This is a genomic window from Solwaraspora sp. WMMD792, assembly GCF_029626105.1.
Taxonomy (GTDB): Bacteria; Actinomycetota; Actinomycetes; order Mycobacteriales; family Micromonosporaceae; genus Micromonospora_E.
Map to the genome: position 1 here is coordinate 6787018 of NZ_JARUBH010000009.1, position 115343 is coordinate 6902360.

Genomic DNA, 115343 nt, shown 5'->3' on the forward strand with positions numbered 1-115343 from the left:
ACCGGGAGGCTCGCCCTCGACGACGGCGTCGGCCTCTTCCGGCGCGCTCTCCGGCCGGTCGGAGCCGGTGCCGGACGGTGCCGGCCCGGCCGGCCCGCTGGCCCGGTCGCCGGGCCGGTTGCCGCTGTCCGGTCCGGCCGGCGCGTCCGGCCGGGGTCGGGCCACCGTCGGCGACCCGGACCGCCAGTTGACGCCGAGCTTCCCGGAGCCGCTCAGCAGCCGGACCAGCAGCAGGTCGAGCACGGCTACCGCGGCGAGCGCCGACGCCCACCCGGCCGGCCCCCGGATCAGGTCCTGACCGAGCAGCGGCACGACCGGCTGGATCGCGAGCACCATGCCGTACCGGGGCAGACGCAGCCCGGTCGTGGCTGCGTATCCGGCGGCGACCAGCGCGGTGACGGCGAAGGTGAGGCCGGCGAACGCCGACGGGCTGACCGGGCCGGCCCGGACGGCGTCGGTCGCCCAGATCGCGTAACCGTCGATCGGGACGAGGACCAGCGCCACGGCGGCGATCGTCTCCGCGGTGGAGGTGAGCCCGCGGGCGGCGACCGCTGGCGGTGCCGCGAGCAGCAGTAGCGTGCCGGCGAACAGCACGCTCAGCCGGGTGACGTCGGGCAACGCGCTGTTGGCTACGGCGGCGAACACCACCACCGCCATCAGCGCGCCGAGGCCGAGCAGGACGTTCTGGATCGACTGGGCGGACGCCTCCGGTCGGGTGCCGTCCGACGACAGGACCTGGGTCGGATCGTCGCCACCGGCGGCCGGCGGGTAGCCGGGCGGTTCAGAGCCCGGCGGCGGTGGCCCGGTCGGTGGCGCGTCGTCGTCAGCGGCCAGGTTGGGGCTCTGCCGGGGGAACTTCGGCGGGGCGGTGCCCTGGTCGGCGGTCGGCGGTCGACGCCCGGCCCGGCGGCGGACCGAGACCCGGGGCCCCGGGCCACGCCGACCGGCGGCACCGCCGGTGGACAGGATGTCCCGCTGGAAGATCGCCGCCTGCAGATCGCTGGCCATCTGCTTCTGCTCTTTGGCCAGCGCGAGCTCGCGGGCCTTCATCTCGGCGATGGACCGCTCGATGCGGGCCAGGTCCTCAGCGAACTGCGGCTGCTCGGCACCGCACCGGGGGCAGGTCGCCGCCGCCGGCACGGTCCGCCCGCACGAGGCGCAGCGGTACGGCGTACTCATGGCACCCTCCTCCACGCCCGGACCACACTGTGGACCACTTCCTACGAAGCATGCCTAAACCAAGCAACTGTTGAACAGCCCCAGGCGGCGTGGAGATCGGAGAAAAACCGGTTGTGGGTCCGTCACGGACCCACAACCGGCCGGTTCGGCGCGGGCGGTGCCGGGCTCAGGGGCGGCCCATGCCGCGGTACTGCCAGCCGGCGCCGGTCCACAACGTCGAATCGAGGCAGTTCCGGCCGTCGATCACCCGGCGGCCGGCGACCAGCTCACCCAACGCCACCGGGTCGGCGTTACGGAAGTCGGCCCACTCGGTCAGGACGCAGACCAGGTCGGCGTCGCGGACCGCGTCGACCATCGACGGTACGTAGGTCAGGTCCGGCTGTGCCCGCCGGGCGTTCTCCGTACCCTCGGGGTCGAAGACCCGCACCTGCGCGCCGGTCTTGGCCAGCATCGCCGCCACCGCGAGCGACGGCGCGTCGCGGACGTCGTCGGAGTTGGGTTTGAACGTCGCCCCCAGCACCGCCACCGTCGTGCCCGACAGATCCGGCCCGGCCGGCCCGGACCGGCGGCCCAGCAGCTCGGCCGCCAGCTGCACCACCCGGGACCGCCGCCGCTGGTTGATCAGATCCACCTCGTGCAGGAACCGCAACGCCTCACCCGCGCCGAGCTCCTGCGCCCGAGCCTGGAACGCCCGGATGTCCTTCGGCAGACAGCCACCACCGAACCCGACCCCGGCCTGCAGGAACCGGTTACCGATCCGCGGGTCGTAGCCGATCGCCCGGGCCAACTGGGTGACGTCGCCGCCGGCCACCTCACACACCTCGGCCATCGCGTTGATGAACGAGATCTTCGTGGCCAGGAACGCGTTCGCCGCGACCTTCACCAGCTCGGCGGTGGCGAAGTCGGTCACCACCAACGGCACCTCCCGGTCCTCGGTGGCGGCCAGGTCGAACACCCCTTTGTGCGCGGCGTACAGCATGCCGTTGGCCCACTCGCTGCGTACCCCGACCACGATCCGGTTCGGCCGCAGCACGTCCTCGACGGCGAAGCCCTCCTGCAGGAACTCCGGACTCCACGCCACCTCGACGCCCAGGTCGCCCGAGGCGTGCTTGCCGACCAGCTGCTCGATCCACTCGGCGGTGCCGACCGGCACGGTGGACTTGCCGACGATCAACGCCTTACGGGTCAGGTGTTGGGCCAGGCCGGTGACCGCCGCCTCGACGTAGGACAGGTCCGCGCCCATCGCGTCGGCCCGCTGCGGGGTGCCCACACAGATGAAGTGCACGTCGCCGAAATCGGCGGTGGCGGCCATGTCCGTGGTGAACCGCAACCGCCCGGCGGCCAGGCTCCGCTTGAGCAACTCGTCCAGACCCGGCTCGTGGAAGGGCACCTCACCTGCGGACAGCTTGGCGATCTTGTCGGCGTCGACGTCGTAGCCGATCACCTCGTAGCCGAGTTCGGCGAAGCAGATGGCGTAGGTCGCGCCGAGGTAGCCGGTGCCGAGGAAGGTCAGGCGCGGGCGGGGGGCACCGGACGGCGGGGTCACCGCCGCGATGGCCGGGACGGGCTGGATGTTCGGGTACGGGATGGTCACGCCTTGATTCTCCGCTCGCGCTGGCGGCGCTGTGGTCGCGTCGCACTCGGTGGTCCGGTGCCGGGGGCTCGACACCAATCATCGTGGTTTTGACGTTCGCGGCATACCGCTTCTGTGGGGACCGACCCGGCTGAGAGCCGCCGATCGGTTGCCCGGCAGACGATAGTCCGTATGGCTGGGTGGGGGCGACCGACGTCGGCGTTACTCGCCGGTATCCTCGCACTGGAGCAGGATATCGAGGGAACACTCCAGGCGAGGGAGGGCGTGATGACGTCCGGGCCGGCGTTCGATGTCTATCAGTTACCAGAGGAGCACACGGCGATCCGGGAAGCGGTTCGGGAGGTGTGCGACGCGAAGGTCGCCCCCAACGCCGCCGAGGCCGACGAGACCGCACAGTTTCCCACCGCGTCCTACGACGCGTTGCGGGCGGCGGACTTCCACGCCCCGCACGTCCCGGAGCAGTACGGCGGGGCGGGTGCCGACGCCCTCGCCACCGCGATCGTCATCGAGGAGGTCGCGCGGGCCTGCGCATCCTCATCGTTGATCCCGGCGGTCAACAAGCTCGGCACGATGCCGCTGCTGCTGGCCGGCTCGGAGCAGTTGAAGGAGCGCTATCTGCGGCCGGTGGCGTCCGGGGCGGCGATGTTCTCGTACTGCCTGTCCGAGCCGGAGGCGGGCAGCGACGCGGCGTCGATGACCACCCGCGCGGTCCGCGACGGCGACCACTGGGTGCTCAACGGCGTGAAGCGGTGGATCACCAACGCCGGTGTCTCGGAGTACTACACAGTCTTCGCGGTCACCGAGCCGGGTGCCCGGTCGCGGGGGATCTCCGCGTTCGTCGTGGAGAAGTCCGACCCCGGGGTGAGCTTCGGCGCACCGGAGAAGAAACTCGGCATCAAGGGGTCACCGACCTGCGAGGTCTACCTGGACAACGTCCGGATTCCGGCGGACCGGATGATCGGCGAGCCGGGCACCGGGTTCGCCACCGCGATGCGCACCCTGGACCACACCCGGGTGACGATCGCCGCCCAGGCCGTCGGCATCGCGCAGGGCGCGCTCGACTTCGCCCGCGGGTACGTGCGGGAGCGCCAGCAGTTCGGCAAGCCGATCGCCGACTTCCAGGGCGTCCAGTTCATGATCGCGGAGATGGGCATGAAGCTGGAGGCGGCCCGGCAGATTACCTATGCCGCCGCCGCCCGGTCGGAGCGCGCCGACGCCGACCTGACCTTCTTCGGGGCGGCGGCGAAGTGTTTCGCCTCCGACGCGGCCATGGAGATCACCACCGACGCGGTGCAACTGCTCGGCGGGTACGGCTACACCCGGGACTACCCGGTCGAGCGGATGATGCGGGACGCCAAGATCACTCAGATCTACGAGGGCACGAACCAGGTGCAGCGGATCGTGATGGCGCGTCAGCTGCTGACACCCTGACCTGAGCTGAGGCCGGACCTGAGGTTCCGGGTCCGGCCTCAGCTCGGGGACTTCCCGGCGTCGTCGGGACGGGCCGGCAGCACCGTCGTGGTCTCGTCGCCACCGTCCGGGCCGTCCGTCGGCTGGCTGATTCGGGTGGTCTCGTCCGGGTCGGTGGTGGTCGGCTGGCTGATTCGGGTGGTCTCGTCCGGGTCGGTGGTGGTCGGCTGGCTGATTCGGGTGGTCTCGTCCGGGTCGGTGGTGGTCGGCTGGCTGATTCGGGTGGTCTCGTCCGGGTCGGTGGTGGTCGGCTGGCTGATTCGGGTGGTCTCGTCCGGGTCGCCGCCAGTCACCGCCGGTCGGGGCGGTGCGAACGCCGACGCCTGGGGCAGTACGACGGTCGGATCGTCTCGCCGGTGCCCCGGCGGGGTCAGCCGCATCGTGTCGTGCTCCGAGTCGGTCCCGGCACCCGTCGCCGATCGGGCTGGCCGCAGCGGCGGGTTGGCGGCAGCCGGGAACGCGATGGTCCGAGCCGGATCGCCGGTCGGCGGCTGGGCCGACCACGCCGGCGGTCCGGCGTTGCCGCCGTATCCGCCCGGGTTGCCGCCGTATCCGCCCGGGTTGCCGTACCCGCCGGGGCCGGGCAGTGGGGCGGTCCGTGTCACGTCCTGCGGTGGTGGTCCGCCGGCGTACAGCGCCACCATCCGCTCACCCCGCCAACGACGTGGGCTGAACACGGTGGCCAGCAACGGGACGGCCAGCACCACGGCGAGCCCTTCGGCCGGCGCCGTGAGGACGAAGTCCGTGCCGAGCAGCCGGCGCGGCATCGTGTCGTAGAACCCCACGATGTCGACGGTGGCCCACACCGACACTGCGACGAACGACGCCCCGGCCAGCACCGGCCCCACCGGGGACAACCGGGGCAGCAGCAACAGTGCGTACGACACCCCGCAGACCGCGAGCGCGGCCAACCCGATGAACACGTCGAGCGGTGGTTCGCTGTAAGCGTCCCGTCGGGCCAGCGCGTACTCGCTCAGGCCGAGCCCGGCGAGGAACCAGATCACCGGTGCGAGGAGCAGGGACAGGATCAGCGAGCCCAGGTGCCGCATCTGACCTCCTCGCGGGGATGGTGCCTTCCGGCACGGTACCCGCCAGGCGCAACGTCACCGACGACGGTCGGTGGGTCGGTTCAGCGAATCACCCGACTGGACCGGGGGATGGGCCGGGCCGGCCGTAGTCCGTCGCCGTCGGGTCGAACGTCTTCGGCTGGCGCGGCCAGTGTCGACTTCGTCTTCGTCTTCGTGGTCAACGACGTCGGCCGGCCGGCGTCGGCCCGGTCCGGGCCGGTCGGTGCGTCGGCGGATTCGTCCGACGTCGTGGTGCTGCCGCCCGGCAGCGACCAGAGCGACGGATCGAACTCGCCGAGCGGCCGGACCGGCAACGGCTCCGCCGCCGCCGTCGCGTCGGAGCCGGCCTTGTCGTCGGCGGTGCTGTTCGTCGCGGGCCGGGACCGCCACCGCTGCCGGCTCAGCACCGCGGTGCTGAGCAGCACCCCGAGTAACGCGAGGGTGCCGTTCTCCACCGGCTGCAGCAGTACCACCGGTTCACCGAAGAGCCGCCACGGCGTACCGATCAGGTCGCGGGCACCGAACGGGTCGACGAACATCGCGACGTACGGGGCGGCCAGGGCCAGCCCGGCGGTGAGTGGACCGAGCGGGGAGAACCGTAGCGTGCCCAGCAGCCCGAGCAGCAGACCGGCGGCGAACACGAACGCGGCCGGTGCCAGCAGGGTCGCCGTGTGGTAGCTGCCGTCGGTCACCCAGCCGGCGATGGTGCGGGCCGACGTCGTCTGGCCGACCGCGATCAGCACCCAGCACAGCGGTGCCGCAGCCAGGCCGCTGAGGAAGCTCCAGAGATGACGCATGGGCGAACCGTACCGTTTCGGGCGGGAGGCTTGGGCAGGGGCGCAGCGGGGCGGCGCACTTTTTCGGGTACGCGTTGTCGCCCGCCGCAGGCTGTGCCCGTTGCGCTACCTGCCGACGACAGCTTGTGTTCCCGGCACGCTCCGTTGCGCCCCGGTTGGCAGGACAATCGATCAGCGGCACCGCCGCCGGCGGCGCGCGACGTACGCGAGGATGGAAGTGGACGGCCACACGCGGTCCGGCGACGCGGCCGTGACCCGGGGAGGAGTGTCAGTCGTGAGCGAGGTGCTGTGGCGCCCACCGGCGGACGTGCGGCAGCGGACCCGGATCGGCGGATACCTGGCGTGGCTGGAGCGCACCCGGGGGCTGCGGTTCGCCGACTACCGGCAGCTGTGGCAGTGGTCGGTCGACGACCTGGCCGGGTTCTGGGGGTCGATCTGGGACTACTTCGAGGTGGTCGGCCAGCAGCCGGCGGAGCAGGTGCTCGCCGACCGGCGGATGCCCGGCGCGCGGTGGTTCCCCGGTGCCCGGCTCAACTACGCCGAGCACGTTTTGCGCGCCCCCGGGCTGGCCGAGGACGCCCCGGTGGTGATCGCGCACAGCCAGACCCGAGCGCCGGTCACCCGCACCGTCGGGCAACTGCGCGACGAGGTCCGCCGGGTGCGGGCCGGGCTGCGCCGGCTCGGGGTGGGGCCGGGCGACCGGGTCGTGGCGTATGCGCCGAACATCCCCGAGACGTACGTGCTGATGCTGGCCACCGCCAGCCTGGGCGGGATCTTCTCGTCCTGCGCGCCGGAGTTCGGCACCCGCAGCGTCACCGACCGCTGGCAGCAGATCGAGCCGACGGTGCTGGTCGCGGTCGACGGCTACCGGTACGGCGACAAGGCGGTCGACCGCCGGGCCGAGATGGCGGCGATCGCGGACGCGTTACCGTCGGCGCGGCACCGGGTGCTGATCCCGTACCTGTCGGCTGAGTCGTCGGACGCCCCGTCGTGGGCCACCTCGACCTGGGAGGCGCTCGCCGCGCCGACCGACGAGCCGTTGGCGTTCGACGCGGTGCCGTTCGACCAGCCGCTGTACGTGCTCTACTCGTCGGGCACCACCGGGCTGCCCAAGCCGATCGTGCACCGGCACGGCGGCATCCTGCTGGAGCATCTGAAGATGCTGGCGTTGCATCACGATCTGGGGCCGGGGGACCGGTTCTTCTGGTTCACCACCACCGGCTGGATGATGTGGAACTATCTCGCCTCCGGGCCGGCGGTGGGTGCGGCGATCGTGCTGTTCGACGGCAACCCGGCGGTGAGTGCGGCCCCGGGCGGCCCGGCCAGCCCGGACCTGGGCACCCTGTGGCGACTGGCCGCCGAGACCGGCGCCACCTACTTCGGCACCTCGGCGCCGTTCCTGCTGGCCTGCCGTAAGGAGGGGCTGGTGCCCCGCCAGATCGCCGACCTGTCCCGGCTGCGCGGGGTCGGCTCGACCGGTGCGCCGCTGCCGGCCGAGGGTTTCACCTGGGTGTACCGGTCGGTCGGCGAGAACCTGCAGCTGACGTCCCTGTCCGGCGGCACCGACGTGTGCACCGGGTTCGTGGGTGGCGTACCACTGTTGCCGGTGCGGGCCGGGGAGATCGCCTGCCGGTGTCTGGGCGCGCGGGTCGAAGCCCGGGCCGCCGACGGTCGGACGGTGGTCGGTGAGCTGGGCGAGCTGGTGATCACCGAGCCGATGCCGAGCATGCCGGTCGGGTTCTGGAACGACCCGGACGGCAGCCGTTACCGGCAGGCCTACTTCGACCGGTACCCGGGGGTCTGGTGCCACGGTGACTGGATCACCGTCGCCGAGGACGGGAGCTGCGCGATCACCGGCCGTTCGGACGCCACCCTGAACCGGGGCGGGGTGCGGTTGGGCACCGCCGAGTTCTACTCGGTGGTGGAGGCGTTGCCGGAGGTCGCCGACTCGCTGGTGATCCACCTGGAGGATCCGCAGGGCGGGGCGGGGGAGCTGCTGCTGTTCGTGGCGTTGCGGGCCGGGGTCGGGCTGGACGACGCGCTGCGTACCCGGATCGTGCGTGAGCTGCGCTCGGCGCTGTCACCGCGGCACGTGCCGGACGGGATCCACCAGGTCGCGGCCGTGCCCCGGACGCTGTCCGGCAAGAAGCTGGAGGTGCCGGTGAAGAAGATCCTCACCGGCGTGCCGGCCGGGCAGGCGGCGGCGGCCGGGGCGTTGACCGATCCGGCGGCGTTGGCGCCGTTCATCCGGTTCGCCCAGGACCGGGAAGCGTCGGTGGGTTGACCGATTCCGCCGGGATGGCAACGCAGCGTCAGCGCAGCGCGTCTCACAGGCGTGGGTGTCTACTTCCGCTTGAAGATCACCGACACGCTCGGCGTCCGGGTCGAGGGGGCACACGCCTTCAACCCGTTGGCCGGGATCACCCGGACGTTCTGGTACCGGCTGCCAACCGACTGGGTGGTGGACGGCGCGGTGCCGCGACAGCGTCGCGAGATGCTGGTCGACCGGCTGTACGGCCCGGGCTGGCGGGACGGCAACCCGGACGGGTCCCGGTACATCATCCTCGGCGTGCAGGAGAAGCTGCTCAGCGACGGTGAGGCGGCGGGCAAGCCGTGGCTGGCCGATCGGGCCGGGTTCTACGTGTGCGCGCCGGACGGCGAACTGCGGGAAGTGGTGCCCCGCGAACTCTGACCGGCCCGGATCGTCCGGCGGCGCCGACGACGACCACTCAGGCCAGGACCAGATCGACCTTCTCGCTGTCCACCCGCCCGTCGAGCCGCTGCCGGTCGAGGTTGCGGCAGAGCACCATGGTCGCCTCGGCGGCCAGCGGCGCCAGCAGCCAGTCGGTCGGGTCCGGGTACCGGTCGCAGTCGACCAGGACCCGGGCCCCGGCCCCGATGCCCAGCTCCGCGCCGCGCCGGCGGGCCCGGCCGGCCAGCTCCGCGTCCTGTCGGTCGACCGCCGGGTACGGGGTGAAATGGTCGCCGTGGCCGCGTACCTCGGTGATGTAGTCGGTCCAGCCGGGCGGCAGTTCCCGGGCGGGTGCCGCCATCGGGGCGAGGCTGAGCAGGTAGCGCTCGCCGGCGGGCCGCCGATCGACCTCGGGCACCGCCGGTGGGCTGGCGAAGAGCACTTCCGCAGCCGGGGCACCGGGCCCGGCGGCCGGAGCGGTCCGCACCACCAGCGCGGCCGACCAGCAACCGAGCAGGACGCCGGCGGTCTGCCAGTGGGCCGGCAACACGACGTCGGCGTGGTCACCGGCGGCGACGCCGGCCCCGTCCACCACCAGGTTGGCGGTCTTGGCCACCCAGTTGGCCAGCGTCGCACCGGACAGCTCGGTCCGGTCGCCGGTCGCGTCGTCGTACCAGGTGAGCAGGGGCCGCGTCGGGTCCGCCGCGACGGCGACCGCGAGCAGCCCGGCCAGGTTGTTGGTCATCGAGGCCGAGCGTAGCGCCGTCACTGTACGTACACGCTGTCACCGGGCGGTCTCGCCCCGCTGATCGTCGGTGGCGCGGTTCGCCGCGACGCGTTTTCGGTCGCGTCGTCGACACGGCGGACGGCGTCGGGCGGCGTAGTCTTGGCACACGTGTCGTTCTTCACAACCCTCCACCACCCCCTTAGAGGAGTTGCCCAGTGACCGCCGGTCGACCGCCCCGCGTACTCATCGACGCCACGAGCGTGCCCACCGACCGCGGTGGCGTCGGTCGATACGTTGACGGCCTGCTGGGGGCCCTCGGCGCGCTCATCGGCAGCGGCGTCGAGCTCTCCGTCGTAGCGCTGCGTACAGATGTCGAGCGGTACACCCGAATGTTGCCGGCCGCCGACGTGATCGCCGCGCCGGCCGCCGTAGCGCATCGCCCGGCCCGGCTGGCCTGGGAGCAGACCGGGTTGCCGCTGCTCGCCCAGCAGGCCGGTGCTGACGTGCTGCACTCGCCGTACTACACCTGTCCGATGCGGGCAGGATGTCCGGTAACGGTAACTGTGCACGATGCGACGTTCTTCACCGAACCGGAGCACTACGACAAGTCGCGGCGAACCTTCTTCCGTAGCGCGATCAAGACCTCGCTGCGCCGGGCCAGCCGGGTGATCGTGCCCAGCAAGGCCAGCCGCGACGAGCTGATCCGGCTGCTCAACGCCGACCAGGCCCGGATCGACGTGGCGTACCACGGCGTCGACTGCGGCGCCTTCCACGTGCCCAGCGACGAAGAGAAGGCCCGGGTACGGGCCCGGCTCGGGCTGACCGGCACCGACTACATCGCGTTCCTCGGTGCCAAGGAGCCGCGTAAGAACGTGCCCAACCTGATCCGGGGCTGGGTGCGCGCGGTGCAGGACCGGCCCGAGCCGCCCGCGCTCGTGGTCGCCGGCGGGCAGGGCCACGACGACGACATCGACCGTGCGGTCTCCGACGTCCCGGCCCACCTGCGGCTACTGCGTCCCGGCTACCTGCGCTACGCCGACCTGCCCGGCTTCCTCGGCGGTGCCCTCGTCGCCGCCTACCCGTCCTACGGGGAGGGCTTCGGCCTGCCGATCCTGGAGGCGATGGCCTGCGGTACCCCGGTGCTGACCACGCCCCGGCTGTCGCTGCCCGAGGTCGGCGGTGACGCGGTCGCCTACACCAGCGAGGACCCGGACCGGATCGCCGCCGACCTGGTGGCGTTGCTCGACGACGAGTCCCGCCGGCACGCGTTGGCCAAGGCCGGGGTGGACCGGGCCAAGGAGTTCACCTGGGCATCCAGCGCCGAGGTGCACGTGGCGTCGTGGAGCCGGGCCGCCAGCATGAACCGGGTCGCCTGGTGACCCGACCACTACCTACCGGTGCGGGTAGGTATCCACCATCTCGTCGGGTGGCGTGCCCGTGCCGGGCATGATGTGCTGATGCTCTTCGCCGTTATTCCGGCGGGTGGCAGCGGCACCCGACTGTGGCCGCTGTCCCGCGCCGGTAACCCTAAATTCCTGCACCCCCTCACCGGCACCACCGCCTCACTGCTGCAGGCGACCGTCGCACGGCTGGCGCCGCTGACCGATCCGGAACGGATTCTGGTGGTGACCGGTGCGGCGCACGCCGCGGCGGTCGCCCGGCAGTTGGCGACGGTGCCGGAGGAGAACGTGCTCGTCGAGCCGTCGCCCCGGGACTCCTGCGCGGCGATCGCCCTCGCCGCCGCTGTCGTCGCCCGGCGTGAACCGCAGGCCGTGATGGGTTCGTTCGCGGCCGACCATTTGATCGGCGACACCGACCGGTACGTGGAGACGATCCGTCAGGCGGTGGACGGAGCCCGCACCGGCCTGCTGATGACCGTAGGTATCACCCCCACCCGGCCGGAGACCGGCTACGGCTACCTGGCCTGTGGCGACACCATCGGTTCCGGGCCGGTCCGCCGGGTCGAGCAGTTCACCGAGAAGCCAGGGCTGGCGGTTGCCGAGAAATACCTGCGCTCCGGCCGGCACCTCTGGAACGCCAGCATGTTCGTCTGGCGGGTCGACGTGTTCCTCACCGAGCTGGCCCGCCAACAGCCCGAGCTGCACTCCGGCCTGAGCCGGATCGCGGCCAGGTGGGACAGCCCCGACCGGGACGAGGTGCTCGGCGAGGTCTGGCCGACACTGCCCCGCATCTCCGTCGACTACGCGGTGATGGAGGGCGCGGCCGCCGCCGGGCGGGTCGGCACCGTCCCCGGCGACTTCGGCTGGAACGACGTCGGGGACTTCCACACCCTCGGCGACGTGCTGCCCGCCGATCCGGACGGCAACGTCGTCCTCGGTGCCCCGGCGGCCGAGGAGAAGCCGGGGGTGCTGCTGCGGGACAGCAGCGGCCTGGTGGTGGTGCCGCACTCCGGCCGGCTGGTCGCGGCGCTCGGCGTACGGGACCTGATCGTGGTGGACACCCCGGACGCGGTGATGGTCTGCCCGCGCGATCGGGCGCAGGAGGTCAAGCGGCTGGTGGACGCACTCAAGGAACGCGGCGAGGACGGCTACGTCTGAGCCACCCGGTCCGTCACGGCGCCGCGACGAGCCCGAGTGCGACGACGGTGCCGTCGGGGCCGGCGACGGTACCCAGCTCGGCGCTGGCGACACCGTCGGCCGCCAGCGCCGCCCGTAGCCGGTGCAGGTCGGCGCCGAAACGCACCAGGTCCGGCGGCGTATCGCCGGGCGGCCGGCAGCGCAGCAACACCGGGTACGCCGCGTTAGCCGGCAGACCGTCGACCGGCAGACCGTCGGCCGCGGTCCGCTGGTCGTCGGCGTCGGCCAGTTCGAAGCGGGTGCCGGGTGCCACCACCTCGGACACCAGCCGGACCGCCCGGGCCACGGTCTCGCCGTCGACCGGACGGCGATCGTCGACTCCGGCGGCCAGGGCGCCCGCCGGTCCGGCCGGGGCCGCTACCGGTCCGCCCGGCGGCAGGCCCGCCGCCGCGAGCAGCCCGGCCCGCCAGGCCTCCGCCGTACCCAGCGTGAACAGGTCCTGACCTGGTTCGCGGATCAGTGGGCGCACGCCCGGCCCGTCGGGATTGGCCGGCCCCGCCGGCGGTTCCGGCCGCCACGGATAGCCGCGGACCACCGCCACCGGCACCTGCTCCGACTTGCCCTTCACCAGGTCCCCGGCAGCGGCCATCTCGTCGACCACCGCCATCTGGGTCAGCCGCAGCTCGTTGCCGTACCGGTCGGTCTGGCCGCGGTAGTCGCGCACCGGGTCGATGCCGGCGGCCCCGAGCGCGACGTCGGTCAGGCCGTTGCGCCACGGCCGTCCCATGGTGTCCGACACGACAACCGCCAGATCGAGCCCCAGCCGGGCGTGCAATCCGGCCCGCAGTTGTCGGGCCGACCGGTCCGGATCGACCGGTAACAGCACCAGCCGGGTGGGAGCCACGTTCGAGTTGTCGATCCCGGCGGCCGCCATCACGAACCCGTGCCGGGTCCGGACGATCCGGGTCGCCCCACGCCGCGCCACCACCTCGACGGTCTCGGCGGCCAGCACCTCGTCGCGGACCCGGCTGCGGTCCGGCTCGTCGGCCGGCAGGTCCACCAGCCGGCCCTCGGCCTTGGAAACAATCTTGCTGGTCACCACGAGGACGTCGCCGTCGCGCAGCCACGGCGCGGCGTCCCCGATCAGCGCCGCCAGGTCGTCACCGGGGACCACCTCGCCGATCCCGGTGACCGGCAGGATCTCCAGCCTCATCCGGTCACCTCGGTCGGCCGGCCGGCCAGTTCGATCGCGGCGCCGACCATCGCGGCCGTCGCCGCCTCGTCGGACATCCACAGCGGTACGGCCCGCACCTCGATCCCGTCCACCCGGGTGGCCTCGTCCACCGGGTCGACCAGCCAGCCGTCCAGCAGCCCGCCGGCGCGACGGGCGCCGTAGAGCGCCGCCACCCCCGCCGCCGTGCACGGTTCACCCAGCACCGCGAGGCACCGGTCGGCCATGCCGCGTACCGGTGCGTCGCCGATGATCGGCGACACCCCGACCACGGGAGCCGGGTTGCCGGCGAGCGCCTCGCGGATCCCGGGTACGGCGAGCACCGGCGCGATGCTCACCACCGGGTTACTCGGCGCGATCAGCACGACGTCGGCGGCGGCCAGTGCGTCCAGTACTCCGGCAGCCGGCTTGGCCTGTGCCGCGCCGACGAAGACGAACCGGTGGGTGGGCAGCGCGCCCCGATGGCGTACCCACCATTCCTGGAAATGGATGGCCCGCTCGCCGCCGGCATCGGGCCCCGGCCCTTGCGCCGGCCCCTGCCCCGGCCCTTGCGCCGGGTTTGGCTCCGGGTCGGAGACGACGACGTGGGTCTCCAGTCGGTCGTCGGTGGCCGGCAGCAGCCGCAGCCCCGGCTGCCAGCGGGCGCATAGCGCCTCGGTGACCGCCGACAGCGGGTAGCCGGCGTTGAGCATGGTGGTGCGGACCAGATGGGTGGCGACGTCCCGGTCACCGAGCCCGAACCAGGTGGGTTCCGCCTGGTAAGCGGCCAGCTCGTTCTTCACCGCCCAGGTCTCGCCGACCCGGCCCCAGCCGCGCTCCGGATCCGCGCCACCGCCGAGTGTGTACATCACGCTGTCCAGGTCCGGGCTGATCCGCAATCCGTGCAGGATGACGTCGTCACCGACGTTGACCACGGCGGTCAGCTCGGCTCCCGTGCGTCGGGCGTACTCCCGCGCGCCGACCAGGAACTTCGCGCCGCCGATCCCGCCGGTCAGTACCACGATCCGCATGCCGTCCATCCTCGTCCATCGGCGGAGCACTACGCTCACCGGCATCGACCGCCGCCACCTGCGAGCACCGGGAGAATGCGTGACCACCCAACCAGAGGCTGGGCCCGGCGACCGGCCACCAGCCAGAGACCTCACCATGCCGCTGCGGGAGCTCGCCGCCGCCGTCCTGCTCGGTGCCACCGCGGTGTTCCTGTTCACCGCGTTGCTGGACCTGCTTGTCCCGTACCGGCTCGGCTTCGGGCCGGGGTTCGCCCGCCGTTCGGCGGACAGCTTCGGCAACTTCGTCAACCTGGCCACGATCGGCTTCCCGTTGCTGGCGGTGCTGCTCGCCACGCACCTCACCCCGGAGCTGGGCCGGGCCCGGTTGATGACCCTGGTCGCCCTCGTCGAGTACGCGGTCGCCGCGGTGTTCGGTGGTCTGTTCGGGCTGCTGGTCGGCTTCGTCGTGCTGGTCGACGACACCATCCGCGGCGGCTTTCAGGCGATGCTGACCCGGGCGGCGTGGCTGGCGGTGCTCGGCGTCGCCGGGTACGCGCTGTGGCGGATCTGGCAGGGGCGCTACCAGGTGGCACGACCGAAGCCGCCGGCACCGGGCGGCTACGGCCCACCGCCGGGTTACGGCCCACCCGGCCAGCCCGGTCCGTACGGCCCACCGCCGCCCGGTTACGGCCAGCCGGGTCCGTACCACCAGCCGGGGCAGTACGGCTTCCATCAGCCGGGGCAGTACGGCCAGCCCGGCCAACCGGGGCCGGCGTACCCACCGCCGCAGCCCAGCGGCCCGCATCCGATGTACGCGCCACCGCCGGCACCGTCGTCCGGGCCGCCCGCTCCGCCGGCACCGTCGTCCGGGCCGCCCGCTCCGCCGGCACCCTCGTCCGGCACGGCGGAACAGTCCGCGCCGGCTGGAGACAAGCCCCGGCCGCAGGAGCCGGGACCGGACGGGCCGACCCAGCGGATCTCCTGATCGGCTCCGGTCGCCGGCGGCCCAGCTCCGGTCGCCGGTGACCGCTGTGGCGAGCGCCACCGGCCGGCGCAGGCCCGAGGGCCTAGTCTGCACTGGTGGCCGAGCACACCGAATCCGTCGTCGCCCGGGTGACCGGGGCCGCCCCGGCGGAACAGCCCACCACCGCCAGTGTCCGGCGGGCGCTGCGTCGTGCCGCGACCGGCCGCAGTCTCGACCTGGACGAGGCGGTCGCGCTGCTGGCCGCCACCGGTGGCGAGTTCGACGAACTGCTCGACCTCGCCGGTTCGCTGCGCGACGCAGGGCTGCGCGACGCCGGCCGGCCGGGCGTGATCACGTACTCGCGGAAGGTCTTCGTCCCGTTGACCCGGCTCTGCCGGGACCGCTGCCACTACTGCACCTTCGCCACCGTGCCGGGCCGGCTGCCCGCCGCGTACCTGGACCGCGACGAGGTCCTGGCGATCGCCCGGGCCGGTGCCGCTCAGGGCTGCAAGGAGGCGTTGTTCACCCTCGGTGACCGCCCCGAAGACCGCTGGCCGGCGGCCCGCCGGTGGCTGGACGAGCGGGGCTACGACTCCACCGTCGACTATCTGCGGGCCTGCGCGATCGCCGTACTGGAGGAGACCGGTCTGCTGCCGCACCTCAACCCGGGGGTGCTGAGCTGGGCCGAGCTGCAACGGCTCAAGCCGGTGGCGCCCAGCATGGGGATGATGCTGGAGACCACCGCGACCCGGCTGTGGTCCGAGCCGGGCGGCCCGCACCACGGCTCGCCGGACAAGGAACCGGCGGTGCGGTTGCGGGCGATCGCCGACGCCGGCCGGGTCGGCGTGCCGTACACCACCGGCCTGCTGATCGGCATCGGCGAAACTCCCCGGGAACGGGTCGAGTCGCTGTTCGCGATCCGCTCGGCGGCCCGGGAGTACGGCCACATTCAGGAGGTGATCCTGCAGAACTTCCGCGCCAAGCCGGACACGGCGATGCGTGGCATGCCGGACGCCGAACTGCGTGACCTGGCCGCGACGGTTGCCGTCGGCCGCCTCCTGCTCGGGCCGGGTGCCCGCATCCAGGCCCCGCCGAACCTGGTCGAGGGGGAGTACGCGCTGCTGCTGCGGGCCGGCATCGACGACTGGGGCGGGGTGTCACCGGTGACCCCGGACCACGTCAATCCGGAGCGGCCCTGGCCGCAGATCGACGAGCTGACCCGGCGTACCGCCGCCGCCGGGTTCACTCTGCGGGAACGGCTGACCGTCTACCCCGAGTATGTGCGGCGCGGCGAGGCGTGGCTGGACCCCCGGCTGGCCGCGCACGTGTCGGCGCTCGCCGAGCCGGGCACCGGTCTGGCCGACGAGTCGGCGGTGCCGGTCGGCCGCCCCTGGCAGGAGCCGGAGGAGGTGTTCGCCCCGGTCGGTCGGACCGATCTGCACACCACGATCGACACCACCGGGCGGACCGGGGACCGGCGGGGCGACTTCGACCGGGTGTACGGCGACTGGGCCGAGGTCGCCGGCCGGATCAGCGCGCCGACCGGTGCCGGCACTAACGGCGACGGCGCTGGCGACGCGAATCTGCGGGCCGGGCTGCGGCTGGCCGCCGACGATCCGGCGGCGCTGCTGCAACCACGGCACACCGACGCGGCGCTCGCCCTGTTCACCGCCGATGGCGCGGCCCTGGACCAGCTCTGCCGGATCGCCGACGAGGTACGCCGGGACACCGTCGGCGACGACGTGACCTACGTGGTCAACCGCAACATCAACTTCTCCAACGTCTGCTACGTCGGCTGCCGATTCTGCGCGTTCGCCCAGCGGGAACGGGACGCCGACGCGTTCCGGCTCTCCGCCGAGCAGGTGGCGGACCGGGCCGAGGAGGCGTGGCGGGCCGGTGCCACCGAGGTCTGCATGCAGGGCGGCATCGATCCCAAGCTTCCGGTGACCGCGTACGCCGAGTTGGTCCGGGCGGTCAAACGACGGGTGCCGCAACTGCACGTGCACGCCTTCTCCCCGATGGAGATCGTCACCGCCGCCGCGAAGGCGGGCATGCCGGTCCGGGACTGGCTGCTGATGCTGCGCGAGGCGGGACTGGACACCATCCCGGGGACCGCGGCGGAGATCCTCGACGACGACGTGCGGTGGGTGCTGACCAAGGGCAAACTGCCGGCCGCCACCTGGGTCGAGGTGGTGACCACCGCGCACGAGCTGGGGCTGCGGTCCAGCTCGACGATGATGTACGGGCACGTGGACCATCCCGGCCAGTGGTTGGCGCATTTCCGGGTGCTGGCCGGGGTGCAGGACCGCACCGGCGGCTTCACCGAGTTCGTCGCACTGCCATTTGTGCACACCAATGCGCCGATCTACCTCGCCGGGCTGGCCCGGCCCGGGCCGACCTGGCGGGAGAACCGTGCCGTGCACGCCATGGCCCGGCTGCTGCTGCACGGCCGGATCGACAACATCCAGTGTTCCTGGGTGAAGCTCGGCGACGAGGGCACCGTCGCGATGCTGCGCGGCGGGTGCAACGATCTCGGCGGGACGCTGATGGAGGAGACGATTTCCCGGATGGCCGGTTCGGCCAACGGCTCGGCGCGTACCGAGGCGCAGTTGCAGTCGATCGCGGCCGCCGCCGGCCGTCCGGCGGTCCGGCGGTCCACCGCGTACCAGCGCTGACGGCCGGGTCGGGTCCGGGGCCGGCGCGCTGCGGTGGCGTACCCGACAAAAGTCGATTCGCGGATGATCGAACCCACCGGCGTCGTCGGCCGTATGGATAGGTGCCGGCGACTGCGGGTGACAGATGGGCCGCGCCGGCACTGGTCCCATCGCGACAGTGGGTTACCCCCTGACCCACCGGAAGGGTTGTCCATGAGAACTCGCCAGCGAAACCGACCGAAGTTCAAAATTTCCCGCCGCCAGGTGCTGACCGTGGCGGCGAGTGCGGGTGTCGGCGCGGCCGCGGTCAGCGTCAGCGGCCTTTCGTCGGCCGTGGACAGCCGGCTGGCCGGAGCAGCCTCGAATGACGAGGCGATCGTCGTCCATCTACGGGATCCGTCCAACGGCACGCTGGACGTCTTCGTCGGCACATCGCGGATCGAGGTACGCGACAAAGGCCTCGCCGCCCGGTTGCAGCGCGCCGCCCGCCAGGGCTGAGTACGCCGTACGGGCACGTTCCACCTGACGCGTACCGCGTCGATCACCGATTCATTCAGGCTATGTGAGGTAGGTTCGCCATGTCTTCGCACCGTGAAGCGCCGGAGATATCCAAGGACCCGGTCGCCGACAGCACCGACCTTTACGCGTTCGTGAGTCCGGACCGCCCGGACACGGTGACTCTCATCGCCAACTATCTGCCTTTCCAGGTGCCGTCGGGCGGGCCGAACTTCTTCGAGTTCGGCGATGACGTGCTCTACGAGATCCACGTGGACAACAACGGTGACGGTCATCCGGACATCACCTACCAGTTCCGGTTCCACACCGAGATCACCAACGAGAACACGTTTCTCTACAACACCGGACCGATCGACGCGCTGGACAGCGAAAACTGGAACCGGCGCCAGTTCTACAGTGTCACCAAGGTGGACGCGCACGGCAAGGCGCAGCTGCTGGCCCGCAACGTGCCCTGCCCGCCGTGCAACATCGGTCCGCTGTCCACCCCCGACTACGTTGGGCTGGCCAACGACGCCACGTTCCAGCTCAAGAGCGGTGAACGGGTCTTCGCCGGGCAGCGGGCCGAGGGGTTCTTCGTCGACCTGGGCGCCATTTTCGACCTCGGCAACCTGCGGCCCTTCCAGCAGCTGCACGTGGTCGGCAAGGACATCTTCAACGTGGCGGACGAGCCGGTCAACGCGACCGACCGGCTCAACGTGTCCAGCATCGCGTTGCAGATCCCGATCACCCACCTGGTCAGCGGCGGCGGCCGGTACGACGTCAACGACCAGCGTTCGGTGATCGGGGTGTGGACCTCCGCCGGGCGTCAGCAGGTGCGGGTGCTGGGGGCGGCCAAGGCCGCCGACGTCACCGTCGGCCCGGTGGCCCAGGTCTCACGGCTCGGCAACCCGTTGTTCAACGAGGTCATCGTGCCGATGGCGCAGAAGGATCTGTGGAACACCCTGCCTCCGTCGGAGGACAAGCGCTTCGCCGGCCTGGTGGAGAAGCCCGAACTGGCGCAGTTGCTGCCGGTGCTCTACCCGGACGTCTTCCTCAATCTGGCCGAGCTCAACGAGTCCGGCAAGCCCCGTGCCGATCTGGTGGCGATCCTGCTGACCGGGATCCCGGCCGGGCTGATCGACGGTTTCCAGAACAACACCGGCGATCTGCAGGCGGACATGCTGCGGCTGAACACCGCGATCCCGCCGGCGAAGCGGCCGAGTCGGTTCGGTCTGCTCGGCGGCGACCTGGCCGGTTTCCCGAACGGCCGCCGGACGACCGACGACGTGGTCACCATCTCGCTGCGGGCCATCGCCGGGTTGACGTTCCCGCTGATCGACAAGAACTTCACCCCGGACGACGCGGCCGGCGCGGTGACCCACGGGCTGAGCGCGGCCGACGTGACCGCCCCGTTCCTGAAGCATTTCCCGTATCTCGGCGTGCCGTACGACGGGTTCAACAACCCGTCCTGACCGGCCCGCACGTCCCGTCCGGGCCGACCCCGGCAGATCCAGAGAAGGTGGGGAGCATGCACGAGCACAGTCTGGCCCCGTCGGAGACCGGCGGCGTCGTCCTCGACATCGGCGGCGACATGGGTGCCCTGATCATCTACACCGGACAGGAGTTCCACGGCCGGGAGATCGAGATCAGCCCGACCGCCGGTCCGGACCGGCCGGATCCGGCCCCGCGTACCCATGCGGCGGTCCGGGAGCGGCAGGTACGCGACGGAGTCTTCTTCAGCGCCGTCTACACCGATCTGCCGGCGGGTTCCTACACCGTGTGGCGCTCCGAGGAGGTGCCCGCCGGTCAGGTGACGATCACCGGCGGGGCGGTGACCGAGTTCGTCTGGCCGCAGCACGCCACGGCTGGGCGGCTGATCCCCAAGGCAGGGTGATGGGACTCCCGCACGACAGTGTGACGAGATCGACGCACTAGGCGCGATCGGCTTCTGGGCCGTAGGCGTGATGGACCCCTGGGGAGGAAAGTAGGGCAAGTGAGGTAGACGGTCGTCCGACCGGACGTCGAGCCGGTGCCGCGTGAGCGGCACCGGCTCGACGTCGTCTGCGGACAGCGTCGTCGCCGCTGGGATTCGCCGGTCAGGCCGGGCAGGGTGGTGCGACTCGCCGGTCCCGCGTTACCCGGTGGGGGTCTGAATCGATAGGGCAGGTTGCGGGCCGGATGACAACGGGGAGGGCGGGTGACCGGTGCGCGACAGCAAGCCCATTTACCAGGTTCGTCTTGACGACGCACGCATTACACGCGTGTAATTTCAACGGGGTCGCTCGGACGGGCTGCATCAAAACCGGATCGAACGGGCAAGATGGACACGCCTTCCGCGTGGGGGGTTGCGCCGGCCGGGTGGGGCGGCGCGCGAAAGGAGGCACGCGTATGGATGGTCGGCTGGAGGTCGCGGACCTGCTCGGTAACGCCCCGGAGTGGCAGGAGCGGGCGCTGTGCTCGCAGACCGATCCGGAGGCGTTCTTCCCGGAGAAGGGCGGATCCACCCGCGAGGCCAAGCGGATCTGCTCTCGTTGCGAGGTGAAGTCCGAGTGCCTGGAGTACGCACTCGGTCACGACGAGCGGTTCGGCATCTGGGGCGGACTGTCCGAGCGGGAACGACGCAAGCTCAAGCGCAGGGTCGCCTGACCTGCCGCTGTCGGCCCGGGCGAGTTACCAAGTCAGGCCAGCTCGTCCGGGTCGACGCCGAGCAGATTCGCCACCTGCTCGATGATCACGTCGTGCACCAGGTCGGCGAGATCCTCCCGGTTCAACGCCCGGAACTCCAGCGGACGCCGGTAGAGCACGATCCGCGGCGGCATCTCCTGACGCCCCGGCCGGCCGGGCAGCAGCCGGGCCAACGGCACCTCGCCGTCCTCCAGCACGTCGGAGTCGTACACGTTCAGATCAGGTGGGACGTCCTCGACGGCGAATTCGACGCCGGCCAGCTCCTTCGCGAAGCGCCGCTCCAGCGTCTCGACCGTGTCCAGGACCAGCTCGTCGAAGACCTCGGCCTTGGTCCGGGCCAACGGCACCGTCGCCGGCACCAGCCGACCGCGCAGCCCGCGCCCGTGCCGGTCCCGGCGATCCCGACGCGCCCGGCGGGGCGTCTGCGCGCTGCCGGGCACGGGGATGGTCACTGGGATCCTCCGGTCACCTGCCCAGCGTAGTCCGGATCGGCCCTTTCCGGGCGTGCGGATCAGGAGTCCCGGCGTGTCGCGTCGGCAAGCTGGTAGTGGAGCCGGTATTAGAGATAACGTGCCGCCGTGAGGTCACCACGGCGCTGCTCCCGTAACGGCTGCCCCCGCCAGGCCGTCGCCACGTTGACCTATGTCTACAACGAGTCGACCGCGGTGGTCGGCCCGCTCGCCGCGTTCGCCGAACCGCACACCTACGACCTCTGCGAGCAGCACGCCCGTAGCCTGACCGCGCCCCGTGGCTGGCAGGTCGTCCGGCACGAGGGTGAGTTCGACCCGCCCCCACCGACCACCGACGATCTGGTGGCGCTCGCCGAGGCGGTCCGGGAGGCGGCCCGACCGGCCCCGCCACCGCGCCCCGGCGACCCGGACGCCGTCGACATCGACATCAACCCGTCGACCGGCCGCCGTGGCCACCTCCGGGTGATCCCGCCGGCCTGACCCCCGGCCGATCCGCCCCCGACGCCGCCAAGCCGACCGCAGGCGGCGGTACGGCCGACCGCGTCAGTGTCCGGTCAGCCGGCCCAGCAGCCCGGTCAGCCGGGGCGGCCGGTCGCCGCGCGCCTCGGCCGCGTCGGCGGCGGTCACCAGCCGCAGACCCGCGTTGACGCCGAGCCAGCGCAGCGGCTCCGGCTCCCAGCGCGGCGAGCGGTGCCCGACCCAGGGCAGCGCGGTCAACTCGCTGTCCACGTCGAGGATCAGGTCGGCGAGGGTACGGCCGGCCAGGTTGGCGGTGCCCACCCCGTCGCCGACGTATCCGCCGGCCCAGGCCAGCCCGGTGGCCCGGTCCAACCCCACCGACGCCGCCCAGTCGCGGGCGACGCCGAGCGGGCCGCCCCAGGCCCGGGCCACCGGTACCGCGTCGCCGAGCACCGGGAACAGCTCGCCGAGCGTCCGGCGCAGCGCGGTGAACACCCGAGGGTCGCGGTCGTACTCGGCCCGGACCCGGGACCGGAAGTGGTACGGCGCGCCGCGCCCGCCGAACGCCAGCCGGCCGTCGGCGGTCCGCTGCCCGTAGATGATCAGACGTCGGAAGTCGCTGAACGTCTCGCGCCCCGCCAGCCCGATCCGGGCCCAGATCTCGTCCGGCAGCGGCTCGGTGGCGATCATCAGCGAGTAGACCGGGGCCATCGTGCGGCGGGCACCGGGCAGCGCCGGGGTGTAGCCCTCGGTCGCCCGTACCACCACCGGGGCGCGGACCGTGCCGGTCGGCGTCCGGGCCGCCCCGGGGCCGTACCTGGTGACCGGGGTGTGCTCGTGGATCGTCACACCGCGTCGCTCGACGGCCCGGGCCAGGCCGCGGACCAGCCGGGCCGGGTGGATCGCCGCGCAGTGCGGGGTGTAGGTGCCGCCGAGTACGCCGTCGGCGGCGCACCGTGCGGTCGCCGCGTCGGCGTCGAGCAGGGCGAGGTCGGCGTCGGTGCCGCCGTACGCGTGGACCTCGGCGACCGCCGCCTCGGCCCGCCGCAGCTGCGCCGGAGTACGGGCCAGAGTGACCGTGCCGCCGTGGCTCCAGTGGCAGTCGATGCCCTCGGCGGCGGCGACCCGGCCGACCTCGTCGACCGTGGCGTACATGGCCTGCTGCATGGCGACCGCCGCGTCCCGGCCGTGCCGGCGGGCCAGCGCGGTCGGCGAGCTGGGCAGCAGCGCCGAGCACCAGCCACCGTTGCGCCCGGAGGCGCCGTACCCGGCGATCTCCCGCTCCAGCACCACGATCCGCAGCGTGGGGTCGGCGCGGGCCAGGTAGTACGCCGTCCACAGCCCGGTGTAGCCGGCGCCGACGATCGCCACGTCGGCGGTCGTGTCGCCGTCCAACGCCGGCCGGGGCGTCAGCTCGTCGTCCACGGTGGTCATCCAGTGCGACACGTCCCGGTAGTCACCGTGACCGCGCATGGTCCACGACCCTCCTGTTGTCGGCCCGGCGCTACAGTCGCTGCCAGGCCTCGGACAGCACGGCCCGCAGGATCTGTTCGATCTCGTCGAACTCGGCCTGGCCGGCGATCAGCGGCGGGGCGAGCTGGATCACCGGATCGCCCCGGTCGTCGGCCCGGCAGTACAGCCCGGCGGCGAACAGCGCGCCGGAGAGGAACCCGCGTAGCAGCCGCTCCGACTCGGCGTCGTCAAAGCTCTCCCGGGTCGCCTTGTCCTTGACCAGCTCGATGCCGTAGAAGTACCCGTCGCCCCGGATGTCCCCGACGATCGGCAGGTCGTACAGCTTTTCCAGGGTGCCCCGGAAAGCGCTTTCGTTGGCCCGTACGCGCCCGGTCAGCTCCTCCCGGGCGAAGATCTCCAGGTTGGCCAGCGCCACCGCGCAGGAGACCGGATGCCCGCCGAAGGTGATCCCGTGGCCGAACGACTCGGTGCCGTGCAGGAACGGCTCGATCAGCCGGTCGGACGCGATCATCGCGCCGAGCGGGGAGTAGCCGGAGGTGAGCGCCTTGGCAGTGGTGACGATGTCCGGCTGGTAGCCGTACCGCTGGGCGCCGAAGTACTCGCCGAGCCGGCCCCACGAGCAGATCACCTCGTCGGAGACGAGCAGCACGTCGTACGCGTCGCAGATCTCGCGTACCCGCTCGAAGTAACCCGGCGGCGGCGGGAAACAGCCGCCGGCGTTCTGCACCGGCTCCAGGAAGACGGCGGCGACGGTCTCCGGGCCTTCGCGTTCGATCGCCCGGCCGATCTCGTCGGCTGCCCACCGGCCGAACGCCACCAGGTCGTCGCCGTGCTCCGGCGCCCGGTAGAAGTTGGTGTTCGGCACCTTGATCCCGCCCGGCACCAGCGGCTCGAAGTCGGCCTTGATGCCGGGCAGCCCGGTGATCGCCAGCGCCCCCATCGTGGTGCCGTGGTAGGCGATGTCCCGGCTGACCACCTTGTGCTTGGTGGGCTTGCCGACCCGCTTGAAATAGGCGCGGGCCAGTTTCCACGCCGACTCCACCGCCTCGGAGCCGCCGGTGGTGAAGAAGACCCGGTTGAGGTCGCCAGGGGCGAGCGCGGCGATCCGTTCGGCCAGCTCGATCGCGGTCGGGTGGGCGTACGACCAGATCGGGAAGTACGCCAGCTCGCTGGCCTGCTTCGCGGCGGCCTCGGCCAGCTCGGTGCGCCCGTGGCCGGCGTTGACCACGAACAGCCCGGCCAGCCCGTCCAGCAGTCGGCGTCCCTCGCTGTCCCAGACGTACGCGCCGTCGCCGCGCACGATGGTCGGCACCGGGGCGTCCCGGTAGCTCGACATCCGGGTGAAGTGCAGCCAGAGGTGGTCGGTCGGGTTGCCCATGTCGTGGCCCCATCGCGTCGGTCGCACCGGCGCCTGCGCAGGCGCCGTCCTGGCTACGGTTATCGCACAGATCCGCCGCTTCTTGCAAGGTTCACGAGATCAACACCGGCACTCGGCCACGATTTGAGCAACTTAAGTACCGTGAAGCGACGAAATCCGTATCCGTGTGGTGCGGATACGCCGAAGGGCGGACCTGGCTCGGGCCCGCCCTTCGGCGCGATTCCGTGGAATCCGCTGCGTCCGTCTACCGGTGTGCCTTGGCCCACCGGGCGGCTGTGGTGACCAGTTCGGGCAGCTCGGCCGGGGTGGGCAGGCCGGCGAGGTCGGCGACCGGCACCCAGCGGGCGCTGGAGACTTCCGCCAACTGCGCGGCACCATCTCTACGGGTTGTGGGAGACCTGCCACAGGGCGCTGACCGGCATGGCCCGTAGTTTGGGGCCGAACGGCAGCGTGGCGGTGCCGGTGTAGAGGACGACGCCGGCGACGAAGTCGTCGCTGAGCCGGTCGGCGAGCCTGCGTAGCCCACGGAAATCGTCCGGTCCGACGGTCGAGGCGGCCTTGACCTCAATGCCGACGACGCGACCGGCCCTGTCCTCGAGCACCGCGTCGACTTCGAACTTGCTGTGGTCCCGGTAGTGGGACAGCTCGACGGACTGGGCAGACCAGCTCAGTTGGCGGGACAGCTCGGACAGGACGAAGGATTCGAGCAGCGGGCCGAACGACGCACCGGGGCGCAGCAGTGCCCGGGCGTCGACCGCGATCTCGTTGGCGGCGATGCCCGAGTCGACGAAGATCAGTTTGGCGGCTGCGGTGGCTCGGGTGCCGAGGTTGCGCGACCATCCTGGGATTCGCCTGATGAGGAAGATCTCCTCCAGAGCCTGGAGGTAACGCGCGATCGTCGGTCGGCTCAGTCCGAGCGCGGATTCGAGGGAGTTGGCCGCGACGATGGTGGCTGACCTGGCAGCGAGCAGCCGTACCAGTCTGCGGAGTTCACCCTTGCTCTGGATGTCGGCGAGTTGCCGGACGTCGCGGTCGATGAGCGCCTGGACATATGCGTCGAGAAAGCGTTGACGACGGCGGGGGTCGTCGCGGGATGTGGCTTCGGGCAGACCGCCGCGCACGATTCTGGCAGCGTAGTCGGCGCGGGTCACGGCGGACTCGTGGCGCAACTCAGGGCCGAGCGTGAAGATGGCGTCGACGAAGCCGTCCGGCTCATCTTCCAGCTCACCCTGGGAGAACGGCCAGAGCTCGATCGTCTCCATCCGGCCGGGCAGCGCGTCGGGAGCGGCTAACGTGCCGAACAACCGCGCGGAGCCGGTAAGAAGGTATCGACCCGGTCGAGGATCCTCATCCACGGCGGCCTTGATGGCCAGCAGCAGTTCCGGGACACGTTGGATCTCATCGATGATCAGCAGTTCCGGGGAGTCAACGAAGCCGACCGGGTCGGCTGTCGCCGCCGCGCGATCCTGCGCCCGGTCAAGATCGCGGCGTTCGGCGAGGCGGTCCCCGGCGACGATGCGCACGAGGGTGCTCTTGCCTGCCTGGCGTGCACCGCTGATCAGCACGACGCGGGTGTCCGCCAGCGCGGCGTCCACCTGGGCTGCGGCGTGGCGCGGGATAAGGCGTGACGTAGGCACAACCCCATACTAGCCGCCGCACTTTCGATCTGCGACGACTTCGCTTTCGATTTGCGGCAGATTTGATGTTCGTTCTGCGGCATACCCGTGTTCGATCTGCGGCGCGCACGTGTTCGGTTTGCGGCATCCGGCCCGGCCTCGCTTGCCGGCGAGGCCGAGCCCGGATCGGGCCGATCGGTCGGTGGTCGTCGGGCGACCGGCGTCGAGGACGACGCTGCCGCCGGCCAGCGTGGGCAGAGCCGAGCGCGAGCGAGGCTGAGCCAGTCGAGGTCGGTCAGTCGGTGGTTGCCGGGCGGCCGGCGTTGAGGTCGACGCTGCCGCCGGCGGGCACCGGCAGGAACGTCGGACAGCCCTTGGCGGTCTCGTCGGTCAGGCAGCGCTGGAACACCTCGTACAAGATGTAGCCCTCCGGGCCGAGCACCTCGACGAGCTGACGGATCTGCTTGAGCTTCTCTTCGACGGTGGCGTTCTGCTCGATGATCGCCCGCCGCTCGGTGATCGCCACCTGGACCGCAGCCAGGCCGTCGACCAGGTCCTGACGCGGTGTCGGCTTCTGCAGGGTCAGGTTGAACTGCAGGAAGTACGCCCGCCCGCCGGTGGTGGCCTGCACCGCCGCGCCCAGGTCTTCGTTGATCGCCGTCTCGAACGCGGCCCGGGTGGCCGGGTCGTTGTAGAGCGCCAGCCAGTCGTACTTCTGCGCCTCGGTGGTCATCGCCTTGTGCAGCGGCTGCCCGATGTAGAACCGCAGCAGGTCCAGCCAGTGTTTGGTGGTCCGGCCGTCGCCGTCCATCACCGGTTGGAACTTCAGCCCGATCTCCTCGTGGAACTCACGCAGCATCCCACCCTCGTCGGCACACGAGGTGTCCAGGTGGAAGGTCAGCCCACCGGAGACGGTCAGTTCCTGGTTGTCCTTGGAGACCACCACGAACGGCGTGGACTCGGAGCCCTCGTTGCCGGTAAAGTCGAACGTCCGCTGGCCGGCCGGGTACACGTAGTACCGCTCACCCGGCCCGTCCCAGGTGCGGTTGTTCTGGGTGACGCAGGCCTGGTACGTGGTGCTGGAGAAGGCGCCCGCGTCGTAGTGCAGCGCCACCTGGTCCGACTCGGTGCTGACCGTGGTGCAGCCGGTCACGGTCAACACCAGCAGCGCACCGACACCCGCGATCACCCGTAGCTGACGACGCATCCGTTTGCCCCACTTCCCTCGACGTGTGCCGTCAGGGTAGGGAAGCGAATCAATCCGACCGGTCCGGCCGTGCCGGAGGTGTCGACTGCCGGCGCGGCCGGCTTGCGGCCGCACCGTGCCGTCCTGGTCGGGCTAGAACGTGCCGTCCTGGTCGGGTTAGAAGCAGTACGGGACTGTGATCGAGGTGAAGTACACCGTACGTTCGCCCGTCAGATACTTGTAGTTGCCATCTGGGCAGTGGAAGTGGTACCCGATGCCGACCTCGGTGGCGTGGCTGCTGTCCGAGTAGTAGTAGTAAATGACGGTGTGGTAGTCGGGCGGGGCGCTCTGCGCTGGGGTGGCCGTGAGTGCGATGGTGGTTGCCACGGCCACGAGCGTTCCCGCCAAGGCGCTGCGAAGATAATTGCGCACGGCTGATGCCTCTCCGTCTGGTCACCATGGGTAGCTTCAAAGTAGCACCGAGTGGTGACCCTTGTGGACCCCGGCGAACAATCGACATATGTCGCATCGGTGCCCCACTCGCGGTCTCGCCGGTGGGGCGGTGCGGACGTGGGTCAGGCCGTACCCCAGGTGTAGGTCTGCTTGCGCAGCTTCAGGTAGACGAACGCCTCGGTGGAGACGACCCCGTCGACCGTACGCATCCGTTGCAGGATCTCCAGCAGGTGGTCGTCGTTGCGGCAGACCACCTCGGTGAGCAGGTCGAACGACCCGGCGGTGATCACCACGTAGTCGACCTCGTCCAGCTCCGCGAGCCGGTCGGCGACCGTCTCCAGATCACCGGCGGTACGCAGTCCGATCATCGCCTGGCGGGGGAAGCCGAGCTGTAGCGGATCGGTGACCGCGACGATCTGCATCACCCCGGCGTCGAGCAGCCGCTGTACCCGCTGGCGGACCGCCGCCTCGGAGAGCCCGACCGCCTTGCCGATCGTCGCGTACGGGCGGCGCCCGTCCTCCTGCAACTGTTCGATGATCTGTTTCGCCACGTCGTCGAGGAGGACGTGACCGGAGCTGCCGCTGCCCTGCTGTCGTGTCCCCATCCGGGTCTCCTCGTCTGTCAGAATCGGCGCATTGTCCCGCACTGCGGGTACGTCGCCGAGTGGGTCGGCGTTAAGAGTCCAAGTCTGGCGTATTTCGTGGCCAATGGCGAGCAGCGCAACGGAATCCCTTGTGAAGTGCGCATCTGCATGCCAGGATCGGCGTCTGATCGGTTCACAAACTACGCCTTGCCTCCGTGCCGGCCCCGCCGGCCCGCACCCTTCCGGTCCTTCGGACCGGCACCACTCCAGGAGCCGTCCATGCGCAGTCGCCTCCGCCCCCCACCGTCCGCGCCGGCCGCCGCCCTGCTCTCGGCCTTCGGCATGCGCCGTACCCTCACCCGGCGCACCCTGGTCCGCGGTGCCGCCACCTCCGGCGGGCTGCTGCTCGCCGGCGGCGCGCTCGCCGCATGTGGCACCCCGGCCGCCCAGCAGACCGAGGAGAGCTGCGTCAGCGAGGACCTGTCCGACAGCGAACAGGTGATCAACTTTTCGAACTGGCCGCAGTACATCGACGTCGACGCCGACGACGAGAGCCGCCGACCCACCCTGGAGGCGTTCCAGCAGGCCTCTGGCATCACGGTCACGTACACCGAGGACATCAACGACAACAACGAGTTCTTCGGCAAGGTGCAGAACCAGCTGTCCGCCTGCCAGCCCACCGGACGCGACATCATGGTGCTCACCGACTGGCTGGCCGCCCGGATGATCCGGCTCGGCTGGGTGCAGTCCCTCGACAAGGCCAACCTGCCCAACGTCACGGCCAACCTGCTGCCGTCGCTGAAGGCCCGGCCGTTCGACCCGGACGACTCGTACGCCGTACCGTGGCAGTCCGGGCTGACCGGGCTCGCCTACAACGGCAGCGTCACCGGCGAGGTCCGCACCATCGACGAGCTGCTCACCCGGGCCGACCTCAAGGGCCGGGTGACCGCTTTGACCGAGATGCGCGACACCATGGGGCTGCTGCTGCAGTCCAACGGGCACGACCCGGCCGAGTTCACCGACGCGCAGTTCGACGACGCTCTGGAGAAGCTGCGCCAGGCGGTCGCCGACGGGCAGATTCGCCGGTTCACCGGCAACGACTACGCCGCCGACCTGGCCCGGGGCGACGTCGCCGCCTGCATCGGCTGGTCCGGCGACGTGATCCAGCTGGCCGCCGAGGATCCCAACATCGTCTTCCAGGCACCCGAGTCCGGGCTGATCCTGTTCTCCGACAACATGCAGGTGCCGAACCAGGCCGCCCACAAGACCAACGCCGAGAAGCTGATGGACCACTACTACGACCCGGCGATCGCCGCCGAGGTCGCCGCGTACGTCAACTTCATCTGCCCGGTCGCCGGCGCCCAGGAGGCGATGGCCGCGATCGACCCGGAGCTGGCCGCCAACCCGCTGATCTTCCCCGACGAGGCGCTGCTCGCCCGGTCCGCCGTGTTCATGGCGCTGACCGAGGAGCAGGAACGCACGTACGAGCAGAAGTTCCAGCAGGTCATCGGGGCCTGAGGCGGCAACCGATGGCGACCGACCCACCCGCCGGTGACCGACTCGGCGGCGGCCCACGCCCAGCCGACCCACCCGCCGGTGACCTGCAGCTGACCGACCTGACCAAGCGGTTCGGCCCGTTCACCGCAGTGGACGGACTCGACCTGACCATCCCGCAGGGCGCGTTCTTCGCCCTGCTCGGTGCCTCCGGCTGCGGCAAGACCACCACCCTGCGGATGGTCGCCGGGCTGGAACAGCCCACCAGCGGCCGGCTGCTGCTCGGCGGGCGGGACATCACCCGGCTGCGGCCGTACCGCCGGCCGGTGAACACCGTCTTTCAGAGCTACGCGCTTTTCCCGCACCTGAACATCTTCGACAACGTCGCGTTCGGGCTGCGGCGGCGCGGCATCCGCGACGCGCGCCCGCAGGTCGATCGGATGCTGCAGCTGGTGCAGCTCGACGGCTTCGGCCCGCGCCGGCCGCAACAGCTCTCCGGCGGGCAGCAGCAGCGGGTCGCCCTGGCCCGCGCGTTGATCAACCACCCGCAGGTGCTGCTGCTCGACGAACCACTCGGCGCGCTCGACCTCAAACTGCGCCGGCAGATGCAGGCCGAGCTGAAACGCATCCAGACCGAGGTAGGCATCACCTTCGTGCACGTCACCCACGACCAGGAGGAGGCCATGACGATGGCCGACACGGTCGCGGTGATGAACGCCGGCCGGATCGAGCAGCTCGGCCCGCCCGCGCAGATGTACGAGTTCCCGGCGACCGCGTTCGTGGCGAACTTCCTCGGCCAGTCGAACCTGCTGGCCGGCGAGGCCACCGGCCGATCCGGCGACGACGTGCTGGTCACCGCGTACGGCTCGCGGTTCACCGTGCCCGCGGCCCGGTCCCGGTCCGTCGACGGTCCGGTCCATCTGGGGGTACGCCCGGAAAAGCTCGCCCTGACCCGGGACGCCGACGGCGTACCGGCCGGGGCGCAGTCGGTCACCGGCGTGGTCACCGAACTGGCGTACCTCGGGGTCAGCACCCAGTACCAGGTGCGCACCGGCTGGGGCACCGAGCTGAGCGTGTTCAGCCCGAACAGCGGGGACGAAGCTCTGCTGCCCGTCGGTGCCGAGGTGGTCGCCTACTGGCAGCCGGCGCACGCCTTCCTGCTGGCCCGCGAGCCAGGTGCCGGCGACCAGACCGCCCCGCTGCTCGACGACGCCGTACCCGCGTCATGAGCGTCCTGGCCCACGTCGGCGGGGGCGGATCCGGCCGCCGGTCGAGCCCGCCGCAGCGGCGCGGCCGGCTGCTGCCGTACCTGCTGCTGTTGCCGGGCGGGGCCTGGCTGACCCTGTTCTTTGCGGTGCCGGCGATCCAACTCGGCGCGACCAGCCTGTACGACCCGACCGGCTCGCTGGCCACCGGGTACGCGATGACCTGGTCGTTCGGCAACTATCCGGACGCGCTGTCGGCGTACTGGACGCAGTTCGGTCGCGGCTTCCTATTCGCCGGCATCGCCACGGTGATCGCGGTGCTGCTCGGCTACCCGCTGGCGTACGCGATCGCCCGGCGGGCCGGCCGGTGGAAGAACCTGATGCTGATCTGCGTCGTCGCCCCGATGTTCACCAGCTTCCTGGTCCGCACCCTGGCCTGGAAGACGATCCTGTCGGAGAACGGCTGGCTGGTCGGCGTACTGCGGGATCTGCACCTGCTCGCGCCGGACGGCCGGCTGCTGTTCACCCCGGTCGCGGTGGTGCTCGGGCTGACGTACAACTTCCTGCCGTTCATGGTGCTGCCGCTGTACGCGAGCCTGGACCGGCTCGATCCCCGGCTGTTGGAGGCGGCCAGCGACCTCTACGCGAGCCCGGCGCGCGCCTTCTGGCGGGTGACCCTGCCGTTGTCGGCGCCCGGCCTGGTCGCCGGCACCCTGCTGACCTTCATCCCGGCCTCCGGTGACTACATCAACGCCCGGCTGCTCGGCACCCCCAACGAGTACATGATCGGCAACGTGATCGACTCGGCGTTCCTGGTGCGGCTGGACTATCCGCAGGCGGCGGCGCTGTCGTTCCTGCTGATGGCGGCGATCCTGATCATCGTGTCGGTCTACGTCCGGCGCACCGGCACCGAGGAGGTGCTGTGACGGGCCCGGGCGCGGTGGGGATCGGTGCGCGGCTGGCCCGGTGGCTGGTCGACCGCTGGGTGTTCGGCGTCGGTCTGCTGGTGCTCGGCTACCTGCTGCTGCCGGTGGCGGTGGTCGCCGGGTTGTCATTCAACCGGCCGTCCAGCCGGCTGTCCTACGATTTCAACGAGTTCACGTTGGACAACTGGCGGCAGCCGTGTGCCACCAGCGAGATGTGCGACGCGGTGCTGCGCAGCGTACAGATCGGGTTCCTGGCCACCGCCGGGGCGACGATTTTCGGCACGCTGATGGCGTTCGCGCTGGTCCGGCACCGGTTCCGTGGCCGGTCCGCGGTCAACCTGCTGATCTTCCTGCCGATGGCCACGCCGGAGCTGGTGATGGGCTCGTCGCTGCTGACCCTGTTCGTGGCCGGGGCGGTGCCGCTCGGCTTCTGGACGGTGGTGACCGCCCACGTGATGTTCTGCCTGAGCTTCGTCGTGGTCACCGTGAAGGCGCGGCTGGCCGGCATGGACACCCGCCTGGAGGAGGCGGCGATGGACCTGTACGCCTCCGAGTGGCAGACGTTCCGCCTGGTCACCCTGCCGCTGGTGCTGCCCGGCATCGTGGCCGCCGCGCTGCTGGCCTTCTCGCTGTCGTTCGACGACTTCATCGTCACGAACTTCAACTCCGGCACCACGGTGACTTTCCCGATGTACGTCTGGGGTGCCGCCCAGCGTGGCATCCCGCCGCAGGTCAACGTGATCGGCACGGCGATGTTCGCGGTGGCGCTGCTGGTGGTGCTCGGCGGTACGGTCGGCCGTCGCCGAGGCCAGATCAGTCCTCGATCGCGTGCATGACGTGCTTGAGCCGGGTGTAGTCCTCCAGCCCGTACATGGACAGGTCCTTGCCGTGACCGGAGTGCTTGAACCCGCCGTGCGGCATCTCCGCCACGATCGGAATGTGGGTGTTGACCCAGACGCAGCCGAAGTCGAGCCGGCGGGTCATCCGCATCGCCCGACCGTGGTCGCGGGTCCACACCGAGGCGGACAGGCCGTACCGGACGCCGTTGGCCCACCGGACCGCCTCGTCCTCGTCGGTGAACCGCTGCACGGTGATCACCGGCCCGAACACCTCGTCCTGGATGATCTCGTCCGGTTGGCGCACCCCGGCGACCACCGTCGGGGCGTAGAAATAACCCCGGTCGCCGACCCGTACGCCGCCGGCGTGCAGCTGGGCGTGGTCCGGCAGCCGGTCGACGAAGCCGGTCACCCTGCGAAGCTGGTCGGCGTTGTTCAACGGCCCGTACGCCACGTCCGGCTCGTCCGGTAGTCCGGTCTTCGTCGACCGGGCCTGCTCGGCCAGGGCGGCGACGAAGTCGTCGTGCACGCCCGGCCCGGCCAGCACCCGGGTCGCCGCAGTGCAGTCCTGCCCGGCGTTGAAGTAGCCGGCACCGGCGATCGCCTCGGCAGCCGCCGCCACGTCGGCGTCGTCGAAGACCACCACTGGGGCCTTGCCGCCCAGTTCCAGGTGGGTGCGCTTGAGGTCGGGCGCGGCGGCGGCCGCCACCTCCATGCCGGCCCGGGTGGAGCCGGTGATCGACACGAACTCCGGCGTCGGGTGGGCGACCAACGCCCGGCCGGTGTCCCGGTCGCCGCAGACCACGTTGAACACGCCCGGCGGCAGGAACTCGGCGGCGATCTCGGCCAGCAGCAGGGTAGACAGCGGGGTGGTGTCGGACGGCTTGAGCACCACCGTGTTGCCGGCGGCCAGCGCCGGGGCGATCTTCCAGACCGCCATCATCAACGGGTAGTTCCAGGGCGTCACCTGCGCGCAGACCCCGATCGGCTCCCGGCGTACGTAGGAGGTGTGTCCGGCCAGGTATTCGCCGGCGGATTTGCCCTCCAGCACCCGGGCCGCGCCGGCGAAGAACCGGAGTTGGTCGACGCTGGGCGGCAGCTCCTCGTCGGCGGTCAGCTGGCGCGGCTTGCCGGTGTTGCGGACCTCGGCGTCGACCAGCTCGGCGGCGCGGGCCTCGACCGCGTCGGCCAGCTTGAGCAGGGCCAGCTGCCGCTGCGCCGGGGTGGTGTCCCGCCAGCTGTCGAAGGCGGTGGCGGCGGCCGACATGGCCCGGTCGACGTCGGCGGTGCCGGACGTTGGTGATTGGGCGAACACCTCACCGGTGCACGGGTCGACCAGGTCCTGGTAGCCGCCGTCGACCGGCTCGACGTAGCTGCCGTCGACAAAGTTGCGCACCGTCTGCTTGTCGGTCATCGTTCGGCTCCCGCACGTCGACTCGGCCTGGATCAGGCAGGATGAGGTATCCGCCAGCTAGGAGCCATCTTCGCGACCGAAATCGCAGCAGACAAGAGGTACGGCAACTGTTTCCGTGCACGCGTTGCTGGACCGTGCCGCCTCGTCAGCGTGTCTCACGCCGCTTCGTCGGAGTGTCGGGCGAGGAACTCGTCGATCGCCTGACGAATGAGCCCCGACCGGCCTCCCTTGTCGTTGCCGGCGAGTTCGTCCAGCCGCCGCACGGCCGTCGCGGAGAGGCGGACTCCGGTAACGATCATGGGTACGCTCTCCGGTGACGGCGCAGGACCAAGGTCGGGGCCTCTGGAGGCGTCGCGTAGCAGCTCCGAGATGTCGCCACCCTGGTCGAAATACGCCACCAGCTCCTCGCGGCTCATCGTCCGCGGATCACGGCTCGCGCTCATCGTGTCCCCTCCATCCACTGCTTGACCTCCTCCGGCGTCGCAGGCCGGGCCGCCAGGATCGCGTAGCTGCTGACCTTCCCCACCCGCTCGCACAGCACCATGATCACGCGTGCTGTGCCAGCCAGGCCGGCTACCGCCAGCAGGAGTGTCCCGATGTGGTTCTCGATCCGCTGCGGCGAGTAGAGCGCTTCGACCGTCTCCTGTTCGGAGACTCCGTGCCGTGCCGCGCTGATCTTGCCGGCCTCAGTCCACCCGTACTCTCGCGCAACCACGGCACCAGCGTACAACGCGTAAAACGCGTGCACCGGCAGCACCGCTGTCGCAGCTCTGAGTGGCGTCGGCGCGTAAGGGCTCAGCGGGTCGCGCGCTGTTACGGGCAGCGGAGGGCGCGGTCATCGGCGCTGAGCCGGCGGCGTCCTGCTCGTCAGGCGCGGTCGTGCAGAGTGACCTGGTAGCCGTCGGGGTCGGCGAAGGTGAAGGTCCGACCGAAGGGGCCGTCGATCGGCGCGGAGACGATGGTGTGACCGTCGGCGACGAGAGCATCATGAATGTCCTGTACGTCTGTGGCGTGGAGCCAGATGGCTGCACCGATGCCGGGCTGAGCAACGGATCCGAGGTCGGTCCCGGGGACGATCTCGCGGAGCGCGAACGCGATGGGCTTGGTCTCGAAGACGACGGCGTGCGCAGGCCCGGCCGGCGAGCGTACGAGCCCGAGGTACTGCTCGTAGAACGCCCGCGAGGCGTCGAGGTCGCGTGCCTGCAGCGAGATGAAGTCGGGGCCGGTGACGGGCATGATGATCTCCTCCGGTCGTGTCAGGTTCCTGACATCGCGCAATGTATGTCAGGATGCTGACATGAGTCAAGGCGGGCGGGGTAATGGGCAGGGCGTCGACCTGGAGACATCGCTGGGCTATCTGCTGAAGGAGGCGTCGAGCGCGCTCCGAGTGGCCATGGAGGAGGTGCTGCGACCACTCGGGATGAGCGTGACGCGCTACTCGTGCCTGGAGTTGCTGGCACAACGGCCTGGCCTGTCGAACTCCGAGCTCGCGCGGGGCGCGTTCGTGACCCGGCAGTCGATGAACGTGCTGCTCCAGACGCTGGAGCGAGAGGGCTACGTGACCAGGCCGGCGGAAGCGCCCGTCGGGAAGGTGCTGCCCACGCGGCTCACGCCTCTGGGTCGGCAGAGTCTCGAAAAGGCGACCGTCGCGGTCCGGTCGGTCGAGGTCAGGATGCTGGCCGGGTTGACCGAGGCCGAGCAGTCGGAGGCGTTGCGGATCCTGCGGCGGATGGTCCGTTCCCTGCGCGATGGCGACGGCGGCGCGTAGCGGGTTCGGCCACCGAGGGTCCGACCGCGCTGGCGGTGCATCCCGGGCCTGTCGCAACCGGGTTCTTCGATGGCACTACGGCGACCTCAACCGCAGGGCGGGATTAGGATGTCAAGTGCTCCTCAGGAGGACGTTCGGCTGGCGCGGCTGCGGCGCAAGACCCGTCGGCGCGTGCGGACGCCGAGATCCTCGACCGGGCTGCCGTCCGGACGTCGCAACTCCAGGTGGGGTCTGTGGCGATGGCGATGACTTCGTCGAGGCGGACCCGGGCCTGGGTCATCGCGGCGATCTGCGCCTCCAGCCGCTCCCGCTCGGCGTCCAGCAGGGCTCGTGACCGAGGTACGCACTCGGCCTCGAGCAGCGGCAGCAGATCGGCGATCACCCGGCTGGACAGGCTGGCCGAGAACCCCCGCCGGATCAGCGCCACCCGGGCGACGGCCGTCTCGGCATAGCGGCGGCGGCCCGCCGAGTCCCGGTCGGCCGTCAGCAGGCCCTGCTCCTCGTAGTAGCGCAGCGACCGCACGCTCGCACCGGTGCGGGCCGCCAGCTCCCCGATGCGCACCTATGACCACCACCACATCGTCGAGACCTCACATCAATGGCAGCTCCTAGCGTAGCCACGGCAGCCCTTTCATCCCCTTGCAGAGGAGTCGTCACATGGCAGGAACGCTCGGCATCATCGGCAGCGGCAACATCGGCTCCGCCATCGCCCGCAGCGCGGTCGGCGCCGGTTGGCACGTGGTGATCAGCAACTCGCGTGGGCCGGAGAGCCTCGGCGACCTGGTCGCCGAGCTTGGCCCGCTCGCCCGCGCCGCCACCCCGACCGGGGCGGCGCAGGCGGGCGACCTTGTGGTCGCGACCATCCCGCTGGCCAACTACGAGCAACTGCCACAGGAGGCGCTCGCCGGCAGGACGGTGATCGACACCATGAACTACGCACCGGCCGTGACGGGTTGGGCGCGCCCAGAACTCGACGCCGACGAACTCACCTCCAGCGAACTCGTGCAACGGTTCCTGTCCAGCTCCTCGGTGGTCAAGGCGTTCCACGACGTCAACGGCAGGCTGCTGCGCGAACTGGCCCGCCCGGCCGACGCCCCGGACCGCACCGCCCTGCCCATCACCGGCGACGACCTCGCCGCCAAAGCGCAGGTCACCGAGCTGATCGACGACTTCGGCTTCGACACCGTCGATGTCGGCGGCCTCGCCGAGAGCTGGCGCATCGGCCCCAACACTCCGCTGTACTTCGAGGCATTCGTCGGAGCGGTTCCGCCGGGCCTGAGCCTGCCGGAAATCTACGCCTGGCTGGCCACCACCCCGATGATCCCCACCCCGGCCGCCACGGTCGCCGAAATGGCCGCCACGACCGAGCGCCAACCGGCAGGCTTCCAGCTCCCGGCGTCGGCCTGACTTGTCCGACCGCAGGAGCAAGATGTGCGTCTCCTGCAGAGCTGACGATGATGGCCCTCGCTTCCCTCGAGAACGCGAGATCGACGCTGTAGACCGTTCCGTGGCCGTCGATCGAGGACCAATGCCGTTAAGATAGGGGTGTCTGGGCAGGCGAGGTGGGGTGTGGGTGGGGCGGGGTGACGGGTGGTCCGATCGGTCGGGCGTTTGACACGGTAGGAGTTGTGGCGGGCGCGTTTGACGACGCGGGGGCAGGTCCGGTGGCGGCGGGGCGGGTTGGGTTGGTGGCGGATCTCGGTGAGCGCGTCGGTCAGGGCCTCGGAAAGGTCCTCAGGGGGTGATGGCCGCCTGGTCGGTGACCTGGCGGCGCACGACGCGGAGGCCTTTGACGAACGACATGCGGTCCGGGTCGTAGCCGGCGGGGTCGGCGGCGTCCAGCAGGAGAGCGCGGATGGCGTAGTGGGCCAGCAGCAGTCCCCACATCTGTTGTTCGACCAGGTCCGGGGTCTTTGACCGCAGGACCTCACCGCGTCCGCGCAGGTCGGTCTTGATCTCGTCGAGGGCGGATTCCTGTTCCCAGCGCTGGTGGTACGCCTCGGCCAGGGTGAGGGCGTCGATGTCGTGCGGGTCGGTGACGGTGGTGATCACCACGATCAGGTCGCCGTCGGGGTTGCGGTCCGGGACGGTGTACTCGACCGCCCGCACGAGGCGGGCCAGTTCGGCGGGAACCTGGTGGCCGGCTCTGGCCTGTTCGGCCAGCCTCGCCCGGCGGTCGGCGCTCAGTCCAGGGGCGTATATCAGCGCGTGGTAGGAGCCGTCCGTGAGCCAGTTCAGGTGTCCGACCGACACCGACGCGCCGATGCGCCAGGCGAGGTCCGCGCCGGTGGCCGCGTACCGGTTGAACAGGTCGTAGGAGTACAGGCCGGCGTCGGCCGTCACCAGCGTGCCCGGTCCGACCGTGCCGGTGAGGTCGGCGGCCAGGGTGCGTTCCCCGGTGCGGCATCCGCCGAGGACCGCGCCAACGATCGCGTGGCTGCCGCACTCGGCCACAGCGGCGACGTGCAGTTTCGGATACGCCGACGCTTTCGGTCCTGAGCCCGTCCGGCCGAACCGGTGCAGATTGTCCGGGGTGTCGGCCACGTCGAAGCTGGTCGCGTCGATCGCCATCAGCCGGTGTCGGCCGATGAAGGCGCCTTTCGTGCCCGGTGTGGCCAGGGGCACCGCGGCCCGTTCGAACAACGCTTTCATCGGTTCGGGTCCGAGTCGCTGCCGGGCCTGGGTGATCGCGGACTGGTCGGGACCTGCCAGTCGTCGTCCCACGAGCCGAGTTTGCGCAGGTTACCGACCAGCCGGCGCATCACCTCGTCGTACGACTCGGTGAAGAACAGCCCCATCGCGATCACGTACCGGACCATCACGTGTGCCGGTAACCGCCGCGAGCGTTTCTCCCGCCGCCCTGTGCGGTTGAGGACCTCTTCCAGCAGGTCACGGCCGAACCGGGCCGACACCACACCCAACCCGATATGGTCGGTCAACCGCCCCTGCGGCCGTTTGCTCCACCGATGACGTCACGGCTAGCCACCGTACCGGCCTCCACAATCGACGTCAGCTCACCACGCCGGCCCCGACCCGCGCCTAATCTGAACGGCATTGTTTCAAGATCCAGACTTTGGTGCAGGCTTGTCGAGGTGGTGCACCATCATGGTCATGGGTGATGAAGCGCCATCCGGGAGCCGTGCCGTCGACCTTACCGGCGATGCCTATCTGACCTTCACGGCCCCGTTCTACCGAACTGACGACCCGCTCGTGCCACGCTCCGCATGTGTGCTGCCTGCCGGAGAGGATCTCGACGGCACCCGGACCTTCGTCCGAAGCGAGGTCTCGTTCGCTTCGTTGTTCAACGGCTCTCTTACGTACGGCGAGAAGCCGACCGTCGGGTTGTTGACGACCTTCGCTGGCGGGAACGCCTGGCGTGACGCGGTAACTCGTCGGCTGGAACATGAACTGGCCAGGTACTCGGATAGTCTCAAGATCGCTAGTGTGGATGCCATTGGAGCTCTCTGCCCCGACGGCTACGGGGCAGTGGCCGTGACGCTCCGTATCGCCGGAGGATGGGCCGTCGAATGCCGGAAAGACCTTCTCGCCGCCTTTGGGCCCGATGGGCGCGACCAGCTGGGGCACGCACTACGGTCGACACTGCTACCGCCGATCGAACGGATGTTGCGCCGGTGCGGCGCGACCGACACGGGTGGCACGTTGCCGTACTTCAATCTCACGTTCTGTGGGGAAACCGATCATCCGGAGCCTGGTCGGTCGACGTTGGACGACCAGCTGCGAGCACTGCTCTACCCCGATTCGCCTCTCCCGCTCACTTCCCGCTCGCCCTGGCGCAACCAGTTTCTCTACGCCGGCTACGCCTTCAACCTGCTGGCGACTACTGACCCGGGCCCGAGTCTGAGTAAGTTCTCGTTACTGCTCCTCATCCTCGATGTGGCCTACGCACGCCTGGCACGCACCGCCGCGGCCGCTGATGAGTCTCTGCGGCACGGCGCCCTCGCCTCTGACGTAGGGTGGCTCGAGAACCTTGAATACCGGCTTCGATCCGACTACCACTACCTGGTGACGCCGACCTTCAGTTTTGATCACCACACCCTCATGCTGCGGGACGCCATCCTGCAGGCATGGGGCACCGACCGGCTCCAGTCGCGGGCCGACAGCTTGCTGTCGGCCGTCCGCCAGGTCATCGAGAGCAGGTTGGCCGAGGAGCAGGCGCATCGGGTCGGAAGGGTGAAGACCGTCGTCACGGCGCTGACGATCCTGTCGGCGATTGCTACAGTAGAGGCCATGTTCAGCCTCTTCGAGCACATATTCTCGTGATAGAATTCGATGCTGTTGTCTGGGCGGCCGACGGTGCGGTGACCGATGACCTCGACTACGGCGACCGGCTTGTGGAGCGGTTGGCGGCGACTGGTCGCAGAGTGGTGCGACGCGATCTGACTGGCGTTGACGCCTCGATACCACTGGCTCGACTGCACGTCCTGTCGGGCGGCGCCACATCGGTGAGTGACCAGTCTGGCTGGATGCCGCGAGGTCTGGCGCGCACTCGCAGACTGGTCGACGCCGCGCGTCAAGGGGGTCCTGTTGTCCTAGGTGTCTGCCTTGGTGCTCAGATGATTGTCGAGTCCATGTGCCCCGGCGGGATTCGGGGAGCCAAGCGGATCGAGGTAGGGCTGGCCGAGATCGAGTGGTCACTTGAGGAGAACGGAAGCCTGGTCGCTCCCGCGTTCCACTACGAGGAGATCGATTCATCAACTATCACCGATAGCGGCGGAGAGGTCGTCGCCACGAACGCTCACTCGCCGGTACAGGGATTCCGGTTCGGCGGGCGTGTCTGGGGACTCCAGTTCCATCCGGAACTCGATCCCACGGACGTTCGACGGCTCGTGCACTACCATAAACGGACTATCACCACCTACGGCGGCGACATCGCCCTCGCACTTCGCTCCGTAGACCAGCTCGAATCACGATGGTCTGGAGACTCATTCGAACAGCTGTTGAATTCTATCGGTGCGTCGAACGCCTAGTGTCTCGTGATCCTGTCGTCTTGACATGATGTCGGTTCGGCTGCCTGTGCTTCGTGAAGCTTACGGCGGATGAATGGATGAGCGGCGCCGCCAGCGACGGCCATGTAGGTCTGACTGACGGGGCCTGCCCTGGCCGGTCTGCCGGACGGGGCGACCGGCCAGGGCACGGGGTGCGGTGCGCCGACGGGTCAGTTGGTCACCCGGAAGGTCGCGTCGGCGCGGCCCTGGACGTCGGCCGCTACACTTGCTGCAGTTGGAGCAGATGAAGCAGTTAGAGATGGGGTGTCATGACAGATCTGCTGACGCGTGATGCAGAGGCTCTCCACCGTGCCTTGGCTGAGCCCGGTAGCGAGGTGCACGTGGCACTGTCGCGGGAGACGGCCGAATTGGTGTCGCGCTTGGTCGACGCCAGGGCGCACGGCGAGGAGATCATCGTCTCGCCGGCGAACGCCGAAGTCACCCCGACCGAGGCTGCGGTCCTGCTGGCCATGTCGCGACCCCAAGTGCGCAAGTTGATGGATCGCGGTCTGCTGGAGTCTCGCAAGGTGGGCACCCACCACCGCATCCGCATCTCCTCAATCAGGGCGTTTCTTGACACAGAGCGTGAGCGACGGCGTGAGGCGATAGCCGAACTGGCTGCCATCCAGAACGAACTCGGTCTCACTGGATGAGCGGCGCGGCTGGCGAGGCCGATCTGATCCGGGTCGTCCTCGCCGATGCGAACGTGCTCTACTCCCGGGTCCTGCGTGACTATCTCCTCTACGCGGCTGACCAGGAGATCATCGCGATTTCCTGGAGTGGGCAGATCCTTGGCGAGGTGACTGAGCACCTGATGGAAAACGTGGCGGGCTTCGACCGTACGGCTGCTGCGCGGCTGGTGGCTGCGATGAACCGTGCCTTTCCCTTCGCCGAGGTAGAGCCTGACGAGGAGCACTGGAATACGCTGCGTGAGGTGCCGCTCCCGGACGAAGACGACCGCCACGTTCTGGCCGCCTCTCTCGCCGCTGAGGCAACTGTCCTCTGTACCTCGAACACCAAGGATTTTCCGGCGAGCCTTGTCGAACATCTCGGCTTTGCGGTGCTCACTCCGGATCAGCTGCTCAGCCGGCTCGTGGTCGAGTACGGTCCGCAGATGCTCGCCGTCCACCGAACGGCCGTCGACTCGCTGAAGGGCGCGACTGACGAGTCGACCGTCACGGCATTGCGGAGAGCCGGTGCCTCGACGACCGCTGACCTGATCTCGCGACTGCTCGCAGCTGGATAGAGCGCCGCGTCGGTCTGACTGACGCGGGCTGCCCTGGCCGGTCTGCCGGACGGGGCGACCGGCCAGGGCACGGGGTGCGGTGCGCCGACGGGTCAGTTGGTCACCCGGAAGGTCGCGTCGGCGCGGCCCTGGGCGTCGGTGATCGGATCGAGCCGGAGTTGGTAGCCGTAGTGCCGGATGTAGCGGTCGGGGAAGTTGTACGACTGGAACGACGTCCACGACGAGTCGGCCAGTCCGGCCACCCGCCGGAAGCTGGCGTCGGCGGCGAAGACGGCGCTGCCGTCGTTGGCGGCCAGGACGAAGTCGTACCCGTAGTGGCGCAGGTAGTAGCCGGGGTAGTTGACCGACTCGAACGACACGTGGCCGGACCGGTCGGCCAGGCCGGGGACGAGCCGGAACTGGGCGTCCTGGGCGGGACTGACGTTGGGGTCGATCCGGACGTCGAAGTCGGCGTGCCGAACGTACCGGTCCGGGAAGTTGTAGGACTGGATGCGGTTGACCGGCACGGTCGAGCCCCAGCGGCCGAGGACGCGGGACTGCTCGGCGGCGGTCAGGTTGAGGATCGACCCGTGCCGTTTGCGGTTGCCGCCCATACTGAAGTCGGTTCGGGTCCGGAAGTTCTGGGTGCTGCCCAGGTTGGTCGAGGTGATCGGCAGGTAGCCCCGGCCGGTGGCGTACTGGTCGAGCCACAACACCCATTCGTTACGGCCGTTGAACTGCACCCACATCGGACCTTCGACGACGTTGCCGCCGCCGGTGCCGTTGGAGATGCCCAGGTGCGAGAGGTTCCCGAGCGTCGTCCACGAGCCGAGGATCGAGTTGCTGGCCTCGATGGTGATGTGGCCGTCGGCCGACGCCCGGTAGTAGCGGTAGCCGCCGACACTGCCCGGCACTTCGATGATCTGGGTGTCGATGATGCCCTGGCCGGTACCCCGGTCGATGTAGAGCTGCGGGGCGCTGACGGTACGGAAATCGCTGGTGCGTACGTACCAGATGCGGTGTTTTGTCACGCCGTTGCGGGCGGAGTTGGTCGCCCAGTAGATGACGTAGTCCCCAGTGGCCGGGTTGTAAATGGCCTCTGGTGCCCAGGCGTTGCCGGCTCCGGGGATCCCGCCGGCCACGTTGAGCAGTCGTGGCGCCGACCAGTTGACCAGGTCGGTCGACTCCCACACCACGATCGAGGTGCTGCCCCGGTTGGCCGCGTCGTTCCAGGACGTACCGCTGGCGATCCGCAGGTCCGTCGCGATGATCCAGTAGCGGTCGCCGGCGGGGGATCGGACCAGGACCGGATCCCGTACGCCTCGGGTGCCGACGGTGGAGACCAGGACCGGGCTGCCGTTGTTGAGGTCAGTCCAGCGCAGCCCGTCGGTGCTGTGGGCGAGGTAGATCTGTTCGCCGGTGGCGGATTCGCCGGTGAAGTGGGCCATCAGGTAGCCGGTGAACGGGTCGAGCGCGGCGGCGGGTTTCGGCGCGGCGACCGACCAGGAGGCGAACAGCAGGCAGGCGGCGCCGATCCGGGTGAGGACGTGTGACATCGGGTCTCCCGCTGGGGTGGGGGTCAGGCGGGTCGGTCGCGCGACGGGGGTACGGATCGTCAGGGGTGTCGTGTTAGCGCTAACACGACACCGGTCGACGGGTTGCGCTGCAGTTACCGGATGAGATCGATAGTGTTAACTGCCCCAGTGGCGGCTGTCAACGCCTGGGCAGTACCCGGCCGGTCGACCGGTGGTGAGCTAGCCCGTCCGATGTGGCCGGATCGGCTGCGACCTCGCGGTGCGAGCCGTCTCGCCGCATCCAAGGAGCGCTGCGCTTGTCTCGCATCTGCGCCAGGCGGAATCATGATCCGGAAATCCTGGCGAAATTTCGGGTTCCTGTGCTGGCCGCGCATGCTGATCTGACGGGATAGGGTCATGAGCTGTACGCCGGCCACGTCAGTGCGCGCGTCGGAGGTTGCTGGTGTACAGCTCAGGACCCCATCTCCAGGCGCTTGCACGTATTTGCCTCAGGCGATTGTTGTAGGTAGACGGGAAGAAGCGCCGGCCCGTCATCAACGACTTCCGGGTTTCGCTCCAGGCCTACGACAGGCACGACAGTGACTTCGGCATTCCGGTATACACGCCTCGGGCCAGTCAGGGCGGCGGTCGCAGCAACTATGCGCTTGATCAAAACGGCTACGACCTCGACGGGTTCGTGATCGGACTCGACGTCAGGTAAACGCGGCTGGGACGTCAAGTAGACGCGACTGGTGGGCGTGGCCATCGGGTGACGACGGCCACGTCCCACAGCGCGTTCCAGGTACAGATGCCCTGGCCGATTCACCAACGTCAGTCCGGCTCGGCGCCGCGAGCCGTCCCGGCCAGGATGATTGCCTTCGACTGCGGGTAAGGAGAAAGTGATCATAGGAGCGGCGGGTGACTGGTGGCTGTGCGGGGAGACTGGGGCCGCTTGCACCCCGGTCTCCCGCCGGTCAGCGGGCGAGTAGCTCGTCGATCTGGTTGATCGCCGAGGTGGAGCCCTCCACCATGCCCATGTCCAGCACCTGTTGCAGGGCCTCGGCGGACTCGTACCTGCCCACGTAGGTCGCCCGGGTGCCGCCGTTGTGCTCAGCGAATGTGTACGTGTTCCGAGAGGTCGGCATCTCCGACAGCGGCTTGAAGTCCATGTCCGCGAAGCCGTCGTCGAAGGAAAAACTCGTCGGCTCGTCCACGGCGGTGATCAGCCAGTATCCGGCATGCTTGTCGCCCTCTGGGCCGGTCATGAAGTAGGTCACGCGACCGCCGGGCGTGAATTCGTGGTCGACCACGGTCGCCGGGTACGTCGGCGGTCCCCACACCTTCTCCAGTTGGCGAGGGTCGGCGTAGACCTGCCAGACCCGCTCCACCGGCGCGGCGAAGTCCGCGGTGATGGTCAGGGTCCGGTTGTCAAGGTCCTGCTGGACGTCGGTCACGGGCATTGTTCGGTCCTTTCGTCGGGGTCGTCTGCGACCCATCGGGGTCGGCTGCGAGCAGCGCGTCGATGCGTGCGATGCGGCCACGCCAGATGTGTTCGAGCTCGGCGAGCATGGACGCCACCGAGCGCACCGCCTGCACATCTCCGCTGGCCAGCTGCTCGCGACCACTGCGTCGCTTGGTCAGTAAACCGGCCTTCTCCAGCACGGCGACGTGTTTCTGTACGGCGGCGAAGCTCATGTCGTACTTGGCGGCGAGCGCGGAGACGGAGTGCTCCCCGGCCAGCACCCGGCGCAGGATGTCGCGCCGGGTGCGGTCGGCGAGCGCGTGGAACATGGCGTCCGCCCGGTCCGCGCTCTCCTCGATCACCCCGCCAATATACAACCGACCGGTTGTACGTTGTCAAGCTCATCGGGTGTCTCGGTCACTGGCCTAGGCTGACCGGATGGACCACGCCGACCCGGCCCCGCGTACGCCGTTCTGGCTGGCCGGAGAGCCGGCGCACGGTGACGCGCCGCTGGCCGTGCACCACCCGTACGACGGTCGGCTCGTCGGACAGACCAGCTACGCCACGCCCGAACAGGTCGAGCGGGCGGTCGCCGCCGCGCACGGGGTCGCGCCGCAGGCCGCCGCACTGCCCGCGTACCGCCGGGCGGGCGCACTGGACCACATCAGTGCCCGACTCGCGCAGCGGGCCGACGAAATCGCCCGGCTGATCACCGCCGAGAACGGCAAACCGATCAAATGGGCCCGCGCCGAAGTGGCGCGCGCCGTCTCCACATTCCGCTGGGCGGCCGAGGAGGCCCGGCGGTTCTCCGGCGACCTGCAGCGCCTCGACACCGACCCGGCCGCCGCCGGCCGGATGGCGGTGGTCCGCCGGGTGCCGCGCGGGCCGGTGCTGGGCATCTCGCCGTTCAATTTTCCGCTGAACCTGGTGGCGCACAAGGTCGCCCCGGCGATCGCGGTCGGCGCCCCGATCATCGTCAAGCCGGCCCCGGCGACCCCGCTGACCGCGCTGCTGCTCGGCGAACTGATCGCCGAGGTCACCGAGCCGGCCGGTCCGACCGCCGCGTCGGACGCCGCGCCGGGCAGTGGATCAGGCACCGGGCTGCCCGCCGGCATGGTCTCCGTCCTGCCGGTGCCGAACGACCGGGCCGGCGACCTGGTCGCCGACCCACGCCTGCCGGTGGTGTCGTTCACCGGCTCGGGGCCGGTCGGCACGCTGATCCGCCGCTCAGTGCCGGACAAGCACGTCACCCTGGAGCTGGGCGGCAACGCCGCCGCGGTCATCTGCGAGGACTGGACCGGCGACGAGGAGCTGACCCGAGCGGCACAACGAATCGCCACCTTCGCCAACTACCAGGCCGGGCAGAGCTGCATCGCCGTACAACGGGTGTACGTGCACGAATGGCTCTACGACGGCTTCCTGCCCCGGCTCGTCGCCGCCGTTCAGGCGCTACGGGCCGGTGACCCGGCCGACGACGCCACCGATGTCGGGCCGCTGATCAGCGAGGACGCCGCGATACGCGTCGAGTCCTGGGTGGACGAGGCGGTGACCGCCGGGGCGACGATCGAGGTCGGCGGCCGACGCGACGGCGCGACGTACCCGCCGACGGTGCTGACCGGGGTGCCGGCCGGCGCGAAGGTGCTCACCGAGGAGGTCTTCGGCCCGGTGCTCGTCGTGGACCGGGTGGAGAACGACGAGGCCGGGTTCGCTGCGGTCAACGACTCGGCGTACGGGCTGCAGGCCGGCGTGTTCACCCACAACCTGCAGACCGCGTTCACCGCGCACCGCACGCTCGCCGTCGGCGGGGTGATCGTCGGTGACGTGCCGTCGTACCGGGCCGACCAGATGCCGTACGGCGGGGTCAAGGGCAGCGGCGTCGGCCGGGAAGGGGTCCGCAGCGCGATGGACGACTACACCGAGCCCCGGGTGATGGTCCTCACCGGACTCGACCTCTGACCGCCGCCGCCTCCACCGGCCGCCGTCGCCCCGCCGGTCAGGCGGCGGCGCGCTGTGCGCACCGGGGCGTAGCCGGAGCGCGGTAGCCTGTCGCGCGGTGGCGTCCGAAGCGCGGGTGCCGGCGACGCGGAAGGCGAGGCGGAGATGTCGGTACGGCGTGGCGCGGCTCGACTGGCGACGGTGCTCGCGCTGACCGTCGGCACAGCGGTGCTCGCCGCAGGCCCCGCGTACGGCCAGGACGAGCGGGTGCGGATCGGCCTGCCTAGCAATTTCACGGTCGGCGAGAAGGCCGGTGGGGTGACCGTCAAGGTGACCAAACGCACCGACGGTTGCGTGGCGGTGCGTACCGCGCTGGCGATCCGGCTGCCCGGCGTCACTCCCGACCAGGTCGGCGTGCAGGCCCGGATCGACGACGACTGGGTGACCGTGCCGCTGTGGGACAACGGCGACGGGCTGCTGCTGACCGAGCACACCGCGCCGGAAAAGGACGAACTGTGCAAGGGCAAGAGCCGCTCGGTCCGCTACCGGATGGCGTTCCGGGCCGGTGCGCCCGCCGGAGTCGCGCACATCGTCGGTGAGGCGTACACCGCCGGTGGGGTGCTGCTCGGCCGGGAAGCCGGGGCCAAACGGGTCGGCGGCCGGCTCGCCGGCACCTACCAGCCGGGTCCGCCGACCCCGTCGCCGAGCGCGGAACCGACCCCGGAACCCACCGTCGACAGCGCGACCGCCGAGCCGAGCGACGCGCCGGCCGTACTGCCGGACCAGGACCTGCTGGCTGCGGCCGGTTCGGCCGGTGGGCCGGCCGGTGACGACGGTTCCGGCATCGGCACCGGGGTGATGGCCGCCGGGGTCGGCATGGTCGCTGTCGGCATCGCCCTGCTGGTACTGCTGGTCCGCAGGTTGCGTCCGACCCGGTCGGCCCCCGGCGGTACGGGTGGTCCTGGTGGGGATGTCGGGGGCGGCGGGGCGACCATGCTGTTGCCCCGGATCCGGCGCTGACCAGCGGCTCGGCGTTCCCGGCAGCGGCGTACCCGGCCGGAGGATGAACATCGTGCTGCCGGAGGATGGACCGTCAGCCTTGGCCGAAGGCATTGCCCACCGCTCCGTTACCCTCACTCGTGTTGGCATCGGCACGGCTGAGGAGCGAGACCTTGTCTGACTTGTCCAAAATCGTCAAGGCCTACGACGTCCGTGGCACCACTCCCGACCAGTTGAACGAGACCGTGGCCCGGGCCATCGGCACCGCGTTCGTGCAGATCCTGGCCGAGCGCGGCGACAAAGCCGACCGGATCGTCATCGCCCACGACATGCGTGAGTCGTCGCCGCCGCTGGCCGACGCGTTCGCCGCCGGGGCCACCGCCGCCGGGGCCGAGGTGCTGCACGCCGGGCTGGCCTCCACCGACCTGCTCTACTACGCCTCCGGCGCGCTGGAGCTGCCCGGCGCGATGTTCACCGCCAGCCACAATCCAGCCCAGTACAACGGCATCAAGATGTGCCGGGCCGGGGCGGCGCCGATCGGCCAGGACTCCGGGCTGACCGACATCCGGGACCGGGCCCAGGCGCTGCTCGACGGCGGCGAGGTGCCGTCCGGCGGGGACCGGGTCGAACGGCGCGAACTGCTCGCCGACTACGCCGCGCATCTGCGTACCCTGGTCGACCTGTCCGCGATCCGGCCGCTGAAGGTGGTCGTCGACGCCGGCAACGGGATGGGCGGCTACACCGTGCCGGCGGTCCTCGGCGACACCGTGCTGCCGGCGCTGCCGCTGGACATCGTGCCGATGTACTTCGAGCTGGACGGCTCGTTCCCGAACCACGAGGCGAACCCGCTCAACCCGGAGAACATCGTCGACCTGCAGAAGGCGGTCCGGGACCACAACGCCGACCTGGGGCTGGCATTCGACGGCGATGCCGACCGCTGCTTCGTCGTCGACGAGCGTGGCGAGCCGGTCTCCCCGTCGGCGATCACCGCCCTGGTCGCCACCCGGGAGCTGGCCAAACACCCCGGCGAGACGGTCATCCACAACCTGATCACCTCCAGCGCGGTGCCGGAGATCGTCCGGGAGAACGGCGGTGAGCCGGTGCGTTCCCGGGTCGGCCACTCGTTCATCAAGGCCGAGATGGCCCGGACCAACGCGGTCTTCGGCGGTGAGCACTCGGCGCACTACTACTTCCGGGACTTCTGGTTCGCCGACACCGGGATGCTGGCCGCGATGCACATGCTGGCCGCGCTGGGCGAGCAGGACAAGCCGCTGTCCGAGCTGGCCCACGAGTTCGAGCGGTACGTCGCCTCCGGTGAGATCAACTCGACGGTCACCGACCAGCAGGCCAAGCTCGCCGAGATCAAGACGGCGTACGCCAACGCCGACACCGACGAGCTGGACGGGCTGACCGTCCGCTTCGACGACGGTGCCTGGATCAACATCCGTGCCTCGAACACCGAGCCGTTGCTGCGGCTCAACGTGGAGGCACCGACCGTCGAGCGGATGGCCGAGCTGCGCGACGGGGTGCTCGCGCTGGTTCGCGGCTAGGATCTTCACCGGAAGGCGCACCCCGGGACGGGGTCCGCCGGCGAGACACGTGGAAGGAGCCATCCGATGGCCCTGGATTCGCAGCTGCTGGAGATCCTCGCCTGCCCGGACACGCACCACACGCCGTTGACCTACGACGCTGCCGCGTCGACCCTCACCTGTCCGGAGTGCTCGCGGGTCTTCGAGGTGCGCGACGGGATCCCGGTGCTGCTGCTGGACGAGGCCCGCCAGCCCGGCGAGGCCGGCTGATGGCGGTTCCGATCGACGGCACGTCCGGGGTGGTGGGTCGGCGGGTCGCCGACGAGGCGCTGCTCGACGACGTGGACGGGCTCAACTCGACCGATCCCGGCGGCATGCTGCGGTTCACCGCGTCGGCCGGTGCCCAGGTGCGCGAGTCGGCGGCGTTGGCCGCCGAGGCCAACCTCGGTGTGCTCGGCGACGAGGGGCGACCCCGGGCGGTGGTCATCGCCGGTATCGGTACCGCCGGGCGGACCGGTGACGTGCTGGCCACTGTGGCCGGACCACGCTGTCCCGTACCGGTGATCCCGCACCGCAGCGCCGGCGTGCCCGGCTGGGTCGGCGCGGCCGACGTGGTCATCGCGGTCAGCGCTTCGGGACGCAGCCCGGAAGCGCTGGGTGCGGCTCAGGCCGCCGCCCGGCGCGGTGCCCGGCTGGTCGCCGTCGGGCCGCCCGACTCGCAGCTGCAGTCGGTCGCCGAAGGAGTACGCGCCCCGTTCGTCCCGGTGCCGCGACGCGCTCCGGCCCGGGCCAGCCTCTGGGCGTTGACCGTGCCGGTGCTGCTGGCCGCGCGGGCGTTGGGCCTGGTCAAGGTCAACGAGGCGGATCTGGCGGAGACGGCGGCCCGGCTGGACGCCGACGCCGAGCGGTGCCGCCCGGCCGCCGAGTCGTTCGTCAATCCGGCGAAGGCGCTCGCTCTCGGGCTGGCCGGGTCGGTGCCGATCGTCTGGGGCTCGTCGCCGGTGGCGTCGGTCGCCGCCCGCCGGTTCGGCGACACGCTGTCGACGAACGCCCGCTATCCGGTGGTCACCGGGGCGCTCGGCGAGGCCGGCCGGGGTCGGGTAGGGCTGCTCGACGGGGTCTTCGGCGGCCTGGGGGAGTCGACCCGGGACATTTTCGCCGACCCGGACGACGATGACGACCAGTCCGAGTCGCCGACCCGGTTGCGTCTGGTGCTGCTGCGTGACGGTGGGTTGAACCCGGAGGACGACGCCGACGAACCCTTCGTGGTCGAGGAGCGTCGGGCCGAGGCGGTGCAGACCCTGGCGGACCGGCGCGGTGTGCGGTGCGACGTGATCACCGCGGAGGGCGGTTCGGCACTGGAACGGCTCGCCTCGTTGATCTCGGTCCCCGACTTCGCCTCCGTCTACCTGGCGCTGGCGCACCATCTGGACCCGATGGCGGTGCCGGCGGTGAGCGAGATGAAGGAACTCTCCACCACCTGAGGCGGGCGCCGTGGAACTGTTGACCGGCCGGATCCGGGACTACGCGTGGGGGTCGCGGACCGTCATCGCGCAGCTGCAGGGGCGCCCGGCTCCGGCACCCGGGCCGGAGGCGGAGCTCTGGCTGGGTGCCCACCCCGGCGCGCCGTCCCAGGTGCGGCGGGGCGGGGCGTTGGCCGGGCTGCCGGAGCTGATCGACCAGGATCCGGTGGGCTGGCTGGGTGAGCCGACCGCGACCCGGTTCGACGGGCGGCTGCCGTACCTGATGAAGGTGCTGGCCGCCGAGACGCCGCTGTCGTTGCAGGCGCATCCGGACGCGGCGCAGGCCCGCGCCGGGTACGCCGCGCAGTCGAAGCTGCCGTCCACCTCGGCGGGGCGCAACTACGTCGACCCGCACCACAAGCCGGAGCTGCTGGTGGCGCTCAGCGAGTTCGACGCGCTCTGCGGCTTCCGGGCACCGCAGTTCTCTGCCGAGGTGCTGGCGGCGTTGGGCGTCGACGAGCTGGAGCCGGTGGTCAAGGCGTTGCGGGTCGGACCGGGCGGGTTGTCGGAGGCGTTGGAGCGGTTGCTGCGGTGGCCGGGGCCGCAACGGCCGGCTCTGGTCGCGGCGGCGGTTGCGGGCGCCGACCGGCTGCCGACGCGGTACGCCGCCGACGCGGCGCTGCTGCGCCGGTTGGCCGGGCACTATCCGGCCGACCCCGGGGTGCTGGTTGCATTGCTGCTCAACCAGGTCACCCTGGCTCCGGGGGAGGCGATCTGGATGCCGGCCGGCAACCTGCACGCGTACCTGCGGGGTGCCGGCGTGGAGATCATGGCGGCCAGTGACAACGTGCTGCGCGGTGGGTTGACCCCCAAGCATGTCGATGTCGCGGAGTTGCTGCGGGTGTTGCGCTTCGAGGTGCTCGACGACCCGGTGGTACGCGTCCAGCCGGTCGCTTCCGGGGTGGTCACCTGGCCGGTGCCGGTCGCCGAGTTCGCGCTGCACCGGGTTGTGCTCGACGCTGACGTGCGGCGGGTGTCGGTGCCGGTCGAAGGCCCCCGGGTGGTGCTCTGCGTCGCCGGTGAGGTCACCGTCGACGACGATGTGGCGGCGGTGTCGGTCCGGGCCGGGCAGGCGGCGGTGGGACCGGCCGGCGGGACCCCGTTGGCGCTCTCCGGCACTGGCACGGCGTTCGTCGCCTCGGTCGATCCGTCGATCGACTAGCCGGCTGCTGGCGGACAAGCACGCGGGGCGGCCGGGTGAGCGTCCGCTCCGCTCACCGACAGCCGCCCCGCGCATCCCCCCGGTTTGGTTCCCCCGCGCGTCAGCGTGACGATCATCGTGACGCGACGTAGCCATAGATTTGCAGTGAGTAGTCAGACTGTCAAGCTAATCCGGAAATTACCGACTCGTGGCGTGCCGGCGGGGGTCAACCCTGGGAGCGGCTGCCCGGCCGTACCCAGGTCCAGATGCAGTACGCCAGCCAACCGAGGGCCAGCGCGGTGGCCAACGGGCGCAACCCGACCGCGTTCAGCAGGATCACCAGGGCAAGGACGACCAACCACGGGAGGAATGCCTTCACGGCACCGATGCTGCCACACCTGGCCAGCCGTAAGCCGGTTCACGACAGTGGGGATCCGGGCGGCCGCTCTCGGTCGGATCGTGCGCCTGCGGTGCGCAGCGTGCTGGCGACCGGTGGACGGCGCACCCCGGTCCAGTCCGGCTGCTCCGCCGTCGGGCCCAGCCACGGTGGCCGCGGCCAGCTGCCGCGTGGCCAGTCCGGTCCGTCCCGCTGCGCCGGCGCAACCGACTCGGGCGCAGCGGCCCGGACCGGCGCCGCCGGACGCAGGGCGCTTGTGCGCGCCGGACTCACCGCAGCGAGTTCCGGCCAGAGCGCGGCGGTCACCGCCCTGGTCCGGGCCAGTCGCTGCGCCGACCGGCGACGGCGTTCGGCGAGAACCGCCGCCAGGTAGGCCCAGTCCGGGACACCGGCCGGCGGCGGGGGAGTGACCACCGCCGTGACCTGTTCGGTCACCAACCGGACCAGGTCGGAGCGGGCCGGTTCGGCGAACCCGTGCCCCCGGGCGAGCAGATGCCGTACGTCCAGCGCGAGGTCGTCGTCGAGGCGGCTCAAATCGAGGGTACGGGCCCAACCAGCGAGCACCGGCGGCATGTCCGGCACCCACCCCCAGGCCGCCGGGGCCCGATCGTGCACCACGACCGTGCCGGCGGCCAGGTCCCCGAGGCGTTTGCCGTCCCGGTTGGTCACCATCGTCACCAGGCTGGCCAGCCAGGTGAGCGGCGGCAGCAGCAGACCGGGCCACTCGGCGGCCACGCCGACCAGGGCGCGGGCCAGCGAGTGCCGGAAACGTGGCGGGCTGCCGTCGTCGCGTACCACCCGGATGCCGACCGCCAGCTTGCCGACGGTACGGCCGGCGTTCAACGTCTCGCACAGCACCGGGTAACCGACCAGCACCAGGACCGCGCCGACCGTGAGCAGGGCCTGCCCGAGCGCCTCGTCGACCTCGATGGACGCGCGCATCGACGCGAGCAGCAGCCCGGCCAGGACCGCCAGCACCACCGCGATCAGCGCCTGCACGACGAGGTCGACGAGCAGGGCCAGTAGCCGCGAGCCGAGCCGGGCCAGCCGTACCTCCACCTCGACAGCTTCGCCGCTGACCAGCCTGCCGCCCCCGGTTGTCTGCATGGCCACCCTGCCAGTGAACACTATGGGACGGGAGGTGACCGTGGACCTCGACGCGTACGTGGCGGAGCACGAGCCCCAGTGGCGACGACTGGAACAGCTCGTGCGTGCGCGGCGACTAACCGTCGCCGAGGTGGACGAGCTGGTCGCGCTCTACCAGCGGACCGCCACCCATCTGTCGGCGGTCCGCAGCCGCTCGCCGGACCCGGCGCTGGTCGCCCGGCTGTCCCGGCTGGTGCTGGCGGCCCGCGCTCGGCTCACCCGGGGTCGGGGATTCTCCTGGGCCCGGGTCGGCCGGTTCTTCAGCGTCGGGTTCCCCCGGGCGGTGTTCCAGGCGGCGCCCTGGTGGGCGGCGGTGGCCGTCGCCTTCTGTACGCTCACCGGCTTTCTGATGTGGTGGGTGGCCGGCAATCCGGACAGCGCCCGGCTGCTGATCGGTGACCAGGCCGCCGCTGAGCTCGCCGAGTCGAGCTTCGCCGGCTACTACACCCGGTACGCGGCACCGAACTTCGCCGCCCAGTTGTGGGCGCACAACGCCTGGCTCGCCGCGCAGTGCCTGGCCGCCGGCGTACTGGTGGTCCCGGTGCTCTACCTACTCTGGGTGAATGCGCTGAACCTCGGGGTCACCGGTGGGGTGATGATCTCGTACGACCGGGCTGACGTCTTCTTCGGACTGGTCACGCCGCACGGTCTGCTGGAGTTGACCGGCGTATTCATCGCTGCCGGCGTGGGGCTGCGGATCGGCGGGGCCTGGATCGCGCCGCCGGCGCACCTGACCCGGGGCCGGGCGGTCGCCGAGGCCGGGCTCTCCGGCGTACTGGTGGCGCTCGGGCTGGTGTTGCTGTTCGCGGTGGCCGGGCTGATCGAGGCCTTCGTCACCCCGGCACCGCTGCCGACCTGGCTGCGGGTCGCGATCGGGTTCGCCGCCTGGCTCGCTTTCCTCGGCTACGTCCTCATCCTCGGCTCCCGGCGCCCCGCTGATCCGGCCCGGCAGCCCGGTGACCCGGTTCAGAGCCGGCCGAGCAGTTTCAGCTGAAGGTAGAGGTCGGCGAGCCGGCCGGCGAAGCTCGGCGCGGCCGCGTCCAGCACCGGGACACCGTGCCGACGCAGCGCACCACCGACCCGGTCCCGCTCGGCCCTGGTCTGTGCTGCCGATGCGGCCAGGTACGCGTCGGCGACGTCGCGCACCGGCCCGTTGGCGACGGCCGGCACCGCCGGATCCCCGACTGCGGCCACCACCACCTGGTGCCGGGCGACGAGCCGGGGCAGTACCGGCAGCAGTCCGTCGCCGAGCGCCGCCGGCTCCAGCGCGGTGCAGAGCACCACCAGGGACCGGCGAGTCTCCCGGCGGAGCACCTCACCGACCATCAGTTCGTGGTCCGTTTCCACCAGCGCCGGTTGCAGCGCCGCCAGTTCGGCGACCAACCGAGGCAGCAGGGTCTGTCGGCTCGCACCCCAGATCCGCGCCCGGACCTTCGTGTCCACCGCCAGCAGGTCGAATCGGTCACCGGCCCGGTGCGCCAGCGTGGCCAGCAGCAGCGCGGCGTCGATCGCCACGTCCAGCCGGGGCTGGTCCGCGACGCGGACCGCCGACGTGCGCCCGGTGTCCAGGACGAACACCACCCGCCGGTCCCGCTCCGGACGCCAGGTCCGGACCAGTACGTCGGAGCGCCGGGCGCTGGCCCGCCAGTCGATCGACCGTACGTCGTCGCCGACCACGTACTCGCGCAGGTTGTCGAACTCGGTGCCCTGCCCCCGTCCCCGGGTCGCCCGCATGCCGTCGATCACCCGCAGCCGGGCCAGCTTCTCCGGTAACAGCTGCCGGGAGTCGAAGCGGGGCAGCACCCGCAGCGTCCACTGCGGGGTGGCCGGCCGGCGGCGTCGCTGCCGGAACGCCAGCCCGAGTGGGCCGGTGGACCGAACGGTCACCTCGACGGCGCGGCGGTCGCCGCGACGAGTCGGAGTGAGTGCGGCGGGCAGTGCGGCGGTGGCTCCCGGTGCCAGCCGTACCCGCCAGATGGGTCCACCGCCGACGGCGCCGGCAGGGCTAGCGGCGGTGCCGGCGCGATCGGCGGAATCGGTGCCGGCGCTCTCGGCGGGGGCGGCGCCGGCCGACGGGGTCCAGGCGTCGCGGACCTCGGCCCGCAGCCGTCGTCGGGAGCCGTTGTGCAGCCGCAACGTCACCGTCGCCGCAGTGCCGAACCAACTGGTCCGGTCGCCGTCGCGGCGCAGCTCCAGCGCGCTCAGCGGAGCGGCCAACGCCAGGTCGATCAGTGCGAGCAGGGCCACCGATCCGGTGACGATCACCAGACCCAGCCATGGCCGCGGCCACCACGGCAGGGTCACCGCGCCGGCCCCGAGCAGCACCGCCGCCCGCCAGGTCAGCACGGCGGCCGTCCGGCCCCGGCCGGCGGCGCCACCGGCCTGGTCACCGTGGCGTCAAGCCTGGTCACGGTGCCGTCAGGCCCGGTCACCGTGGCGTCGGGACGGCGCCGAGCACCGATTCGAGTACGGCGTCCTCGGTTACCCCCTCCAGTTCCGCCTCCGGCCGGAGCCGGATCCGGTGCCGCAGGGTGGCCCGGGTGACCGCCTTCACGTCGTCCGGTGTGACGTAGTCGCGGCCGGCCAGCCACCCCCACGCCTTGGCGGTGTTGAGCAGCGCGGTGGTGCCCCGCGGTGAGGCACCGAGCGCCAGCGCGGGAGCCGTCCGGGTGGCTCGGCACAGGTCCACGATGTAGCCGAACACCTCTTCGCTGACCCGTACCTGCCCGATGGCCCGGCGGGCCGCAGCCAGGTCGGCCGCCCCGGCGACCGGGCGCACCCCGGCGGCGGCCAGGTCCGCCGGATCGAAGCCGGCGTGGTGGGCCCGCAGCACGCCTAGTTCCTCGTTCCGGCTGGGCAGCGGTACGGACAACTTGAGCAGGAACCGGTCGAGCTGCGCCTCCGGCAACGGGTAGGTGCCCTCGTACTCGATCGGATTCTGGGTGGCGGCCACGATGAACGGTGCCGGCAGCGGCCGGCGGACCCCTTCCACCGAGACCTGATGCTCCTCCATCACCTCGAGCAGGGCCGACTGCGTCTTCGGTGGTGTCCGGTTGATCTCGTCGGCGAGCAGCAGGTTGGTGAAGACCGGGCCTTCCCGGAAGGTGAACGCAGCACTTCGTGGATCGAAGATGAGTGACCCGGTGACGTCGCCCGGCATCAGGTCCGGGGTGAACTGCACCCGCTTGGCGTCCAGATCCAGCGCTGCGGCGAACGCGCGTACCAGCAGCGTCTTGGCGACGCCGGGTACGCCTTCCAGCAGCACGTGCCCACGGCAGAGCAGCGCGATGACCAGACCGGTGACCACGGCGTCCTGCCCGACCACGGCCTTGGCGACCTCGCCGCGCAGCCGGCGTAGCGCGTCGCGGGCCGCGTCGTGACCGGCGAGGTCGGTGCCGTGGCCGGCGGTGACGCTGCCGCTGTGCCGTTCGGCGGCGGGGCCGTTGTGCCGGTCGGCGGGTACGGCGTCCGCCGGACCGGTCACGCTGGGTCGGGTCACCAGGGTTCTCCTTCGATCGCAGATGGGGACCGGGGTGCCGGAGCCGTCGGCCCGTCGGACGGTGTCCGGTCCGGCCCGTCGGACGGTTCGATGCGGTTGGCCGGACCGGCGACCTCGGCGGGCAGGGCGGCCAGCCGCCGGGCCAGGTGCAGCAGGTCGCCGTCGGTGGTGGGCGGCGGCCCGTACAGCAACGCGTCGATCTGCTCGGCGGACGCCCCGGTCCGGTCGGCGACCGCCGCCACGACGTCCGCCGGTTGGGCTTGATCCGGCAGATCCAGCATCGGGACGAGCCGGGCCAGTGCGGCGGTACGCAGGATACCCGTGGTGGGGGCCCGTTCCCGGGACCGCCGGTAGAGCTGCCCTCGGCCCAGCATCGTCTCGGCAACCGGAACCGTCACCGGCAGCGCCTCGGACACCGGTGGACCGAACCGGCGGGCCCGCCACAGCACCAGTACCAGGGCGGCGACGGCCAGCTGGGCGAGCAACGCCCAGAACCACGGCGGAAAGGCGTCCAGCAGGGTGTCCTGCGACGGCCGGACCTCGCTGGCCACGGGTCCCTGCGGTTGCCCGATCGGCTGGGCGCTGACCTGCGGGCCGGCGCCGGGGTCCTCCTCGCCGAGGTGGATCGACGGCTGCTGCACCGGCTCCCTGGGCTCCGGTGGGGTGTCCGGGCGGGCGAGGTCGAGCCAGACCACCTGCGCACGGGTGCCGAGCAGCTGGGCGGCGAACCGCGCGTTGCGGTGCTCGTCGAACCGGTCGTTGCGGAACGGGTCGCTCGCCCCGACCACCACCAGCTCGGCCTGCCCCCAGTCGAGCCGGGCCAGGCCGGCATCGAAGCACAGGTCGAACCGGTCCGGGTCGATTCCGGGCGGGGCAGCGTAACGCTGCCGTACAGCCGCCGCCGGTCCGGTGTCGGCCACCTCGGGCAGTGCGCACGGCCGGCCGTCGTGGTCCGGATCGTCGACCCGGGCCGCCCAGCGCCGGGTGCGGCGCTCGACCGGCAGCGGCTCGCCGCGTAGCAGCCGGGCCGGCGGGTCGATCAGCAGCACCCGGGTCCCGGCCGGCATCCGACCGAGTGCCTGCAGGTAGTCCGGATGCACCAGGGTGGGGGCGGGAACGAACAGCGTGGTGGGTCCGGTCAGCGCGGCGCGGATCGCGTCGACGGTCCCGTCGGCGGAGTGGACGGCGATACCGTCGTCGCGCAACGCGGCGGCGAGGTCGCTGCCGCCGTCCGGGCCGTGGTTGGTCGGGGAGAGGAAGCCGGGCCGGGTCGGGTCCGGGTGGGTCAGCTGGTACGCCACGGCGGTGCCGACGAGCAGTACGCCGACCACCGCGAACGGGATCGCGATCCGCAGCCACCGCCACCGCCGCCGTGGCAGCCCTTGGCGGCGGACACCGGGCCGGGTCACCGTCGCCGGCCCGGTCGCTGGCCGGCGGGCCGACGGTCCTGGTCGAGTGCGTGACGCAGCTGGCCGGCGAGTTCGCGCATCCGCCGGTCGTGGCCGGGCAGTGCCGGCTGCTCGCCGTACCACACGTCGCTGAAGATGCCGCCGGCCTCGGTCAGCACGGGGTGGGCGGCCGGCTCGGCCCGCCCGGCCACATCGGCGAGTTCGGTGACGGTCCAGCTGGGGCGGTCGGTGAGCACCCCGTGGTCGGTGATTTCCACGACCATCGCGCGCAGCCGTTCCCGGACCGCCTCGGCGTACCGGCCCTGGTCGGCGTACCGGTCGGCGAGTGCGGCCGGAACGTCGGCCGACCGGGGCGGCGGCACCAGCGAACCACCGGGGCGGCCGGCGGCGGTCGCCGGCCGGCGTCGCCAGCGGCGTGGATCGAGCGCGGCCAGCCAGCGGCGCGGCTGGAGTGCGGTCAGCCAGCGGCGTGGATCGAACGCGGTCAGCCAGCGGGGCAGGCCGGGCGGTGCCGGCCGCCAGCGGCGCAGCCGGCGCAGCCGGTCGGCCAGGCCCGGCCGGCCCAGCCAGCCCCATCGACCGGACCGGCGCCGTGGCCACCAGCGGGGCCAGTGGAACCATCCGAGGGCGGCCAACGCGGCACCGGCCACCAGCAGCACTGTGGCAAGGGGCAGCGGGACGACGTCGCCGACGGCGGCGACGAACTCGGTCCACCAGCGGCTCACGGTCGCGATCACCTGCCGGCCACCGGCAAACCGGCGTCCGGTCTCACCGACGCTGCGGCCCGGGAGGTGGTCGTCGGGGTCGACGCACGCCGCAGGCGGATGTCCAGTCCTTCGGTACGCATCCGCGTCTCCACGTGCAGGACGGCGTCCAGGCAGGCGAGTGCCGGGTAGCCGACCGCGTTGAGAAGTGTCCAGCCGGCGACGGTCGCGACGGCGAGCCACGCCGCGTCCCGGTCGACCAGGTTCACCGCGCCGATCGCCAGGCCGGCGCGGATGACGAACCAGATCAGGTAGCCCAGGACGCGGATCAGCCCGGCGCGCAGCCCGGCGCGGGTGGCGAGCGCGGCGGACCGGGCCAGCGACTGCCAGACCGGCACCCGGTCCAGCACCACGGCCGGGACCGCCAGCCCGAGGACCGCGTACCCGATGAACCAGACCGGTCCGGCGAGCGCGGCGGTGAACATGATGGTGCCGGCCGCCCAGGCGACCAGCACGACCGCGGCGAACCGGCCGCCGCGCGGGTCGAGCAGCCGGGCCCCGGTGATGCGCCGACCGGACAGCGCCGCTCCGGCCGCCCGCGAGGTGAGGCCGCTGAGCAGGGCGATCGCCGTTACTTCGAGGGCCGCCCCGGCGGCGAGCAGCAGCCAGTAGACGCCGAGCCGGTTCCAGCTCGGCAGGTACGCCGGGGCGGTGGCTCCGGCCGCCTCGCGCAGTGGGAGCAGCAGCAGCTGCTCACCGAGAGCGAGTACGGCGCCGACGGTCAACAGGACGGGCGCGTGGCCGCGGAGCAGACCCACGGCTGTGTCCAGCAGTTCGCCCGTGGTGAGCGGGCGCAGCGGCAGCACGTCGGGCGGGCCGGCGTGATCCACGCGGACTCCTGGTGACGAGGTGGTCGATGGTTCGGACGGGACGCTGGCCTACCATCGTGGCACGCGGATCGCCGTCAGCCGCTGTAGGGCGGTGCGGCGTCCGGAATGTCGTGACCCGTGCGGGGATGTCATGGCCGTGCCGGTGGCGCTGCCACCGGCCCGGCCGGTGGCGGTCCCCCACCGCTGGAACCGGGATGGAATATTGGTCACATGAGAGCCCGCGTGCTGGTTGTCGATGACGATCCCGCCCTGGCGGAGATGATGGGTATCGTGCTGCGCAGCGAGGGCTTCCTGCCGTCGTTCGTTGCCGACGGTGAGCGGGCGCTCGCCGCGTTCCGGGACAACCGGCCGGACATCGTGCTGCTCGACCTGATGCTGCCCGGGATGAGCGGGATCGACGTCTGCCGGGCGATCCGCTCCGAATCGGGCATCCCGATCGTCATGCTCACCGCCAAGAGCGACACCGTCGACGTCGTGCTCGGCCTGGAGTCCGGCGCCGACGACTACGTGGTGAAGCCGTTCAAGCCCAAGGAGCTGGTCGCCCGGATGCGGGCCCGGCTGCGCCGGGGCGAGGACGTCGCGCCCGAACTGCTCACCATCGGGCCACCGGGGAACCAGATCACCATCGACGTGCCGGCGCACACCGTCAGCCGCGACGGTGAGGAGGTGAAGCTGACTCCGTTGGAGTTCGACCTGCTGGTCGCGCTGGCCCGCAAGCCGCGCCAGGTGTTCACCCGTGAGGTGCTGCTGGAGCAGGTCTGGGGTTACCGGCACGCGGCCGACACCCGGCTGGTGAACGTGCACGTGCAGCGGTTGCGCGCCAAGATCGAGCCGGATCCGGAGCGACCCGAAATCATCCTCACCGTTCGGGGCGTGGGCTACAAGGCGGGCACCGGCTAGCCTGGTCGGTACTGTGGCTGGCCGATCCCGCACCGTGTCCGACCTGCTCTCCCGTGTCAGTGGCGCACTGCGCCCGGCGCGGGAGCTGCTGCTGGCCCGGACCCGGCCGGTGACCAGCGGCGCCCAGCGGATGTGGCGCAGGTCCCTGCAGCTGCGGGTGGTGACCATCACCCTGGTCGCGTCCGGCCTGCTGGTCGGCGGGTTCGCGTACATGGTGGCGTCGCAGAGCACCAACATTCTGCTGGACCGGGCCCGGGAGGACGTGCAGCGGCGGCTCACCCACGGGCGGGACTACGCCGCCGAGCAGATGAGCGTGCATCCGCAGTACTTCGACCCGCAGGTCCGGGTGACCTTCGAGCTGACCGTCAGCACCCTGGCCGGCGGCGACCCCGACCAGGTGGGTGGGGTGGTCGTGGTGATGGCGGCGAGCGGCTACCCACTGATCCAGTCGGCGACCTCGCCGGCGGTGGACGCGTCCGGCATGATCAGCGACGAGTTGGCCCGGCACGTCGGCTCCGGTGCCCAGGCGCACCAGATCCGCACCGGTGACCTCGGCGAGGGGCGGCTCAAGTATCTGGTCTACGGCTCCCCGGTGCCGACCAAGTTCGGTCAGGTCGAGCTCTACTACCTGGTGCCGCTGACCACCCAGGATCAGGCCGCCAATCAGATCCGGGCGACCGTGCTCATCACCGGACTGGCCCTGGTGATGCTGCTCGGCCTGCTGGCCGCGCTGGTCACCAGGCTGGTCGTCACGCCGGTACGGGTGGCCGCGCGCACCGCGCAGCGACTCTCCGCCGGGCTGCTCGACCAACGGATGGTGGTCGACGGCGAGGACGACCTGGCCATGCTGGCCGCCTCGTTCAACCAGATGGCGACGAACCTGCAGCGGCAGATCACCCGGCTGGAGGAGATGTCCCGGCTACAGCGTCGGTTCACCTCCGACGTGTCGCACGAGCTGCGCACCCCGCTGACCACCGTACGGATGGCCGCCGATCTGCTCTTCGCCGAGCGGGACGGCTTCGACCCGGCGGCGGCCCGCAGCGCCGAACTGCTGCAGACCGAGCTGGACCGGTTCGAGAGCCTGCTCACCGACCTGCTGGAGATCAGCCGGTTCGACGCCGGGTTCGCGGTGCTGGACTCCGAGCCGACCGACCTGGTGCCGGTGGTCCGCCGGGTCGCCGACCGGCTCGACGGGCTGGCCGCGCGGCTCGGCGTGCGGATCGAGCTGCGACTGCCCGCGACGCCGGTGATCGCCGAGGTGGATCCCCGTCGGGTCGAACGGGTGCTGCGCAACCTGGTCGGCAACGCCGTCGAGCACGGCGAGGGCCGGCCGGTGGTGGTCACTCTCGGCGTCGACGACGCAGCGGTCGCGGTGACCGTACGTGATCATGGGGTCGGCCTGCGGGCCGGGGAGGACAAGCTGGTGTTCAACCGCTTCTGGCGGGCGGATCCGTCCCGTGCCCGGCAGACCGGTGGGACCGGTCTCGGCCTGTCGATCAGCGTGGAGGACGCCCGGCTGCACGGCGGCTGGCTGGAAGCGTGGGGCGCGCCCGGTGAGGGTGCCCAGTTCCGGCTCACCCTGCCGGCCCGGGCCGGTGACCGGCTCACCTCGTCACCGCTGCGGCTGGTACCGGAGGACCGCCGGCCGCCGTCCGGCGGGTCGGACAGCGGGTCTGCCGGCGGGTCGGACGGTGCCGATCCGGACGAGCCGTGGCGGGCGCCGACACAGCCCGCCCCCTCGGCCGCCGAACCGGTCGGCACGATGGTGGTCCTCCCGGAGCAGAGCACCGGCTCCGGCGGCCGGGCCAGTGGCGGCGTGGCCGCGACCGGAGCGGCACCGTGACCCGCCGGTGGCGTCGACTGGCGCTGTTGTCGGTGCTCGCCGGGGTGCTGGCCGCCGGGTGCGGCATTCCGGAGAACACCGACGTGCGGGTCGACGGGCAGGGTCCGGCACCCGGCCTGCCGACCGGGGGCGGCGGGGCCCAGACGCCGGCGTCGCGGCTCGACGAACGCAACAACACCGAGGCGTTCGTCGTCAACTTCCTGCAGGCCGCCGCCGTGGAGGCGGAACGGGCAGTGGAACAGGTACGCGAGTACGTCGCGCCGCAGGACCGCGCGGACATCCGCGATCCCAATCCCGAGGTCGCGCTGACCGTGGTTCGACTGCGGGAACGTCCGCAGATCACCCGGGCCGAGGCCGGGGTGGAGGAGGTGGCGCTCGACGTCCAGCAGCTCGGCCTGCTGCGGCCGAACGGCGCGTTGGAGCCGCTGCCCGCCCAGGAGCCGGAGTTCACCGAGTACACCTTCCAGGTCGGGTCGGTGGCCGGTGAGACGGGCAAGTTCGTCCTCAACCCGCCGGCGGCGCTGCTGCTCAGCGTGGACGCGTTGAACACGTTCTACCTGCAGCGCACCATCTACTTCTGGGACACCAGCCAACGGGCGCTGGTGCCGGATCTGCGCTACCTGCCGGTGGCGGTGCCGTTGGAGCGCCAGCGCACCGTCCTGCTGGAAATGCTGATCAGCGGACCGTCGAACTGGCTCGCCTCGGCGGTGCAGGCGCTGCCGAGCGGCATCCGCTCGGGTGGCAACGTGCCCGACACCGGGGACCGGCTGAAGGTCACGTTGATCGCCGACGCGACCCCGTTCGCCGACGAACGCGAACTCGACCGATTGGCCGCCCAGCTGATGTGGTCGCTGTGGCCGGAGTTCGACAACGACCTGGAGTTGACCATCCAGGGGCAGACTCCGAAGGTGTACCCGGGCGCCGACCTGCTGGCGATGAACGGCACCCAGGCGCTGCCCGAGACGCCCGAACGGTTCACCGTCTACCAGGGCCGGGTACACCGGTTGCGAAGCTCGGCGCGCTCCGGCGAGCCGATCCCGGTGCTCACCGAGGAGGTCAACCAGAACGTGGTCACCGCCGGCTTCACCCAGGCCGGTGGTGGCACGTACGCGGCCCTCGCGGTGGCCGACGGCGGCGCCCAGCGGCTGATCGTCGGCGCGGCGACCGGGGCGGGCACCAGCTTCGACGCCAGCACCCGGACCTTCGACGACATCGGCCGGCCGGTCTGGCTCAAGGCACCAGGTGACGTGGGACTCGTCGTCGCGGACGGTGGACTGTATTCGTTCCGGGTCGGCAGCGGCGCGGTCGAGCAGGTCACACTGCCCGGGGTGACGGGCGAGGTGCAGTCGGTCGGGGCGGCCCCGGACGGGCACCGGATCGCGCTGGTGGTCGACGGCCGGCTGTACGTGGCCGCGCTGAACCGGGGCGGCAAGGTCGAGGTGCTGCCACCCCGTCGGGTGCCGACCTCGCTGTCCGACCTCACCCAGGTCGACTGGGTGGCCGAGACGCTGCTGGTGGCGGCCGGCACGAACCCTGACGGGCGGGTCAGCCTGTACGACGTGACGGTGGACGGCGCGATCGAGACCAGTTCGCTGCGGGACCTCGGCGGGGCGAGCGTGACCCATCTGGCCGGCTATCCGGCCAACCCGGTCGGCGGCGGCACGGTCGGTGCCCGGATGTACGTCGCCAACGGCGTGCCGTACGACCTGTTCGAGCCGAGTGAGCAGATCCGGCCGGAGGAGATCGAAGGGGTGGAGCCGGGCGAGACCGAGGAGCCGGAGAACCCGGTCACCAATCCGACCGCCCCGTTCTTCCTGTACTGACCTGCGGCGGTGGTGGGCGACGTCTGGTCGGCGCTGGCCGACCTGGTGCTGCCGGTGGAGTGCGCCGGTTGCCGCCGCACCGGCGGCCGGTTGCGGTTCGGCGTGTGTGGCCGGTGCGCCGACGAGGTGCAGCGGCTGCGCCCCCGGCCGGTACGCCCCGAGCCGGCCCCGCCCGACCTGCCGCCCTGCGTGGCGTTGGGCGAGTACGCGGGGGTGCTGCGGGAGCTGCTGCTGGCGTACAAGGAGCGGGGTCGGCACGGACTGGGCCGGCCACTGGGCCGGCTGCTCGGCGACGCGGTCGCCGCTGCGGTCGGCACCAGTGCGGACCGGCCGGTGCTGCTGGTCCCGGTGCCGAGCACCGCTGCGGCGGCGCGGGCCCGGCACGGTGATCATCTCGCCCGGCTGACCCGGTACGCGGCGGCCCGGTTGCGGGTCGACGGCCGGCGGGTCGCGGTGGCGCGGCCGCTGCGGGCCCGGACCCGCCCGGACTCGGCCGGGTTGGACAGCGCGGCGCGACTGGCGTCCGCCCGGACGGCGTTTCGGCCCCGGCGGGTCGGACTTGACATATCGCTGCGGGCGGATCCGCGACTGCGGGTGATCGTGGTGGACGACATCGTCACCACTGGCGCGACGCTGGCCGCTGTGCACCGGCTGCTTGTCGCGCAGGGACTGCCGGCGTACGCCGCCGTGGTACTCGCAGCGACGCGACGCCGTCACCTGCGGTAGTCAGTGTCTAGTGTCCTTTGTCGGGGTTTGTTCATGATCTGGGAATCTTCGCGCACCGGTCTCTGCCGAACTGATGACGCGCCGCCGTCGGCGGGTTAGCGTAGGCGCATCAGGGGTATGGCCGGTGGTTGAACAACCACCTGAGGTGTCCCGGAGGGAGGTGTATTCCGCTACCCGGCCGGTTGACGCCGACCACTCTTGGTCCGCTGACCGGTCCCACATTCTTTCGCAGCGACACCGATCGTTGAGATCGTTCCAGGGAGGTCACGCGTGGACATCGTGGTGAAAGGCCGTAACGTAGAGGTCCCCGACCACTACCGAGCCCATGTAGCCGAGAAGTTGGCCAAGGTCGAACGGTACGACCACAAGCTGATGCGCGTCGACGTCGAGTTGTTTCACGAGCGCAATCCCCGTCAGTCGGACCACTGCCAGCGGGTCGAACTCACCTGTGTCTCGCGCGGGCCGGTGATCCGGGCGGAAGCGTGCGCCAAGGATTTCTACAGCGCCCTCGACGCCGCCATCAGCAAGCTGGACACCCGGCTGCGCCGCGCCGCCGACCGGCGCCGGGTGCACCGCGGCCGGCACGCGCCGGTCTCGGTGGCCGAGGCGACCTCCGGGCTGCCGACCGCCGGGCTGAACGGGTTCGCCCCGTTGCCGCCGTCCCAGCCGACCGAGGAGCCGGCGACATCGGTCGCGGTGCTCGACCGCACCGCGCAGGATTTCACCGACGATGGGTACGAAGACGTTGCCGACGAGTACGACGACCAGCCCTGGCACATCGTCCGGGAGAAGGAACACCCGGGCAATCCGATGACGGTCGACGACGCGTTGTTCCAGATGGAACTGGTCGGGCACGACTTCTATCTGTTCCTGGACAAGGAGTCCGGCCGGCCGAGCGTGGTCTACCGCCGCAAAGGCTACGACTACGGTGTCATCGCGCTGGCTGAACCGACCGTCACCGCCTGATCGACCACCATTTCGACAATTCGTGGTCGACCGGTCGGATACCGCCGGCCATCGCCGCCAAACGGGCGGCCGTCGACGGTATCCGACCGGCCGGCGCGGCTCACGCTTTGTCGAGGTCGGCCGGTAGCAGCGAGTACTGGACACTGTCGTGGCGGCTGGCGTCCGCGCCGGGCAACTGGGCCCGGATCCGCCCTTCGCGCTGAAAGCCGGCCCGCTCCAGCACCCGCTGGGACGCGACGTTGCTGGGCAGCGCACCGGCGGCCAACCGGGCGACGGCCGTGTTGGCGAAGATCCACCGGGCGAGCAGCCGTACCGCCCGAGCGGTGTAGCCGCGCCCGCGCCACTGCGGCAGCAGCGAATAGCCGATCATCGCCTCGCCGAGTTCCGGACTCAGATAGCTGAGCCCGATCCGCCCGGCCGGCGTACCGCTGGCCGCGTCGCAGACGACCACGTCGATCCGCTGGCCGGCCAGCCACCTGCCCGGTGCCTTGGCGCACTGCGCCTCGATCAGGGCGCGGGTCGGCACCACCGGTGGGACCGAGGTCGCGGCGACGTCGGGCAGCGACTCCAGGTAGTACGCGAAGTCGGCGTCGGCCGGGCCGAGCGGGCGCAGCCGGACCACCCCGTCGGTCAACCCGTCGCCGGGCAGGTCCGGCAGGGTTCGTGGGGTCGGGCCCGGTGGGTCGCCGGCCAGTCGGGTCCACACCACCAGGTCCTCCCGGTCGGCGGTCGGCAGTCGGCCGGGCTGGCTGGCGGCGCCTCGGCGTACCCCCTCGTAGCTGAAGCCGGCGGCCAGCGCCACCCGCTGGCTGACCGCGTTGGCCGCGTCGGTGAGCAGCTCGACCCGGCCGAACCCGGACCGCACCGCGTGGCCGGTGGCGGCGATGGTGGCCGCGGTGGCCGCTCCTTTGCCCCGGGCCCGGGGCGTGATCCAGTAGCCGACCTCGATCTGGGCCCGCTCGGGTACCGCCCGGCTGAGCCCGACGCAGCCGAGCAGCTCGTCGCTGCCCGGGTCGGCGATCGCCCAGGCCGCGCCGCCGCCGGCCCAGGCGGCGGTGGATCCCTTGGTGATCCAGTGCAGTGCGTCGACGACCGTGTACGGCCGGGGCAGGTCGGGGATGAACCGCTGGGTGATCGGATCGCCGCAGGCCTCGGCGACCGCAGGGGCGTCGTCGGGCAGAAACATCCGAAGCCGGACGCCGCCCTCGGTGAGTTCGACGGGTTCCACCGGCCCATCCTGACGCAGCTTTCGCGCAGGGCATAACGCATATGCCGGGCGCACCCCGTCGACATGGTCCGTTATGTCGGAATATCCGGTGCTGGATGCGGGCTGCGACTGCCGCCGTACCGATTGATGCGCCTACGATGGTGAGGCACACCGTCTAGGGGAGCGTTGATCCGTGTCGATTCTTGAGAAGGTCCTCCGCGCTGGCGAGGGCCGCATGTTGCGTCGGCTCAAGGCGGTCGCCACGGCCGTCAACTCGATCGAGGACGACTACGTCGACCTCACCGACGCGGAGCTGCGGGAGCTGACCGACCAGTACCGCCAGCGGTACGCCGACGGCGAGTCCCTCGACGACCTCCTCCCGGAGGCGTTCGCCACCGCCCGGGAGGCCGCCGCCCGGGTGCTCGGTCAGCGGCACTACGACGTGCAGATCATGGGCGGCGCGGCGCTGCACTTCGGCAACATCGCCGAGATGAAGACCGGTGAGGGTAAGACGCTCACCTCGGTACTGCCGGCGTACCTCAACGCGTTGTCCGGCAAAGGTGTGCACATCGTAACCGTCAACGACTACCTGGCCGAGCGGGATGCCGCCTGGATGGGCCGGGTGCACGAGTTCCTCGGGCTCACCGTCGGCGTGATCCTGCCCAACCGGCCCTCGGCCGACCACCGGGCCGCGTACCAGGCGGACATCACCTACGGCACCAACAACGAGTTCGGCTTCGACTACCTGCGCGACAACATGGCCTGGTCAAAGGACGACCTGGTGCAGCGCGGGCACAACTTCGCCATCGTCGACGAGGTCGACTCGATCCTGATCGACGAGGCGCGGACACCGCTGATCATCTCCGGCCCGGCCGAGCATTCCGCCCGCTGGTACGGCGAGTTCGCCGCCGTGGTCAAGCGGATGCAGGCCGGCAAGGACGGCGAGGGCGACTACGAGATCGACTACGCCAAGCGCACCGTCGCGGTGACCGAGCGGGGCGTCGCCAAGGTCGAGGACCGGCTGGGCATCGACAACCTGTACGAGTCGGTGAACACCCCGTTGGTCGGCTACCTGAACAACGCCATCAAGGCGAAGGAGCTCTACAAGCGGGACAAGGACTACATCGTCAACGACGGCGAGGTCCTGATCGTCGACGAGTTCACCGGCCGAATCCTGCACGGCCGCCGCTACAACGAGGGCATGCACCAGGCGATCGAGGCCAAGGAAGGCGTCGAGATCAAGCAGGAGAACCAGACCCTCGCCACCATCACCCTGCAGAACTACTTCCGGCTCTACGGCAAGCTGGCCGGGATGACCGGTACGGCGCAGACCGAGGCCGGCGAGTTCAACAAGGTCTACGACGTCGGCGTGGTGACCATCCCGACCCACCGGGAAATGGTCCGGATGGACCGGGCGGACGTCATCTACAAGACGGAGAAGGCCAAGTTCAACGCCGCCGTCGAGGACATCGCCGAGCGGCACGCGGTGGGCCAGCCGGTGCTGGTCGGCACGGTGTCGGTGGAGAACTCGGAGATTCTCTCCCAGCTGCTGCGTCGCCGGGGCATCCCGCACGCGGTGCTCAACGCGAAGTTCCACGCCAAGGAAGCCGAGATCATCGCGCAGGCCGGCCGTAAGGGCGCGGTCACCGTGGCGACCAACATGGCCGGCCGGGGCACGGACATCCTGCTCGGCGGCAACCCGGACTACCTCGCCGCGGCCCAGCTGCGCCAGCGCGGGCTCGACCCGGTCGAGCACGCCGAGGAGTACGCCAAAGCGCTGGAAGACATCATGCCGCAGGTCAAGCAGGCCTGCGCCGCCGAGGCCGAGGAGGTCTCCGCGGTCGGCGGTCTCTACGTGCTCGGCACCGAGCGGCACGAGTCCCGCCGGATCGACAACCAGCTGCGCGGTCGCTCCGGCCGGCAGGGCGATCCGGGTGAGTCCCGGTTCTACCTGTCGCTGCAGGACGAGCTGATGCGGCGGTTCCGGGCCGGAGCGGTCGAAGCGGTGATGGAGCGCTTCAACATCCCCGAGGACGTGCCGATCGAGTCCAAGATGGTGACCCGGCAGATCAAGAACGCCCAGGCGCAGATCGAGGGCCAGAACGCCGAGACCCGTAAGAACGTCCTCAAGTACGACGAGGTGCTCAACAAGCAACGCCAGGTGATCTACGCCGAGCGGCTGCGGGTGCTCAACGGCGAGGACCTGCACGACCAGGTCACCAAGATGATCGACGACGTGGTCGGTGCGTACGTCGACGGGGCGACGGTCGAGGGCTACGCCGAGGACTGGGACTTCGACCAGCTCTGGTCCAGCCTCAAGCAGCTCTACCCGGTGGGGATCACCGTCGACGAGCTGATCGAGGAGGCCGGCGGCGAACGCAGCGCGGTGGACGCCGACTTCCTCCGGGCGCAGGTGCTGGAGGATGCCCACGCGGCGTACCAGCGCCGTGAGGAGGAGCTCGGCACCGACGCGTTGCGGCAGCTGGAGCGGATGGTCCTGCTGCAGGTGATCGACCGCAAGTGGCGTGAGCACCTCTACGAGATGGACTACCTCAAGGAGGGCATCAGCCTGCGGGCCTACGCCCAGCGTGACCCGCTGGTCGAGTACCAGCGTGAGGGCTACGCGATGTTCGCCACCATGATGGACGGCATCAAGGAGGAGACGGTCGGCTTCCTGTTCAACGTCGAGGTGCAGGTGCAGCAGCCGGGGGCCCCGGCTGACGGTGCCGGCGCGCCGGCGGGGGAGCGGCCCGGACCCCGGATTCCGGTGCCCGACGGTGGCGCCGGGGTACAGGTGAGTGCCAAGGGCCTCGGCGCGGCACCGCGTCCGCAGGGCCTGCAGTACGTCTCGCCCACCATCGACGGTGCTGCCGGTGCCGACGGCGGGGTGCAGGTGCAGCAGGCACCGGCGTTGGGCGTCGGCGGCCCGCCGGCCGGGCGTGCGGGCCAGGGCGGTCCGGGCCAAGGCCAGCGTCCGGGCCAGGGCGGGCAGGGCCGCCCGCCAGCCGCCAGCCGACCGGCGGCCGGTCCGCCGGTGCCGGCGGCGGCCGGCCGCCGAGCCGCCCCTGGCCAGGCCGTCAGCAGCAACGGGCCGTCACGCAACGCGCCCTGCCCGTGCGGGTCCGGCAAGAAGTACAAGCGCTGCCACGGCGCTCCCGGGGCCTGATCCCGGCTGACCTCCGGCGGCGTGGGCGACCTACCGCTCGCGCCGCCCTCGACCCGGCTGCCCGGTCACACGACGTCGACCGTGGTGCTCAACCAGCCGGTTGGCCGGCGTTCCAGCCGGAAGGCGAGCGCCCAGCTGCGTTCGTCGGTGCCGAGCACCGCGACGGCCTCCGCGACGCCGCTGACCGGCTCGCAGACCCGCAGCTGACGAACCCGGAGCAGCTCGACGGGGCGCCGCCCACTGCGGACGATTGGCGTCGGCTGCGGCGATGCCGGCCCGCGTCGGGCCCGGCCCGGTTCGTCCGGTCTCCGGGCCCGGTCGACGGCGACGGCCAGCTGCGCGCCGACCGCGAGCGCCTGTGCCGGGTCGGCGAGCCGGCGGATGTGGCCGGCCGGGCGGAACCCGTTGATGATCTCCATGCTCGCGGCCAGGAACCGGTGCGCGGCCCGGCGGGCCTCCGGTGACGCGCCGGCGAGCGCGTCCGGCGGCAGCCCTCCGTGGCCACCGGCCGACCCGTTGGCCGGTCGGCCGACGGTGGTCGCGGACCGGTCGGCGACCACCACGCCGGGTGTCGCCCCGGCCAGGTCGAGCGCCAGCTGTACGCCGGGACCGGGACGCAGGTCGAACTGAGCCGGCTCGTCGGTGAACGGCGGGTCCAGCGGCGGGGCGGGTCGCAGTCGGACGGGGGGACGTCGGATCCGGGTCGCGACAGTCATCCGAGCTCCTGTTGATCTTGCGTTTGCCTTCGTTTGCTTTCGGCAGACCAATTTGAAGCCAGCATGACACCGCCCGTCAACGTCTGTCGATGCCGGCGTTCGGACAATCAGTAGTTGCCGGACTACTCCGGCTCGCGCTCGATCAGCGGGTTGCTCTGCACCCACTCCGCCGTCTCGGCGTACTTGCGCTGGATGTACTCCTCCAGCTGGGCGCGTTCCACCCGCCACTGTCCGCGTCCGCCGATCTTGATCGCGGGCAACTCGCCACTGCGAACCATGTGATAGACCTGCGAGTCGGATACGTTGAGTTCGGCGGCGACGTCGGACAACTGCAGGAACCTCGGCTCCACGGTGACTCCCGGCTCGTCTACGTCGGTCGGTTCAGTGTGCCACCGTGGCCCCGCAGGGCCGCCCGGCGGCGTACATTGCATCAGCGACGACATCTGTGGGGGGCGAGCGTGTCCGACAACCTGCTCCGGGTCTACGTCCCGGCCACCCTGCCGGCGCTCGCCGGGCTCCGCGACACCGGCCAACTCGCCGCCGACGTCGCGCACACGGTGACCCCCGCACTTCGGGAGTGGTACGTCGAAGGTGACGAGGAGGAGCTGGAGTACGTCGCGTTCACCCGCGCCGCCCAGGAGTCACTGCGCCACCTGCGCGACGAACCGGCCGCCCCGCGCCGACGGGTGGTGATCGCCGTCGACCTGCCGGCGGACGCGCTGAAACGGTCGGTCGCCGAGCTCGGCTCCAGCACCGTGACGCTGGCCGGCCCGATCGCCTTCGCCTCGGTCGCCGCGGTGCACGTCGACGGCGACGAGGCGGTCGACGACGTATCGGCGGCGGTGGCCGCCGTGTCGCAGGCCGCCGCCGGTGACCCCGACGCCCAGTTCGTCGTGGACGGTGCCGAGGACCACGAACTGGAGTGGTACGACGTGTCCGAGCTGGAGACGCTGCTGTGACCGGGCCGGCCCGCCCGGCTCAGCCCATGTGCGGGTAGCGGTGGTCGACCGGCGGTACGAAGGTCTCCTTGATCGTGCGCGGCGACGTCCAGCGCAGCAGGTTGTGCTTCGACCCGGCCTTGTCGTTGGTGCCGCTGCCCCGGGCGCCGCCGAACGGCTGCTGCCCGACGACCGCCCCGGTCGGCTTGTCGTTGACGTAGAAGTTGCCGGCCGCGTACCGCAGCATGGCGCCGGCCCGGTCGATCACCCGCCGGTCGGTCGCGAAGACTGATCCGGTCAACGCGTACGGAGTGATCTCCTCGGCCTGGGCCACCACGTCCCAGAACTGGTCGTCGTCATAGACCGACACCGCCAGGATCGGGCCGAAGTACTCGGTGCTGAACACCTCGTGCCCGGGATCGGTGCAGGTCAACAGGGTGGGCCGGACGAACCAGCCGACGCTGTCGTCGACCGTGCCACCGGCCAGCACCTGACACGACGGGTCGTTGCGGACCCGGTCCAGCACGGCAGCGTGCCGGGCGAACGCCCGGTCGTCGATCACCGCGCCGCCGAAGTTGGTGAAGTCGGTCACGTCGCCGTAGGGCAGTGACTCGACCGTCGCGACCAGTCGGTCCCGCAGCCCGGCCGTCCACAGCGACTTCGGCAGGTACGCCCGGGACGCCGCCGAGCACTTCTGTCCCTGATACTCGTACGCTCCCCGGACCAGGGCGGTGTGCAGCGCTGCCGGGTCGGCGCTGGGATGCGCCACGATGAAGTCCTTGCCGCCGGTCTCGCCGACCAGCCGGGGGTACGAGCGGTACCGGCCGATATTCTCCCCGACGGTCCGCCACAGCTGCTGGAACACCCGGGTGGAGCCGGTGAAGTGGATGCCGGCCAGGTCCCGGTCGGCCAGCGCCACCTCGGACACCGCCAGCCCGTCCCCGGTGACCAGGTTGATCACCCCCGGCGGCAGCCCGGCGGCCTCGAACAGCCGCATCGTGAAGTGAGCGGCGAACTGCTGCGTCGGGGACGGCTTCCAGACCACCGTGTTGCCCATCAGCGCCGGCGCGGACGGCAGGTTGCCGGCGATCGCGGTGAAGTTGAACGGGGTGATCGCGTAGACGAAGCCCTCCAACGGGCGGTGGTCGAACCGGTTCCACACCCCGGGTGCGGACCGGGGCTGCTCGGCCAGCACCTGATGGCCGAAGTGCACGTTGAACCGCAGGAAGTCGATCAGCTCGCAGGCCGAGTCGATTTCCGCCTGGTAGGCGGTCTTGGACTGACCGAGCATGGTGGCCGCGTTCACCGTGTCCCGCCACGGGCCGGCCAGCAGGTCGGCGGCGCGTAGGAAGACCGCGGCCCGTTCGGCGTACGGCAGGTTGCGCCAGCCCGGCGCGGCCTGCTTCGCCGCTGCCACCGCGGCCTCGGCGTCGGCCGGCTCGGCGTTACCGGTCACCCCGAGGACGTGTCGGCGCCGGTGCGGCATCACCACCTCGATCGGCGCGCCCGCCGCCATCCGCTGCCGGCCGCCGATCGTCATCGGCAGCTCGATCCGGTCGGCCGACAACTCGGTGAGCCGGCGGCTCAGGTCGGCCCGCTCGGCACTGCCCGGCGCGTAGTCGCGAATCGGTTCGTTGCGGGGTTCGGGGGTGGCGGGAACGGCGTCCATCACAGGCTCCTGGCGTGATCTCGACAACGTCGGCGAAAGACGGACCCGTCGGGGCACCCGGTGGGGCGGCCACGGCGACGCGGTCCGGGTCCCATCGTCGCACGCCCGGCTGACCCGCACGCCGATCCGCGTACCCTGGTCGGCACCGGGCGACAGCACGCCGACGACCAGGAGGGCACCAGCGATGACCAGCCAACCCGCAGTCGCCCCCGACGCCGAGGTGGGCCCAGCCGGCTCGGTTGGCGACGCCGAGGTGGGCCCGGACGGCTCGGTCGGCGCGGCAGTCGTTCTCGGCCTGCTCAGCCTCGCCTGGGTGACCCTGCTGATCGTCTCCGTGCTGAGCACCCTGGGGTCGTCCACCGACGGGGTGCTCGCGGTGACCGAGACCGCGTACGGGCTCCCGGCGGTGATCTTCGCGGCGCTGATCGCCGGAGCGGGTGTCGGCCAGGCGGCCCGCCGACTGGCGGACCGGTGGCTGGGCGCGGCAGCGGTGCCGAGACTGCTTGTCGCCCTCGGCTGCGGAGCGTCGACCGGCGTCGGTGCCGCCGCCGCCGTCGTGTTCGGCGACGGTCGGGGCGGGTCGGCCGTCCAGATCCTCGGCTGGGCGCTGTTCGCCGGCGCCACGGTCGGCGGGGCGTTGACGGGTCTGCACCGCCGGGCCGGCCTGCTGACGGCGGCGGCCGCCGCCGGCGCGCTGGCGGTCGCCGGCACGACGACCGCCCGGGAACTTGCCAAGGGGCCGTTGCTGGAGCTGTTCGGAGCCGCCGACACCGCCGGATCCGTGCTGGCCGCGCAGTCCCGACTGGTCTGGGTCACCGCCCTGCTGGCCGGCGCCTTCGCCGGGCTGGTGACCTTCGGCTACCTGCACCGGGCGGTACGCCGGTCCGGCCGGCCGCTGCCCTGGCCGGGATACCTGGTCGCCGGGGCCGGTCCCGGCTTGCTGTTGGTGATCGCCGAGGTGGTCACCCGGGTCGGCGGTGCCCAGTTGCTCGATCTGGCCCGGTCGTTCAGCGAAAGCGACCAGGCCTTCCAGACCATGGCCGACGGAGCCCGGATCAACTCGGCGCTGATCGTCCTGTTCACTGCGGCGTTCACCGCGTTGATCTGCCTCGGCCGGACGTTGCCCGGTCAGCCGGATCCGGAGCCGACTGCGGATGCCGCGCCGACTGAGGATCCCGAACCTGCTGTCGGCTCCAAGCCGGCGGTGGGCTCGGCCGGCACCCGCTGACGTCCACGGTCGGACAACTTCCCGTCACAGTGACGCGGATCCCTCCCAGGTTCGTGCCAAGCGTCGGTTTGGTGACCGTCGTGCCTCGGCCGCACACCTACCGTCGACGGAGTGGACGGGCAGTACGGCACGCGACAGGCGCTCGACGGGCGGTACCGGCTGGGGGCGCAGTTCTCCCGTGGGGCGGTCGGCGCGGTGCACCACGGGCACGATCTGCAGGACGACGTGCCGGTGGCGGTGAAGGTGCTCCGGTCGGACGCCGCCGAGTATCCCGATCTGGTGGAGGGCTTCCACACCGAGGCCGCTCTGCTGTCCCGGCTGGACCATCCGAACGTGATCCGGCTCCGGGCCCGGACCGCCGTGGGCGACCTGCCCGCCCTGGTTCTGGACCTGGTCGACGGCGACGACCTGCGCCACCGGATCCGCCGGGACGGTCCGCTGCCCCCGGCTGCCGCGGTCGCCGTCGCCGCGCAGGTCGCCACTGCTCTGTCGTACCTGCACGAACGGGACATCGCGCACGGCGATGTCAAACCGGCGAACCTGCTGGCGCCGGCGGACGGCGGCCGGGTGCGGCTGATCGACTTTGGTGCCGCCCGGACCGGGCACGCGTCGGCGCCGGACCGGGCCACCCTGGCCACCCCCGAGTACGCCGCGCCGGAGATCGCCAGTGGCGGTCTGCCGACCTGGTCGTCGGACGTCTACGCGCTGGGCATCGTGCTGTTCGAGTTGCTGTGCGGCCGTACGCCGTACCGTGGCGGGAGCGCCGACGAGGTCCTCGCCCGGCACCGGCGGTGTGTGCCCGTACCACCGCCCGGGCTGCCACCGGCGGTGTGGCCGGTGATCGAGCAGTGTCTGGCGGCACGGCCGGCCGACCGGCCGACCGCCCGGTCGCTCGTCCCCCGGCTGCGTGGTCTGGAGCCGGCACTCGACGGCTGGCCGGCGTTGCCGGCGTTGCCGGCGGATGCGGTCACCTGGTGGCCCCGGGACGTTCCGGCCACGTCCGCGGCTCCGGGGGGAGCGCGGCCACGACGCCGGGCGCTGCAGTTCGGCGGGTTGGCCGGAGCGGGGCTCGCGTTGTCGGCGTTGGTAACGGGTCTCACCCTGGCGGCCGGACAGGGGGCCGGCTCGCCGCCGGGTCGGCTCAGTGGCCCGATCGGCCCGGCCGACGCGTCGGTGCCGTCGGCACCGCCGGCTGCGAAGTCATCGCCGAGGTCGGTTTCCCCGGGAAATCAGCAGGGCGGGACGCCGTCGTCGGGGAGTTCGGTTGGTCCCACCGGCCAGGTAGGTTCGAGCGGGACGGCTGGGTCTGGTGTGGCCATCGGGACGCCGCAACCGTCCGATCCGGGACAGCTACCAGGCTCTCCGGAGGATATGCCCGGTGAGCTGGGGCTCCGGATCGGGGATCCGGTGCCACAGTGGCCGATGTCCGGGGTGGCCGGACCGGACACTCCGAACTAGTCAGACGAAGTAGACTTCATGCTTCAAACTTCACTAATGGTTCCGGCACCTGGGCATGTTGCTGCTGGTAACATATTCTTTGTCCGTTTTGCTGCCTGATGGTAAATATTGATCTTCCTTACCGGACCGTCGTCCACAGACAGTGCACTTTAGAACACGGTTGGTCGCGGATCGCGCCAAATCCTGGACGTAGAGGCGACAAAGTGGCAGCGTAGAGGGCATGGCGGATGTTCGAATCAATCCCACGGCGGCAGCCCTTCTCGGCCTGCTCCATGAAGGACCCATGACAGGCGGGCAGCTGATGGCTGAAGCTGACCGTCGACTCGGCGCTTACTGGTCGATGACCAGGAGTCAGGTGTACCGGGAGCTACCGGTGCTCGCCGAGCAGGGCCTGGTCCGGCTCGGCAAGCCCGGGCCGCGGTCCAGCCAGCCGTACGCGATCACCGCGGCCGGCAAGCGCGCGTTCCTCAAGTGGTTGGCCGACGCCCCGGGTCGCGACTCGGTACGTAACCCGATCGCGTTGCGGGTGGCGTTCGGCGAGCACCACACGGCCGACCAGTTGAAGACGGTCTACGCGGACGCGAGCGAGCACCACACCGAGGCGCTGGCCGCGGCCCGCGAGCAGGCACGCGAGGCGAAGAAGAACGGCGACACCTTCGGGGCCGCCGCGCTCGAGTTCGCCGTCGCCTACCACAAGGCCGCACTCTCCTGGCTGAAGACCGCACCGGTGGGCTGACCACCGGCGCCGGTCGTCGGTGGTCACGACGTATTGTTGTCGGTTGTGACCACTGCCGACTATGCCGACCAGCTAAAAGATCTTGACGCCACGCTTCGCCGGATCGAGGCGGTCATCGACATTGATCGACTGCGCCGCGACCGGGCGGAGCTGGAGGAGGCTGCCTCTGCCCCCGACCTCTGGAACGACCAGGCGAGGGCACAGCAGGTCACCTCCCGGCTGTCGTACGCGAACGCGGAGATCGCCAAGCTGGAGTCGTTGCGCACCCGGCTGGACGACGCGGCCTTGCTGCTGGAGATGGCGCAGGCGGAGGAGGACGCCGGCACGGTCGCCGAAGTCGGTACCGAGCTGGCCGGGTTGCACAAGGCGATCGAGGAGTTGGAGGTGCGCACGCTGCTCTCCGGGGAGTACGACTCCCGGGAGGCGCTTGTGGCGATCCGGGCTGGAGCCGGCGGCGTCGACGCCGCCGACTTCGCCGAGATGCTGCTGCGCATGTACCTGCGGTGGGCGGAGCGGCACGGCTACCCCACCGAGGTCTACGAGACGTCGTACGCGGAGGAGGCCGGTCTCAAGTCGGCCACCTTCACGGTCAAGGCGCCGTACGCGTTCGGCACCCTCAGCGTCGAGTCCGGAACGCACCGTTTGGTGCGAATCAGCCCGTTCGACAACCAGGGCCGGCGGCAGACCAGCTTCGCCGGCGTCGAGGTGCTGCCGGTGGTCGAGCAGACCGATCACATCGACATCCCGGAGAACGAGATCCGGGTGGACGTCTACCGGTCGTCGGGGCCGGGCGGGCAGAGCGTGAACACCACCGACTCGGCCGTGCGGCTCACCCATGTCCCCACCGGCATCGTGGTCACCTGCCAGAACGAGAAGTCCCAGCTGCAGAACAAGGCGGCCGCGCTGCGCGTGCTGCAGGCCCGGTTGCTGGAGCGCAAGCGGCAGGAGGAGCAGGCCAAGATGGCCGGGCTCAAGACCGACGCCGCCGGCTCGTGGGGCGACCAGATGCGGTCGTACGTGCTGCACCCGTACCAGATGGTGAAGGATCTGCGGACCGAGCAGGAGACCGGCAACCCCACCGCGGTGCTCGACGGCGACCTGGACGCCTTCATCGAGGCTGGCATCCGCTGGCGCAAGCAACAGGAACTCGCCGAGGACTGATACCGGTAGCAGTTGCCTAACTACTATTCGTATTCAAGTCTCATGTACGGCCTGTGACTGAGCCCATCATTTCGGGTGGTGTCGGTTCGGTCCGGACGGCTGATTTCCTGGGTTTCGCGGGGATTTGCTGGTACGAAACCTCGCGCATTACCGACATAGGAGACATCCGCCATCAGGCTGGACTTGGCGTAGCCGTTACACCGCGTAGACTCACCACCCGTGATTGCGCTCGAGCAAGTGACGAAGACGTACCCGAAGGCGTCCCGGCCCTCGCTGGACAACGTGTCGGTCGCGATCGAGAAGGGCGAGTTCGTCTTCTTCATCGGTCCGTCCGGCTCCGGCAAGTCCACGATCATCAAGCTGCTGCTGCACGAGGTGACCCCCAACAAGGGCAAGGTCATCGTCAACAGCAAGGACGTCACGACCATGCGCTCCTGGAAGATCCCCAACTTCCGGCGCTCCATCGGCTGCGTGTTCCAGGACTTCCGGCTGCTGCCCAACCGCACCGCGTACGAGAACGTCGCCTTCGCCCTCGAGGTGATCGGCAAGACCAAGGCGGTCGCCCGGCGCGTCGTCCCGGAGGTGCTGGAACTGGTCGGTCTGGGCGGCAAGGAGCACCGCTACCCGCACGAACTCTCCGGTGGCGAGCAGCAGCGCGTCGCGGTGGCCCGGGCGTTCGTCAACCGGCCGCTGGTGCTGCTCGCCGACGAGCCGACCGGAAACCTCGACCCGGACACCTCGATCGAGATCATGCGGCTGCTGGACCGGATCAACCGCACCGGCACCACGGTCGTGATGGTCACCCACGACTCGAACATCGTCAACCAGATGCGGCGGCGGGTCATCGAGATCGAGGCCGGCCGGATCGTCCGCGACCAGGCTCGCGGCGTCTACGGCTAACCAGCCACCACGGCTCCACCGGGGCCTGTGTCGGCCGGCACCGGCACGTGGCGGCCTAGTACCACCATCCAGCGGCAGATCCGGAAGAGGAACCCGATGCGCGCGAAATACGTCCTGTCCGAGGTGATGGTCGGGCTGTGGCGCAACGTGACGATGACCGTCGCCATGATCATCACCATGGCGGTGTCGCTCACCATGCTGGGCGCGAGTGGCCTGATGTACCTGCAGGTCAACTCGATGAAGGACTTCTACTACGATCAGATCGAGGTCTCGATCTTCCTGGTGTCCGACGTCTCCGACGAGCAACGCGACAGCCTGCAGAGCTCGCTCGACGCCGACCCGTTGATCTCTAACGTCACGTACGAGTCCAAGGAGGAGGCGTACAACCGCTTCCAGACGCTCTACGCCGACGCTCCGGACCTGGTCAACGCGGTCGAGCCGGACCAACTGCCCGAATCGTTCCGGATCAAGCTGGTCGATCCGGAGGAATACCAGGCGATCTTCGACAAGTACAACGGCACCGAGGGCATCGACGAGATCGTCGACCAGCGACGGCTGCTCGACAAGATCTTCAACATCCTCGGCTCGGTGCAGAGCATGGCGCTGATCGCCGCATCGATCATGGCGGTGGCGGCATTGCTGCTGGTCGGCAACACGATCCAGGTCGCGGCGTACAGCAAGCGGCGGGAGGTCGCCGTGATGCGGCTGGTCGGCGCCTCCAACTGGTTCATCCAGGCCCCGTTCGTACTCGAAGCCGTCGTCGCCGGCCTGTTCGGCTCGCTGCTGGGCTTCGGCGCCCTGGTGCTGGGCAAGATGTTCCTGCTCGACGGCTCGCTGCGCGACCTCACCGAACTGCTGACCCCGATCGAGTGGAGCAGCGTACTGCTGATGTTCCCGGTGATGGCCGGCGTCGGGGGCCTGGTCAGCGCGATCACCGCCTGGGTGACGCTGCGCTTCTACCTGCGGGTCTGACGCTCAACCCGATCGACTCGATCTGCCGCCAAGCGCCGGCCGGTACCGGGAAAACCGGTACCGGCCGGCGCGTCGTCGCGCGGTACCATGGCGCGGTTGTCCGTCGGCGCCGCGTCTGCACAGCAGCGCCCGGGTCCGGAGAGGAGGCAGCCATGCCACGGGAGAAAGGGCGCAAGGTCGTCGCCTCGAACCGCAAGGCCCGACACGACTACGCCATCACCGACGTGTACGAGGCCGGCATGGCGCTGACCGGCACCGAAGTCAAGTCGCTGCGGTCCGGCCGGGCCTCGCTGGTGGACGCCTTCGCCCAGGAACGGCAGGGCGAGATCTTTCTGTACGGCATGCACATCCCGGAGTACGACCAGGGCACCTGGACCAACCACGAGCCCCGCCGGACCCGCAAGCTGCTGCTGCACCGCACCGAGATCGACCGGCTGCTCGGCAAGCTGCGGGAGGGCGGGTTGACCCTGGTCCCGCTCTCGGTGTACTTCTCCGACGGCTGGGCCAAGGTCGAGCTGGCACTCGCCCGTGGCAAGAAGTCCTACGACAAGCGACAGGACCTGGCCAAGCGGGACGCCGACCGGGAGATCCAGCGGGCAGTGGGCCGGCGCGGCAAGGGGATGGGCTGACCAGCGCGGGGTAGACACGCGGCAGGGGCGAACGTAGAGCGACCTACCGGCAAGCGACATAACCGGACATTCGACGTATAATGCCTTCTTCCTGGCAATGTGCCGATCGTCATCGTTGGCTTCTGGCCGTAACCGGGATGAAGCCCGGGGCCGGAGGCGTTAGGATCGGTACGGACGCGGACCACCTCTGGGCCGCGCCGCACACCAGGGGGTGACTGGTTTCGACTTCGTACGTTGCGGCAGGGGAAGCGAGCCGAGGAAGCCGACGTCGTCTCGTGAATCGGTCGTCGGAAACCAATAAGCGCCAACTCTAAGCGCGCTGACTTCGCTCTCGCCGCCTGAGGCGAGTAGCAAGTCTGTCGGTCTGGGACTGCCTTCGGCCCAGTAACCGGCATCAGTGAGAGGGCTGGCCTAGCGAACCCGGTCGCGGGGTTCGTGCGGCGAGATCAAACGCGACTGGGCCCGTCACATCGACTCGCTCGCGTGATCGATGGGGCCGAGTAGAGGCACAGCGAGCTGCGCTCGGAGAAGCCCTGGCAAGACGCCGAAGGACCCGGGTTCGATTCCCGGCACCTCCACGGACGACAGCCGGCCCACCGCCACCAGGCGGTGGGCCGGCTGCGTTGTACGGCCGGCTTCACTATATGTAGTCAATCGCCTAGTTGGTCCGGGAACCCGCTGCCAACCTGGTGCGTCTGACCCGACATGCGCCGTTTCACCGCCCTGTTGGGCATACCACTGATCCTGATCGCAGGTTGCGCGCCGACCGACGGGACCGGACCCGGTGGGCCGGGCGGGTCCGCCGACGAACGCTGGGAGACCTTCCAGCAGCGCGCCGACGAGGTCTCCGAGGCGTGGCGCACCGCCAGCGGGCGGCAGGAGTGGCTGGCCGGCTACGCACCCCTGCAGAGCCGCACCGTCCTCCCCGCCGAGCCCGGGTTCACCCCGGAGACCGAGCAGGCGTTCCACGCCGGGTGGTACCGGGCCGAGCTGACCGTGCCGACCGAGACACCCGCCGACGGCACCGTCGATTTCCCCGACGGGACGCTGAGCGTGCCGCTGGTCAGCGCCGCCGACGCGTACGCCGAGCTACGCCAGGGCGATCCGCCGCAGTGCGAGGCGGGCCGGCCCGGCCCCGACCCGACCGGCAGCGCCACCGACCTGGCCGGCAGCGCCACCCCCGGCCCGGACGACAGCGTCACTGACTCCGGTGAGCTCGGCTGCCAGGCGTTGACCGTCACGGCCGCCACGCTCGGCACCGTCGACCTGCTGACCAGCCGGGGCACGGCACAGGTGCCCGCCTGGCTGTTCGACGTCGCCGAACTCGACGGTCCGGTCGCCCGGGTCGCCGTCGACGAATCGGTCGCCGTACCGGCGCCCGAACCGCAGGTGCCGGAGCCGACCGGGATGACCACGTTCGTCACCGCGCAGAATCTCACCGACGTCGACGGGACCGACCTGGCGTACCGGCTCGGCGTCGGCGCCTGCGACAGCGACATCACCCCGTTCGTGCAGGAGTACGCCGACTCTGTGGTGGTCGCCGGCGGCGTGACCCGCACGGCGCAGGAGTGCACCGACCAACTGCTGTTCCACCCGGTCACCGTGACCCTCGACGAGGCGCTCGGCGACCGTACGGTGCTCGACGCGCTCACCGGTCGCCCGCTGCACGTCGTCGCGGTCGGCTGAGCCATGCCGCAGCCGTACGGCCCAGGCCAGGAACCGGACGACATTGCCGTGACCATGTCCCAACTGCTCGACCGGGGCCTGCCCGGGCAACGCCCACCGGCCGGAGCCTGGAACCTCCCCACCGGGGAGGCGGTGATCCTGGCCGGTGACGCGGCGACCGGCAACCGGATCCGGATGTGCCTCGACGTCGCCGGGATCAGCGCCGCCGTGGTGGTGCTGGCAGCGTCAGGGCAGCTCGACGGGCAGGGTGATGCCGTCGAGTGACCGCGGGCACGGGCAGTCCCGATCCATCGGCCAGGTCGCCAGCGCGGCCAGCAGCAGCCCGCGCAGCCGGGCGGTGTTCTCGCCGAACACCCGGAACACCTCTTCCTGGGTGACCGCGTGCCCACCCTCGACACCCGCGTCCAGATCGGTCACCAGGGCGATCGACGTGTAGCACAGCGCCAGCTCCCGGGCGAGGACCGCCTCCGGGTGGCCGGTCATGTTGACCACCGCGCCGCCGATCGCGGTGAACCACCTGGACTCCGCCCGGGTGGAGAACCGCGGCCCCTCGACCACCACCACCGCGCCGCCGTCGCGTGGCTGCAGGCCCTGCTCGGCGCCGACCCGCAGCAGCACCGACCGCCCGGTCGGGCAGTACGGGTCGGCGAAGCTGACGTGCACCGCACCCTGGTCGTAGAAGGTCTGCACCCGTCCGCTGGTCCGGTCGATCAGCTGGTCGGGCACGACGAAGGTGCCCGGGCCGAGCTCCGGGCGCAGCCCGCCGACCGCGCACGGCGCCAGCACCTGGCGTACGCCGAGCGAGCGCAACGCCCACATGTTGGCCCGGTACGGGATGCGGTGCGGCGGATGCCGGTGGTCACGGCCGTGGCGGGGCAGGAACGCGACCCGCCGCCCGCCGACGTCGGCGACGGTGATCGGATCGGACGGTTCACCGTACGGGGTCGGCACCCGGTGCTCCGTCGCGTTGTCCAGCAACGCGTACAGCCCGGATCCGCCGATCACCGCCAGCTCTGCCTGCGCCTGCATCAGGTCCCTCCCGGTTTCGGGCAGGGTGGCCGGAAACGCCCGTGCCACGCCCGCGCGGTTAGACCTTAACCGGGCGCTGTCGAGCAAGCTATGGTGCCAGGCATGGCTTTCACTGCACCCGTGGCGGATCGGCGCCGCGCCGTCCGCGCGGACCGTGGGGGTCGTGACTGCGCCACGCGGGCAGGTACGGGAGGTCGAGGTGCACGGTGAAGGTCAGCGGATCGGGGGACGGTCGATGGCGTCGATGACCGGCCAACTGCTGGTCGCGACGCCCACGCTCAAGGATCCCAACTTCGACCGTACGGTCGTGCTGCTGGTCGCCCACGAGGCCGGGGGAGCGCTCGGGGTGGTGCTGAACCGGGCCACCGAGGTGCCGGTCGCCGAGGTGCTGGGTGGCTGGAGCAGTCTCGCCCGGGAGCCGTCGGTGCTGTTCGAGGGCGGCCCGGTGCAGCCCGAGTCGGCTATCTGTCTGGCCCGTACCCGTACCCAGACCGGCCGGGTGAAGGGTTTCCACCGCATCGCCGGCCCGCTCGGCACCGTCGACCTGTCGACCGACCCGGGGCCGCTCGCCGAGTCGATCTCCGGGATCCGGGTCTTCGCCGGCTACTCGGGCTGGTCGGCCGGGCAGCTGGAGGAGGAGATCAACGCCGGCTCCTGGTTCGTGCTGGAGGGCCTGCCGGACGATCCGTTCATGGCCCGCCCGGACGATCTGTGGCCGATGGTGCTGCGCCGCCAGCGCGGCATGATGGCCGCGGTGGCCCACTTCCCGGCCGACGTCTCGATGAACTGACCGCGCGGGTCGCCGGGCCGCCCCGTACGTCGGTGAATCCGTACGTCGTGAGCCCGACCCCGCGAGATGACCGCGCGGGGCGGCGTGTGTAGTATTGCCGGGTGCCCGGGAGATCCGGGCCGACCGGGGGCCGTGGCGCAGCTGGTAGCGCACCACACTGGCAGTGTGGGGGTCAGGGGTTCGAGTCCCCTCGGCTCCACCCGTAATCGCAGGTCAGCGGCATTTTCAAGCGATACTTGTCGATGCCGCTGGCCTGGGCGTCTCGATCTCACCTCGCGACCTGGGTGAGACACCCCAACACATCGAGTATGTGCTGGCAAGCTCGTTTTCGGCCCATCTGAGTTGGTGTGTCGGTACGCCGCGCCTGTGGTTCGCTGCTGATCGCGCATGACGTGCAGGGGGTCGGCCCGTAGCAGGGGTAGGAGTCGGTTCCCGAGCGCACCACGTCCGCTGTCGCGGTGGTGCCGATGATCGTCGGCCCCGTTACGGGTGCGTGATCGCGGGCAGGCTATCGGTTGGTCGCGGTCGGCGTCTCGCCTGACGGTCGTGTCGGCCCGACCGTGCTCGCGCGTACGACGAGTCGGTGCGGTGCGCGCAGCTCCACACCGGGCAGCGGTGTGCGGCTGGCGATCCGCAGCAGCAGCCGCTCGACGGCGGTTGTCGCGATCCACTCCTTGTCGGGGGAGATCGTGCTCACCGGCGGATTCGAGTAGGCACCGTCCTCAATGTCGTCGTAGCCGATCACCGCGATGTCCTCGGGCACCCGCAATCCGCGCGAGGTGAGCACGTGCATGGCGCCCAGTGCGACGAGATCGCTGTAGCAGAACACGGCGTCGGGCGGCTGCGGCAGGTCGAGCAGATGTCGCATCGCGCCGGCCCCGTCGGCCCTGTTGAACCGTGGAGTCGCGATGATGAGCTCCTCACGTACGGTCACGCCGCGCCGCTCGTGCGCTGCGCGGAACCCGCGGGTCCGCAGCTGTGCGGCCTCACCCGTGGGGTAGGGCTGGTCCCCGATCGCGGCGAGGCGCCTCCGGCCGAGGTCGAGCAGATGTTCGGTGGCCTGCCGGGACGCCTCGACGTCGTCGATGCCGACGTGGTCGAACGTGCCCTGACTGGTCCGTTCGCCAAGGATCACCAGCGGGAGACTGGGATCGTGGTCGGCCAGCGCCTGCTGGTCGAGACCGAGCGGGCTGAAGATGACGCCGTCGAAGAGCAGCCGGCTGCGGCCGTGGCTGATGAGCATCCGCTCGTGATCGGGGTCGCCGTCGGTCTGGTCGATGAGTACGTTGTATCCCTGCACGCGAGCGGCCCGGATGACGCCCTGTAGCAGCTCCGAAAAGTACGGTGTGTCGAGGTACGGCACGACGAGGGCGATCTGTCCGGATCGGCCCTGGGCGAGGTTGCGGGCCAGGACGTTGGGTCGGTAATTGAGCTGCTCGACGGCTTGCATGACGCGCGCTCGAGTGCGCTCGGTGACGTTGGCGTAGCCGTTGACGACGTTGGAGACCGTCCGGCTCGAGACACCGGCTAGTTGAGCGACCTCACGTAGGGTGACGTCCCGCCGCATGTCGGCCTTCCTTTCGATCCCGAAGGCCGTCGCAGGTTTCCAACAGGTTACCCCTTGCCGTCCATCGATGGTCCGGGCATGCTGTCTTGCAGCGCTGCAAAGACGATACTGGATGTGCCACGGGCGCCGGTCGCGGCGTGTGCCACGCGGGACACGTCGTGCTCTGAGTGGCCGGTCACGGTGTGCCAGCACCGCGACCGGCCCGGTGGCACATACACGCATCGGCTGCGAAAGCAGTCGATCTCCGACGGAGGAGTTCAGTGAGTGCCAGGAGTTCCAGTCTAGGACGTCGGCACCTCGCCGTGACGGTGGCGGTCGTCACCGCCCTGTCGCTGGCGGGGTGCGGTTCGGACGGCGGCGAAGAGCAGGACGGCCCGGTCACGATTACGGTGTGGGCGTGGTATCCGGCGTTCCAGGGTGTGGTCGACCTGTTCAACCGGACGCACACGGATATCAAGATCGAGTGGACCAACGCAGGCACCGGCCAGGACCAGTACACCAAGTTGCAGACCGCGTTGAAGGCTGGCAAGGGTGCGCCCGACGTGGTGATGCTCGAGTTCCAGGAGCTGCCGACCTTCCAGCTCACCGGGCACCTGGTCGACATGAGCGCGTACGGGGCCAACGATCTCAAGGGCAACTACGTCGACTGGGCGTGGAAGCAGGTCAGCAACGGTGCGGCCGTCCACGCGATTCCCGTCGACGCTGGGCCGATGGCGATGCTGTACCGGCAGGACATCTTCGAGCAGTACGGGCTGACCGTGCCGACGACCTGGACCGAGTTCAGGGAGCAGGCCGAGAAACTGAAAGCCGCCGCTCCCGAGAAGTACATGACGGACTTCGGGGCGAACGACGGTGGTTTTATGACCGGACTGATGTGGCAGGCCGGCGCCCGGCCGTTCGGATACGACGTGGCTGACCCGCAGCATATCGATGTTAACGTTAACAGTGAGCCTGCGAAGAACGTCATGTCGTATTGGGAGGACATGGTCGACGCTGGCCTGGCCGACACCACCGCGTACGGAACGACGGACTTCTACAACGGGTTGGCCAGCGGGAAGTACGCGACCTACCTGGCGGCGGGGTGGGGTCCGGGCTATCTGGCGAGTGTGGCGAAGACGACGGCCGGCGCGTGGCGCGCGGCACCGTTGCCTCAGTGGACCGCCGGGGACGACGCCCAAGGGGACTGGGGCGGCTCGTCGTTCGCCGTGACCGATCAGACGGAGCACCCCGAGGAAGCCACCCGGGTCGCCATGGAGATCTTCGGGAGCGACAAGGATGCCTGGAAGATCGGGATCGACGAGGCGTTCCTCTTCCCGACCGCAACACCGATCTTGGAGTGGGACTATTTTCTTACCAAGGAGTACGAGTTCTTCGGCGGGCAGAAGGTCAACGAGGTCTTTGTGCCGGCGTACAACGGGATCGAAGAATTTCAGTGGAGTCCGTTCAACAGCTACAGCTTCAGCCAGTTGACCACTGCGGTAGGACAGGCGGTGGAAGAGGACACCTCCTGGCCGGGCGCGCTTGACACGGTTCAACAGAACCTTGTCACGTACGCGTCGAATCAAGGATTCCAGGTCTCCCGATGACCCGGATCCGACCCCTCCCCGTGGCCACCGACCCGGTGGCCACGGGGCCCACGGGCCCCACCGTGCCCGGTGGTGGCCGGCGTCGGACGGCCGTCCGACGCCGGTTCGACCGGCAGGCGGCTGTCGGATGGTTGTTCGTCGCACCGTTCGCGACCCTGCTCCTCGTGTTCCTGCTGCTACCGATGGTGTACGCGTTCAAGCTCAGTCTGTACCGCTCGACGCTGGTGCAGGGCGAGGTGTTCGCCGCGTTCGACAACTACCGCCAGGCCTTCGCTGATCCGGAGTTCCGCTCGGGGGTCTTGCGGGTGCTCGTCTTCGGGCTCGTGCAGACGCCGGTGATGATCGGTCTCGCCCTTGTCCTGGCTCTGTTGGTCGATGGCGTCAGTTCGCGCTTCGCCCGGATGCTGCGGCTGGCGGCGTTCGTCCCGTACGCCGTACCGGTGGTCATCGGCACGCTGATGTGGGGCTTTCTCTACAGCCAGAACACCGGACCGTTTAGATTCACCGGGATCGACTTCGTCGCGGGCGACACCGTTCTGGCCTCGCTGGGGAACCTCGTCGTCTGGCAGTGGGCAGGCTACAACATGATCGTGCTGTATGCCGCGCTGCAGGGCGTGCCGCGGGAGATCTACGAGTCCGCGAGGATCGACGGTGCGGGGGCGGTGCAGGTCGCGCTGCGGATCAAGGCACCGATGATCTCCGCGGCCCTGGTGCTGTGCACCGTGTTCACGATCGTCGGCACCCTCCAGTTCTTCACCGAGCCGCTCATCCTGCAGCCACTCAACCCCGGCGCGATCACCAACAGTTACACACCCAACGTCTACGCCTACAATCAGGCGTTCTCGTACCAGCAGTACAACTACTCGGCGGCGATTTCCTTCCTGCTCGGCGTGGTGGTCTTCGTCGGTTCGTACATCTTCCTGTTCGCCACGCGCAAGAGGAGTTCGCTGCGATGAGCGCCCCCGTCGCGACGACCTCCTCGCCGACGGTGCGGCGCAGCCGCGGTACGGTCGGCACGCACCTGGTGATGGCGCTGTTCGTGGCGTACTTCCTGTTGCCGTTCTGGTGGCTGCTCGTCGCGGCGACCAAGGACAACGACGGGTTGTTCGGCTCGGAACCGCTCTGGTTCGCCGATCTGCATCTGGTCGACAATCTCCGACTGCTGTTCACTCAGGACGACGGACTCTACCTACGCTGGATGGGCAACTCGGCGTTGTACGCCGCGACCAGCGGCGTCGGGGCTACCGCGATCGCCGCCCTGGCCGGCTACGCCTTCGCCAAGCTGCGCTTTCCGGGTCGCAACGCGCTGTTCGCGCTGCTGCTCGGCCTCATCATGGTGCCGGCCACGGCCCTGGTCCTGCCGACGTACCTGCTGATGGCCGAGGTCGGGCTGGTCGACTCGGTGTGGGCGGTGATCCTGCCCTCGTTGCTCAACCCGTTTGGGGTGTACCTGTTGCGCGTCTACGCTCATGACTCGGTGCCCGACGAGATGCTCGAGGCCGCCCGCATCGACGGCGCGGGGGAGTTCCGGGTGTTCCGGAGCGTCGCGCTGCCCGCCATGCGACCGGCGTTGGTCACCGTCCTGCTGTTTACCATGGTGGCGAGCTGGAACAACTTCTTCCTGCCGCTGGTGATGCTCAGTGATCAGAACCTCTACCCGCTGACCGTCGGCCTGCGGTCCTGGTACCTGTCGGCGACCATCGGCAACGGTGGACCAGCTCTGTTCAACGTCATCGTCATCGGCTCGTTGGTCGCGATCGTTCCGCTCATCGCCGCGTTTCTGCTGCTGCAGCGCTACTGGCGAGGCGGGCTGACCATCGGCTCCCTCCGATGACGTACACCTGCCAACCGTGGGCGCCGGTGACGCCGCGACCACCGTTCCGACAAGGACATCCATGCACCTCGCTCGCCTCGCCCTGGATCCGGCCGCCGTCGTGGCCCCGGTCAACCGCCGCACCTTCGGTACGTTCGTCGAGCACATGGGGCGGTGTGTCTACACCGGAATCTACGAGCCCGGTCACCCGTCCGCCGACGCGGACGGGTTCCGGACCGACGTCTTGGCCCTGACCCGCGAACTCGGTGTCACGGTGGTCCGCTACCCGGGTGGCAACTTCGTCTCGGGGTACCGGTGGGAGGACGGGGTCGGGCCGAGGGACCAGCGCCCCCGTCGACGCGATCTCGCCTGGCGCAGCATCGAGACGAACGAGATCGGCATCGACGAGTTCGTCCGGTGGGCCGACAAGGCGGACGTCGAGATCATGTACGCGGTGAACCTGGGCACCAGGGGAGTGCAGGAGGCTCTCGACGTACACGAGTACGTCAACCACTCCGGCGGCACCCACCTGGCCGAACTGCGACGGGCCAACGGCGCGGACAAGCCGTACGGCATCCGGATGTGGTGCCTGGGCAACGAACTCGACGGTCCGTGGCAGCTTGGTCACAAAAGCGCCGAGGCGTACGGGCAGCTCGCTGCCGCCACCGCTCGGGCGCTGCGCGCGGCGGAACCGGACCTGGAACTGATTGTCTGCGGAAGCTCCGGTTCCACGATGCCGACGTTCGGCTCGTGGGAAGCCACTGTCCTGGAGCACACCTATGATTTGGTGGACTACGTCTCGTGCCACGCCTACTACGAGGAACACGACGGTGACGTCGGGTCCTTTCTCGCCTGCGCCACCGACATGGACCACTTCGTCAACAGCGTCGTCGCCACCGCCGACAGCATCGGCGCCCGGCTGCGTAGCAAGAAGAAGATCCAACTGTCGTTCGACGAGTGGAACGTCTGGTATCTCTCCCGCTTCCAGAACCAGCCGCCGGTCGACGACTGGCGGGTCGCCCCGCGGGTCATCGAGGACGAGTACAACGTCGCCGACGCCGTGGTGGTCGGCAACCTGCTCATCTCCCTGCTGCGGCACAGCGACCGGGTGACTGCCGCGTGCCAGGCTCAACTGGTCAACGTGATCGCCCCGATCCGCACCGAACCCGGCGGGCCCGCCTGGCGGCAGACCATCTTCCATCCGTTCGCCCGAACGGCCGCACTGGCCCGCGGCGACGTCCTGCGTACGGTGGTGGACGGCCCCGCGTACCAGACTGACCGTTACGGCGCTGCCCCGGTGGTCGACGCGGTCGCCACCTATGACGCGGCGACGGACGTCGTGGCGGCGTTTGTCGTCAACCGTGACCAGGCCCGGTCGGTGGAACTCACCATCGACCTGAGTCGGTTCGGCGCGGGAGCCTGGAGTGTGGAAGCGTCGACTCTGCACGACGACGACATCCGGGCCACCAACACCGCGGGACGCCCGGACCGGGTGGGGCTGCGCACCAACCGGCAGGTCTCGACGCATCCTGGCGGTGTCCGGATCGTGCTGCCGCCGGTGTCGTGGACAGCCGTGCAGTGCTCGTCGATCCGGTCCACCGACGGGCTGAGCGACGGCTGATTCCCACCATCGGCGACTGGGCCGACGATACAGCGCGGCGGTGTCCGGCAGCTCGGTGCCGGACGTCGCCTGCCGCTGCGCTTGACCCCTGTCTCGGACTGTCGGCGGCGGTATCCATGTGACTGGTATCGGTGCGTTCCATGGCGGTCGCACTACCTGAAAAAATCGACCGAAGTCAAAGCGTTAGGCGCTTGACAGGGGTCGATGTTAACGCGAACAATTGAAGTAACGCGAGCGTAATGATCCTGTTGCGATCCGTAGGCGTGCGCGCGCCGTCTGCGCGGGCGGTCGATTCGGCGGAGACGGTCACTCCCTCCCGGGTGGTGAACTGTCACCCTAGATATCGACCAACAACAATATAATGTTGGTGTAGTAGGCCGTGTCGAACTCGATGAAGGAGGTTTCGATGACGAGGTTGGATCGGGTGCCGCGGGTGGGTTCGCGGTGGCGTGGTGTGCGGGTGGGGGTCGTCGCGGGTGCGGCGGTGTTGGTGTTGGCGGGTACGGGGGTGGTGTTCGGGTTGCCGTCGGCGTCGGCGGCGACGGTGGACACGTCGGCGTCGTATGTGTTTGTGAATCGGCACAGTGGTAAGGCGATGGATGTGTATGACTGGTCGACGGCGGAGAACGCGCCGGTGAATCAGTGGGCGCGTAATGATCTTGCGGTGCAGCAGTGGCAGTTCGTGGATGCTGGTGGTGGGTTCTACAAGGTGCGGTCGCGGCACAGTGGGAAGGTGCTGGAGTTGCCGAGTGCGGCGGATGGGACGCAGTTGGTGCAGTCCACTGATCGGGGGTCGGCTACGCAGCAGTTTCGGTTGGTGGATTCGGCTGGTGGTTTCGTGCGGTTCGTGAACCGGCAGTCGAGCAAGGTCATTGATGTGTGGGAGTGGTCGACGGCGGATGGTGGCCGGCTGGCCGGGTATGCGGATCTGGACGGCGCCAACCAGCAGTGGCAGCTGATCCGGCTGGGCGGCGGGACCGCCCGGACGTTCACCAACCCGATCAAGCGCAACGGGCCCGACCCGTGGCTCCAGGTGCACAACGGCGTGTACTACCTGGCCACGACGACGTGGAACTCGACGATCACCATGCGCCGGTCCACCACCCTCGCTGGGCTGGCGACGGCCCCGGATCAGGTGATCTTCAACCTGGCCGGCCGGCCCAACGGCTGCTGCAACATGTGGGCACCGGAGTTCCACCTGATCAACGGACCTAATGGACCACGGTGGTACTTCTACTACACGGCCGGGCAGAACGTGGCCGACTTCAACCCGACGCAACGGCTGCACGTACTCGAGAGCGCCGGGACCGACCCGATGGGACCGTACACGTTCAAGGCCGATCTGGGCAGCGACTGGCAGCTCGACGCGAGCATCCTGACGGTCAACAACCGGCTCTACCTGATGGGTACGTACAATGCCGGCGGCAGCTACGGGCAGAGCCTGTTCATCACGCCGATGAGCAACCCCTGGACGCTGAGTGGCCCACGGGTCCGACTGAGCTCCCCCACCCTGTCCTGGGAGCGCCAGACCCATCCGGTCAACGAAGGGCCGGAGCCGCTGTACCACGACGGGCGCACAATGATCGTCTACTCGGCGAGTGCCTGCTGGGGTCCGGACTACAAGCTCGGCCTGCTCACCTTCACCGGCAGTGACCCACTCAACCCGGGGCACTGGACAAAGGCACCGAACCCGGTGTTCCAGCGCGACAACGCCAACGGCGTCTACGCTCCCGGGCACAACGGGTTCTTCAAGTCGCCCGACGGCACCGAGGACTGGATCGTCTACCACGCCAACGACTCGGCTGGCGGCGGCTGCGACATGAACCGGTCCACCCGAGCTCAGAAGTTCACCTGGAACGCGGATGGTACCCCCAATTTCGGCACGCCTGTCCAGCTCGGGGTCACTCTTACCGCTCCCTCAGGCGAATGAACCGCCCCCGTGTCCCAGGCGGTACGCCCACTCAGATCCCCGTACCAGGTCCGCCTCGCCGGGCCGGAGATGAGTAGTTCGATGGTTTCTCGACGCACCCTGCTGGCTACCGGAGCGTCCGCCGCGGTGGTCGCTGGCACCGACATCCTGCTCCGTGGTGCGACACCGGCCTTGGCCGTTCCGCCCTACGGCGGCTACGTCATGGGCTACTTCACCGAGTCGCCCTCGTCGCTGGCCGACAACTACGGTCTTCATCTGGCCGTCAGCACCGACGGTCTGCACTGGACCCCGCTAAACCAGAACAACCCGGTCGTCACACCCACCGCCGGCACGGGCGGTCTGCGCGACCCGTTCATCATGCGCAAGCAGGACGACACCTTCGTGGTGCTCGCCACCGACCTCAACGGAAAGGACTTCACCCAGCAGAACCAGTACATCCACATCTGGGACTCTTCTGACCTGCTGAGCTTCACCGGCTACCGCCGGGTGCGGATGCATACGATGCCGACCCATACCTGGGCACCGGAGGCGTTCTGGGACTCATCAAGGGGCCAGTACGGGATCCTGTACTCCGCCAGGAGCGGCAGCCGGGACGCCTTCTACGTCAACTACACCACGGACTTCCGTACCGTGAGCGCTCACCAGCTGTACTTCGACCCGGGTTTCGACGTGTTGGACGCCACCATGCACGTCGGCAGCGGCATGAACTACCTGTACTACAAGAGCTTCACCGACGGCCGGCTATACGGCGCCCGGTCCGGCAGCCTCGCCCCGCGTAGCTTCGACCGGGGTACGTACACCAGTGGCGTCGTCAACGGTGGTATCGAGGCGCCCATCGTGGTCAAGGCCAACGACCGTGACGAATGGTTTCTCTGGGGTGATTCGTTCTCCCCGAACAACGGTGAACTGTACGTGTGGCGTAGCGGCGACATCAACAGCAACAGCTGGACGCCACTTGGCAAGGAACGCTACACCCAACCGCTCAATGCCAAGCATCCCACCATCGCGCCGATCACCACCGCTGAGCAGGCGGCGATGCTGTCGCGGTGGGGGGCACCTGCCTGGAACCGGATCAAGTCGTACAACTTCCCGGACCACCTGATCCGGCACGCCAATTACGCGGTACGGATCGACCCGTATCCGTTCGACCCTTACGCCGACGCCCAGTGGCGCCTGCGGCCCGGCCTGGCGAACTCCTCGGGAGTGTCGTTCGAGTCGGTCAACTACCCCGGTCAGTACCTGCGGCACAGCAACTACGTCCTGGGCCTGGCTGCCAACGACGGTTCCGCCGTATTCGCCGGCGATGCCACCTTCTACCGGACGGCCGGGCTCGCGGACTCCGGATGGAGCTCGTTCCGCTCGCACAACTTCTCTGACTACTACATTCGCCACGCCAGCTATGTCCTACGTATCGACCCGCTCACCAACTCGTCGAGTGCGGCCGACCGTGCGGACGCCACGTTCCAGATCGGGTACTGAGCGGAACGCCCGGGTCGGTGGCGCGGTACGCGACGTCGACCCGGCTCGTCCCGTGGAGACAGCGGCGTTGTCCGCCCCGGGTGCCGTCGCATCGTGATCGTGTTCCGACCAGCTGTTCGTCGAGTTGGTGAGCGCGATCCGGCAAAACCACAGTTTCACTCTTGGTGCGGTTTCGGTCACCTGCGTTTTCAGTTGACCACCAAATTCGAGGCCGTACCGACTCGATGAAGGAGGTTTCGATGACGAGGTTGGATCGGGTGCCGCGGGTGGGTTCGCGGTGGCGTGGTGTGCGGGTGGGGGTCGTCGCGGGTGCGGCGGTGTTGGTGTTGGCGGGTACGGGGGTGGTGTTCGGGTTGCCGTCGGCGTCGGCGGCACCGGTGGACACGTCGGCGTCGTATGTGTTTGTGAATCGGCACAGTGGTAAGGCGATGGATGTGTATGACTGGTCGACGGCGGAGAACGCGCCGGTGAATCAGTGGGCGCGTAATGATCTTGCGGTGCAGCAGTGGCAGTTCGTGGATGCTGGTGGTGGGTTCTACAAGGTGCGGTCGCGGCACAGTGGGAAGGTGCTGGAGTTGCCGAGTGCGGCGGATGGGACGCAGTTGGTGCAGTCCACTGATCGGGGGTCGGCTACGCAGCAGTTTCGGTTGGTGGATTCGGCTGGTGGTTTCGTGCGGTTCGTGAACCGGCAGTCGAGCAAGGTCATTGATGTGTGGGAGTGGTCGACGGCGGATGGTGGCCGGCTGGCCGGGTATGCGGATCTGGACGGCACCAACCAGCAGTGGCAGCTGATCCGGCTGGGCGGTACGACGCCCACCACGCCCGGTGGGACCACCGTGCCAACTCCGCCGACGGGGACACCACCACCGGCCTACCCTCAGCCGGGCAGGGTCTCCGGAGACGTCGGCGTCCACGATCCCACGGTGGTCAACCGACCCGACGGCACGTACCTCGTCGCACACACCGGTGACAACATCGCGCTGAAGACCTCCACGGACCGGGTCACCTTCCGAAACGCCGGCATGGTCTTCCCCGCCGGGGCCCCGTGGACCACCACGTACACCGGCGGTGCACGTAATCTGTGGGCCCCCGACCTGTCCTACCGCAACGGCCGCTACTACCTGTACTACTCGGCGTCGACCTTCGGCTCCAACCGATCGGCGATCTTCCTGGCGACCAGCACCACCGGCGCGTCCGGGAGCTGGACCAACGAAGGCCTCGTCGTCGAGTCGCGCACCTCGGACAACTTCAATGCGATCGATCCGAACCTCATCGTGGACGACCAGGGCCGGTGGTGGTTGAGCTTCGGCTCGTTCTGGTCGGGCATCAAGATGATCCAGATCGACCCGGCCACCGGACGGCGGCTCGGCACGGCGATGCACAGTCTCGCCAACTACGGCCCAGGCATCGAAGCACCCGTGATGGTCAAGCGAGGTGCCTGGTACTACCTGTACGTCTCGTTCGACCGTTGCTGCCAAGGGGCCAACAGCACGTACCGGATCATGGTCGGCCGGTCGGCCAGCCCGACCGGTCCGTTTGTCGACCGCGCCGGCCGGGACATGCTCTCGGGTGGGGGCACCCAGATTCTCGCCTCGCACGGCGGCATCAACGGCCCTGGTCACCAGGCGGTCCTCGCTGACAGCGACGGTGACTACCTCTTCTACCACTACTACGCCAACAACGGCGCGGCGCTGCTCGGCATCAACCGCATCGGCTACGACGCGGCTGCCTGGCCCTACGTGTACTGATCCGGCCGCGTGTACTGATCCAGCTGGTCCCGGTGGACACCTTCGCGGTGCCCACCGGGACCAGCTTCGACTCCGGTGTATGGCGGACGGACGTCCGACGCGGGAGCCGGGCGGTCAGCCGGTGCCGTCCGTGGTCGGGCGGACCACCTCGATCTCGAAGGCGTAGCGGTCGCCCCGGTACGTCGACATGGCCCGTTCCACCGGGCGGTCCCGCTGGTCGTAGGCGGTCCGCTCGACCAGCAGGGCCGGGCTGAAGGCCGGCACCTGCAGCAGGGTGGCTGTCGCCTCGTCCAGGACCGTGGCCCGGATGGACTGCTCCGCCCGGACGAGCCGGATGTGGTAGTGGTCCCGGAGCAGGTCGTAGAGCGAGTTGTCGAACGGCCGGTCGAGCAGCTTTGGGACGAGCGCGGCCGAGAGGTAGGTGTGCTCGATGCACATCGGGACGCCGTCGGCGGTGCGGACCCGTTCCAGGTGCACCACCTCGTCCGCCGGGCTCAGGCCCAGCGCGAAGCCGACGTTCGCGCCGGCCGGTATCGACTCGGCGGTGCGTAGGTGCGAACCTGGGGTCAGGCCGCGGCGACGCATGTCGTCGCTGAATGACGTGAGTTCGATGCTCTTCGTGATGGCCGGTCGGGCCACGAAGGTGCCGGCGCCGCGTACCCGGTAGACGCGCCGCTCGTTTTCCAGGCGTTCGAGGGCCTGACGCACGGTCATCCGGCTGACGCCGAACTCCTGGGCCAGTTCGCGCTCGGTGGGCAACCGTTCGTCCGGGGCGAGCTCGCGTTCGATGAGGTTCTGCAGGTGGCTGCGGAGCAGCTCGTGCTTGGTCGCGGTCATCCGAGGTGTCAGCTCCAGGGGGCGGCTGGTCTAAACCAAAATGATACTAGCGCGACGCTGCCTGCCGGTCTACGCTACCCGCACTGACAATTGGACTAGACCAGAGATGATCTTTGGAGGTGCACGTGAGACGCGAATCTTTCCGGCGGGCCACCGCCGCGGCGGTGGCCGGCGTACTCGCCACAGCGCTCGGTGCCTGTGGCGGCTCGGACGGCGGCGACGACGACAAGGTCGAGGTGGTCTTCTCCTACCTGTGGGCCGGTGCGGAGGCCGAGGCGCTCGAGGAAGTCATCGCCGACTTCAACGCCAGCCAGGACGAGATCGAGGTCCGAGGGGTCTCCAACCCGGACTTCCAGAAGCAGCTGACGTCGATGTCCGGCGCGCAGGGCAGCTTCGACATCTCCGACCACTTCGGCAACGGCGTCGGGGCCTGGGCCAGCAAGGGCATCCTGGCCCCGCTGGACGACTTCATCGAGGCCGACGGGCTCGACACCGACGACTTCGTGCCGGCGGCGATGTCCCAGATGATGTACGAGGGCCAGACCTACTCGATGCCGATCGCCCTGCACGCGCAGATGCTGATGTACAACAAGAAGCTCTACGCCGAGGCTGGCATCGACGGTCCGCCGGAGACCACCGAGGAGTGGGCGGAGCAGATCGCCAAGCTCACCAAGCGGGACGCCGACGGCACGATCACCCAGCTCGGCTACGCCAACGCCGAGATCAACACATCGTTCACCACGCTCGGCTTCATGTTCGGCGGCGCCTGGGACGACCAGTCCGGCCGGCCCACCCCGGCCGACCCCGGCAACGTCGCCGGCCTGGAGTTCTACACCGAGAACATCCCCGGCACGTACGGCGTGGCGGAAGTCCGTGACTTCACCTCCGGCTTCGGCGAGTACGCCTCCGCGCAGAACCCGTTCTACGTCGACAAGGTGGCCACCATCATCGACGGCGAGTGGCAGTCGGTGTTCATCGACCAGTACGCCCCCAACCTGGACTGGGGCGTGGCGCCGCTGCCGTACCCGGCGGCGCAGCCGGAGCTCGCCGGCACCACCCAGGTCACCACCAGCACGCTGTTCATCCCGCGCAACGCCAAGCACCCCGAGGAGGCGTGGGAGTTCATGAAGTACCTGCTCTCCGAGGACGCCATGGTCCGGTTCACCCTGGCGCTGGGCAACCTGCCGGCCCGGATCTCGCTGCTCGACGACCCGCGCTACGACACCCTGCCGCAGTTCTCGACCTGGCTCGACGCCCTGCGCAGCCCGAACGCCCAGTCGCTGGCCAGCACGCCGTGGTCCGCCGAGTACACCAGCGACCTCGGTCAGGCCTTCGACGACATCGCCCAGCAACGCACGTCGCCCGCCGAGGGACTCGCCGACGTGGCGGACAAGGCCAGCTCCTATGCCCCGTAGGTCCACGACCTCGCGACGCCAGCTCCGGTTGGGGCTGGCGTTCGCGAGCCCCTGGCTGGTCGGCTTCGTGGTGCTGATCCTCGGACCGATCGTCGCGTCCGGGTACTACAGCTTCACCGACTTCAACCTGTTCCAGCCGCCGACCTTCGTCGGCGTCGACAACTACCGCACCATGGTCGGTGACGAGCGGTTCACCAAGGCACTGTTCAACACGCTGTATCTGACCGTGTTCGGCGTACCGCTCGCGCTGGCGCTGTCGCTGGGGTTCGCCCTGGCGCTCAATTCGCGGGTACGCGGCCTGCCGCTGTACCGGGCCATCGTCTACCTGCCGACGATCATCCCGATCGTGGTCAGCGTGTACGTCTGGCGTTGGCTGCTCAACGCCCAGTACGGCTACTTCAACCGGATCCTCGGCCTGCTGCACCTGCCGCAGCCGAACTGGTTGGAGGACCCGACGTTCACCAAGCCGGCGATCATCCTGATCGGGCTGTGGATGGTCGGCGGCACGACCGTCATCTACCTGGCCGCGCTCAAGGACGTGCCGAGCGAGACCTACGAGGCGGCGCTGGTCGACGGGGCCGGGCCGTGGCAGCGGTTCCGGGCGGTGACCTGGCCGGCGATCAGCCCGGTGACCCTGTTCCAGCTGATCGTCGGGCTGATCACCAGCCTGCAGCTGTTCACCCAGCCGTACCTGCTGGCGCAGACCCGGCTCAACGCGGCTGCCGGCGGCCCCGACGACTCGCTGCTGACCTACGGGATGTACGTGTACCAGAACGCGTTCGTGTTCCTGAAGATGGGCTACGCGTCGGCGCTGGCCTGGGTGCTGTTCCTCGTCACGCTCGCGGTCACCGCGGTCCTGATGCTCACCTCGCGGCGATGGGTTCACTATGGATAGAAAAGCGCGGTTCGCCGGCCGCCACGCGCTCGTCTGGGCGATCGCGCTCGGCATGCTGTTCCCGTTCATCGTCATGATCGGCACCGCCCTGAAACCGCCCACCGAGGTGTTCTCGCTGCCGCCCCGGCTGCTGCCCGAGCAGTGGGAGTTCGGCAACTTCGAGGCGGCCCTGTCGGCGATGCCGTTCTGGCGCTACCTCGGCAACACCCTGCTGGTCTCCGGGCTCTGCGTCGTCGGCAGCCTGGTGTCCTGCCCGCTGGTGGCGTACTCCCTGGCGAAGCTGCACTGGCCCGGACGTGGCCTGATGCTGGCGCTCGTCCTCGGCTCGATGATGCTGCCGCCGCAGGTGACCCTCGTCCCGCTGTACCTGCTGTGGAACAAGCTCGGCCTGGTCGGCACCTACTTCCCGTTGATCGTGCCGAGCTTCTTCGGCATCCCGTTCTTCATCTTCATGCTCCGCCAGTTCCTCGTCGGGATTCCGGACGAACTGCTCGACGCGGCGCGGCTCGACGGTGCCTCGGAGTTCCGGGTCTACTGGCGGATCGTGCTTCCGCTGGCCCGGCCGGCGCTGGCCACCGTGGCGGTGTTCCAGTTCGTCTGGACCTGGACCGACTTCCTCAACCCACTCATCTACCTCAGCGACAGCAGCCAGTACACGCTGTCGGTCGGGCTGTATGCGTTCTTCTCCGAGCACGGCGTCGACTGGGGCCCGTTGATGGCGGCCAGCGTCATGTTCACCCTCCCCGCCTTGATCATTTTCCTGCTCGGGCAGCGGTACTTCGTCGAGGGCATCGCGACGAAGGGACTGAAGTGACCGCAGCCGCACCAACCGCGAAAGGAACGTCCATGCCGTACCAGGCGATCAGCGGCACCTTCCTCGACGAAATCAGCGTCGACATCCCGTCCCAGAACTGGGGCGAGCGGGAATGGGCCCGCGAGTTCGACACCTTCGTCGAAGCCGGGATCGACACCGTCGTGCTCATCCGGCTCGGCCTGGGCGAGCGGCTGGCCTGCCCGAGCCGGGCGGTTACCGACCGGCTGCCCGCGCTGCCGGTCCACGTCGACCTGGTCCAGCTCTTCCTCGACCTCGCCGCCGAACGCAACATCGACTTCTTCCTCGGCCTGTACGACTCGCACTACCACTGGTACCGCTACGACTGGCGGACCGAGGTCGACATCAACCTCGCCGTCATCGACGAGATGTGGCAGCGGTACGGCGGGTCACCGGCGCTGCGCGGCTGGTACCTGCCGCACGAGACCACCGACACCAGTCTGCGGATCCTCGACATCAACACCACCCTCGCGGCCCGGCTGCGCGAGATCAGCGAGCTGCCGATCCTGGTGTCGCCGTTCTTCCACGGCCGCGCCGACATGGCCACCAGCACCGACCCCCGGCAGCGGCCCCGCTCGCCCGAGGAGCACGTGCGGATCTGGGAGGAGATCTTCCAGCGGTACGCCGGACTCGTCGACTACTGTGCGTTCCAGGACGGCACCGTGGAGCTGGCCCGCTCGGCCGAGTACTTCGCCGCGACCGCCGAGGCGGCGAGCCGGCACGGCATCGCCTCCTGGGCCAACATCGAGACCTTCGACCGGGACATGCCGATCCGGTTCCCCCCGACCGACTGGCGCAAGCTCGCGCACAAGCTCGACGCGGTCCAACCGTACATGGAGAAGATCATTACCTTCGAGTTCTCCCACTTCCTCAGCCCCAACTCGGTGTGGCCGGCGGCCCGCAACCTCTACGACCGCTACGGCGAGTTCCTCACCTCCCGGGGTGCCCGATGATCCCGTCGCAGGACCCGGTGACCCCGCCGCACGACCCGGCGGCGCCGCAGCTGGACCCGATGGCCCCGCCGCAGGACCCGGCGGCCCTGCGGCTGGATCCGGTGGCGGCGATCGCCGGCGGCCTGGTCGTCTCCTGCCAGGCCCCCGAGGGGCATCCGCTGCGGGTGCCGTCGGTCATCGCCCGGCTCGCCGCGTGCGCCGCCCTCGGTGGTGCCGCCGCCGTGCGGGTCAACCACCCCGACGACGTACGGGCCGTGAAGTCCGTAGTGGATCTTCCGGTGATCGCGCTGCACAAGGAGCGGGCCGCTGACCGCGACCTGATCACCCCACGCTGGGAGCTGGTCGAATCGCTCGCCGCCGCCGGTGCCGACGTCGTCGCCGTCGAGGCCACCGGACGGGGCGAGCTGCCGGTCGACGCCCTGGTCGCCCGCGTCCACGGGCAGCTCGGCCTGCCCGTGATGGCCGACGTGGCAACCGTCGACCAGGGCACCGCCGCCTGGGCGGCCGGCGCGGACCTGGTGGCCACCACACTGTCCGGGTACACCCCGGACAGCCCACGGCAGGAGGCCCCCGACCTCGACCTCGTCGCGGCGCTCACCGCCGCCGGGGTCCGCGTCGTCGCCGAGGGCCGGTTCGCCACCCCCGACCAGGTGCGTGCCGCCTTCGCCGCAGGCGCGTACGCGACGGTCGTCGGAACCGCGATCACCGACCCGGTCGCGCTGACCCGGGGCCTCGCCGCAGCCGCTCCACGCCCGGCCAGCCCGACCAGCCCGACCGGCCCGACCGGCCCGACCGGTGCCGCCGGCGCAGACAGTTCGGCCAGCCTGGCTGGGCAGCACTGATGGCGGCAGCCATGGCCGGCACCGGCGGTCCGGTCACCATCGGTGTCGACATCGGAGGTACGAAGATCGCCGCCGCGCTCGTCGGCGTCGACGGCGCTGTCGGCCCACTGCGCCGGGTGCCGACGCCGGCCGCCGAGGGCGCCACCGCGGTACTCGCCGCCGCGATCGATGTGGCTCGTCAGGCCGGGCGGGACGCGGCTGGAACCCCGGTCGCCTGCGGGGTCGGCACTGCTGGCGCCGTCGACCCGGCGGGTCGGGTCACCCACGCCACCGACACCCTGCCCGGCTGGCGGGGCACCGACGTGCGGGCAGCGTTCACCGCCGCCCTCGGCCTGCCGGTCGTGGTGTGCAACGACGTACACGCGATGGCCGCCGGTGAGGCATGGTGCGGCGCCGCCGCCGACGCCCGGGACGCGCTCGTCGTCGCCGCCGGCACCGGCATCGGCGGCGCGATCGTGGTCGGCGGCGACGTGGTGGTGGGCCGGCACGGGTTCGCCGGCAGCGTCGGGCATCTGCCGGCCGCCCGGCACCTCGGCCGACGTTGCGGTTGCGGCGCGGTCGACCACGTCGAGGCGTACGCGGCCGGCCCGGCGATCGCCGCCGAGTACGCGGCCCGGACCGGTCGCGGCGCGGCACCGCCCCTGGAGGAGGTCGCGGCGGCGGCGGCTGCCGGCGGTGATCCGGTCGCGGTCGAGGTGACCGACCTGGCCGCCCGGGTGCTGGGCGAAGGGCTGGCAACCGCCGCCAACCTGCTCGATCCCGAGGTGGTCGTCCTCGGTGGCGGCGTCGTCGGACTCGGCGACCGGTTCGTCGCCGGCGTGCGCGCCGCGCTGCACGCGGCGGCGCTGCCCGGGATCGACCGGCTGCCGGTGCGTACCGCCCGGCTCGGCGACGCCGCTGTGCTGGCCGGCGCCGCGCTACTCGCCGGCCGGGTCCTCACCGGCCGGATCAGCGCCGGCCGAGGTCGATGACGGGCTCGGCGCCAGTCGCCGCGTCGCCACCTTGTCCGCCCGTACCGCCGCCGCTGGCCGCGGTGGGCTGGGCCGGTTGTCGGTCTGGACAGAGCCACAGCGATCCGATCGCCAGGGCCACCAGCAGGTGTACGGCGGACTCGCCGCCTCCTCTGTGGATCCAGCCCGGCCAGCCCGGCATGACGCCCAGCAGCAGTTCGCGCTGCGCGTCGATGTCCGGTGCGATGACGAACGACAGGGCGATCAGCGCCACGGTCGACGTGCTGAAGCCGACGACCAGGCCCACCCGGCACAGTCGGGGCCGTCGCCGGGGCCCGACGGTCAGCGCCCATACCGCCAGGCTGCTCACGGCCGCGATTCCGAGCATCGGCAGGTACGGGGTCTGTGGCGAGGTGATCCCGGCCAGGGTGTTGTTCAGGTCGAAGACCGCACCGGCCCGCAGCCCGGTCGCCTGGATGCTGAGCACCCCGACGACGCCGACGAGCAGGGCGCCGAGCACCGCCCCGTACAGACCCCATAGCACGCTTCTCACCCGACGGACCCTCCTCCTTGCACCCGGTGCACCCGACGCCGCGACACGCCGAACACAGTATCTGGTGTTGCGTCTTCTGGCTTGCTCCCATATATGGTGTACCCCGCAGCTGGTTCGGCCGCCCCTCGGCGGTGGTCGAGGTAAGAGGGAACCCGGTGTGAGTCCGGGACTGCCCCGCAGCGGTGAGTGGGAACGACCGCCGTCACCGAGCACTGGACCCGTGGCGGGTCCGGGAAGCGACGGCCAGTAGGTACGAGCACGACGCCCACGAGTCCGAAGACCTGCCAGCGTGCCGCACGCGTCGCGTGCGGTGGTCGAAGGCCGCGCGGGACGGCCGACGCCGACGACCGGTCCACGCCGGCGGAGCAGACCGCCAGGTGGGTGACCGGTGGCGTCCTCCCCGCGTGTCCGTCGACCGGTGGACAGGCACGACGAGGGGAACCGATGCAGGTACGCAAGCGCAACGGCGACACCGAACCGGTGGACGTCAACAAGATCGTCAAGGCGGTCGAACACTGGGTCGCCGACCTGGACGAGGTCGACCCGCTGCGGGTGGCGACCCGGACGATCAGCGGACTGTACGACGGGGCGACAACCGCCGAGCTGGACAAACTGTCCATCCAGACGGCGGCGGAGCTGATCGGCGAGGAGCCGCAGTACTCGAAACTGGCGGCCCGGCTGCTCGCCGCCTACGTGGACAAGGAGGTCCGCGGCCAGCAGGTGGCCAGCTTCAGCCAGTCGATCCGATACGCCCACGGCCTCGGGCTGATCGGCGACGACACCGCCGCCTTCGTCGCCCGCAACACCCGCAAACTCGACGACGCCGTCGACGTCGACGGCGACCTGCGCTTCGAGTACTTCGGGCTGCGTACGGTGGCCGACCGTTACCTGCTGCGGCATCCGCAGACCCGGCTGGTGGTGGAGACGCCCCAGTACTGGCTGCTGCGGGTGGCGTGCGGGCTGTCCCAGACGCCGGCCGAGGCGATCGACTTCTACCGGCTGATCTCCAGCCTGGCCTATCTGCCCAGCTCACCGACGTTGTTCAACTCGGGCACCCGGCACACCCAGATGTCGTCGTGCTTTCTGGTCGACTCGCCGCGCGACGAGCTCGACTCGATCTACGAGCGTTACCACCAGGTGGCGAAGCTGTCGAAGTTCTCCGGCGGGATCGGCATCTCCTGGTCGCGGATCCGTGGCCGGGGCGCGCTGATCCGGGGCACCAACGGCAGGTCGAACGGCATCGTGCCGTTCCTCAAGACGCTCGACGCCGGGGTCGCGGCGGTCAACCAGGGCGGCCGCCGCAAGGGCGCCGCCTGCGTCTACCTGGAGCCGTGGCATCCGGACGTCGAGGAGTTCCTGGAGTTGCGGGACAACACCGGCGAGGACGCCCGGCGCACCCACAACCTGAACCTGGCCAACTGGATCCCGGACGAGTTCATGCGGCGGGTCGAGGCGGACGCCGACTGGTCGCTGATCGACCCGTCCGACGCCCCCGAGCTGCCGGACCTGTACGGCGAGGCGTTCGACGAGGCGTACCGCGCGGCGGAGAAGAAGGCGGTCCGGACGGTCAAGGCCCGCGACCTGTACGGGCGGATGATGCGCACCCTGGCGCAGACCGGTAACGGCTGGATGACGTTCAAGGACGCCGCGAACCGGCTGTCCAACCAGACCGGCGAGCCGGGCAACACGATCCACCTGTCCAATTTGTGCACCGAGATCCTCGAGGTCAACAGCGACACCGAGACCGCGGTGTGCAACCTCGGGTCGATCAACCTCGGCGCGCACGTCACCGCCGACGGCGTCGACTGGGACAAGCTGCGCGCCACGGTCCGTACCGCCGTGGTGTTCCTGGACCGGGTGATCGACATCAACTACTACCCGGCGGTGCAGGCGGCGGCGTCGAACCCGCGCTGGCGGCCGGTCGGGCTGGGGCTGATGGGCCTGCAGGACGCGTTCTTCACGCTGCGGCTACCGTTCGACTCGGCGCCGGCCCGGGAGCTGTCCACTCGCGTCCAGGAGGAGATCTTCCTGACCGCGCTGGAAACCTCCGCCGGGCTCGCCGAACGGTTTGGCCCGCATCCGGCGTACGCCGAGACCCGGGCCGCCCGGGGCGAGCTGCACCCGGACCTGTGGGGTGCCGAGCCGGGCCAGCCCGAGCGGTGGGCCCGACTCCGGTCGACGATCGCCGCACACGGTCTGCGGAACTCGCTGCTGGTCGCGATCGCGCCGACCGCCACGATCGCCTCGATCGCCGGCTGCTACGAATGCATCGAGCCGCAGGTGTCCAACCTGTTCAAACGCGAAACCATGTCCGGGGAGTTCCTGCAGATCAACACCTACCTGGTCGGCGAGCTGAAGGCGCGCGGGCTGTGGACGGCGCCGGTCCGGGAGCAGATCAAGCGGGCCGAGGGCTCGGTGCAGGGCCTCACGGATCTGCCCGCCGACGTGCGGGAGCTGTTCCGTACCGCATGGGAGCTGCCGCAACGGGCGCTGATCGACCTGGCCGCCGCCCGTGCCCCGTACGTCGACCAGTCGCAGTCGCTGAACCTGTTCCTCAGCGCGCCGACCATCGGCAAGCTGTCCTCGATGTACCTTTACGCCTGGAAGTCCGGGCTGAAGACCACCTACTACCTGCGGTCGCGCCCGGCGACCCGGATCCAGCAGGCCACCGTCGGCATCGCGCCGACCGCCGGGCCGACCGTCGCGGCCAGCGCCGACGAGGCGTCTGCCTGCTCAATGGAAAACCCCGAAACCTGTGAGGCCTGCCAGTGACCACCGTCTCCGAAACCAACACCGACGCCGCGACCGCTGACGCCGCCACCGCGACCGCCGCCGCAGCTGCGGGCCGACGGCAGCTGCTGCTCGACCCCGGCATGGACCTGACCCTGCGGCCGATGCGCTACCCGCAGTTCTTCGACCGGTTCCGGGACGCGATCAAGAACACCTGGACGGTTGAAGAGGTCGACCTGCACTCCGACCTGCCGGACCTGGCCAGACTGTCGCCTGCCGAGCGGCACCTGGTGTCCCGGCTGGTCGCGTTCTTCGCCACCGGCGACACCATCGTCGCGAACAACCTGGTGCTCAACCTCTACCAGCACGTCAACTCCCCGGAGGGCCGGCTCTACCTGTCCCGGCAACTCTTCGAGGAGGCGGTGCACGTCCAGTTCTACCTGAACCTGCTGGACACCTACGTGCCGGACGAGCGGGAACGGTTCGCGGCGTTCGCGGCGGTGGAGAACATCCCGTCGATCGCCCGCAAGGCCGAGTTCTGCTTCAGGTGGATCGACTCGATCTTCGAGCTGCGGGAGCTGCGTAGCCGCGCCGACCGGCGGGCCTTCCTGCTCAACCTGATCTGCTTCGCCGCCTGCATCGAAGGGCTGTTCTTCTACGGCGCCTTCGCGTACGTGTACTTCCTGCGGTCCCGGGGGCTGCTGCACGGTCTCGCCTCGGGCACCAACTGGGTGTTCCGCGACGAGTCGATGCACATGGCGTTCGCCTTCGAGGTGGTGGACACGGTCCGCGCCGAGGAACCGGACCTGTTCGACTCCGAAATGGAGCAGCAGGTCAGGCAGATGCTGGCCGAGGCGGTGGAGTGCGAGGTGCAGTTCGCCGCGGACCTGCTCGACCAGGGCGTGTCCGGGATGTCGTTGGCCGACATGCGGGAGTATCTGCAGCACGTCGCCGACCGGCGGCTCGCGGTGCTCGGCATCGAACCGATGTACGGGTCGAAGAACCCGTTCGCGTTCATGGAGTTGCAGGACGTGCAGGAGCTGTCCAACTTCTTCGAGCGGCGGGTGTCGGCGTACCAGGTCGGGGTGACCGGCTCGGTCACCTTCGACGACGACTTCTGACCCGCGTCCCCGCCCGGCCCGCCGCGACCGGCTACCCCGGCCCGGCCGACTGTCCTGCTGGCCGGCTACTCCGGCTCGGTCGGCTGTCCCGCTGCCACCGGCTCGGTGACGGCGCGGATCGCGGCCGCCGTGCCGACGGCGATCTCCTCGACCTCGTCGGCGGAGACGACCAGCGGCGGGCCGAGCAGGATCACGTCACCGTCGACGCCGTCGGCGCAGCCGGTTCCGCTGTAGAGCAGCAGCCCGGCGTGCCGGGCGGCGGCGACGACCCGTTCGGCGACCCGGGCGGTACGGGCGTACGGCCGCGCGGTCTGCCGGTCGGCGACCAGCTCGACGCCGACCAGCAGGCCGCGACCGCGGACGTCCCCGACGTACGGTGAGTCGGCCAGTTCCCGGCGCAGGGCCCGGCGTAGCGACTCGCCGGCCCGCCGGCCCGCCGCGACGAGGTCCCGCTCGCGCAGCACCCGCAGCACCGCCCGGCCGGTGGCCGCGCCGACCAGGTGGTGCGAGTAGGTGAAGCCGTGGGTGAAGCCGGTCCGCGCGATCGTGTCGTGCACCGGGCCGGCGGCGACGGCCAGCCCCAGCGGCCAGTAGCCCGAACTGGCCCCCTTCGCCGCGACCAGGATGTCCGGGCGTACCCCCCAGTGGTCGACGCCGAACCAGGTGCCGGTACGGCCGAAGCCGGTCATCACCTCGTCGGCGATGAGCAGCACCCCGTACCGGCGGCAGACCTCGGCGACGGCCGGCCAGTAGTCGTCCGGCGGGACGCAGGCACCCAGCCCGGCCCCGGCGATCGGCTCGGCGATGAACGCCGCGACCGGCCGGGACCGGCACAGTTCGGCCAGCGCCGCCGCGTGCCGCGCCCCGCAGCCGACCGGATGGGTCTCCGGGAACGGGCAGCGGTACTCGTACGGGGTCGAGGTGTGCACCGCCTGTCCCAGCCACGGCAGGTACGGCGCACGCAGCCCGGCCCGGCCGGAGACGTCCAACGCGCCCCGGGAGTTGCCGTGGTAGGAGCCGACCCGGCCGACGATCAGGTGCCGGTCCTCACCCCGGGCCAGGTGGTAGGCGCGGGCCATCTTCAGCGCGGTCTCCACCGCCTCGCTGCCGCCGGAGACCGGGAACACCAACGGATCGTCCATCGGCAGTACGGCCGCGAGCTCGGCGGCGTACTCCTCCAGCACGTCGGCGCGGAACATCGAGCCGTGCGCGTACGCGACCGCGCCGGCCTGCTCGGCCTGCGCCCGGACCACCTCGGTGACGCCGTGGCCGATGCCGACGACGATCGCCCCGGCGGCCGCGTCGAGGTAGCGCTTGCCGGTGGTGTCCCACAGCTGCGCGCCGCACGCCGAGGCGATCCGTGGCGCATCGTCGGACACCCGGCCGAAGACATGGCTCATCCCGGTACGGCGACGGCCCCGCCGGCCTCGACCTCCCCGCCGGCCTCGACCTCCCCGGCTTCGACCTTTCCGTTGCCGGCGGCCTGCAGATCGGCGGCGACCTCGGCGACGGCCGCGCCGAACAGCCGCAGACCGGTCTGCGCCTGGGCCCGGGTGATCACCAGCGGCGGCGACATCCGTACCGCGTTGACGCCGGCCTCCAGCACCAGCAGACCGCGACTGAACGCCGCCTGCTGCACCTGGCCGGCGATCTCGCCGGTGGGGAACTCGACGCCGATCATCAGGCCGACCCCGCGCACGTCAACGAGCAGATGCGGGTACGCCTGCTGCAGCTCGCGCAGCCCGGCGAGCAGGAACTCGCCCTGCGTGGTGGCGTTGTCCAGCAGGCCCTCGTCCTGGATGACCCGCAGGGTGGCGAGGCCGGCGGCGCACGGCACCGGGCTGCCGCCGTAGGTGGAGCCGTGCGCGCCCGGACCCCAGGCCTCCATCAGCTCGGACCGGGCCAGGAACGCGCCCAGTGGCAGGCCGGAGGCGATGCCCTTCGCGCTGATCAGGATGTCCGGCTGGACGCCGGTGTGCTCGATCGCCCACATCCGGCCGGTGCGGCCCATGCCGCACTGCACCTCGTCGGCGACGAGCAGGATCCCGTGCCGGTCGCAGATCCGCCGCAGCCGGGCGAGCCAGCCGGCCGGCGGCACGATGAAGCCACCCTCACCCTGGATCGGTTCGACGAAGATCGCCGCGACCTCGCTCGGATCCACCTGGTGCTCGAACAGCACCTCCTCGATGAAGTCCAGCGACGCCGGGGCGTAGGGCGCGTGCAGCACGCCGGGCAGCAGCGGGCCGAACCCCTTGTGGTACTTGGACTTCGACCCGGTCAGCGTCATCGCCCCGTAGGTGCGGCCGTGGAACGACCCGTAGAAGCTGATCACGTACTGCCGGCCGGTGGCGTACCGGGACAGCTTCAGCGCGCCCTCGACGGCCTCGGCCCCGGAGTTGGTCAGGAAGACCCGTACCGGCCCGTCCATCGGCGCGGTCTCGGCCAGCGCCTGGCACATCTGGCCGTACAGCGGCAGGTAGAAGTCGCTGGCCGAGTAGTGCAGCAGGGTCGCGGCCTGCTGCTGCACCGCTTCGACGACGCTCGGGTGGCAGTGGCCGGTGGAGGTGACCGCGATCCCGGCGTTGAAGTCGAGGAACAGGTTGCCGTCGACGTCCTCGACGACGGTGCCGTGGCCGCGCCGGGGCGCGATCGCGTAGGCGCGGGGCAGCGACGGGCTGGTCACCGCTTGGTCGCGGGCCAGCACTTCGCGGGCCTGCGGGCCGGGCAGCTCGGTGACCAGGTGCGGTTGCGGGCGGTCCGGGTCGAACCAGTCGGGGGCCGTCGTCATCAGGCCACCACCGTCTGCGACTGCTCGCGGAGGAACTGCTGCAGGTAGTAGGGGCCGCCGCCGGCCTTGCCGGTGCTGCCGGAGCCCTTCCAGCCGCCGAACGGCTGCACTCCGGGCCAGGCGCCGGTGGTGGCGCCGGCCGGCCGGTTGACGTAGACGACGCCGGCTTCGATCCGGTCGAGGAAGTGGTCGATCTCGCCCTGGTCGGTGGAGAAGAACCCGGCGGTCAGGCCCAGCGGCACGCTGTTGGCCCGGTCCAGGCCCTCGTCGACCGAGTCGACCGGGCTGACCGCAACGAATGGCACGAACAGCTCGCGCTGGAAAAGGTCGTCGTCGGGCGGTACGTCGGCGACGACGGCCGGTGCCAGGTAGTAGCCGTCGGGGCGGCCGTCGACCCCGGCGAGCACCTGGCCGCCGGTGACCACCCGGCCGACGGTCGCGGCGTGTGCGACGGCCTCGCCGTAGCGGCGTACGGCGGCGGCGTCGATGACCGGACCGAGGTACGTGTCGCGGGCCAGCGGGTCGCCGACGACCAGCGACTCGGCCCGCTCGGCGAGTCGGGTGACGAACTCGTCGTGGAGCTCCCGCGCCACGTACACCCGGGAGCAGGCCGAACACTTCTGGCCGGAGAAGCCGAACGCGGAGCGGGCGACGCCGGAGACGGCCCGGTCCAGGTCGGCCCGGGCCGAGACGATCGCGGCGTTCTTGCCGCCCATCTCGCAGATCACCGGCCTCGGGTAGGCACCGGTGAACGCCCGGATGATCGACATGCCGGTCTCGTACGATCCGGTGAAGGTGAGGCCACCGACGCCGGGGTGCGCCACCAGCGCCCGCCCCGGGTCGTCGCCGCCGGGGAGGAAGTGGGCGACACCGGTCGGCAGCCCGGCATCGACCAGGCACTCGAAGAACTTCCAGGCCGAGAAGGTGCCCTGCAGGCTGGGCTTGAGGACGAGGGTGTTGCCGGCGACGAGTGCCGCGCCGGCTGGCCCGGCGGTCAACGCCATCGGGAAGTTGAACGGGCTGATCACGGCCCAGACCCCGTACGGCTTGAGCACGCTGCGGGTGGACTCGTTGGCGGCGATGGTCGCCATCGGCTGGTCGAAACCGTGATGCTTGTCGTACATGTCGCAGTAGTAGCGGATCAGGTCCGCCGATTCCTCGACGTCGCCGAGCGCCTCCAGCCGGTTCTTGCCGACCTCCATGCTCATCAGCGCGGCGTACTCGTTGGAGCGCTCGCTGATCAGGTCGGCCGCCCGGCGCAGCACCGCGACCCGGTCCGGCCACGGGGTCGCGGCCCAGCCAGCGGCCGCGCTGCGGGCGGCGGTGACCGCCGCGTCGACGTCCTGGTCGGTGGCGGCGGTGACGGTGGCCAGCTTGAGCGTCACGTCACCCGGGCTGACCAGCTCGGCCGGGTCGACCCCGGGCCGGGCGGTGCCGTCGACCACTGGGGTGAGGCGCTGACCCAGCCAGGCCCGCGCCCGGTCCGCGCCGTCCTCGTACGCCGTGTGCAGGTCCTCGTTGTCAGCGGACAGGGTCGCGTAGGTGACCCGGAAGCGTGTGGCCACGGAAGAACTCCTTTCGGCGGGACGGCACCCAGTGAAGGTGTGGCAAAAATTCCAGACATCATCGCGTCATGCAGGAAAATCTACTGCGCAACGCGGATCAGAAGCAAGAACTTCTCCGCCGAGTAAGGCTGCTGCCGGGCTGCCGGAGGCTGCTGCAGGGCTCACGACAGACGGGACCGGGGTGCCCGGACCGGCCGTCAGGCCAGCCCGGACACCCCGGTCCGCGGTGTTTCGGTCAGTCAGTCCGGCGTCAGGAGACACCCAGGGTGGACAGGTAGTCCGGGTTCTCCGACAGCCACGCCTCGACGGCGGCCGGCTCGTCACCCTCGTGCACGTTGAACATCAGGTCCTCCAGCGAACCGAGCTGCTGGTCGTCCATCTGGAACTTCTCCAGCATCGCGGTCACCTCGGGGAAGTCCGCGCTGAACCCGGTCCGGGCCAGCGTGGTGATCTCCTCAGCGGTACCCAAAGTGCCTTCCGGGTCGGCCAGGTCCTTCAGCTCGTAGTTCGAGTAGGCCCAGTGCGGGTGCCACAGGGTCACCACGATCGGCTCCTCGTCGCCGATCGCGCTCTGCAGCGCGGCGAGCATCGCCGGGGTGGACGAGGTCCGCAGCTCGTAGCCGTCCAGCCCGTAGGTCGGCATGACGTTGTCCTGGGTGGCGGCGGTCAGGCCGGCACCCGGCTCGATGCCGATGATCTCGTTGTTGAACAGCTCGGCGTTGTCGGCCAGATCCGCCAGCGAGTCGACCCCGTCCACGTAGGCGGGGACGGCGATGCTCAGGCTGGCGTTGTCGTACCAGACCCCGATCGTCTCCAGGTCGTCGCTGTACTCCTCCATGTAGGAGGCGTGCGTCTGCGGCAGCCAGCCGTCCAGGAACAGGTCGATGTCGCCGGAGGCCAGACCGGAGTAGACCACGCCGGCTTCGACGTTGGTCAGCTCGACCTCGTACCCCTCGGCCTCGAGGATGTTCTGCCACAGGTAGGAGGCGGCGATCGCCTCGTCCCAGGCCATGTAGCCGATGGTGATGCTCTTGTCGGCGGCGTCGGAGCCGTTCTCGCTGCCGGTGTCGCTGTCGGCGTCGCTGCCGCAGGCGGCGAGCCCCAGGGCCAGGGCGGCGGTGGCCGCCACTGCGGCCCGGCGTAGCGGGTTGTTGCGGAACATTCGTTGTCGTCCTTCCATCGTGTTGCCCTACACCGGCGGACTCGCGGCAGCGAGGCAGGGCGCCGGCACCGGTGACCCTCCCTGCGGGATCTCGGTTCGGATACGGTGCAGCTCTTGGTTCGGTCTCGGGTTCGGGTTCGGGTTCGGGCCGGACTTGCGGCCGGATTCGCGGGTCAGGCTTCCTGTAGCGCCCGCTGCGCCTTCGCCGACCGGGTACGGGCCCCGATCGAGTCGGTCAGCCGGTCGAGCACCACGGCCAGGATCACCACGGCGATGCCGCCTTCGAAGCCCTGGCCGACCTGGATCCGGGCGAGTGCGGTGTTGATCACTTCGCCGAGGCCGCCGGCCCCGACCATCCCGGCGATGACGACCATCGACAACGCCAGCATGATCACCTGGTTGACCCCTTGCATGATGGTCGGCAGGGCGAGCGGCAACTTGGTACGGAGCAGGATCGCCCAGGGCGACGCGCCGAACGCCTCACCGGCCTCGATCACCTCGCGGTCGATCTGTCGCAGGCCCAGCTGGGTCAGCCGGACCCCCGGCGGCATACTGAACACCACCGTAGCGATTACCCCGGGGACGGCGCCAATGCCGAAGTAGAAGATCGCCGGGATCAGGTAGACGAACGCCGGCAACGTCTGCATCAGGTCGAGCACCGGGCGGGTCAACGCCGCCATCCGCTGGTTCTCCGCGATCAGGATCCCGAGTGGGACCGCTATCGCCAGCGACAGACCGCTCGCCACCAGCACCAACGCCAGCGTACTCATGGTCTCTTCCCAGTAGGGCATGCCGGCGACGATGCCCAGCCCGACGGCGGTGCCGATGCCGAACTTCCACCCGCGCAGCCACCAGCCGAGCGCCGCGAAGATCAGCACCACGACGATCGCCGGCGGTGCGGTCAGTACGTCGACCAGGGGATCCACCAGCGACTCGACGAAGCTCGAGATCCCGTCGAAGAGCGCACCCATGTGCTCGGTCGTCCAGTCGACGATGACCTCGAACGCCGAGCCGATCTTGACGTACGGCAGGAAGCTGTCAATGCCGTCGGCGGCGTTCATGAGCGGTCTCCCTCCGGACTCAGCACTGCGTCAGCCGGGGTTGCCTGATCAGGGACTGTCGCGGTGATGGTGCCCACCTCGCTGGAGCTGGTCGGCTCGGCGTCGTCGCCGGTGCCGTCGCTGGTCCCGTTGCCGTTGCCGGTGTCGCTGCCGATGCTGCCGAGCGCGCTGAGCAGGGTGATCCGGGGGATCACGCCGGTGAGCCGGCCGGTGGTGTCGGTCACCGCGAGCGGGTGCGAACTTTCCGCACAGGGGGTGAACAACTCGGCGACCGGGGTGTCTTCCCCGGCGACCCGGACGTGGTCGGTGGTCACCACGTCCTGCAGGTTCCGCCGGCCGTCGCGGACCGCCTGGTCGATTACGTCGTCGGAGACCGTACCGAGGAACTGCTTGTTCTTGCCGGTGACATAGATCGCGGAGGTCTGGGTCTCCCGGAGGATCCGGGCGGCGACCCGGGGGCCGGAGCTGACGTCGACGACGCCGAGTGGTCGCTCCATCACCGATGAGGCGGTGAGGATGCGGGTACGGTCGACGTCCGCCACGAACTGCGCGACGTAGTCGTTCGACGGGTCGGTGAGGATCTCCTCGGCGGTGCCCAGCTGGACGATCCGGCCGGAGCGCATCACGGCG

At 70.4% G+C, this 115343-nt stretch carries 105 protein-coding genes, 1 tRNA gene, 1 other RNA gene, 1 pseudogene and 1 riboswitch (2 of these 109 only partly in view); of the genes and pseudogenes, 63 read left to right on the top strand and 45 right to left on the bottom strand.

Annotation, left to right across the window (positions count from 1 at the left end; translation table 11 throughout):
* Positions 1 to 1179: the start of a permease gene (locus O7629_RS31590; RefSeq protein WP_278173908.1), read on the bottom strand. The gene continues 3915 nt to the left of window position 1, outside the view; only the first 1179 of its 5094 coding nucleotides appear in the window; it begins with the start codon at positions 1177 to 1179; the stop codon falls past the left edge of the window.
* Positions 1180 to 1345: 166 nt separating this feature from the next.
* Complete coding sequence (locus O7629_RS31595; protein ID WP_278173909.1) at positions 1346 to 2773, bottom strand: UDP-glucose/GDP-mannose dehydrogenase family protein; 1428 nt, start codon at positions 2771 to 2773, stop codon at positions 1346 to 1348.
* Between the two features lie 267 nt (positions 2774 to 3040).
* Here O7629_RS31595 and O7629_RS31600 point away from each other — a divergent pair, with 267 nt between their 5' ends.
* Positions 3041 to 4204: an acyl-CoA dehydrogenase family protein gene (locus O7629_RS31600; RefSeq protein WP_278173910.1), complete on the top strand. Its 1164-nt coding sequence runs from the start codon at positions 3041 to 3043 to the stop codon at positions 4202 to 4204.
* A gap of 38 nt (positions 4205 to 4242) precedes the next feature.
* Here the strand turns inward: O7629_RS31600 and O7629_RS31605 are convergent, their stop codons facing one another.
* Both O7629_RS31605 and O7629_RS31610 read right to left on the bottom strand, forming a co-directional pair.
* Positions 4243 to 5292 carry a hypothetical protein gene (locus tag O7629_RS31605; protein WP_278173911.1) on the bottom strand — a complete coding sequence of 350 codons (1050 nt, stop codon included), beginning with the start codon at positions 5290 to 5292 and terminating at the stop codon, positions 4243 to 4245.
* Positions 5293 to 5372: 80 nt separating this feature from the next.
* The gene (locus O7629_RS31610) at positions 5373 to 6107 is read right to left on the bottom strand and encodes a hypothetical protein (RefSeq protein ID WP_278173912.1); all 735 of its coding nucleotides are present in this window, start codon (positions 6105 to 6107) and stop codon (positions 5373 to 5375) included.
* Positions 6108 to 6381: 274 nt separating this feature from the next.
* On the opposite strand from O7629_RS31610, the gene O7629_RS31615 reads away from it, so the two are divergent.
* Entirely contained in the window at positions 6382 to 8391 is a 2010-nt protein-coding gene (locus O7629_RS31615) for an acetoacetate--CoA ligase (protein WP_278173913.1), read from the top strand.
* Positions 8392 to 8442: 51 nt separating this feature from the next.
* Entirely contained in the window at positions 8443 to 8799 is a 357-nt protein-coding gene (locus O7629_RS31620; protein ID WP_278173914.1) for a hypothetical protein, read from the top strand.
* A gap of 37 nt (positions 8800 to 8836) precedes the next feature.
* On the opposite strand, the gene O7629_RS31625 is transcribed toward O7629_RS31620, so the two are convergent.
* Complete coding sequence (locus O7629_RS31625; RefSeq protein ID WP_278173915.1) at positions 8837 to 9544, bottom strand: TIGR03089 family protein; 708 nt, start codon at positions 9542 to 9544, stop codon at positions 8837 to 8839.
* A gap of 197 nt (positions 9545 to 9741) precedes the next feature.
* Between O7629_RS31625 and O7629_RS31630 the strand changes: the two genes are divergently transcribed.
* Positions 9742 to 10905 carry a glycosyltransferase family 1 protein gene (locus O7629_RS31630; protein WP_278173916.1) on the top strand — a complete coding sequence of 388 codons (1164 nt, stop codon included), beginning with the start codon at positions 9742 to 9744 and terminating at the stop codon, positions 10903 to 10905.
* A 78-nt stretch (positions 10906 to 10983) separates the two neighbouring features.
* A complete protein-coding gene (locus tag O7629_RS31635) occupies positions 10984 to 12084 on the top strand; it encodes a sugar phosphate nucleotidyltransferase (RefSeq protein ID WP_278173917.1) in 1101 nt (366 codons plus the stop codon).
* Positions 12085 to 12097: 13 nt separating this feature from the next.
* Here the strand turns inward: O7629_RS31635 and O7629_RS31640 are convergent, their stop codons facing one another.
* Entirely contained in the window at positions 12098 to 13276 is a 1179-nt protein-coding gene (locus O7629_RS31640; RefSeq protein ID WP_278173918.1) for a coenzyme F420-0:L-glutamate ligase, read from the bottom strand.
* A complete protein-coding gene (locus O7629_RS31645; RefSeq protein ID WP_278173919.1) occupies positions 13273 to 14304 on the bottom strand; it encodes a 2-phospho-L-lactate transferase CofD family protein in 1032 nt (343 codons plus the stop codon). Before O7629_RS31645 ends, O7629_RS31640 begins: the two co-directional genes overlap by 4 nt.
* A 79-nt stretch (positions 14305 to 14383) precedes the next feature.
* Between O7629_RS31645 and O7629_RS31650 the strand changes: the two genes are divergently transcribed.
* From O7629_RS31650 to O7629_RS31675, 6 genes are all read left to right on the top strand, one after another.
* Positions 14384 to 15268: a hypothetical protein gene (locus O7629_RS31650; protein WP_278173921.1), complete on the top strand. Its 885-nt coding sequence runs from the start codon at positions 14384 to 14386 to the stop codon at positions 15266 to 15268.
* A gap of 128 nt (positions 15269 to 15396) precedes the next feature.
* Positions 15397 to 17922 carry a bifunctional FO biosynthesis protein CofGH gene (locus O7629_RS31655; RefSeq protein ID WP_278174778.1) on the top strand — a complete coding sequence of 842 codons (2526 nt, stop codon included), beginning with the start codon at positions 15397 to 15399 and terminating at the stop codon, positions 17920 to 17922.
* 192 nt (positions 17923 to 18114) lie between these two features.
* Positions 18115 to 18399, top strand: a complete 285-nt coding sequence (locus O7629_RS31660) for a hypothetical protein (protein ID WP_278173923.1) — start codon at positions 18115 to 18117, stop codon at positions 18397 to 18399.
* Between the two features lie 80 nt (positions 18400 to 18479).
* Positions 18480 to 19868, top strand: a complete 1389-nt coding sequence (locus O7629_RS31665) for a DUF4331 domain-containing protein (protein ID WP_278173924.1) — start codon at positions 18480 to 18482, stop codon at positions 19866 to 19868.
* A 56-nt stretch (positions 19869 to 19924) separates the two neighbouring features.
* The gene (locus O7629_RS31670; protein ID WP_278173925.1) at positions 19925 to 20290 is read left to right on the top strand and encodes a phospholipase; all 366 of its coding nucleotides are present in this window, start codon (positions 19925 to 19927) and stop codon (positions 20288 to 20290) included.
* 494 nt (positions 20291 to 20784) lie between these two features.
* Positions 20785 to 21042, top strand: coding sequence for a WhiB family transcriptional regulator (locus O7629_RS31675; protein ID WP_123605977.1), 258 nt, complete (start codon positions 20785 to 20787; stop codon positions 21040 to 21042).
* Positions 21043 to 21074: 32 nt separating this feature from the next.
* On the opposite strand, the gene O7629_RS31680 is transcribed toward O7629_RS31675, so the two are convergent.
* A complete protein-coding gene (locus O7629_RS31680; RefSeq protein WP_233606708.1) occupies positions 21075 to 21440 on the bottom strand; it encodes a metallopeptidase family protein in 366 nt (121 codons plus the stop codon).
* A 219-nt stretch (positions 21441 to 21659) separates the two neighbouring features.
* On the opposite strand from O7629_RS31680, the gene O7629_RS31685 reads away from it, so the two are divergent.
* The gene (locus O7629_RS31685) at positions 21660 to 22031 is read left to right on the top strand and encodes a DUF3499 domain-containing protein (protein ID WP_278173927.1); all 372 of its coding nucleotides are present in this window, start codon (positions 21660 to 21662) and stop codon (positions 22029 to 22031) included.
* 63 nt (positions 22032 to 22094) lie between these two features.
* Here the strand turns inward: O7629_RS31685 and O7629_RS31690 are convergent, their stop codons facing one another.
* The 6 genes from O7629_RS31690 to O7629_RS31715 all read right to left on the bottom strand — a co-directional run bounded on the left by O7629_RS31690 (position 22095) and on the right by O7629_RS31715 (position 28721).
* Positions 22095 to 23483, bottom strand: a complete 1389-nt coding sequence (locus O7629_RS31690; protein WP_278173929.1) for an FAD-dependent oxidoreductase — start codon at positions 23481 to 23483, stop codon at positions 22095 to 22097.
* 31 nt (positions 23484 to 23514) lie between these two features.
* Entirely contained in the window at positions 23515 to 24861 is a 1347-nt protein-coding gene (locus tag O7629_RS31695; protein ID WP_278174780.1) for an aspartate aminotransferase family protein, read from the bottom strand.
* Positions 24862 to 25241: 380 nt separating this feature from the next.
* Positions 25242 to 26498, bottom strand: a complete 1257-nt coding sequence (locus O7629_RS31700) for an ATP-binding protein (RefSeq protein ID WP_278173931.1) — start codon at positions 26496 to 26498, stop codon at positions 25242 to 25244.
* 274 nt (positions 26499 to 26772) lie between these two features.
* On the bottom strand, positions 26773 to 27684 hold the full coding sequence (locus O7629_RS31705; protein WP_278173933.1) for an SPFH domain-containing protein: 912 nt from the start codon (positions 27682 to 27684) through the stop codon (positions 26773 to 26775).
* Positions 27685 to 27840: 156 nt separating this feature from the next.
* A complete protein-coding gene (locus tag O7629_RS31710; RefSeq protein ID WP_123605965.1) occupies positions 27841 to 28050 on the bottom strand; it encodes a hypothetical protein in 210 nt (69 codons plus the stop codon).
* A gap of 188 nt (positions 28051 to 28238) precedes the next feature.
* The gene (locus tag O7629_RS31715; protein ID WP_278173934.1) at positions 28239 to 28721 is read right to left on the bottom strand and encodes an Lrp/AsnC family transcriptional regulator; all 483 of its coding nucleotides are present in this window, start codon (positions 28719 to 28721) and stop codon (positions 28239 to 28241) included.
* A 258-nt stretch (positions 28722 to 28979) separates the two neighbouring features.
* On the opposite strand from O7629_RS31715, the gene O7629_RS31720 reads away from it, so the two are divergent.
* The 4 genes from O7629_RS31720 to O7629_RS31735 are packed head-to-tail and all read left to right on the top strand — an operon-like array spanning position 28980 to position 33161.
* Complete coding sequence (locus tag O7629_RS31720; RefSeq protein ID WP_278173935.1) at positions 28980 to 30218, top strand: spermidine/putrescine ABC transporter substrate-binding protein; 1239 nt, start codon at positions 28980 to 28982, stop codon at positions 30216 to 30218.
* Positions 30219 to 30229: 11 nt separating this feature from the next.
* A complete protein-coding gene (locus O7629_RS31725; RefSeq protein WP_278173937.1) occupies positions 30230 to 31423 on the top strand; it encodes an ABC transporter ATP-binding protein in 1194 nt (397 codons plus the stop codon).
* Positions 31420 to 32325, top strand: a complete 906-nt coding sequence (locus tag O7629_RS31730; RefSeq protein ID WP_278173938.1) for an ABC transporter permease — start codon at positions 31420 to 31422, stop codon at positions 32323 to 32325. The genes O7629_RS31725 and O7629_RS31730 overlap by 4 nt, the downstream gene beginning before the upstream one ends.
* A complete protein-coding gene (locus O7629_RS31735) occupies positions 32322 to 33161 on the top strand; it encodes an ABC transporter permease (protein WP_278173939.1) in 840 nt (279 codons plus the stop codon). The genes O7629_RS31730 and O7629_RS31735 overlap by 4 nt, the downstream gene beginning before the upstream one ends.
* On the opposite strand, the gene O7629_RS31740 is transcribed toward O7629_RS31735, so the two are convergent.
* The 4 genes from O7629_RS31740 to O7629_RS31755 form a co-directional block, all read right to left on the bottom strand.
* A complete protein-coding gene (locus O7629_RS31740) occupies positions 33139 to 34575 on the bottom strand; it encodes a gamma-aminobutyraldehyde dehydrogenase (protein ID WP_278173941.1) in 1437 nt (478 codons plus the stop codon). The two genes, O7629_RS31735 and O7629_RS31740, sit on opposite strands and share 23 nt — an antisense overlap.
* 155 nt (positions 34576 to 34730) lie before the next feature.
* Positions 34731 to 35018, bottom strand: coding sequence for a ribbon-helix-helix protein, CopG family (locus tag O7629_RS31745; RefSeq protein ID WP_278173943.1), 288 nt, complete (start codon positions 35016 to 35018; stop codon positions 34731 to 34733).
* The gene (locus O7629_RS31750; RefSeq protein ID WP_278173944.1) at positions 35015 to 35290 is read right to left on the bottom strand and encodes a hypothetical protein; all 276 of its coding nucleotides are present in this window, start codon (positions 35288 to 35290) and stop codon (positions 35015 to 35017) included. The genes O7629_RS31745 and O7629_RS31750 overlap by 4 nt, the downstream gene beginning before the upstream one ends.
* A gap of 152 nt (positions 35291 to 35442) precedes the next feature.
* Complete coding sequence (locus O7629_RS31755) at positions 35443 to 35811, bottom strand: VOC family protein (protein ID WP_278173945.1); 369 nt, start codon at positions 35809 to 35811, stop codon at positions 35443 to 35445.
* 61 nt (positions 35812 to 35872) lie between these two features.
* On the opposite strand from O7629_RS31755, the gene O7629_RS31760 reads away from it, so the two are divergent.
* Positions 35873 to 36343: a MarR family transcriptional regulator gene (locus O7629_RS31760; RefSeq protein ID WP_278173947.1), complete on the top strand. Its 471-nt coding sequence runs from the start codon at positions 35873 to 35875 to the stop codon at positions 36341 to 36343.
* Between the two features lie 103 nt (positions 36344 to 36446).
* On the opposite strand, the gene O7629_RS31765 is transcribed toward O7629_RS31760, so the two are convergent.
* Positions 36447 to 36905 (bottom strand): MerR family transcriptional regulator, encoded by a 459-nt coding sequence (locus tag O7629_RS31765; RefSeq protein ID WP_347403707.1) that lies wholly within the window; start codon positions 36903 to 36905, stop codon positions 36447 to 36449.
* 95 nt (positions 36906 to 37000) lie between these two features.
* Between O7629_RS31765 and O7629_RS31770 the strand changes: the two genes are divergently transcribed.
* On the top strand, positions 37001 to 37750 hold the full coding sequence (locus O7629_RS31770) for an NADPH-dependent F420 reductase (protein WP_278173949.1): 750 nt from the start codon (positions 37001 to 37003) through the stop codon (positions 37748 to 37750).
* Between the two features lie 327 nt (positions 37751 to 38077).
* Here the strand turns inward: O7629_RS31770 and O7629_RS31775 are convergent.
* A pseudogene (locus O7629_RS31775) lies at positions 38078 to 39282 on the bottom strand (IS4 family transposase).
* 172 nt (positions 39283 to 39454) lie between these two features.
* On the opposite strand from O7629_RS31775, the gene O7629_RS31780 reads away from it, so the two are divergent.
* From O7629_RS31780 to O7629_RS31795, 4 genes are all read left to right on the top strand, one after another.
* Positions 39455 to 40624 (top strand): hypothetical protein, encoded by a 1170-nt coding sequence (locus O7629_RS31780; RefSeq protein WP_278173950.1) that lies wholly within the window; start codon positions 39455 to 39457, stop codon positions 40622 to 40624.
* A gap of 104 nt (positions 40625 to 40728) precedes the next feature.
* Entirely contained in the window at positions 40729 to 41331 is a 603-nt protein-coding gene (locus tag O7629_RS31785; protein WP_347403744.1) for a hypothetical protein, read from the top strand.
* Positions 41332 to 41618: 287 nt separating this feature from the next.
* A complete protein-coding gene (locus O7629_RS31790; RefSeq protein ID WP_278173951.1) occupies positions 41619 to 42002 on the top strand; it encodes a helix-turn-helix domain-containing protein in 384 nt (127 codons plus the stop codon).
* Positions 41999 to 42595 carry a PIN domain-containing protein gene (locus tag O7629_RS31795; protein WP_278173953.1) on the top strand — a complete coding sequence of 199 codons (597 nt, stop codon included), beginning with the start codon at positions 41999 to 42001 and terminating at the stop codon, positions 42593 to 42595. The genes O7629_RS31790 and O7629_RS31795 overlap by 4 nt, the downstream gene beginning before the upstream one ends.
* Positions 42596 to 42687: 92 nt before the next feature.
* On the opposite strand, the gene O7629_RS31800 is transcribed toward O7629_RS31795, so the two are convergent.
* From O7629_RS31800 to O7629_RS31810, 3 genes are all read right to left on the bottom strand, one after another.
* Positions 42688 to 44130: a glycoside hydrolase family 43 protein gene (locus O7629_RS31800; RefSeq protein ID WP_278173954.1), complete on the bottom strand. Its 1443-nt coding sequence runs from the start codon at positions 44128 to 44130 to the stop codon at positions 42688 to 42690.
* A 932-nt stretch (positions 44131 to 45062) separates the two neighbouring features.
* Entirely contained in the window at positions 45063 to 45548 is a 486-nt protein-coding gene (locus tag O7629_RS31805) for an SRPBCC domain-containing protein (protein ID WP_278173955.1), read from the bottom strand.
* Positions 45517 to 45912, bottom strand: coding sequence for a metalloregulator ArsR/SmtB family transcription factor (locus O7629_RS31810; protein WP_278173956.1), 396 nt, complete (start codon positions 45910 to 45912; stop codon positions 45517 to 45519). The genes O7629_RS31805 and O7629_RS31810 overlap by 32 nt, the downstream gene beginning before the upstream one ends.
* A 76-nt stretch (positions 45913 to 45988) precedes the next feature.
* On the opposite strand from O7629_RS31810, the gene O7629_RS31815 reads away from it, so the two are divergent.
* From O7629_RS31815 to manA, 6 genes are all read left to right on the top strand, one after another.
* Positions 45989 to 47506: an aldehyde dehydrogenase family protein gene (locus O7629_RS31815; protein ID WP_278173958.1), complete on the top strand. Its 1518-nt coding sequence runs from the start codon at positions 45989 to 45991 to the stop codon at positions 47504 to 47506.
* Between the two features lie 144 nt (positions 47507 to 47650).
* Positions 47651 to 48505, top strand: a complete 855-nt coding sequence (locus O7629_RS31820) for a hypothetical protein (protein WP_278173959.1) — start codon at positions 47651 to 47653, stop codon at positions 48503 to 48505.
* 152 nt (positions 48506 to 48657) lie between these two features.
* The gene (locus O7629_RS31825) at positions 48658 to 50034 is read left to right on the top strand and encodes a phosphomannomutase/phosphoglucomutase (RefSeq protein WP_278173960.1); all 1377 of its coding nucleotides are present in this window, start codon (positions 48658 to 48660) and stop codon (positions 50032 to 50034) included.
* Positions 50035 to 50100: 66 nt separating this feature from the next.
* Entirely contained in the window at positions 50101 to 50283 is a 183-nt protein-coding gene (locus O7629_RS31830) for a Trm112 family protein (RefSeq protein WP_278173961.1), read from the top strand.
* Positions 50283 to 51497 carry an SIS domain-containing protein gene (locus O7629_RS31835; RefSeq protein ID WP_278173962.1) on the top strand — a complete coding sequence of 405 codons (1215 nt, stop codon included), beginning with the start codon at positions 50283 to 50285 and terminating at the stop codon, positions 51495 to 51497. Before O7629_RS31830 ends, O7629_RS31835 begins: the two co-directional genes overlap by 1 nt.
* A gap of 10 nt (positions 51498 to 51507) precedes the next feature.
* Positions 51508 to 52698 (top strand): mannose-6-phosphate isomerase, class I, encoded by a 1191-nt coding sequence (manA, locus tag O7629_RS31840; protein ID WP_278173963.1) that lies wholly within the window; start codon positions 51508 to 51510, stop codon positions 52696 to 52698.
* Positions 52699 to 52903: 205 nt separating this feature from the next.
* On the opposite strand, the gene O7629_RS31845 is transcribed toward manA, so the two are convergent.
* Together O7629_RS31845 and O7629_RS31850 are read right to left on the bottom strand one after the other, a co-directional pair.
* Positions 52904 to 53056 carry a hypothetical protein gene (locus O7629_RS31845; protein ID WP_278173964.1) on the bottom strand — a complete coding sequence of 51 codons (153 nt, stop codon included), beginning with the start codon at positions 53054 to 53056 and terminating at the stop codon, positions 52904 to 52906.
* Positions 53057 to 53095: 39 nt separating this feature from the next.
* Entirely contained in the window at positions 53096 to 54181 is a 1086-nt protein-coding gene (locus O7629_RS31850; protein ID WP_278174782.1) for an RDD family protein, read from the bottom strand.
* A gap of 22 nt (positions 54182 to 54203) precedes the next feature.
* Here O7629_RS31850 and O7629_RS31855 point away from each other — a divergent pair, with 22 nt between their 5' ends.
* Entirely contained in the window at positions 54204 to 55214 is a 1011-nt protein-coding gene (locus O7629_RS31855; protein ID WP_278174783.1) for a stage II sporulation protein M, read from the top strand.
* Here O7629_RS31855 and O7629_RS31860 read toward each other — a convergent pair.
* The 5 genes from O7629_RS31860 to O7629_RS31880 all read right to left on the bottom strand — a co-directional run bounded on the left by O7629_RS31860 (position 55187) and on the right by O7629_RS31880 (position 60722).
* The gene (locus O7629_RS31860; RefSeq protein ID WP_347403708.1) at positions 55187 to 56566 is read right to left on the bottom strand and encodes a DUF58 domain-containing protein; all 1380 of its coding nucleotides are present in this window, start codon (positions 56564 to 56566) and stop codon (positions 55187 to 55189) included. The two genes, O7629_RS31855 and O7629_RS31860, sit on opposite strands and share 28 nt — an antisense overlap.
* Before the next feature lie 82 nt (positions 56567 to 56648).
* Complete coding sequence (locus O7629_RS31865) at positions 56649 to 57569, bottom strand: MoxR family ATPase (protein ID WP_278174786.1); 921 nt, start codon at positions 57567 to 57569, stop codon at positions 56649 to 56651.
* A 146-nt stretch (positions 57570 to 57715) separates the two neighbouring features.
* Complete coding sequence (locus O7629_RS31870; protein WP_278173966.1) at positions 57716 to 59128, bottom strand: DUF4350 domain-containing protein; 1413 nt, start codon at positions 59126 to 59128, stop codon at positions 57716 to 57718.
* On the bottom strand, positions 59125 to 59865 hold the full coding sequence (locus O7629_RS31875; RefSeq protein ID WP_278173967.1) for a DUF4129 domain-containing protein: 741 nt from the start codon (positions 59863 to 59865) through the stop codon (positions 59125 to 59127). Before O7629_RS31875 ends, O7629_RS31870 begins: the two co-directional genes overlap by 4 nt.
* Positions 59862 to 60722, bottom strand: coding sequence for a hypothetical protein (locus O7629_RS31880; RefSeq protein WP_278173969.1), 861 nt, complete (start codon positions 60720 to 60722; stop codon positions 59862 to 59864). The genes O7629_RS31875 and O7629_RS31880 overlap by 4 nt, the downstream gene beginning before the upstream one ends.
* Before the next feature lie 210 nt (positions 60723 to 60932).
* On the opposite strand from O7629_RS31880, the gene mtrA reads away from it, so the two are divergent.
* From mtrA to raiA, 5 genes are all read left to right on the top strand, one after another.
* Positions 60933 to 61622, top strand: a complete 690-nt coding sequence (mtrA, locus tag O7629_RS31885) for an MtrAB system response regulator MtrA (protein ID WP_278173971.1) — start codon at positions 60933 to 60935, stop codon at positions 61620 to 61622.
* A 130-nt stretch (positions 61623 to 61752) separates the two neighbouring features.
* Positions 61753 to 63465 carry an MtrAB system histidine kinase MtrB gene (mtrB, locus tag O7629_RS31890; protein WP_278174788.1) on the top strand — a complete coding sequence of 571 codons (1713 nt, stop codon included), beginning with the start codon at positions 61753 to 61755 and terminating at the stop codon, positions 63463 to 63465.
* Complete coding sequence (locus O7629_RS31895) at positions 63462 to 65288, top strand: LpqB family beta-propeller domain-containing protein (protein WP_278173973.1); 1827 nt, start codon at positions 63462 to 63464, stop codon at positions 65286 to 65288. Before mtrB ends, O7629_RS31895 begins: the two co-directional genes overlap by 4 nt.
* 9 nt (positions 65289 to 65297) lie before the next feature.
* Complete coding sequence (locus O7629_RS31900) at positions 65298 to 66014, top strand: ComF family protein (RefSeq protein ID WP_278173974.1); 717 nt, start codon at positions 65298 to 65300, stop codon at positions 66012 to 66014.
* A 270-nt stretch (positions 66015 to 66284) separates the two neighbouring features.
* Entirely contained in the window at positions 66285 to 66980 is a 696-nt protein-coding gene (raiA, locus tag O7629_RS31905; protein ID WP_278173976.1) for a ribosome-associated translation inhibitor RaiA, read from the top strand.
* Positions 66981 to 67080: 100 nt separating this feature from the next.
* Here the strand turns inward: raiA and O7629_RS31910 are convergent, their stop codons facing one another.
* On the bottom strand, positions 67081 to 68208 hold the full coding sequence (locus O7629_RS31910; protein WP_278173978.1) for a GNAT family N-acetyltransferase: 1128 nt from the start codon (positions 68206 to 68208) through the stop codon (positions 67081 to 67083).
* A gap of 172 nt (positions 68209 to 68380) precedes the next feature.
* Between O7629_RS31910 and secA the strand changes: the two genes are divergently transcribed.
* Positions 68381 to 71353: a preprotein translocase subunit SecA gene (gene secA, locus O7629_RS31915; protein WP_278173980.1), complete on the top strand. Its 2973-nt coding sequence runs from the start codon at positions 68381 to 68383 to the stop codon at positions 71351 to 71353.
* A gap of 65 nt (positions 71354 to 71418) precedes the next feature.
* Here secA and O7629_RS31920 read toward each other — a convergent pair whose 3' ends face one another.
* Positions 71419 to 72069 carry an Rv3235 family protein gene (locus tag O7629_RS31920; RefSeq protein ID WP_278173982.1) on the bottom strand — a complete coding sequence of 217 codons (651 nt, stop codon included), beginning with the start codon at positions 72067 to 72069 and terminating at the stop codon, positions 71419 to 71421.
* 122 nt (positions 72070 to 72191) lie between these two features.
* Entirely contained in the window at positions 72192 to 72419 is a 228-nt protein-coding gene (locus O7629_RS31925) for a helix-turn-helix domain-containing protein (protein WP_123603713.1), read from the bottom strand.
* Positions 72420 to 72527: 108 nt separating this feature from the next.
* Here O7629_RS31925 and O7629_RS31930 point away from each other — a divergent pair, with 108 nt between their 5' ends.
* Complete coding sequence (locus tag O7629_RS31930) at positions 72528 to 73028, top strand: hypothetical protein (protein WP_278173983.1); 501 nt, start codon at positions 72528 to 72530, stop codon at positions 73026 to 73028.
* A 19-nt stretch (positions 73029 to 73047) separates the two neighbouring features.
* Here O7629_RS31930 and pruA read toward each other — a convergent pair whose 3' ends face one another.
* Positions 73048 to 74676: an L-glutamate gamma-semialdehyde dehydrogenase gene (gene pruA / locus O7629_RS31935; RefSeq protein WP_278173984.1), complete on the bottom strand. Its 1629-nt coding sequence runs from the start codon at positions 74674 to 74676 to the stop codon at positions 73048 to 73050.
* Positions 74677 to 74860: 184 nt separating this feature from the next.
* On the opposite strand from pruA, the gene O7629_RS31940 reads away from it, so the two are divergent.
* The 10 genes from O7629_RS31940 (at position 74861) to O7629_RS31985 (ending at position 83710) form a co-directional block, all read left to right on the top strand.
* Positions 74861 to 75904 carry a hypothetical protein gene (locus O7629_RS31940; RefSeq protein WP_278173985.1) on the top strand — a complete coding sequence of 348 codons (1044 nt, stop codon included), beginning with the start codon at positions 74861 to 74863 and terminating at the stop codon, positions 75902 to 75904.
* A gap of 111 nt (positions 75905 to 76015) precedes the next feature.
* Positions 76016 to 77362: a serine/threonine-protein kinase gene (locus O7629_RS31945; protein WP_278173986.1), complete on the top strand. Its 1347-nt coding sequence runs from the start codon at positions 76016 to 76018 to the stop codon at positions 77360 to 77362.
* A 220-nt stretch (positions 77363 to 77582) separates the two neighbouring features.
* Complete coding sequence (locus O7629_RS31950; RefSeq protein WP_123603708.1) at positions 77583 to 78098, top strand: PadR family transcriptional regulator; 516 nt, start codon at positions 77583 to 77585, stop codon at positions 78096 to 78098.
* 45 nt (positions 78099 to 78143) lie between these two features.
* Positions 78144 to 79259: a peptide chain release factor 2 gene (gene prfB, locus O7629_RS31955; protein ID WP_278173988.1), complete on the top strand. Its 1116-nt coding sequence runs from the start codon at positions 78144 to 78146 to the stop codon at positions 79257 to 79259.
* A 219-nt stretch (positions 79260 to 79478) separates the two neighbouring features.
* Positions 79479 to 80159, top strand: coding sequence for a cell division ATP-binding protein FtsE (ftsE, locus tag O7629_RS31960; RefSeq protein WP_278173989.1), 681 nt, complete (start codon positions 79479 to 79481; stop codon positions 80157 to 80159).
* Between the two features lie 96 nt (positions 80160 to 80255).
* Positions 80256 to 81131, top strand: a complete 876-nt coding sequence (ftsX, locus tag O7629_RS31965) for a permease-like cell division protein FtsX (protein WP_278173990.1) — start codon at positions 80256 to 80258, stop codon at positions 81129 to 81131.
* A gap of 152 nt (positions 81132 to 81283) precedes the next feature.
* Complete coding sequence (smpB, locus tag O7629_RS31970) at positions 81284 to 81760, top strand: SsrA-binding protein SmpB (protein ID WP_123603705.1); 477 nt, start codon at positions 81284 to 81286, stop codon at positions 81758 to 81760.
* A gap of 207 nt (positions 81761 to 81967) precedes the next feature.
* Positions 81968 to 82341, top strand: a transfer-messenger RNA (tmRNA) gene (ssrA, locus tag O7629_RS31975).
* A 124-nt stretch (positions 82342 to 82465) separates the two neighbouring features.
* Complete coding sequence (locus O7629_RS31980) at positions 82466 to 83446, top strand: hypothetical protein (RefSeq protein ID WP_278173991.1); 981 nt, start codon at positions 82466 to 82468, stop codon at positions 83444 to 83446.
* Between the two features lie 3 nt (positions 83447 to 83449).
* Entirely contained in the window at positions 83450 to 83710 is a 261-nt protein-coding gene (locus O7629_RS31985) for a hypothetical protein (RefSeq protein WP_278173992.1), read from the top strand.
* Here O7629_RS31985 and O7629_RS31990 read toward each other — a convergent pair.
* On the bottom strand, positions 83672 to 84475 hold the full coding sequence (locus O7629_RS31990) for an S-methyl-5'-thioadenosine phosphorylase (RefSeq protein WP_278173993.1): 804 nt from the start codon (positions 84473 to 84475) through the stop codon (positions 83672 to 83674). The genes O7629_RS31985 and O7629_RS31990 overlap by 39 nt on opposite strands.
* Before the next feature lie 199 nt (positions 84476 to 84674).
* On the opposite strand from O7629_RS31990, the gene O7629_RS31995 reads away from it, so the two are divergent.
* Together O7629_RS31995 and O7629_RS32000 are read left to right on the top strand one after the other, a co-directional pair.
* Positions 84675 to 85265, top strand: coding sequence for a YqgE/AlgH family protein (locus tag O7629_RS31995; RefSeq protein WP_233606431.1), 591 nt, complete (start codon positions 84675 to 84677; stop codon positions 85263 to 85265).
* A 126-nt stretch (positions 85266 to 85391) separates the two neighbouring features.
* Positions 85392 to 85464: transfer RNA gene (locus tag O7629_RS32000), tRNA-Ala, on the top strand.
* Between the two features lie 309 nt (positions 85465 to 85773).
* On the opposite strand, the gene O7629_RS32005 is transcribed toward O7629_RS32000, so the two are convergent.
* On the bottom strand, positions 85774 to 86832 hold the full coding sequence (locus O7629_RS32005) for a LacI family DNA-binding transcriptional regulator (protein ID WP_278173995.1): 1059 nt from the start codon (positions 86830 to 86832) through the stop codon (positions 85774 to 85776).
* 302 nt (positions 86833 to 87134) lie between these two features.
* Between O7629_RS32005 and O7629_RS32010 the strand changes: the two genes are divergently transcribed.
* The 4 genes from O7629_RS32010 (at position 87135) to O7629_RS32025 (ending at position 91852) form a co-directional block, all read left to right on the top strand.
* Positions 87135 to 88418 (top strand): extracellular solute-binding protein, encoded by a 1284-nt coding sequence (locus tag O7629_RS32010; protein ID WP_278173996.1) that lies wholly within the window; start codon positions 87135 to 87137, stop codon positions 88416 to 88418.
* A 164-nt stretch (positions 88419 to 88582) separates the two neighbouring features.
* Positions 88583 to 89374, top strand: a complete 792-nt coding sequence (locus O7629_RS32015; RefSeq protein ID WP_278173997.1) for a sugar ABC transporter permease — start codon at positions 88583 to 88585, stop codon at positions 89372 to 89374.
* On the top strand, positions 89371 to 90252 hold the full coding sequence (locus O7629_RS32020; protein WP_278173998.1) for a carbohydrate ABC transporter permease: 882 nt from the start codon (positions 89371 to 89373) through the stop codon (positions 90250 to 90252). The genes O7629_RS32015 and O7629_RS32020 overlap by 4 nt, the downstream gene beginning before the upstream one ends.
* A gap of 61 nt (positions 90253 to 90313) precedes the next feature.
* A complete protein-coding gene (locus O7629_RS32025) occupies positions 90314 to 91852 on the top strand; it encodes an alpha-L-arabinofuranosidase C-terminal domain-containing protein (RefSeq protein WP_278173999.1) in 1539 nt (512 codons plus the stop codon).
* 336 nt (positions 91853 to 92188) lie between these two features.
* Here the strand turns inward: O7629_RS32025 and O7629_RS32030 are convergent, their stop codons facing one another.
* A complete protein-coding gene (locus O7629_RS32030; RefSeq protein ID WP_278174821.1) occupies positions 92189 to 92404 on the bottom strand; it encodes a hypothetical protein in 216 nt (71 codons plus the stop codon).
* A 13-nt stretch (positions 92405 to 92417) separates the two neighbouring features.
* On the opposite strand from O7629_RS32030, the gene O7629_RS32035 reads away from it, so the two are divergent.
* The 3 genes from O7629_RS32035 to O7629_RS32045 all read left to right on the top strand — a co-directional run bounded on the left by O7629_RS32035 (position 92418) and on the right by O7629_RS32045 (position 97009).
* Complete coding sequence (locus O7629_RS32035) at positions 92418 to 93782, top strand: family 43 glycosylhydrolase (RefSeq protein ID WP_278174790.1); 1365 nt, start codon at positions 92418 to 92420, stop codon at positions 93780 to 93782.
* An 81-nt stretch (positions 93783 to 93863) separates the two neighbouring features.
* Positions 93864 to 95261, top strand: a complete 1398-nt coding sequence (locus O7629_RS32040; RefSeq protein WP_278174000.1) for a glycoside hydrolase family 43 protein — start codon at positions 93864 to 93866, stop codon at positions 95259 to 95261.
* 239 nt (positions 95262 to 95500) lie between these two features.
* On the top strand, positions 95501 to 97009 hold the full coding sequence (locus O7629_RS32045; protein WP_278174002.1) for a family 43 glycosylhydrolase: 1509 nt from the start codon (positions 95501 to 95503) through the stop codon (positions 97007 to 97009).
* A 114-nt stretch (positions 97010 to 97123) separates the two neighbouring features.
* Here O7629_RS32045 and O7629_RS32050 read toward each other — a convergent pair whose 3' ends face one another.
* On the bottom strand, positions 97124 to 97846 hold the full coding sequence (locus tag O7629_RS32050; RefSeq protein ID WP_278174003.1) for a GntR family transcriptional regulator: 723 nt from the start codon (positions 97844 to 97846) through the stop codon (positions 97124 to 97126).
* 125 nt (positions 97847 to 97971) lie between these two features.
* On the opposite strand from O7629_RS32050, the gene O7629_RS32055 reads away from it, so the two are divergent.
* The 6 genes from O7629_RS32055 to O7629_RS32080 are packed head-to-tail and all read left to right on the top strand — an operon-like array spanning position 97972 to position 103754.
* Positions 97972 to 99261: an ABC transporter substrate-binding protein gene (locus tag O7629_RS32055; RefSeq protein ID WP_278174005.1), complete on the top strand. Its 1290-nt coding sequence runs from the start codon at positions 97972 to 97974 to the stop codon at positions 99259 to 99261.
* Complete coding sequence (locus tag O7629_RS32060) at positions 99251 to 100156, top strand: sugar ABC transporter permease (RefSeq protein ID WP_278174007.1); 906 nt, start codon at positions 99251 to 99253, stop codon at positions 100154 to 100156. Before O7629_RS32055 ends, O7629_RS32060 begins: the two co-directional genes overlap by 11 nt.
* Entirely contained in the window at positions 100149 to 100970 is an 822-nt protein-coding gene (locus O7629_RS32065; RefSeq protein WP_278174010.1) for a carbohydrate ABC transporter permease, read from the top strand. The genes O7629_RS32060 and O7629_RS32065 overlap by 8 nt, the downstream gene beginning before the upstream one ends.
* A gap of 32 nt (positions 100971 to 101002) precedes the next feature.
* Positions 101003 to 101941, top strand: a complete 939-nt coding sequence (locus O7629_RS32070) for a DUF4434 domain-containing protein (RefSeq protein ID WP_278174012.1) — start codon at positions 101003 to 101005, stop codon at positions 101939 to 101941.
* The gene (locus O7629_RS32075; protein WP_278174014.1) at positions 101938 to 102783 is read left to right on the top strand and encodes a putative N-acetylmannosamine-6-phosphate 2-epimerase; all 846 of its coding nucleotides are present in this window, start codon (positions 101938 to 101940) and stop codon (positions 102781 to 102783) included. Before O7629_RS32070 ends, O7629_RS32075 begins: the two co-directional genes overlap by 4 nt.
* Positions 102783 to 103754, top strand: coding sequence for an ROK family protein (locus O7629_RS32080; protein ID WP_278174016.1), 972 nt, complete (start codon positions 102783 to 102785; stop codon positions 103752 to 103754). The genes O7629_RS32075 and O7629_RS32080 overlap by 1 nt, the downstream gene beginning before the upstream one ends.
* Here O7629_RS32080 and O7629_RS32085 read toward each other — a convergent pair.
* Positions 103732 to 104286, bottom strand: a complete 555-nt coding sequence (locus tag O7629_RS32085; protein WP_278174018.1) for a hypothetical protein — start codon at positions 104284 to 104286, stop codon at positions 103732 to 103734. The genes O7629_RS32080 and O7629_RS32085 overlap by 23 nt on opposite strands.
* Before the next feature lie 93 nt (positions 104287 to 104379).
* Positions 104380 to 104590: riboswitch (cobalamin riboswitch) on the top strand.
* A gap of 140 nt (positions 104591 to 104730) precedes the next feature.
* On the opposite strand from O7629_RS32085, the gene O7629_RS32090 reads away from it, so the two are divergent.
* Positions 104731 to 107058: a ribonucleoside-diphosphate reductase subunit alpha gene (locus O7629_RS32090; RefSeq protein WP_278174020.1), complete on the top strand. Its 2328-nt coding sequence runs from the start codon at positions 104731 to 104733 to the stop codon at positions 107056 to 107058.
* On the top strand, positions 107055 to 108137 hold the full coding sequence (locus O7629_RS32095; RefSeq protein WP_278174021.1) for a ribonucleotide-diphosphate reductase subunit beta: 1083 nt from the start codon (positions 107055 to 107057) through the stop codon (positions 108135 to 108137). The genes O7629_RS32090 and O7629_RS32095 overlap by 4 nt, the downstream gene beginning before the upstream one ends.
* Before the next feature lie 65 nt (positions 108138 to 108202).
* Here O7629_RS32095 and O7629_RS32100 read toward each other — a convergent pair whose 3' ends face one another.
* From O7629_RS32100 to O7629_RS32125, 6 genes are all read right to left on the bottom strand, one after another.
* Positions 108203 to 109537, bottom strand: coding sequence for an aminotransferase class III-fold pyridoxal phosphate-dependent enzyme (locus tag O7629_RS32100; RefSeq protein WP_278174023.1), 1335 nt, complete (start codon positions 109535 to 109537; stop codon positions 108203 to 108205).
* Positions 109534 to 110925, bottom strand: coding sequence for an aminotransferase class III-fold pyridoxal phosphate-dependent enzyme (locus O7629_RS32105; protein ID WP_278174025.1), 1392 nt, complete (start codon positions 110923 to 110925; stop codon positions 109534 to 109536). The genes O7629_RS32100 and O7629_RS32105 overlap by 4 nt, the downstream gene beginning before the upstream one ends.
* Complete coding sequence (locus O7629_RS32110; protein ID WP_278174027.1) at positions 110925 to 112490, bottom strand: aldehyde dehydrogenase family protein; 1566 nt, start codon at positions 112488 to 112490, stop codon at positions 110925 to 110927. The genes O7629_RS32105 and O7629_RS32110 overlap by 1 nt, the downstream gene beginning before the upstream one ends.
* A gap of 250 nt (positions 112491 to 112740) precedes the next feature.
* Positions 112741 to 113652, bottom strand: coding sequence for a glycine betaine ABC transporter substrate-binding protein (locus O7629_RS32115; RefSeq protein ID WP_278174029.1), 912 nt, complete (start codon positions 113650 to 113652; stop codon positions 112741 to 112743).
* A 173-nt stretch (positions 113653 to 113825) separates the two neighbouring features.
* Entirely contained in the window at positions 113826 to 114713 is an 888-nt protein-coding gene (locus O7629_RS32120; RefSeq protein ID WP_278174031.1) for a proline/glycine betaine ABC transporter permease, read from the bottom strand.
* Positions 114710 to 115343, bottom strand: the 3' end of a protein-coding gene (locus O7629_RS32125; protein WP_278174033.1) for a glycine betaine/L-proline ABC transporter ATP-binding protein. The gene runs 707 nt beyond the window's last position; only the last 634 of its 1341 coding nucleotides appear in the window; its start codon lies beyond the right edge, outside the window — the gene reads right to left on this strand; the stop codon is at positions 114710 to 114712. Before O7629_RS32125 ends, O7629_RS32120 begins: the two co-directional genes overlap by 4 nt.

Excerpts from the sequence above, each read along its gene's own strand:
- O7629_RS31600 (WP_278173910.1), top strand. The coding sequence starts at position 3,041 with ATGACGTCCGGGCCGGCGTTCGATGTCTATCAGTTACCAGAGGAGCAC.
- O7629_RS31605 (WP_278173911.1), bottom strand. The coding sequence starts at position 5,292 with ATGCGGCACCTGGGCTCGCTGATCCTGTCCCTGCTCCTCGCACCGGTG.
- O7629_RS31610 (WP_278173912.1), bottom strand. The coding sequence starts at position 6,107 with ATGCGTCATCTCTGGAGCTTCCTCAGCGGCCTGGCTGCGGCACCGCTG.
- O7629_RS31625 (WP_278173915.1), bottom strand. The coding sequence starts at position 9,544 with ATGACCAACAACCTGGCCGGGCTGCTCGCGGTCGCCGTCGCGGCGGAC.
- O7629_RS31635 (WP_278173917.1), top strand. The coding sequence starts at position 10,984 with ATGCTCTTCGCCGTTATTCCGGCGGGTGGCAGCGGCACCCGACTGTGG.
- O7629_RS31640 (WP_278173918.1), bottom strand. The coding sequence starts at position 13,276 with ATGAGGCTGGAGATCCTGCCGGTCACCGGGATCGGCGAGGTGGTCCCC.
- O7629_RS31645 (WP_278173919.1), bottom strand. The coding sequence starts at position 14,304 with ATGCGGATCGTGGTACTGACCGGCGGGATCGGCGGCGCGAAGTTCCTG.
- O7629_RS31660 (WP_278173923.1), top strand. The coding sequence starts at position 18,115 with ATGAGAACTCGCCAGCGAAACCGACCGAAGTTCAAAATTTCCCGCCGC.
- O7629_RS31665 (WP_278173924.1), top strand. The coding sequence starts at position 18,480 with ATGTCTTCGCACCGTGAAGCGCCGGAGATATCCAAGGACCCGGTCGCC.
- O7629_RS31670 (WP_278173925.1), top strand. The coding sequence starts at position 19,925 with ATGCACGAGCACAGTCTGGCCCCGTCGGAGACCGGCGGCGTCGTCCTC.
- O7629_RS31675 (WP_123605977.1), top strand. The coding sequence starts at position 20,785 with ATGGATGGTCGGCTGGAGGTCGCGGACCTGCTCGGTAACGCCCCGGAG.
- O7629_RS31690 (WP_278173929.1), bottom strand. The coding sequence starts at position 23,483 with ATGCGCGGTCACGGTGACTACCGGGACGTGTCGCACTGGATGACCACC.
- O7629_RS31695 (WP_278174780.1), bottom strand. The coding sequence starts at position 24,861 with ATGGGCAACCCGACCGACCACCTCTGGCTGCACTTCACCCGGATGTCG.
- O7629_RS31705 (WP_278173933.1), bottom strand. The coding sequence starts at position 27,684 with ATGCGTCGTCAGCTACGGGTGATCGCGGGTGTCGGTGCGCTGCTGGTG.
- O7629_RS31715 (WP_278173934.1), bottom strand. The coding sequence starts at position 28,721 with ATGGGGACACGACAGCAGGGCAGCGGCAGCTCCGGTCACGTCCTCCTC.
- O7629_RS31720 (WP_278173935.1), top strand. The coding sequence starts at position 28,980 with ATGCGCAGTCGCCTCCGCCCCCCACCGTCCGCGCCGGCCGCCGCCCTG.
- O7629_RS31725 (WP_278173937.1), top strand. The coding sequence starts at position 30,230 with ATGGCGACCGACCCACCCGCCGGTGACCGACTCGGCGGCGGCCCACGC.
- O7629_RS31730 (WP_278173938.1), top strand. The coding sequence starts at position 31,420 with ATGAGCGTCCTGGCCCACGTCGGCGGGGGCGGATCCGGCCGCCGGTCG.
- O7629_RS31740 (WP_278173941.1), bottom strand. The coding sequence starts at position 34,575 with ATGACCGACAAGCAGACGGTGCGCAACTTTGTCGACGGCAGCTACGTC.
- O7629_RS31745 (WP_278173943.1), bottom strand. The coding sequence starts at position 35,018 with ATGAGCGCGAGCCGTGATCCGCGGACGATGAGCCGCGAGGAGCTGGTG.
- O7629_RS31755 (WP_278173945.1), bottom strand. The coding sequence starts at position 35,811 with ATGCCCGTCACCGGCCCCGACTTCATCTCGCTGCAGGCACGCGACCTC.
- O7629_RS31760 (WP_278173947.1), top strand. The coding sequence starts at position 35,873 with ATGAGTCAAGGCGGGCGGGGTAATGGGCAGGGCGTCGACCTGGAGACA.
- O7629_RS31770 (WP_278173949.1), top strand. The coding sequence starts at position 37,001 with ATGGCAGGAACGCTCGGCATCATCGGCAGCGGCAACATCGGCTCCGCC.
- O7629_RS31780 (WP_278173950.1), top strand. The coding sequence starts at position 39,455 with ATGGGTGATGAAGCGCCATCCGGGAGCCGTGCCGTCGACCTTACCGGC.
- O7629_RS31790 (WP_278173951.1), top strand. The coding sequence starts at position 41,619 with ATGACAGATCTGCTGACGCGTGATGCAGAGGCTCTCCACCGTGCCTTG.
- O7629_RS31795 (WP_278173953.1), top strand. The coding sequence starts at position 41,999 with ATGAGCGGCGCGGCTGGCGAGGCCGATCTGATCCGGGTCGTCCTCGCC.
- O7629_RS31800 (WP_278173954.1), bottom strand. The coding sequence starts at position 44,130 with ATGTCACACGTCCTCACCCGGATCGGCGCCGCCTGCCTGCTGTTCGCC.
- O7629_RS31805 (WP_278173955.1), bottom strand. The coding sequence starts at position 45,548 with ATGCCCGTGACCGACGTCCAGCAGGACCTTGACAACCGGACCCTGACC.
- O7629_RS31815 (WP_278173958.1), top strand. The coding sequence starts at position 45,989 with ATGGACCACGCCGACCCGGCCCCGCGTACGCCGTTCTGGCTGGCCGGA.
- O7629_RS31820 (WP_278173959.1), top strand. The coding sequence starts at position 47,651 with ATGTCGGTACGGCGTGGCGCGGCTCGACTGGCGACGGTGCTCGCGCTG.
- O7629_RS31830 (WP_278173961.1), top strand. The coding sequence starts at position 50,101 with ATGGCCCTGGATTCGCAGCTGCTGGAGATCCTCGCCTGCCCGGACACG.
- O7629_RS31835 (WP_278173962.1), top strand. The coding sequence starts at position 50,283 with ATGGCGGTTCCGATCGACGGCACGTCCGGGGTGGTGGGTCGGCGGGTC.
- O7629_RS31850 (WP_278174782.1), bottom strand. The coding sequence starts at position 54,181 with ATGCAGACAACCGGGGGCGGCAGGCTGGTCAGCGGCGAAGCTGTCGAG.
- O7629_RS31855 (WP_278174783.1), top strand. The coding sequence starts at position 54,204 with ATGGGACGGGAGGTGACCGTGGACCTCGACGCGTACGTGGCGGAGCAC.
- mtrA (WP_278173971.1), top strand. The coding sequence starts at position 60,933 with ATGAGAGCCCGCGTGCTGGTTGTCGATGACGATCCCGCCCTGGCGGAG.
- mtrB (WP_278174788.1), top strand. The coding sequence starts at position 61,753 with ATGTGGCGCAGGTCCCTGCAGCTGCGGGTGGTGACCATCACCCTGGTC.
- O7629_RS31920 (WP_278173982.1), bottom strand. The coding sequence starts at position 72,069 with ATGACTGTCGCGACCCGGATCCGACGTCCCCCCGTCCGACTGCGACCC.
- pruA (WP_278173984.1), bottom strand. The coding sequence starts at position 74,676 with ATGGACGCCGTTCCCGCCACCCCCGAACCCCGCAACGAACCGATTCGC.
- O7629_RS31940 (WP_278173985.1), top strand. The coding sequence starts at position 74,861 with ATGACCAGCCAACCCGCAGTCGCCCCCGACGCCGAGGTGGGCCCAGCC.
- O7629_RS31950 (WP_123603708.1), top strand. The coding sequence starts at position 77,583 with ATGGCGGATGTTCGAATCAATCCCACGGCGGCAGCCCTTCTCGGCCTG.
- ftsX (WP_278173990.1), top strand. The coding sequence starts at position 80,256 with ATGCGCGCGAAATACGTCCTGTCCGAGGTGATGGTCGGGCTGTGGCGC.
- smpB (WP_123603705.1), top strand. The coding sequence starts at position 81,284 with ATGCCACGGGAGAAAGGGCGCAAGGTCGTCGCCTCGAACCGCAAGGCC.
- O7629_RS31980 (WP_278173991.1), top strand. The coding sequence starts at position 82,466 with ATGCGCCGTTTCACCGCCCTGTTGGGCATACCACTGATCCTGATCGCA.
- O7629_RS31985 (WP_278173992.1), top strand. The coding sequence starts at position 83,450 with ATGCCGCAGCCGTACGGCCCAGGCCAGGAACCGGACGACATTGCCGTG.
- O7629_RS31990 (WP_278173993.1), bottom strand. The coding sequence starts at position 84,475 with ATGCAGGCGCAGGCAGAGCTGGCGGTGATCGGCGGATCCGGGCTGTAC.
- O7629_RS32005 (WP_278173995.1), bottom strand. The coding sequence starts at position 86,832 with ATGCGGCGGGACGTCACCCTACGTGAGGTCGCTCAACTAGCCGGTGTC.
- O7629_RS32020 (WP_278173998.1), top strand. The coding sequence starts at position 89,371 with ATGAGCGCCCCCGTCGCGACGACCTCCTCGCCGACGGTGCGGCGCAGC.
- O7629_RS32025 (WP_278173999.1), top strand. The coding sequence starts at position 90,314 with ATGCACCTCGCTCGCCTCGCCCTGGATCCGGCCGCCGTCGTGGCCCCG.
- O7629_RS32040 (WP_278174000.1), top strand. The coding sequence starts at position 93,864 with ATGGTTTCTCGACGCACCCTGCTGGCTACCGGAGCGTCCGCCGCGGTG.
- O7629_RS32045 (WP_278174002.1), top strand. The coding sequence starts at position 95,501 with ATGACGAGGTTGGATCGGGTGCCGCGGGTGGGTTCGCGGTGGCGTGGT.
- O7629_RS32050 (WP_278174003.1), bottom strand. The coding sequence starts at position 97,846 with ATGACCGCGACCAAGCACGAGCTGCTCCGCAGCCACCTGCAGAACCTC.
- O7629_RS32060 (WP_278174007.1), top strand. The coding sequence starts at position 99,251 with ATGCCCCGTAGGTCCACGACCTCGCGACGCCAGCTCCGGTTGGGGCTG.
- O7629_RS32065 (WP_278174010.1), top strand. The coding sequence starts at position 100,149 with ATGGATAGAAAAGCGCGGTTCGCCGGCCGCCACGCGCTCGTCTGGGCG.
- O7629_RS32070 (WP_278174012.1), top strand. The coding sequence starts at position 101,003 with ATGCCGTACCAGGCGATCAGCGGCACCTTCCTCGACGAAATCAGCGTC.
- O7629_RS32075 (WP_278174014.1), top strand. The coding sequence starts at position 101,938 with ATGATCCCGTCGCAGGACCCGGTGACCCCGCCGCACGACCCGGCGGCG.
- O7629_RS32080 (WP_278174016.1), top strand. The coding sequence starts at position 102,783 with ATGGCGGCAGCCATGGCCGGCACCGGCGGTCCGGTCACCATCGGTGTC.
- O7629_RS32090 (WP_278174020.1), top strand. The coding sequence starts at position 104,731 with ATGCAGGTACGCAAGCGCAACGGCGACACCGAACCGGTGGACGTCAAC.
- O7629_RS32100 (WP_278174023.1), bottom strand. The coding sequence starts at position 109,537 with ATGAGCCATGTCTTCGGCCGGGTGTCCGACGATGCGCCACGGATCGCC.
- O7629_RS32105 (WP_278174025.1), bottom strand. The coding sequence starts at position 110,925 with ATGACGACGGCCCCCGACTGGTTCGACCCGGACCGCCCGCAACCGCAC.
- O7629_RS32115 (WP_278174029.1), bottom strand. The coding sequence starts at position 113,652 with ATGTTCCGCAACAACCCGCTACGCCGGGCCGCAGTGGCGGCCACCGCC.
- O7629_RS32120 (WP_278174031.1), bottom strand. The coding sequence starts at position 114,713 with ATGAACGCCGCCGACGGCATTGACAGCTTCCTGCCGTACGTCAAGATC.